The organism is Agrobacterium sp. SORGH_AS_0440 (assembly GCF_031453135.1).
GTDB classification, from domain to species: Bacteria; Pseudomonadota; Alphaproteobacteria; order Rhizobiales; family Rhizobiaceae; genus Agrobacterium; species Agrobacterium pusense.
In genome coordinates this window covers 2,578,605-2,693,947 of record NZ_JAVIYR010000002.1, presented here as the reverse complement: position 1 = coordinate 2,693,947, position 115,343 = coordinate 2,578,605, and the positions used below count along the sequence as shown (strand labels likewise).

Below are 115,343 nucleotides of genomic sequence, written 5' to 3'. Positions count from 1 at the left end.
GGCGGAAGCGTCCGGCATCGCGGTCCGTTCCGTCAATTGTCTCGCCAACTGCAAACGTGGCCTCAGTGCCGTGCTGCGCAGCGCCAATGGCTGGTCCTATGTGTTTGGTGGGCTGACACCCGACGATGCAGGGGACCTGCTGACCGGCGCGCGGCTTCTTTCTGCGTCTTCAGATGGCCTGATGCCCTGGCGCGGCCGCCCCGAACCATTAAAGCGCGGCATGGTGGCGCGCATTCCCCCATTCGATTTTACCGAGGAGAGATCATGAGCAACCATCTGGACCGCGTTCCCTGCACCATCGTCACCGGTTTTCTAGGGGCGGGAAAAACGACGCTGTTGCGTGGTCTTCTGGAAAAGCTGGACGGCAAGCGGCTCGCAATCATCGTCAATGAATTCGGCGATATCGGTATCGACGGCGAAATCCTGAAAGGCTGCGGCATTGAAAGCTGCCCGGAAGAAAACATCGTCGAACTGGCCAACGGCTGTATCTGCTGCACGGTGGCTGACGATTTCCAGCCCGCGATCGAACAGATTCTCAGCCGCCAGCCGAAGGTGGAGCATATCCTGATCGAGACCTCTGGTCTTGCCCTGCCTAAGCCGCTGGTCCAGGCTTTCCAATGGCCGGCCATCAAGAGCCGCGTGACCGTGGACGCCGTTGTGGCCGTGGTGGATGGCGCCGCCCTTGCTGAAGGAAAGGTCGCGCACGACATGGAGGCGCTCGCTGCTCAGCGGGCCAATGACGAGGCGCTTGATCACGATGATCCGGTTGAGGAAGTTTTCGAGGACCAGGTCGCCTGCGCCGATCTCATCGTTCTCACCAAGGCCGATCTCCTTGATGAAGCCGGCCTCGACAAGGCGAGGGCGCATGTGCTCGAACATCTGCCGAAGGCGGCGAAGATCGTTGTGGCCTCCAATGGCGCCGTCGACCCCGCCGTGCTGATCGGTCTTGGTCTTGCCGTTGAAGAGGATATCGAAAACCGCCGCACCCACCATGACGGTGAACTGGACCATGAACACGACGATTTCGACAGCTTCGTCATCGACCTGCCGGCCGTGGCCGATCCGGAAGCACTGGCGGCGCGCATTGCCGAAACGGCTGCGGCTGAAAACGTCCTGCGTATCAAGGGCTTTGTCGAAGTTTCCGCCAAGCCCATGCGTCTGCAGGTGCAGGCGGTCGGAAGCCGGGTCAATCATTATTACGACCGCCCCTGGGCAGCGGGCGAGCAGCGCCGCAGCCGACTGGTCATTATCGGCGAAAAGGGCATCAATCGCGAAAAGATCGAACAGATGCTGGCCGCCTGACGATGCATATTCTTGCCACCACATCCTCGTCTCTTGACGATCTGATCGAGCCGGTTGACCTCAACCAGCCTCGATCGGATGTGGTGATGCTGTCGTTTTCGACAAGCGATCTTGCCGGGCTTGAGCAGGCGTGGCGACAGGCGGACAGTGTGCTCCCCAGCCTGTCCGCCGCAAACCTCGCCGAGCTTCGCCATCCCATGTCGGTTGACCTGTGGATCGAAAAGACAGCGGAGCATGCCACGGTCATCCTTGTCCGAATCCTCGGTGGAGCGGAACGCTGGCGTTATGGAGTTGATCAGCTTTCCAGCATGGCGCGCCGACGTGGCATAAAGCTTCTGCTTCTGCCCGGCGAATGCAGTGAAAGGGACGAAAAGCTCGAAGCGGCGTCGACAGTGGACACACACATCCTGGCATCCGTCCTTTCCTTTTTCCGCGAAGGTGGAAGAGAGAATATGGGTCGCCTTGCCGGTGGCCTCGCCGCTCTGGCAAGAGATGACGCATGGCCGATGATAGAAGCTGAGCCATTGCCGAAAGCCGGCTTTTATCGGCCGGGGGTGGGGGGGTTGGGGCAAATGGAGGCCTGCTCTGGCTTCCCGGCTGCCGCGCCCGTTCTGCCTATTGTCTTTTATCGCTCCATGTTGCTGGCTGCGGATGCGGCGCCGGTGGATGCGCTCTTTCACGCGCTTTGCGAGCGCGGTTTCTCCCCGGTGCCGATTTTTGTCAGCGGCCTGAAGGATGGCGACGCCCTTCGCTTTCTCGAAAAGGCGCTGAGAGATATTCAGCCCGCTGCCATCCTTGCTGCGACGGCCTTTGCCAGTCAGAGCGATGCCGATGGCCATACGCTGTTCGATCGGCTTGGCGTTCCCGTTTTCCAGGTCGCCATGGCGACGACCCGGCGCGACGGCTGGGCGGCGAATGCGCGTGGACTAAACCCGTCCGATCTTGCCATGCATATTGTGCTGCCTGAACTGGATGGCCGGATTTTCGCAGGCGTGATTTCCTTCAAGCAGCCTCGGACCGATGGCGGTATCAGTCTCGTAAACATGCCGGAGGCGGATCGTGTCGAGCAGGTGGCAAGCCGCATCGCGGCCTTCCTGCGTCTGAAAAATACCTCGCCGGAGGAGCGGCGCATTGTCGTTCTGATGCCGGATTATCCGGGTGCAGCCCCGGGGCGAACCGGTTACGCCGTTGGTCTGGATGTGCCGCAAAGCGTGCTCGAAATGCTGCGAGATCTTGCAGATGCCGGCTATTGCGTCGAAGATATTCCCGAAACGGCAAGGGCGCTGCTCGATCGCCTTGAGCAGCAGGAAGCGACGATCGATCTTGCCGATTATCGAGGTTTTCTTTCGGGTTTGCCTGACGATGCCGCGGCCTCCTTGAGTGCGACATGGGGAGCTGCGGAAAGTGATGAAGCTTTCGCCGATGGCGGGTTTCGTTTTCGCGTCGCGCGTTTCGGCCAGGTCTTCGTGGCGCTTGCGCCGGACAGGGGGCGCAATGAGGACCGCCGGGTTGACTATCACGATCCCGCCCTGCCACCGCGCCACGCGCTTGTTGCCTTCGGCGCATGGATGCAGCGCGTGGCATCCGCCCATGCCATCGTGCATGTGGGCGCGCACGGTACGCTGGAATGGCTGCCGGGCAAGACAGTGGCGCTTTCCCGCAAGTGCTTTCCGGAAATTGTCACTGGTCCGCTGCCGGTGATTTATCCGTTTATCGTTTCCAATCCCGGTGAGGCGGCGGTGGCGAAACGGCGTATTGCAGCCGTCACCATCGGCCATATTCCGCCGGTGCTGGTTAATGCCGGGCTTTCGCCGGAACAACTGGCGCTTGAACAGCTGGTCGACGAATATGCGCAGGCCGATGGGCTCGATCGGCGACGGCGCGACCGGCTGGCGAAGCTGATCATTGAAAAAGCGCAGGAAACCGGGCTTGCAACCGAGGCCGGCGTGAATACGAAGGACGATGCCGACGCCGCCCTCTCACGCATCGACGCCTTTCTCTGTGATCTCAAGGATTTTGCGATCAAGGACGGCCAACACATTTTCGGCCGCTGCGCCCAAGGTGAGGCTGATCCTCTGAGACTTCAAAGCGCCCGGGCCGAGAAGGCGGCCTTGCTTGCCGCACTCGATGGCCGGCACGTTGCTCCCGGTCCTTCCGGCGCACCGGCACGGGGCCGGATCGATGTACTTCCCACGGGCCGCAATCTTTATGCAGCGGATCCGCGCACGATGCCGACGCCCACCGCTTTTGAACTCGGGCGCATGGCCGGCGAAGAGGTGCTCCGTCATCATCTGCAGAGCCACGGGGATTGGCCGAAACATCTGGTGTTCGATCTCTGGGGAAGTGCCAGTCTTCGCAACGGCGGCGAGGATGTGGCGCAGGCGCTGCACCTGATGGGAGCGCGGCCGATTTACGACGCCGGCACCGGCCGCGTGACCGGCATCGAGGTGCTGCCGCCGGCCAGCCTCGGCCGTCCACGCGTTGATGTGACGTTCCGCATTTCCGGCCTGTTTCGGGATATGTTTCCTGCGCTGATCGCGCTTCTCGATGCTGCCGCCAAGGCCGTGGCGCGGCGTGAAGAAGCGCCGGGCGACAATCCGCTTGCGGAAGAGGCGGCTCTGCTCGGTCATATACCACCGCGGATTTTCGGCTCTGCGCCCGGCACCTATGGTGCTGGTATTGAGGAGAAGCTCGCCAGCGGCAAATGGGACGAACGCGAGGAACTGGGTAAAGCCTACTTAGATGCGGCAAGTTACGCATTCGGAGGTGCGGACGGGCTGGAGATTTTCGAGGATGCCGGATTTGCGCAGGCGGTGCGCCGGGCTGATCTTCTGGTTCACACCGGCGATGATCCCGGCCGCGATCTTCTGGACGGTTCTTCCGATGTCGCTTTCATTGGCGGCTTTTCCGCTGCCAAGGCTGCACTTGGAGGCGTTGCCGATATCGTGGCGCTGGATACGACCGATCCGGCGCGCCCACGGGCAAGATCGATGACACAGGCCCTGACGCGGGTGGTGCGGGCCCGTGCCGTCAATCCGCGCTTCATCGAAGGCCAGATGCGACACGGCCCACGCGGTGCGGCGGAGTTTGCCGAGACGGTGGACCGGCTGGTCGGCTTTGCCGAAACCACCAATGCGGTGTCGTCATCGTTGATTGAAGCCCTTTACGATGCCTATTTCGGCAATGAAGCGGTGCGCGATTTCATCCTGCGCGAAAACCCGAAGGCAGCGCGGGTGATGGCGGAACGTTTCTTGTCCGCCCGCCGCCGCGGCCTGTGGCACAGTCGCCGAAACGCGGTGGATGCGGAGCTTGAAATGCTGCTTTTGCCCCGTCCGGAAAGGGTCGGCGCGTGATGACGGCCTTATTCAATCCCGTTCAGCCAGTCAGCCGCCGCGGCGCATGCCCGGCTCTCTCTGCACCCATGCCCACCGGCGATGGTCTCCTGTCACGGATCGCATTCGAAGAGGATATCACGCCCCTTGAGATGAAGAGGCTTTGCGATCTTTCGGATTTCCATGGCAATGGCTTGATGGACATTACCGCCCGGGGCAGCCTGCAATTTCGCGGTCTGTCGCCCGAGAGCGCGCGCTTTCTGGAAAAAGAGGTTCTGGCGCTTGGTCTACCGCTTCGCGATGGGCTGGCGGTTGAGGTGTCGCCCTTATCCGGTCGTGACGAGACGGAAATTGCCGATGGCCGTTCTCTTGCAGACGAGATTCGCCGGGAGGCAAAAGCGCCGGGACTTGCTGAAAAACTCGCCGCCAAAATGTCTGTGGTGATCGACGGTGGCGGATATGTTTCCATGGGAGATTTGCTCGCTGACATCCGCCTGAAAGCACAGCGTCTGGAAGGGCAGGTCTTCTGGCGCCTGTTTGTGGGCGGTCCGGAAAGCAGCTCAGTGGATGCGGGGCTGGTTGGCGCCGGCGCCGCAGCTGGTGTCGTCCTTGAATTGCTCGCGCTTCTGGCAAAAAAAGGTCCGCTCGCCCGCGGTCGCGATCTGGATCGGAAGATGATTGAAGCGATCTGTGGTGATCATCTGGTGGATCTGGCCGGAAGCGAGGCATCCCGGTCCCTCGTGCCTTTGGGTTTGATGGCCGCAGGCGGGGCCGGTTTTGCTGCAGGCGTCGCGCCTGCCTTCAGTCAGATCAAAGCCGCTGATATAGCGCGTCTCTGCGAAGCGGCCGCCGTGCTCGGTATTCAGTCTCTTCGGCCAGCGATAAATCATAGCCTGCTGTTTTTCGGTTCCCAGCGCGCGTGCGGCGCACTGCTTGCGAGTGCCGGAACATCGGGTTTCGTCACGGCTGCCGGCGACGGGCGATCTTCCATAGCAGTCTGTCCCGGCGCTCCCGGTTGCGCGTCGGCCTTTTATCCTACTCACGAACTGGCTTCCTTTGCGGCAGGCGCTTGCGCCCCGCTGCTCGACGGTTCCGTGACCCTGCATATTTCCGGATGTGGCAAAGGCTGCGCCCATCCCGCGCCGTCGCTTCTGACCTTTTCAGGTTCCGATAATGGCATGGCTTTTTCGATTTTTGGCCGCGCCGGCGATTTTCCGGACGGCATTTTACCCTTTGCACAACAAAGAGCGGCGCTTTCGCGGCTTGCCCGTCTTTATGAAAAAGAACATAAGCCCGGGGAAAAACGCCGCTGGCCTGTTTGCCCGTCTGGGCAGGCAGGCAATTGTCGCGGCGCTTCGACAGGATGACCGATGACCGACTATGACTATATTCGCGATGGCAATGCGATCTATGAGCGCTCCTTCGCCATAATACGCGAGGAAGCGGATTTGTCCGCTTTTGCCGAAGATCAGGCGGACATCGCCATTCGCATGATTCATGCCTGCGGGCTGGTTGAGGCCGCCGCCCATTTCCGTTTCTCCCCGGATTTTGTCTCTGCCGCGCGTGGCGCACTCCTTGCGGGCAAGCCCATCCTTTGCGATGCGGAAATGGTCGCCCATGGTGTGACGCGCGCGCGCCTGCCAGCCGCCAATGCGGTCATCTGCACACTTCGTGATCCGCGCACGCCCGACATTGCGAGGTCCATCGGCAATACACGTTCGGCCGCCGCGCTTGATCTCTGGGCGGAGCACATGAACGGTGCTCTGGTAGCGATCGGCAACGCGCCAACAGCCCTGTTCTATCTTCTGGAGATGCTCGAAAAGGGCGCGCCTCGCCCCGCCGCCATCATCGGCATGCCGGTCGGTTTCGTCGGCGCAGCGGAATCGAAGGATGCGTTGGAAGTCAGTACGCTCGGCATTCCCTACGCCATCGTCAAGGGACGCATGGGCGGCTCGGCCATGACGGCTGCCGCCGTCAACGCGGTTGCGAGGGCGGGCCTGTGAGCGCGGCTCTTTTTGAACATCGTAAGGGGAAACTCGTCGGCGTCGGCACCGGTCCCGGCGATCCTGAACTGCTGACGCTGAAAGCGGTGCGTGCCATCGAGGCAGCCGACGTTCTGGCTTTCTTCTGCAAAAAGGGCAGTAGCGGCAACGGCCGTGGTATCGTCGAGGCCTTTATCCGTCCGGGCACGCTTGAAATGCCGTTGGTTTACCCCGTCACGGTTGAAAGCGACAAGAACGGTGAGGATTATCGCGATGCGATCGCCCGATTTTTCGATCAGTCGGCGAAGGACATTGCAGCACATCTCGAAGCCGGCAGGAATGTTGCCGTGCTCTCGGAAGGCGATCCGCTGTTCTATGGCTCCTATATGCATCTGCATCTGCGGCTTGCGCCGTCCTATCAGGCGGAAGTCGTAGCCGGCATCACCGCTATGTCCGGCTGCTGGTCCATGGCTGGGCTGCCGCTGGTGCAGGGAGACGATATTCTGAGCGTGCTTCCTGGAACGCTTGCAGAAGATGTTCTTTCTGACCGTCTTTCCGGCACGGACGGGGCGGTCATCATGAAAGTCGGGCGCAACCTGCCCAAAATCCGCCGTGCACTGGAAAAGGCCGGCAAGCTCGAGCAGGCGCTTTATGTCGAGCGCGGCACCATGGCCAACAGCCATGCAGTGCGGCTCATCGAGCGGGATGCTTCGCCTGCACCCTACTTTTCGCTGGTTCTTGTACCTGGCTGGAAAACGAGGCCCGGCCCGGGTGAAGCACCATGACCGGCAAGCTCGTCGTCGTCGGACTGGGACCCGGTAATGCTGCACAGATGACGCCGGAGGCGCTTGCGGCTGTCGCGGCATCCGACGATTTTTTCGGCTATATTCCTTATCTCGACCGGCTGTCGCTTGGTCCCCATCAGCGCCGTCATGCCTCCGATAATCGCGAGGAGATCTCCCGCGCTGAACAGGCTCTTCGGCTTGCGGCCGAAGGTGGCAGGGTCTGCGTGGTTTCCGGTGGTGATCCCGGTGTTTTCGCCATGGCGGCGGCCATCTGCGAGGCAATCGAAAATGGTCCATCCGAATGGCGCGATATCGATGTTTCCGTCGTGCCGGGCGTGACGGCGATGCTGGCGGTGGCGGCAAGAGCGGGTGCGCCGCTCGGGCATGATTTTTGCGCCATTTCACTGTCGGACAATCTCAAACCCTGGGGAATCATCGAGAAACGACTGATCGCGGCGGCGCAGGCGGGTTTCGTGATGGCCTTCTATAATCCTGTCAGCAAGGCGCGGCCGCATCAGCTCGGCACGGCGTTTGACCTGTTGCGGGTGCATCTGCCCGGATCGGTGCCGGTAATCTTCGGCAGGGCGGCAGGCCGCCTGGATGAGCGCATACGGGTCGTGCCGCTATCGGAGGCGTCGAGCGACATGGCAGACATGGCGACCTGTGTCATTGTCGGTTCGGAAGAAACGCGTTTGATCGAACGTCCCGGAAAAGAACCGATCGTTTATTCGCCTCGTTTTTCGAAAAGAGAAAACTGATGGTGGATGGCGGTGAGCGCAGTCGCTATATCCGGCACCGTCACGCTTGTGGCGGGCGTGTCGTGCGACTGCCTCGGCCGCTCGATCATGATAACCGGCAGATGGAGTTGTCTGGCCGCTTCGATCTTGCCGTAACTTGCTGCGCCACCCGAGTTCTTCGATATCACGACCTCAATGCGGTTTTCTTCCAGCATACGGATTTCGTCCTCCGTTGCGAAAGGACCGCGTGCAGTGATGTAACGCGCATCCGGCAACTTCAGCGGCGGTTCCACGGGATCGACGCTGCGGATGAGATAGTTGTGCTGGGGCGCGGCCTCAAAAGGAAGAAGCTCCTGTCGACCGAGCGCCAGAAACACGCATCTGCCTTGGCCGCCAAGCGCGACGACCGCCTGATCGATGCTCTCGACACTTTGCCAGTTATCGCCCGGCTGACGCTGCCAGGCAGGACGCGAAAGCCTGATGAGCGGAACGCCTGCGCGCTTCGACGCCTCCACGGCATTGGCGGAAATTCTGGCGGCATAGGGATGGGTCGCATCCACCAGAATATCGAAATTCCCGGCGCGGATGAAATCCGCCAGCCCCGCCGCACCGCCGAAGCCGCCACTGCGCATGGGTACGGGCTGTTCCACCGGGGAGATCGTGCGCCCCGCCATGGAGAGCAGGATACGATAGCTGGAATCCTCGCCCAGCCGGCCGGCCAGGAGGCGGGCATCGGTCGTGCCGCCAAGAATGAGTATGGAGCGTGTCATGACCTCTGAGTATTCCGGAACGGGCAAGGCTTCCACCGAAAAGGAAGCAACGCGCTGGCTTTCCATCGTCGGCATCGGCGAGGACGGGCTTGACGGGCTCGGTAAAAATGCGCTGCGGGCAATCGAGGCCGCCGAAATTGTCTTTGGCGGCAAACGTCATCTGGACCTGGCAGCTGCGGCCATTCAGGGCGAGGCGCGGGCCTGGCCCGTGCCATTCGACGTGGAGATGAGGGACGTTCTGGCGCTGCGCGGCAGGAGGGTTTGCGTGCTGGCATCCGGTGATCCATTCTTCTACGGTGTGGGCGTCACGCTTCTGAGAAACGTCCCTGTCCGAGAGGTTGCATCGTATCCTTCGCCTTCGGCCTTTTCTCTCGCGGCTTCCCGGCTCGGCTGGCCGCTGCAATCGGTCGAGTGCGTTTCGCTGCACGGCCGACCCATCGACCTTTTGCGGCCGCATCTCCATCCCGGCACCCGCATCATAGCGCTGACGTCGGACGAGCGTGACCCGGCTTTGATCGCAAAATTGCTGTCTGCCTCCGGTTTCGGCCGGTCGGAATTCACTCTGCTCGAGGCTTTGGGAGGAGAACGGGAAAGATCGCACCGCGTCCCGGCGAGCGATTTCGCCGTTGAGGACGTCAATGCGCTGAATGTCGTGGCAATTGACGTTGTTGCGGATCAAGGCGCACGTATCCTGCCCTTTGCGCACGGACTTGACGATGGCCTGTTCGAACATGACGGGCAGATCACCAAACGCGAAATCCGGGCTGTGACCCTGTCCTCGCTGGCGCCACGCCGCGGCGAACTGCTGTGGGATATCGGTGCGGGTTCCGGCTCGATCGGCATTGAATGGATGCTGTCGCACCCTTCGCTCCGCGCCATTGCCATAGAGCAGCACCCGGCAAGGGCGGAACGCATAACGTTTAATGCCGACGTCTGCGGTGTTCCCGGGCTTGAGGTCATGATCGGTTCCGCTCCCGACGCTTTTGAAGGGTTACCCCGTCCGGACGCAATCTTCATTGGCGGCGGCGGCGGAGTGAAGCGGGTGTATTCGATGGGGCCGTGGGGGCATTGAAATCCGGGGGGCGTCTGGTCGCCAATGCCGTGACGTTGGAAATGGAGGCAGTTCTGCTGGCCGCGCATGCGAGGCTCGGCGGTTCGATCGTAAGGCTGGATGTGTCGCGGGCGGCGGCTGTCGGTTCAATGTCGGGGTGGCGTCCGGCCATGCCGGTGACCCAGTGGAGCTGGGTGAAGCCATGGTGATCGTGGCTGGCATAGGCTGCCGCAAGGGAGCGACGGCGGGGATGATCATCGCTGCCTTGCGGGCTGCCGAGCAGGATTTTGGCGTCAAGGCCGACCGCCTGGCAACTGCGCCACTTAAATCGCGGGAAGCCGGCCTTGCGGAAGCGGCGAAAACTCTTTCCCTGTCGCTCGAAATCGTCGCGCAGCATCGGCTTGATGCCGTTATCTCGAAAACGCTGACGTTTTCACGCGCAAGTTTCGAGCGGTCCGGTTTGCCGAGCGTGAGCGAAACCGCGGCGCTTGCGGCAGCGGGAGAGAATGCAAGGCTGGTCGCGCCGCGGCTCGTACACGGCGATGTGACGGTGGCCATCGCAACCGCTGACGGTGCCGCCCCAGAGGATGGCGGCAGCGCGATCGAACATGGAGAACACGAATGACGGTTCATTTCATCGGTGCCGGTCCAGGCGCCGCCGATCTCATTACGGTGCGCGGGCGCGATCTTATCGCGGCGTGCCCGGTCTGCCTTTATGCCGGCTCGCTGGTTCCGAAGGCGCTGATCGACTATTGCCCGCCGGGCGCGCGTATTGTCGATACGGCCGCACTTTCGCTGGATGAGATCGAGGCGGAATTCATCGCGGCAGCAAGGGAAGGCAAGGACGTTGCACGGTTGCACTCCGGCGACCTTTCCGTCTGGAGCGCAATGGGCGAACAGATCCGCCGGCTGGAGCAGCTGGGGCTCGATTACAGCGTGACGCCCGGGGTTCCTTCCTTCGCCGCCGCCGCCGCCGCCTTGCAACGCGAACTGACGGTGCCGGAAGTGGCGCAGAGCCTTGTGCTGACGCGGATTTCCGGGCGTGCATCGAAGATGCCCGATGGTGAGACGCTGCAGGCTTTCGGCGCGACGGGCGCGACGCTTGCCATCCATCTTGCCATTCATGCCATCGGCAGGGTCGTGGAAGAATTGACGCCGCTTTATGGTTCCGATTGCCCCGTCGCCATTGTCGTGCGGGCGTCCTGGCCGGATGAGCGGGTCATTCGCGGTAGCCTGTTCGATATCGAAGGCAAGCTTGCGGCCGAGCCTGTCGAGCGCACGGCGCTGATCTTCGTCGGTCGTGGTTTGGCCTCGACGGATTTTCGTGAAAGCGCACTCTACAGTGCAGACTATGTACGCCGCTTCCGGTCTCCAAAGGAGGATGCGGCGGGCTGATGCGACGGGGTGGAGGCGGTGCGTCCCTTCAACGCGCCCTGACGATCGAAAACCAGGATATCCAGTGCTATGGTCGGCGTCCTCAGCGCCGCCGCGGCGGTCACCCAGGCTTTTTCAGCAACGATCGCGCCAAGATCGATAGCGTTGCGATCGGCCAGCTGGAAGGCATGGGCGACGGTGTTGGCGCTGCGAATGGCGTCAGCGAGTTCCCCATCGCCACCTGCCTCCCCTGCCAGCGCCGCCAGCGCATCGAGATCGGCAAGACCTTTTTTGGAGTGCACGTCGAGCATCCCTTGGGCGAGCTTCGTCATCTTGGCGACGCCACCAGCAATCGTTACCCGCTCGACCGGGTGGCTGCGCAGATATTTCAACATCCCGCCGATGAAATCCCCCATGTCGATCAACGCGGTCTCGGGCAGTTCATACAGCGCCTGTCCCGCTTTTTCAGAGGTGTTCCCGGTAGCGCCGAGCACGTGAGTGCAGCCGGTCGCACGCGCCACGTCAATGCCTCGCCAGATGGAGTGGATCCAGGCCGAGCAGGAAAAAGGAATAACGACGCCCGTGGTGCCGAGAATGGAGATACCCCCGAGAATGCCGAGTCTGCCGTTGAGGGTTTTTTCCGCAAGTTTCTCGCCGTCTCGAACGGAAATTTCAACTTCGAAATCAGTCTCCGCACCAGCCACCTCGTGAATGGCGGTTTCGATCATCTTGCGTGGCACGGGATTGATGGCGGGTTCTCCTGGCGGCAGGGGCAGTCCGGGCCGCGTGACGGTGCCGACGCCCGTGCCGGCCTTGAAGGTGATACCGCTTCCCGGCTGACCGCGCCGCACCGTGCTTTCGATCAGTGCGCCGTGGGTAACATCAGGGTCATCGCCCGCATCCTTGATGACACCTGCGCGGGCGAAGTTTTCACCCTTTTCCTCGGTCGCGAGGGAAAATGCGGGCCTCGCGCCGCTTGGAAGTTCGACCTCGACAGGGTAAGGAAACTCGCCGGTCAGAAGGGCGGCGCAGGCCGCCTTCGTGGCGGCTGCCGCGCAGGTGCCCGTGGTCCAGCCGCGGCGAAGGGTCTTTCCATCCGTTTCCATATGAATTCCTATAGCCGGGACGGCTTTTTCCGTCATCGTTAAAAAGCAGCCAAGAGAATGTCGATACCGCAGATTTTGAACAGTATTGCCGCAAAAAGTCCGGCCTTCGAAGCGGGGCACGTCTGGCTCGCGGGCGCAGGGCCGGGCGATGTGCGTTATCTGACGCTCGAAGTGGCGCTGGCACTCTCCCAGGCCGAGATCATCGTGCGTGATGCGCTGGTGAGTGACGATGTCGTGGCGCTCGGTCCCCAGGCGGAGATCGTCTTTGCCGGCAAGCGCGGTGGCAAGCCCTCTGCGACGCAGGACGATATTACCGCCTCGCTGATCGATTTCGCCCGGCAGGGAAAAAAGGTGCTGCGGCTGAAGGGCGGCGATCCCTTCATTTTTGGCCGTGGCGGCGAAGAAGCGGAGGCGCTGGTCCGTGCCGGCGTTCCGTTTCGCATATTGCCGGGCATGACATCTTCGCTGGCGGCGCTGGCTTCTGCGCGTATTCCAGCCACGATGCGTGGGATCAGTCGCGCCGTGACGCTCGCCACCGGTCATGCGGCTGGCACGGAGGAGGACCTGGACTGGCTGGCGCTGGCAAAAACACAGGAGCCCATCGTCGTTTATATGGGTCTGAAGAATATCGGCGCGATTGCAAAGCTTCTGATGCAGGGCGGACGTGCGGCGACGACGCCGGTCGCTGTCATCATGTCGGCGACAACTGAACAAGAGCGCATTTTTATTAGCAAGCTGGAAAGTATAGCTGGCGATGCAATGCGGGAAGATTTCGAAGCGCCGGCCTTGATCGTCATCGGAGAGATTGTGTCGATGCGCGAGCGGCTGGGAGTTTCGAAGGCATGACGGCGCGGGCGATCATCATTGGCGCAGCGCGCTCGGGATCCGGCAAGACCAGCGTGACTATCGGCCTGCTGCGGGCTTTTGCCCGACGCGGCATCAAGGTACGCGGCATCAAGACGGGACCAGATTACATAGACCCGGGTTTCCATGCCTTCGCCACCGGCTCATCAGGTCTTAATCTGGATAGCTGGGCAATGAGGCCAGAGCTGCTGCGGCACCTGTTTTCACAGCACACGCAGGACGCCGATCTCATTCTGATCGAGAGCGCGATGGGCCTGTTCGACGGCATTCCGGTGGCGGAAAACCGTACCGGTTCGGCTGCGGATCTGGCACGGCTATTCGGCATTCCCGTGCTGCTGGTCCTCGATGTGTCCGGTCAGTCGCAGACCGCCGCCGCGGTTGCTCACGGTTTTGCCCATTACGATCCCGCCGTAACCATGGCGGCGGTGGTGCTGAACCGGGCCGGCAGCGAAAGGCACAGGCTCCTGTGTACGGAAGCCATCGAAAAAATCGGATTGCCGGTTGCCGGATGCGTGCTGCGCGACCCCTCCCTCATCCTGCCGGAACGTCACCTGGGTCTCGTGCAGGCGAGCGAACATCCGGAAATCGATGCACATATTGAAAGGCTCGCGGACGCGATGGAAAAATCCATCGATCTCGATGCCGTGTTGTCTCTTGCTGCACCGGTCGAGCTGCCTCCGGGTTCGAAAGCAGCAGCCATCGCGCCGCCCGGCCAGCGCATCGCGCTGGCGGAAGATGCAGCTTTTACCTTCCTTTACCCGCATCTCAAGAAGCACTGGCATGCATCCGGCGCCGAAATCGTGCGTTTTTCTCCGCTCGCCGATGAGGCTCCGGATGGGCGCTGTGATATCTGCTGGCTGCCCGGCGGGTATCCCGAGCTTTTTGCCGGAAAACTCGCGAATGCCGCTGTTTTCAAGGCCGGCATCACCCGCTTTGCCGCGACAAAGCCCGTGCATGGCGAGTGCGGCGGTTACATGGTGATGGGGGCGGCGCTGGAGGATGCCGATGGGGTGACCCATGCCATGACAGGTCTGTTGTCGCATGCCACCAGCTTTGCCACGCGCAAGATGAATCTCGGCTACCGGCAGGCAACAATTGCGGTGAATGGTCCGCTCGGATCGGCAGGGGAAGTTCTGCGCGGCCATGAATTCCATTATGCGCGGGTCATCGACCCCGGCCAAGACGCGCCTTTTGCTGAGATAGCCGACGGGCAGGGTCGCCCGCTCGGGCCATCGGGCGGCAGGCGAGGCCTCGTTTCGGGCACGTTTTTCCACGCCATTGCCCGGGGCGGTTGATCCCCGTGCGGCAAAGTGGAGCAAGCTGTGAAAGTTTGTAGGCTCCGACCGTGAGAAAGTGTTATAGGGTCCTCTCAGAGGGCATGGAAAGACAGAAATACTTCCGGCGCTCCATGTTCCGTGAAGTCCGGGCCGGAAGCCGTTCTGTCTCCCGCGGCCCGGATTTGCTATCGCGCATTTATCTCGAGCGTGCCTACCGATGATGAAACCCGGATTTTTTCTCTCCGCCGCTCTGGCTGCATCCGTTCTGCTCGCTCCTTTCGGTGTCGGGTTCGATGGCGTGGCTGCTCATGGCGGCGAAGATTATGCGACGCTGGAAAAGCTCGGTGCGGCGCTCTTTGACGATCCCAATCTTTCCATGAACCGAACGATGGCCTGTTCCACCTGCCATATGCAGGCGGCCGGTTTTTCCGATGGACGGGAAAACGACAAGGTTGGGCGCGATGTTTCGCTCGGCGATGACGGTTTCTCACTGGGCGACCGCAACGCGCCGACCGCGGCCTACGCCCGGTTCTCACCGCCTTTCGGCAGGAATGCGGCGGGAGAGTATGTGGGTGGCCAGTTCTGGGACGGCCGCGCCTCGCTGCTGGAGGATCAGGCAGGTGGACCGCCGCTCAACCCCGTCGAAATGGGTATGCCGAACAAGCCCTCGGTCGTGAAGCGACTCAAGGAGAATCCGGATTATGTCGCGGCGTTCGGCACGCAGTTCGGCAAGGATGTTTTTGAGAACGACGACACCGCCTATGCCGCAATGACGAAGGCGCTGGCGAGCTTTGAGCGATCGGACGAGTTCTCGACCTTCGATTCAAGATATGACCGCTTCCTGCGTGGCGAGGAAAAGCTGACTGATCAGGAAGAGCTGGGGCGGGTTCTTATCTCCTCGACGCAATTCACCAATTGCAATACCTGCCACGAAATCCGGGGCGCCAAGGGTCTGGAAGACGGCCTCTTCACCAACCACAAATATTTCAACATCGGTGTGCCCGCCAATACGCCTGTCCGGGCCGTAAATGGCTCGAAGCCGGGCGCAGTCGATCTTGGTCTTGCGCAGAATCCGATCGTCGCCGGTGATCCGGCTGAGCGCGGCAAATTCAAGGTGCCGACGCTGCGCAACGTCGCCGTGACCGGCCCTTACATGCACAATGGCGTGTTCAAGGATCTGCGCACGGTCGTGCTGTTTTACGTGAAATATAAGAGCAAGAAGCCGAGCCGTCAGATCAATCCTGAAACCGGCAGAGCCTGGGACGCGCCTGAGGTGCCTGAGAATATCGCCATGGCGGAACTGACATCAGCGCCGGCGCTGGACGACAAGCGGGTCGACGCCATTGTCGCGTTTCTGATGACACTGACCGACAGGCGCTACGAGCATCTTCTTACGAAGGAAAACGGGCAGACGGCTATGCCGCCTGCCCAGCCTGTATCAAGCCTTACGCCGAAAGCGCCTTGAATTCGGCAAGAACCGCATCACCCATTTCGGACGTGCCGACTTGGCGGCTGCCTTCTGCCATGATGTCGGCGGTGCGGATGCCCTTGTCGAGCACGTTTGCAATCGCTGTCTCGAGTTTCGTTGCCTCATCCACCATGTTGAACGAGTAGCGAAGGCACATGGCGAAGGACGCGATCATGGCGATGGGGTTGGCGATGCCCTTGCCGGCAATGTCAGGCGCCGAGCCGTGGACCGGCTCGTACATCGCCTTGCGTTTGCCGGTCTTGGCGTCCGGTGCGCCAAGCGAGGCGGAAGGCAGCATGCCAAGCGAGCCGGTGAGCATGGCGGCGACGTCGGAAAGCATGTCGCCGAAGAGATTGTCGGTGACGATAACGTCGAACTGCTTGGGTTTGCGCACCAGCTGCATGCCGCCGGCATCCGCCAGCATATGCTCCAGCTGAACATCCCTGTACTTTGCGGCATGGGTTTCGGTGACCACCTGGTTCCACAGCACGCCCGACTTCATCACGTTGCGTTTTTCCATCGAGCAGACGCGGTTGTCGCGGGTGCGGGCCAGCTCGAAAGCGACACTGGCAATGCGCTCGATCTCGAAGGTGTCATAGATCTGGGTGTCGATACCGCGCTTCTGGCCGTTGCCGAGGTCGATGATCTGCTTTGGTTCACCGAAATAAACGCCGCCCGTCAGCTCGCGAACGATGAGGATATCGAGACCTTCGACAAGTTCCGGCTTCAGGGAGGAAGCGGCGGCGAGTGCCGGGTAGCAGATGGCGGGGCGCAGATTGGCGAAAAGTTCAAGATCCTTGCGCAGGCGAAGAAGGCCGGCTTCCGGGCGATGCTCATAGGGAACGCCATCCCATTTCGGGCCGCCGACGGCGCCGAACAGGATAGCATCGGCAGCGAGCGCCTTTTCCATGTCCGCATCGGAAATCGCAACGCCATGGGCGTCATAGGCGGAACCCCCGACCAAGCCTTCGGAGACTGTGAAACCGGCACCTTCAGCGCTGTTCATATAGTCGATCAGCTTGCGGACTTCGGCCATGGCCTCGGGGCCGATACCATCACCGGGCAGAAGGAAAAGCGAACGAACTGTCATAGGAACCCTCCTTGGGCGGTGCGCCGGAAAACATCCAAAAGGGATGATGGCGAGCGCGGCGTCAAACTCGTTCCGTCCTGCATCTGCAAAGTCTTATTGCAGCCAGACGGGATCGGGGGCTTCTTATCTCTGCCTCAGGTGCTTTTCAAGCAAAGCAAAAGCCGATCCGGTACGGTTTTGTACGGGATCGGCTTTTTAGTCTTTTACCGTGACGCATTTCCTGACAGGCCCCGCTTGTGCGAATGCCCGGCGTAGAAAGTGGGATCAGGCCCAGGGCCGCGCGGAGGCGTTGGTCTTTTCGAAGGTATCGATTGCGCCGCGATGTTCCAGCGTCAGGCCAATATCGTCGAGGCCGTTCAGCATGCAGTGACGCTTGAACTCATCAATTTCAAAACTGATCGTACCGCCGTCGGGACCGCTGATCTCCTGACGTTCAAGATCGATGGAAAGAACGGCGTTTGATCCGCGCGATGCGTCGTCCAGCAGCTTTTCCAGGTTCTCCGGGCTGACGACAACCGGAAGAATGCCGTTCTTGAAACAGTTATTGTAAAAAATATCCGCAAAGCTGGTGGAGATCACGCAGCGGATGCCAAAATCGAGCAGCGCCCAAGGCGCGTGTTCGCGCGATGAGCCGCAGCCGAAATTATCGCCAGCGACGAGGATCTGGGCGTTCTGGTAGGCGGGCTTGTTCAGCACGAAATCGGGATTGGGCGAACCGTCTTCGAGATACCGGGATTCAGCGAAAAGGCCCTTGCCGAGACCGGTGCGCTTGATGGTCTTCAGATAATCTTTCGGAATGATCATATCGGTGTCGATATTGACGACCGGCATGGGCGCGGCAACGCCTGTCAGCTTGGTGAATTTTTCCATCTGTCGCTTCCCGTGTTTCCCTGAACAAAATCTGGCGCTGGCTAAAGCCGGCCGGAGTTAACTGGGGAAATACTGCAAAAAGGGTCGCTTTAGAAGCGCAAACCCGCATTCATCGGTACGCCTTGCGCGCACCGCCGGTGCTTTTTCCGAATTCATCGACCTCAGAGATCGATAATCGTACCCTTGCCGTCGTTCCAGACGCGCATGTCGCGCTGGCTGCGGGGCTTCACAGGGATCGGAGCCGGCTTCAGACGCGCGGACAGGAGGCGGGCTGCGCTGAGAACCGCGAGCACGCCAATGAAAGCGACCGTAAGCGACGCCGTGAAAAGAGCGGCCATGGCCAGAATTGCAATGCCGGATGCGGCGATGAAAAACGAACGTATGCCTTGCATGATCCAAACCTTTCTTTCCAGACGAATGTGGGCCTTCTTCTTCCGGCTTGCAAGAGGATTCAGTGGATTGTCGGCTTGCAGATGTCACAAAAGCTTGACACAAGTGCGGCATGGTCAGTTTTTCCGAAAATATTCCTGTCCGACCGCGCCGTTCGCTGCTGTCCGTCCCCGCGATCAACGTCCGGGCACTGGAGAAAATTCGCGATCTCGATTGTGACGGGGTGATCCTCGATCTGGAAGATTCGGTAGCGCCCGACATGAAGGGCAAGGCGCGGGAGAATCTGAAAACCTTGTTTTCGGAAGCCCCTTTTTTCGGCGGCGAGACCATTATTCGCATTAATCCCCTCTCCACACCTGAGGGGAGGGCGGATCTGCAGCTTGTTCTTTCCTGTCGGCCGAACGCAGTCCTGCTGCCGAAGGTGGAACAGCCGGCGGATATCAATGACGTGGCTGATCTTCTGGCCGAAGCAGATGCGCCCGAAGCCCTGAAAATCTGGGCGATGATCGAGACGCCGCTCGGTGTCCTGAACGCCGCCTCGATTGCAGACGCGGCCCACACGCCGGATGCACGGCTGGCGGCTTTTGTCATCGGACTGAACGACCTCCGCAAGGAAACGCGCGTTCCAGCGCTGACAGACCGCATGTATCTCGTACCCTGGATGATGCAGGTTGTGCTTGCCGCCCGTGCGTACCGTCTGGAAGTCATCGACAGCGTTTCAAACGACTTTCGTGACATCGAGGCCTTCGAAGCTGAATGCGAACAGGGGCGCGCCATGGGGTTCGATGGCAAGATGTTGATCCATCCTGCTCAGATCGAGCCGGCTAACCGGCGTTTCGCCCCGGACGAGACTGCGGTCGCGGAAGCGCGTGAGATCATTGCGGCTTTCGCAAAACCGGAATATGCGAAATTGAATGTCATCAACATGAATGGTCGGATGATAGAACGGCTGCATGTAAACCAGGCCGAAAGACTGGTCGCCATGGCCGATATCATCGCACAAAGAAAGGCAAATAAGACGTGAAGGTCTATCGTTTCATCACCGGACCGGACGACGCGAAATTCTGTCACCGGGTTACCGAGGCGCTGAACAAAGGCTGGGAACTCGCCGGTTCGCCAAGCTATGCCTTTAATGCGGCAAGTGGCGTCATGCATTGCGGCCAGGCCGTGACCAAGGTGGTCGAGGGCAAGGAATACCATCCCGACATGAAGCTCGGCGAGCAGTAAGCAGTCATGGCCGCCCCGATCAGCGATCGGCGGCGGCCTCGTCGGCGCTTTCTTCGATCCGCTCCATGTCGTCATCAGACAGGCCGAAATGATGGCCAATCTCGTGGATGAGGACATGAGTGATGATATCACCCAGTGTTTCCTCGTTCTCGGCCCAGTAGTCTAGAATGGGACGTCGATAAAGCGTGATACGGTTTACCATCTCGCCCGTTTCCATGGTGAAACGTTCGGAGATGCCCCGGCCCTCGAAAAGCCCCAGGAGATCGAAAGGCGTTTCGAGCGCCATGTCTTCGACGACATCGTCGGTCGGGAAATCGGCGATCTCGATGATGAGATCTTTCGTCAGTGCGCGAAATTCTTCCGGCAGGTGGCCATAGGCCTCGATCGCAAGCGATTCGAAGGCGGAAAGTGTCGGCGCATGGCGGTCCCGCCAATCGTCGGTCTGGTCTATGCGGGCCATTTCTGCTCCTTGTTGGAAGGCCCATATAAACACTTGCTGGGCAAATTTCGAGACCTGACTGCCGCGCCTGCCGAAAAAGCATGAAATTCTTGGCGTTACAGTTACTTTTCAAGCCGTCTTCATCTTGACATAAACCGGCGTCTCGCGTAATCGGCACCCAAATTGATGGCGTAGTGCGCCTTCTTTTAAATACCGCCTTCAAAAAGGCGGCTTCACCGGCAGACATTCAAAGGGACATCCTGTCCCGACGGGTTTCTACCAAATTCCGACTGATAAAAAGACGGCCAGCTTGCGTAGGCGGGCAGAGCCGGAACGAACATGAAAGGATAAAAAATGTTCGCAGTCATCAAGACCGGCGGTAAGCAGTACCGCGTAGCGGCCGACGCCGTGCTGACCATCGAAAAGCTGGAAGCAGAGGCAGGCGCAACTGTAGAATTCACCGAAGTTCTCGTTGTTGGCGAAGGTGCCGACGCCAAGTTCGGTGCTCCCTTCGTCAAGGGTGCCATCGTCAAGGCAGAAGTTGTCGAGCACAACCGCGGCAAGAAGGTCATCGCCTTCAAGAAGCGTCGTCGTCAGAACTCCAAGCGTTCGCGCGGCCATCGTCAGCATCACACTGTCGTCCGCATCACGGACATCGTTGCTGCCTGATCGGCGCGACACGGGAAACAAGGTTTAAAGGAGAACTCCAATGGCACACAAAAAAGCTGGCGGTTCCTCGCGTAACGGTCGCGATTCCGAATCCAAGCGCCTTGGCGTAAAGAAGTTCGGCGGCGAAGCTGTCATTCCAGGCAACATTATTCTGCGTCAGCGCGGCACGCAGTGGCATCCCGGCGCCAATGTTGGCATGGGCAAGGACCACACGATTTTCGCACTGACCGCAGGTAACGTGAACTTCCGTACGAAGGCCAATGGCCGCGTATTCGTATCCGTGGCACCGAAAGCGGAAGCCGCAGAATAAGCCGGTAAGCGTCATATGCAGCCGGTGTCCCATCGACCCGGCTGAGGCGTATCAGGTTCAGTCAAGAAAACAGGGGAGATGGGGCACCACCCAACTCCCCTTTTTCTTTAACCCCAAGGAGGGACTGAACCATGCAAGCTGAATTGTTGAGGGTTGACCAATCACGGTCACCCGAGGAACGGCCGAGGCCCGATCGGTCGAGGAGCGATTGCCCCGTTTTACTGTCGCAGAGGCTGGTTTTGCGCAAGCCTCACGAAGAAGACATCGACGCCCTTGCCCATCTTGCCAACAATGCCAATATCGCGACCATGGTATCGCGTATGCCGCACCCCTACACGGCCAAAGACGCCGCGGATTTTGTGCGACGCTCCAAAGCTGGCGAGATTGGCAAGTGCGTCTATGCGATTACCCGCATGGACAATGGCGAGTTTCTGGGCTGCTGCGCGCTCGAACCCCAGGAAGACGAAAAGACGCTGGAGATCGGTTACTGGCTGGGGGAACCCTACTGGAACCGGGGATACATGACCGAAGCGGCGCATGCGCTGATCGACATGGCCTTTCGTACGCGTGAAATCGACCAGATCGATGCCCGTTGCCGGGTCACCAACATCCCGTCGCGCCGTGTCATCCAGAAGTGCGGTTTCCAGTTCCAGGGCTCCGGCATGGTCGGTTCGCTGGCGCTCGGTGGCATGGTGCCGGTCGAATGGTACAGGCTGGACCGCAAGACCTGGGTTTCTCTGAAGAGCTGGGGGGACATGGGATGAGCACGCTCGAACTGAGCCGCCGCCGGGCGGCCCGTGCGATAGCGCCGCCAGGCCCCTGCCCCGTCATCGAGACATCGCGTCTGGTGCTGCGCCCGCAGCGCCTTTCCGATGCCGGCAGCATTGCGGAATCGCTTGGCGATTTCGCCGTGACGAAGATGCTGGCCCGCGTTCCCACGCCCTACCACAAGCAGGATGCGCTGGAGTGGCTGGTGTTGCGCACCTCCGGCACCCTGCCTGACTGGGATTTCGCCATCACCAGCGGTGACGACACGCTGATTGGCGTCGTCTCGGTGGAATTGCGGCATGGCGAGTGGCATTTGGGCTACTGGCTCAACCGCTTCTACTGGGGCAAGGGTTACATGACCGAGGCGGTGGCCGCCGTCGTCGAGCGGTTCTTTCGCCGCATGCCGGGAGTGACCCTTCACTCCGGCGTGTTTGCGGATAACCCCGCCTCGCTGCGTGTGCAGGAGAAGCTCGGCTTCCGGGTGACCGGTTGTCACCAGATCTACGCCACGGCGCGTGCCGCCATGGTGGCGCATATCGACACGATGGTCACGGCTGAAGATTTCATTAAGCCGCATCGCATTTGAGGAGCATTACAAGGCCGGTTTGATCCAGACCGGCCTTGTCTCGCGCATGAGCTTCCCGCACGATAGTCTTTGACCTTGTGAAGAAGCGCTTGTATTCGAAACGACGATATTTTTGTTTGGCGCAGCACGATTGGTTGTTGTGCCCGCAAACCGACAGAACGGCAGTCCGATGAAATTTCTCGATGAAGCAAAAGTCTATATCAAGTCCGGTGATGGCGGCGCGGGTGCCGTGTCGTTCCGGCGTGAAAAATTCATCGAATTCGGCGGCCCTGATGGTGGTGATGGCGGACGCGGCGGCGACGTCTGGGTTGAGGTGGTCAACGGTCTCAACACGCTGATCGACTTCCGTTTCCAGCAGCATTTCAAGGCCTCGATCGGCCAGCACGGCATGGGCAAGACCCGCACCGGCGCCAAGGGTTCCGACGTGGTGCTGCGGGTGCCTGTTGGCACGCAGATTTTTGAGGAAGACAACGAGACGCTGATCGTCGACCTCACCAAGGAGGGCCAGCGCTTTCGCCTGGCCGCGGGCGGCAATGGCGGTTTCGGCAATGCCTATTTCAAATCGTCCACCAATCAGGCACCGACGCACGCCAATCCGGGTCTTCCGGGTGAAGAAAAGACGGTCTGGCTTCGTTTGAAGCTGATTGCAGATGCTGGTCTCGTTGGCCTGCCTAATGCGGGCAAGTCTACATTCCTTGCAACCGTGACGCGCGCGCGGCCAAAGATTGCCAACTATCCGTTCACCACGCTGCATCCGAACCTTGGTGTCGCGACCATCGATGGCCGTGAATTCGTGCTGGCCGATATTCCCGGATTGATTGAAGGCGCGCATGAGGGGGTCGGCATCGGTGACCGTTTCCTCGGCCATGTCGAGCGCACCCGCGTGCTTCTGCATCTCGTTTCCGCGCAGGAAGAGAAGGTCGGCAAGGCCTACAAGACCGTCAAAGCTGAACTCGATGCCTATGGTGGCGGACTGACAGACAAGCCGGAAATCGTCGCGCTGTCACAGATCGACGTGCTGGATGAAAAGGAACTGAAAAAGAAGGCCAAGGAACTGGAAAAGGCCTGCGGCCGTCCGCCGCTTCTTCTGTCCGCTGCCGCGCATATCGGCATGACGGAAGCCCTTCGCGCCCTTCGCGACATCATCGTGTCGGCAAGCAATGGCGGCGAAACCGCCCTTCCCGATCGGTCCATGCCGCATGAGAGCGAGGTCGAGGAAGAGGACGACCGCCTATGAGCCTGACGCGCAAGCCGCTGGGCAGCCACCACCGGATCGTCATCAAGATCGGATCGGCGCTTCTGGTGGACCGCAAAAGCGGCCTGAAGAAAGACTGGTTGGATGCCATCTGCGAGGACATCGCGGCGCTGAAGAAAAACGGTGCGGATGTTCAGGTGGTGTCTTCGGGCGCTATCGCTCTTGGCCGCACCGTGCTCGGCCTGCCTTCGGGCGCGTTGAAGCTGGAAGAAAGCCAGGCGGCGGCGGCTGTCGGCCAGATTGCGCTGGCGCGGGCATGGTCGGAAAGCCTGTCGCGGCATGACATTGTTGCCGGCCAGATTTTGCTGACGCTCTCCGACACCGAAGAGCGTCGCCGTTATCTCAATGCGCGCGCCACCATCAACCAGCTTCTGAAGATCGGCGCTATTCCGATCATCAATGAAAACGACACGGTTGCGACTACCGAAATTCGTTATGGCGATAATGATCGTCTGGCGGCGCGCGTGGCGACCATGACGGGCGCCGATTTGCTGGTTCTGCTGTCGGATATTGACGGCTTGTACACAGCTCCGCCGCATCTCGATCCGGACGCCAAATTCCTTGACACGATTGCGGACATCACCCCCGAAATCGAAGCCATGGCGGGCGGTGCAGCTTCCGAGCTTTCGCGCGGCGGCATGCGCACCAAGATCGATGCGGGCAAGATTGCCACCGCTGCCGGCTGTGGCATGATCATCGCGTCAGGCAAGACGCTCAATCCGCTCAAGGCCATCGAAAACGGTGCGCGCTCCTCATGGTTCGCGCCATCCGGGACTCCGGTGACGGCACGCAAGACCTGGATTGCCGGGCAATTGCAGCCCGCTGGCGAAATCCATGTGGATGCCGGCGCGGAAAAGGCCCTTTATGCCGGTAAAAGCCTGCTTCCCGCTGGCGTGCGGCAGGTCAAGGGCAATTTCGGGCGCGGCGATGCCGTTGCCATCATCGGCTCGGAAGGCCGTGAGGTCGCGCGCGGTCTCGCGGGTTACGATGCGGAAGAGGCACGTCTCATCATCGGCCACAAGTCCAATGAGATCGAGGCGATCCTCGGTTATGTCGGACGGGCGGCGATGATCCATCGCGACGACCTCGTCATGACCGGGGCCGCCGTGAAAGTTAAGAGTGCAGAGAAGGATGAGGTCCATGCCTGAACAGGCCGTGAAGCAGAGCCATGATATTGACGCGCTGATGATGACCATTGGCGCTCAGGCGAAAGCTGCTTCACGACCGTTGTCCATCGCTGGCGCGGACCAGAAGAACCGTGCGCTGCTTGCCATGGCCTCCGCCATTGAAGCCTCGAAAGAGGCGATCCTTGGTGCTAACCGCAAAGATCTAGCCGCGGCGGATCAGGCTGGTCTTGCGCCCTCCTTCATTGACAGGCTGACGCTCAATGATGACCGGATTGCCGGTATCGCGGAAGGCATTCGTTCCGTCGCGGCGCTGCCCGATCCGGTCGGCGAAGTCATCGCCGCATGGGACAGGCCCAATGGCCTGAAGATCGAGCGCGTGCGCACGCCGCTTGGCGTCATCGGTGTGATTTACGAAAGCCGCCCGAACGTGACGGCGGATGCCGGCGCGCTATGTCTCAAGGCGGGTAATGCCGTGATCCTGCGCGGCGGCTCGGATTCGCAACATTCATCGCGTGCTATCCATGCCTGCCTCGTGGAAGGTCTGAAGATCGCGGGTCTTCCCGAGCATGCCATTCAACTGGTACCGGTGACCGACCGCGCCGCCGTCGGCGCGCTTCTCAGCGGCCTGAATGGCACGGTTGACGTTATCGTGCCGCGCGGCGGCAAGAGCCTCGTGGCCCGGGTACAGTCGGAGGCCCGCGTGCCGGTTTTCGCGCATCTTGAGGGGATCTGCCACATCTATGTCGATAAATCCGCTGATCTCGACATGGCGAAACGCATCGTTGTCAACGCCAAAATGCGCCGTACCGGCATTTGCGGGGCGGCCGAAACGCTGCTGGTGGATGCTGCTGCCGTTTCCACGCATTTGCAGCCGCTCGTCAAGGCTCTGATGGAAGTCGGTTGTGAAGTGCGCGGTTCGCAGGCCGTACGCGAAGTGATGGCGGGTCTCGCGCCGGCAACGGAAGAGGACTGGCGCACCGAATATCTCGATGCAATCATTTCGGTCGCCGTGGTGGATGGCATTTCCGGTGCGATCGAACATATCGGCACCTACTCTTCCAACCATACCGAGGCCGTTATCGCCGAGGATGCCGAGGTGGTGGCGCGATTCTTCAACGAACTTGATTCGGCCATTCTGCTGCACAATGCCTCGACCCAATTTGCCGATGGCGGTGAATTCGGCATGGGCGCTGAAATCGGCATCGCCACCGGCAAGATGCATGCGCGAGGCCCCGTCGGCGTCGAGCAGCTTACCTCGTTCAAATACCGTGTGCATGGCACCGGCCAGACACGGATCTGATATTTGCCGGCCGATAAGCGCCTCGACAGACGTTATCTCACCATGCCGCATGTGGAGCGCGGCATGGTTGTCGGGCTGTTCGGCGGTTCTTTTAATCCGCCGCATGCCGGTCACGCGCTTGTTGCAGAGATTGCGCTGCGCAGGCTCGGTCTCGATCAGCTGTGGTGGATGGTGACGCCAGGCAATCCGTTGAAAAGCCGCTCAGAGCTGGCCTCTCTCGAAGATCGCATCGCTGCCTGCGAAAAGCTCGTTCACGATCCTCGCATCAAGGTCACGGCTTTCGAAAAATCGCTGGGCATAAGCTATACCGCTAATACGCTCGCCAAGGTGAAGGCGAAAAATCCGCACGTGCGCTTCATCTGGGTTATGGGTGCCGATAATCTCAAGAGTTTCCATCACTGGCAGAAATGGCGCACGATTGCTGAGACTTTCCCGATTGCGGTGATCGACAGGCCGGGTTCGACGCTTTCCTACCTCTCCTCCACCATGGCCCAGGCCTTCAGCCAGGCGCGGATCGATGAGGACGATGCCGGTGTTTTATGGAAAAAACCAGCGCCCGCCTGGGTTTTCATTCATGGACCGCGTTCCACGCTCAGCTCCACTGCGCTACGTAACGGCCGCAAATGACACGGCCGATCACAAATGATGTATGTGACCGCCGTCGAAGGCTCCATATCTTGAAAAGTTAATGCTTTGATGCCACCTTCATTGTATGACGCAGAGAATCGCGTCGCGCAGTGCCTGTTTTGTCATTCTTGGAAAGGAAAACCTCTGACAACAGTACACGCCAAGGGAAGAGCATTCGTTGCTATCCCGAAGGGCCAGGACAGTGGCGCCGATGCCGCCGGCCATGCCCTCGACACCGTCCTCGCGAGCCTCGAGGACTCCAAGGCTGAAGATATCGTCTCTCTCAACATTGCCGGAAAATCGGCGCTTGCGGACTACATGGTTGTGGTTTCCGGGCGGTCGAACAGGCATGTCTCGGCGATTTGCGAGCATCTTCTGAAAGACATGAAGGATGAAGGGTTCGGAAACGCCCGCGTCGAAGGTCTTGAGACCGGCGACTGGGTGCTCATCGATACCGGCGATATCATCGTTCATGTGTTCCGACCGGAAATCCGCGCTTTCTACAACATCGAAAAAATGTGGGCGACGCCGGACATGCCGGAAGAGACGCTGCATTGATGCGGTGAGCCTTTGAGCGAAGGCATCGTTTTTGCCGAAGATCGCCTGTGACTTCGGAGCGATGCTTCTGGCCGGAAATCAGGTCGGCCGCATAGGAATCCGCGCGCTATGCTGTTAAGAGCGTGGCCCATTGGGCTACGACACGTGCAGGTTTGCGATGCGGATTTCAATTTTTGCGGTGGGACGGCTGAAATCCGGCCCCGAAAAGGATCTTGCGACCCGTTATATCGAGCGCCTCGCCAAGACTGGCCCGGCGGTCGGGCTCGAATTTTCGCGGGTTATCGAAGTCGCGGAGAGTCGTGCATCAAACGCAGAAACCCGCAAGCGCGAAGAGGCGGCGATGCTGGAAAAGCATCTTTCCGATGGCGCAGTGCTCATCTTACTCGATGAGCGTGGCAAGGCGCTGGACAGCCCGGCCTTCGCGTCCTTTTTCGGTGATCTGCGCGACAGCGGCAAGCGCGAACTTGTTATCGCCATCGGCGGGGCCGATGGTCTCGATCCCGGCCTTTATGACAGGGCGACAGCCGTTCTCAATCTCGGCAAACTGACATGGCCGCACCAGATTGTCCGCATCCTGATTGCCGAGCAGCTTTACCGCGCCGTTACCATCCTATCCGGTCACCCCTATCACCGGGTATGACGCGGGGACGGATGCGGGTGCCGTCGCAATTTCAACATGAAACTCGGCGACACGGCTGACATGGGGATGGTCGTCGGCCGCCTTAAAGGCCTCTTGGAAGATCGCGGTAAAATCCCTAATATCGGCGCTCCCTGCTTCGGCATCAAAGAAAGTTCAGATGGACAAGAAGTCTCCAAGAAAACGGCACGCGGCCCTTGCGGGCGCGGTTCTCGCTGCTTTCGTTGTGGGGATCGGTCCGACCTATTCGCGCGATGATGCGGGCGCCATTCCCACCGAGAATGGCGATTTATCTCCAGATGAGTTGCAGTCGCTGGAGAAGCGTCGTGACCAGAACCGTCAGGATCTGGAGGAGCTGGTCGACAGTATCGGACTTTCCGAGGACAAAACAAGGAAGCTCGAGGAGAGCATTGCATCCCTCAATCAGGACAGCGCCCGTATCCGGGAAGAGCTGATCGCGTCGGCTGCGAGACGCAAGGCGCTGGAAACCAAGATCAGCGATGGTGAGGATCGCCTGGCCAAGCTTTCGGTGCGCGAGGACGGCGTCAAGGCGTCTCTACGGGAGAGGCGCGGTGTACTGGCTGAGGTTCTGGCCGCGTTGCAGCGCATGGGCAGAAATCCGCCGCCCGCCCTGCTCGTTTCGCCGGAGGATGCACTTGCTTCCGTTCGCAGCGCCATTCTTCTTGGCGCCGTTGTGCCCGGCATTCGCGGTGAAACGGACAAGCTGGTCGCCGCTCTCAAAGAATTGACCGATCTCAGGCAGGCAATCGCTCGCGAAAAGGACGATCTTACGGGTATGATGACGGCAAGTCTTGAAGAGGAAAAACGCCTCGACCTGCTGATTGCCGAAAACGACCGCAAGAATTCCCAGACGGCGGCGGAGCTGGAGGCGGAGCGCAAGCGGTCCGAAGAACTTGCGAGCAAGGCGACGAGCCTCGAAGGGCTGGTCAGTTCGCTTGAAGGCGAAATTACCTCGGTACGGGAGGCGATGGAAAAGGCGCGTGCGGAAGAGCAGCGTCTGGCCCGTCTTTCGGAGGCGGAACGCGAAAAGCATCGCGCCGCGGCCGAGGCTGGAATGCCCGATAAAAACCGTATTGCGCCCGCATATCCCTTCGCGAGTTTGAAGGGAAAGCTGGAGTTTCCGGTGGCGGGCGAAGTGCTGCGGCGCTTCGGCGATGCGGATGGTACGGGCCATTTTTCCAAGGGAGTTGTCGTCGCGAGCGGCCCGGAGGCCATCGTGACGGCGCCTGCGGACGGTTTCGTGGTGTTTGCCGGCGATTTTCGCAGCTACGGTCGCATGGTCATCCTCAATACCGGCGATGGATATCACGTGGTCATGACGGGCATGGATAATGTAAGAACCCGGCAGGGCATGTTCGTGTTCTCCGGAGAGCCGATCGCCTCCATGGGGGCAAAAAGAGTAGCGAGTGCAGCAGCATTGGCGCTGGAAACCGACAGGCCAACGCTCTACATTGAGTTCAGGAAAGATGGTGTACCGGTTGATTCCCAACCGTGGTGGACCGCAAAAAATACCGGAAGGGCGCACAATGATTCGTAAGGTTTCGCTTCTCCTTATCGGTGGGCTTATGGGCGCCACGGCGATGAGCGTGATTTATTCGGCGAGCATGCCGGCACAGGCGGCCGGGCCTTCGACCTATAAGGAGCTGTCGATCTTTGGCGACGTGTTCGAACGCGTGCGTGCGCAATATGTGACGCCGCCGGATGACGAGAAGCTGGTGGAAAATGCCATTAACGGCATGCTCAGCTCGCTCGACCCGCATTCAAGCTTCATGAATGCGAAGGACGCCAACGACATGCGCACCCAGACCAAGGGTGAGTTCGGCGGCCTCGGCATTGAAGTGACGATGGAAAACGAACTGGTCAAGGTCATCTCTCCGATGGATGATACGCCAGCATCCCGCGCGGGCATCCTTGCCGGCGACTTCATCTCCGAAATCGATGGTACGCCGGTTCGCGGACTGAAGCTGGAGCAGGCGGTCGAAAAGATGCGCGGCGCAGTCAAGACGCCCATCAAGCTGACCGTCATCCGCCAGGGCGCCGACAAGCCGCTTGAAATTACCGTTGTGCGCGACGTGATTGCCGTTCGCGCGGTCAAGTCGCGTGTCGAGGGCGATAATGTCGGTTATCTGCGCGTCATCTCCTTTACCGAGAAGACCTACGACGATCTCGAAAAGGCGATCAAGAAGATCAAGGCGGATGTTCCTGCCGACAAGCTGAAGGGTTACGTGCTCGACCTGCGCCTCAACCCGGGCGGTCTGCTCGATCAGGCGATCAATGTCTCCGACGCCTTCCTTGAGCGTGGTGAGGTCGTTTCAACCCGTGGCCGTAACCCCGACGAGACCCGCCGCTTCAACGCGACGGCCGGCGATCTGACCGACGGCAAGCCGGTGATCGTGCTCGTCAACGGCGGTTCGGCTTCGGCGTCTGAGATCGTTGCCGGCGCTCTGCAGGATTTGCGTCGCGCGACCGTTGTCGGCACGCGCTCATTCGGCAAGGGTTCGGTTCAGACGATCATTCCGCTCGGCGAGGCCGGTGCGCTGCGTCTGACCACCGCGCTCTATTACACGCCGTCTGGTAAATCGATCCAGGGAACAGGTATCGAGCCCGATATCAAGGTAGAGCAGCCGTTGCCTCCGGAATTGCAGGGTCGCGTCACGGCAGAGGGCGAATCCAGCCTCTCCGGGCACATCAAGGGTCAGAGCGAAACGGACGAAGGTTCGGGTTCTTCGGCCTATGTTCCGCCGGAGGCCAAGGACGACATCCAGCTTAACTATGCGCTTGACCTGTTGCGTGGCGTCAAGACGGATCCGTCTTTCCCGCCCAACCCGGAAAAGGCTGTGGTCAACAAGCAATAAGAGCGTTGTGCCGGCTTCCGGCACTCCATCTCGATTGACAAACCCTCTGGACGGATCGTTCATTGCCTTCGGACCTGCGAAAACCGCTTCTGGGTCGTCAGAAAAAAAGCGCCGGTATCAACCGGCGCTTTTCCGTCATTATGGTTCTGGCGGCGCTTGCGGTTCTTTCCATCGGCGGACTGTCCGTCTACACGGCGCTCTCGCCCGGCAATCTGCAGAGGACGGCGACCGGGCCGGACCTTGAACTGCAGCCTGCGCAAAACAAAGCTGAACCATCCGTACCGGACGGGGAGGCCGAAACGGCTGGTCTGCAACCGGAAAGTGGCCGATCTGGCGCGAACATCAATCGTGCGACCATGCCCGATGGTAACGTTGTCTCAGTCTATTCTCCTCGGCCCCGTGATAATGACGGGCCTGTGTTGATGAGCGGCCAGACCTATGGCCAGGACCCACGCATGGCCACGCGGCCCAACGAGGAATTGCTTGAGGATACGGCCTTTGGCAGGTTGCCAGTGGTGGGCGCCGACGGATTGCGGCCGATGGAGCAATATGCGCGGCCCTGGTCGGGAGCGCGAGGCACGCGGGTGGCGATCGTGGTCGGTGGTCTCGGCCTCAGCCAGACAGGCTCGCAAAAGGCGATACGGGAACTGCCGCCGGAGGTGACGCTTGGCTTTGCCGCCAGCGGCAACAGCCTGCAACGCTGGATGCAGGAAGCACGCCGTGAGGGGCACGAAATTCTTCTCCAGATACCGCTGGAGCCCTTTGGTTATCCCGGCACCAATCCCGGCCCGGATACATTGATTGCGGCCGATCCCGCCAAGGTAAACCTCGACCGGCTGCATCGATCCATGGCCAAAATCACCAATTATACCGGCATCATGAATTATCTCGGCGGGCGCTTTCTCGCCGAGCAGGTGGCGCTGGAGCCGGTGATGCGTGATATCGGCAAACGTGGTCTGCTATTTCTGGACGATGGTTCGTCAGCGCAGTCCCTGAGTGGCGGGATTGCAAAGGCCATCTCTGCCCCCCAGGGTTTTGCCGATATTCTGCTCGATGGTGAAGTGACCGAAGCTTCCATCTTGCGGAAGTTGGACGAATTGGAGCGGGTCGCGCGCCGCAATGGTCAGGCGATCGGGGTGGCTTCTGCTTTTGATGAAAGCATTGCGGCGATCTCGCGGTGGTCCCGGGAAGCGGCGGGCCGCGGTATCGAGATCGTCGGCGTTTCCGCCCTTGTTTCGGAGCCGGCGGGGCAGTAAACCTTGCCTGCGGCCATTTCCGCGCCCTTGTGGCGCTCAGACAATGCGGGAAACCCATGACAATCAAAGCAGAAGATTTGCCCTATCGTCCCTGTGCGGGGATGATGGTTCTGAACGCCGAAGGCCTGGTGTGGGCCGGCCGGCGCATCAAGGAAGGCAATTCCGAATATGATGGCTCGCCGCATTTGTGGCAGATGCCACAGGGGGGGATTGATGAGGGCGAGCGGCCTCTGGCCGCGGCCATTCGCGAGCTTCACGAAGAGACGGGAATGAAAACGGTGCGGCTGCTGGCGGAAGCGAGCGACTGGATCCATTACGATCTTCCGCCGGAACTGATCGGCATCGGATTGAGGGGTAAATATCGCGGCCAGGCACAGCGCTGGTTCGCATTCCGGTTCGAAGGCGACGAAAGCGAAATCCAGATCGATCCGCCACCGACGGGGCACGCAGCCGAATTCGATGCCTGGGACTGGAAGCCGATGGAGAGCCTGCCTGAACTCATCGTTCCGTTCAAGCGCGGCGTTTACGAGAAAGTGGTTGCCGAATTCCAGCACCTTTCCGATAAATAAAAAGGCGGCCGCCGGCCGCCTTTTCCGTATTTCAGTGGTCTTCCGCTTCGTTGGCGGAATCCGCATTGAGCTGGCCGTATTTTTCTTCGCCGATCTTGCCGAGCAGTTCGAGCTGGGTCTCGAGGAAGTCGATATGACCCTCCTCGTCGATCAGCAGCGTTTCGAACAGCTTCATCGAAACGTAGTCACCGGCCTCATGACAGATATCGCGGGATTTCTTATAAGACGCTCTTGCATCATATTCACCAGCAAGGTCGGCTTCGAGCACTTCCTTGACATTCTGTCCGATACGCAGGGGAGCAACGGTCTGGAGGTTGGGATGACCCTCCAGGAAGATGATCCGGTCGATAAGCTTGTCTGCGTGCTGCATCTCTTCGATGGATTCCGCACGCTCCTTTTTGGCAAGCTTGGTGTAACCCCAGTCATTCAGAAGCCGGTAATGAAGCCAATACTGGTTTACTGCACCGAGTTCGAGAAAAAGGGCTTCGTTAAGCCGCTCGATGACTCTTTTGTCGCCTTTCAATGTCCGCTCTCCTGTTCTCTTCGTGGAATCGCTTCAGGCGGGACATAAAATCAAAAACATCGGCCTCAGTCGAGTGCCGACGGGCGTGATATTCTTCCGTGGTTTTGATAATCAGGTCGACAACGGTCGGAAAACAGCCACAGCAGCGACCTCGCTTTTCCATGGCATGATACACTTTTGCGGGAACGATAAGCTGCCAACAGTCCTCATCGAGGAGCTCGTTGATAACGTCCTTGATCTCATGATCGGTGATGTAATTGCAGCTGCAAACCAGCATGATTGACTGCCTGTATGACGCAACACGTTGTTTTCGTTCTTAAACCAAAACAGGACAGCGAATGTCAAGAAAAACCTCTTTTCAAATTCATAACGATTTCTAGACTCGTTCTAAACTATACGAAAAATGTCGTATTTTCATTAGTTTAGCTGTCTCTTTTTTACGTCCTGTCCTGCTCAAGTTTTCGTGCGCGCCAAAATGTGCTGTCACGATATCACGAGAAGTTTACTGATCTGAACTGGCCGGAGCAGCGGACGTGTAAATGTCAGGCGAAATATTGACCGCCATTGGCCGTCATTGTGGAACCGGTGATAAAGCCAGCCTCGTCCGAGACGAGAAACAGGACGCAACGCGCGATCTCCTCCGGTTCCCCAAGCCGTCCGATGGGGATTTGTGGCACGATCCGCTCGGCCAGAACCTTCTCCGGGATCGCTCTCACCATTTCCGTGCCGATATAGCCGGGGCAGATGGCGTTGACGGTGATATTGCGGCTTGCGCCCTCCTGCGCGAGCGCCTTGGTGAAGCCGATATCGCCGGCTTTCGACGCGGAGTAATTGACCTGGCCCGCCTGACCCTTCTGTCCATTGATGGAGGAAATATTGACGATGCGGCCGAAACCGCGCTCCCGCATGCCCGGCCAGACGGGGTGGGTCATGTTGAAGACGCCTGTGAGGTTCGTGTCGATGACATCACGCCACTGCTGCGGTGTCATCTTGTGAAACATGGCGTCACGGGTGATGCCGGCATTGTTGACGAGGATTTCGACCGGCCCGAGGGTTTCCTCCACCTTCGCGATACCGTTGACGCAAGCGTCGTAGTCGCGCACGTCCCACTGGAACGCAGGAATGCCTGTCTCCGTCTGGAATGTCTCCGCCCGGTCCGTCGTGAAGGCATAGTTGACGGCCACCCGATAGCCGGCTGCCTGCAGGGCGCGGGCGATGGCGGCACCTATACCGCTCGTCCCGCCGGAAATCAAAGCAACCCGGCTCATCTAGGCCTCCATGACCTGTCATTGAAGCGCCTGCAGTTGTGCAGGTGCTTGTTCGTCGTGCTCAACCGCCACAGAAATGCGGCCAATGGGAGGCCGCTTCTATCCTATTGTCCGCTGAACCGGAATTGCTTTTTGGCAAGTGCGGGCGGTCCGCGCGTCAGAGCGCCTCGATGCACATGGCTACACCCATGCCGCCGCCGATGCAGAGTGTCGCAAGACCCTTGGACACGTTACGGCGGCGCATCTCGTAAATCAGGGTGTTCAGGACGCGGGCGCCCGAAGCGCCGATCGGATGGCCGATGGCAATCGCTCCGCCGTTGACGTTGACGATATCAGGATCAAGGCCAAGCTCGCGCACGACGGCACAGGACTGGGCTGCAAATGCTTCGTTGGCTTCGACGAGGCCGATATCGCCTACCGACCAGCCGGCCTTGGCCAAGGCCTTGCGGGAGGCGGGAATGGGGCCGGTGCCCATGATCTGCGGATCGACGCCCGCCGTCGCCCAGGAGGCAATACGGGCCAGTGGCTTGATGCCGCGCTTTCCTGCTTCCTGTTCCGACATCAAAAGCGTGGCGGCTGCGCCGTCGTTCAGACCTGAGGCGTTCCCCGCCGTCACGGTGCCGTCCTTGTCGAAGGCAGGGCGCAACTTGGCCATCGTTTCCAGCGAGGCGCCGGCGCGGATATGTTCATCGGCGTCGATGACGATATCGGCCTTGCGGCCCTTCACGGTGAAAGCGACGATTTCGTCCACGAAACGTCCGGCAGCCTGTGCGGCTTCAGCCTTGTTTTGCGATGAGACCGCAAACTGGTCCTGCTCATCCCGGGAGAGTTGCCACTGGCGGGCTATGTTTTCAGCGGTGATGCCCATGTGATAGCCGTAAAAGGCGTCGGTCAGGCCGTCCTTCAGCATGGTGTCGATCATCTTGAAGTCGCCCATTTTCACGCCGCCACGCAAATGGGCGCAGTGAGGTGCCATGGACATGGATTCCTGACCGCCGGCGATGACAATGCCCGCATCACCCGTCAAGATTTGCTGCATGCCGAGGGCCACGGCGCGCAGTCCCGAGCCGCAGAGCTGGTTGAGGCCGAAAGCGGTCGCTTCCTGCGGAATGCCTGCCTTCATTGCCGCTTGCCGCGCCGGGTTCTGCCCTTCGCCCGCGGTGAGCACCTGACCGAGAATGACTTCATCAATTTCGTTCGCCGCAACGCCGGCACGTTCAAGCACGGCACTGATAACGGTCGCGCCGAGTTCGTGGGCTGGCGTATTGGCGAAGTGGCCATTGAAAGAACCGACGGCGGTGCGCGCAGCGCTGGCAATCACGATTGAAGGCAGGGTCATTTGTTTTCTCCTCACTTGCGGGCGGAGACTGGCAAAGCTTTCAATCCAAGTCAAATGACGATAGTTGCTTTAAAAGATATTGCTAAATCACGTTGGAATCTTGCTAAAAATTGCTGCGCAAAAAACAAACTGTTGCGATGCACAAAACATTTGTCAGACAGCGCATTTTGCGCATACACTTTACGCCGGGAAGAGCAATAACACCAAAAAAACAAAAAAATACCATCATCGCGAGGAGGCGGGCATGGCGAAACACGACGGCGAAACGATCATTAAAAAATACGCCAATCGGCGGCTCTACAATACCGGCACCAGCACCTATGTAACGCTTGATGATCTGGCGCAGATGGTCAAGCGTGGTGAAGACTTCAAGGTTCAGGACGCGAAGTCATCCGAAGACATCACGCACGCCGTGCTGACGCAGATCATCGTCGAACAGGAGGCCAAAACCGGCAATACGCTGTTGCCGACGGCGTTTCTGCGTCAATTGATCTCCTATTATGGCGACCAGATGCAGATGGTCGTGCCGACATTTCTCGAACATTCCATGAAGACCTTTTCCGACCAGCAGAGCCAGATGCAGGAGCATATGGCCAAGGCTTTCGGTGACGGCTCGCTCGCCCGCAATTTTCAGGCGCCATTGCAAATGATGGAAGAGCAGATCCGCCGTAATACGGAACTGTTCCGGCAGGCAATGCAGGGTTTCACGCCTTTTGCAATGCCACAGGCGCCCAAGGAAACCCGCAAGCCCAATCCGTCCGAAATCGATGAGCTGAAAGCGCAGTTGCGCGCATTGCAGCAAAAGCTCGACCAGCTCTGAGCCAGCGCCAACTGGCCGATGCTCGACTTTAACAAGGCGTCGGCCTCACTTGCGCCTTCAGCCTGCCGTTCGTTCGGGCACGCGCAGCAGCATCAGGAAACCGGCTCCGAGAAAGACGATTAGCGTTGCCATGCCGATGTGGGCGGAGCCGCTGAGAGTGGTAGCTATGGAAAATGACAGTGTCGCCATGAAGCTCGTGGCGCGACCGGAAAGCGCATAGATGCCGAAATAGCGGCCGGCTTCCGCTACGCTGATGTTGCGGGCAAGATAGGAACGCGATGAGGCTTGAACAGGGCCGAAAGCAAGCCCGATCAGCACCCCATAAAGCAGGTAAGCCTTTTCGGCTGCTGTCGCGAAGAAACTGTCATTGTCATCCGTGGAAAGTTGAAGCAATCCGAATAGGGTTGAACCTTTTTCTGTGGAAACGATGCCAATGGTCGCAAGCAAAAGCAGCACCAGACTTATGAGTACGGTGTTGCGCGACCCGAGGGTTTGATCAACACGCCCTGCGGCAAAGCATCCGACGATGGCGACGACATTCAGAAGGATGCCAAAGAGACCAGTTTCAATTGTCTCCCACCCGAACATTCCCGCCGCGAATGCGCCTCCCAAGATTACGACGCCATTCACGCCATCCTGATACAGCATGCGCGCGATTAGAAACCGTAGCAGCATGGGGCGGTGACGAAGCTCGCGAAGTGTCGTCTTTAACTCCCGAAGTCCGGAGTGGATTGCGGCCCCGAAAGGCAGACCCTTGTTAGAGTCCGGAGTCAATAAGAACATTGGCAGAATGAATATCAGGTACCAGAGCGCGGCAATTGGTCCGGTTATTCTCGCGTCCTGCCCGGAGGCGGGGTCGAGGCCGAAAAGAGGCGTGATTCCCACGAGCGTCAGCCCGGTCTTGGGGTTTGCCGCCAGCAGGGTGACGACCGCAATCAGCACCACCATGCCGCCGAGATAACCGAGGCCCCAAGCGAGATTGGAAATACGCCCGACATTTTGTGGATTGGTGAGGCGCGGCATCATGGAATCGTTGAAGACTATCGAGAATTCCGCCGCGATGGAGGCGAGGATCATGCAGATAACGGGCAGAATGACCGGCGATCCCGGTGCCGCGTACCAAAGGAGACACAGGCTGACGATCTTGATGACGGCAAAAAAGGCGATCCACGGCTTGCGTGCGCCGGACTGGTCGGCAATGGAGCCGAGGATAGGGGAGAAGAGGGCGATGATGATCGACGAGACCGTCGCCACATTGCTCCATGTCGCCTGGGCCGCAATGGGATCGTCGGTGAGGCGGGCGACGAAATAGGGCCCGAAAACGAAGGTTGTGACAACCGTGAAAAACGGTTGCGCCGCCCAGTCGAACATCACCCAGCCCCAGATGCCGCGTTTGGTAACGACTGCTTGCGCATTTGGGGCAGGGCTAGTCATTCATCGTCCTATCGGAAATTGGGAAATACGGCGCGATGCCGGTGCATCGTCTTGTCTGGCGCCATCCGGGTGGTGACCCGGATGGCGTTTTTAAAGGCGGCCAATCAGCGTGCCTGAACGATATCGCCAAGCAGGCCCGCGGCCACGGTGAGCCGCGCGAGGTTTGTATCGCCGCTCTCGCTGAGCGCGCCGAGTTCGGAGACGATACGATTGACCCGCACGCGATCCGCCGCATACCAGGCCTGAACCGGATCCTTTTCCCTGGCATATTCTGTCAGGGCGGAGATAACGATCCGGCGTCTCGATGAGGAAATCTGGTCCTGGCTGCGCAGAAGAGCCAGGCTCTCGTAGTGATCCGCCGGTGTGATGCGCTGGCTGGCATCCAGCAGGCGCGCGACACGGAAGGTCGAGGAGACGGTGGCGTAGCTTTCAGCGGCGCGCGCGAGCGTTGTGCCCGCACTCTCGGCGATGCGCATGATTTCAGGCACATAGACGAGCAGCGAGAGCGTATCGAGTTCCTCCAGAAGAGCGGAAGGAACCCCGTCGATTTCCGTGATGCCGAGTTCGCGGCGATATTTCGCCGCTGCCGGTGACAGCGTCTTGATCGCGGTTTTCAGGCGCTCGATTTCCGTCGCCATGTCGCCCGGGGTCGCACCCGCGCTCCCGGTTTGCAGATAGAGCCTGCTCGCATCCGTGAAGATACGAGTGATCGTGGCATAAAGCCCATTCTGAACTTCGCCCCCGATCTGGCCGTCAAGCGCATCGACCTCGCTCCACAGTCGTTTGAGACCGAAGCCATCTTCAACGATTACCGCTGCCTTGACGACATCGGCCGCAAGCAGACCACTTGCATCGGCAAGTTTCTGCACGAAGCCGGGGCCGCCGCGATTGACCACGGCATTGGCAAGTGCGGTCGCGACGATTTCGCGATGCAGGCGATGCGATTTGATATCGTCGGCATAGTTCTTCTGCATCTTGGCCGGAAAATAATCGACCAGCAGATGCTGGAGATAGGGTTCGTCGGGAAGCGTGCTTGCCACCAGTGCATCAAATAAAGTGAGCTTGGCATAGGACAAGAGCACCCCGATCTCCGGCCGGGTCAGCGGTTTGCCGGTGGCGTATCTCTCGCTGAACTCGGCATTGTTGGGCAGGGTTTCGACCTTGCGGTTCAACTGCCCGGTTGCCTCCAATGCGCTCATCAGGCGGCCGAGTTCTTCCCGGTTTGAAAGGCCCAGCCGCTCGGTCAGCGAGATCGCCAGCGATTGCAGATAGTTGTTGCGCAATACCAGCTGCGCCACCTCAGGCGTCATGGAGGCGAGAAGCTGGTTACGCTTCGGCATCGTCAGGCGACCGCTATTGACGGCGGAGGCGAGTGCGATCTTGATATTGACCTCGACGTCGGAGGAGTTCACGCCTGCCGAGTTGTCGATGGCGTCGGAATTGCAGCGCCCGCCCGAAAGCGCATAGGCGATGCGCCCCTTCTGGGTGATACCGAGATTGGCGCCTTCGCCGATGACCTTGGCGCGCACCTCCGTGGCGTTGACGCGGATGGGGTCGTTTGCCCTGTCGCCCACCTCGGCATTCGTTTCCACCGCCGCCTTGATGTAGGTGCCGATGCCGCCGAACCAGAGGAGATCGGCCGGGGCCTTCAGGATGGCGGTCATGATTTCGAACGGTGTGGCGACTGACTTGTCGATGCCGATGGCCGCCACAGCTTCCGGAGTCAGCGTCACCGATTTTTCTGAGCGCGAAATGATCATCGCACCGGCAGAGAGAGCCGAACGGTCATAATCCTGCCAGCTGGAACGCGGCAATTCGAACAGCCGCCTGCGCTCGGCGAAGGATTTGTCGGTATCGGGATCCGGATCAATGAAGATATCGCGGTGGTCGAAGGCGGCGATAAGCCTGATCTTCTCCGACAGCAGCATGCCGTTACCAAAGACGTCGCCGGACATATCGCCCACACCCGCCACCGTGAAGGGCGTGGTCTGGATGTCGGTGTTCATCTCCCGGAAATGGCGCTTCACCGTCTCCCATGCGCCACGCGCGGTGATGCCCATCTTCTTGTGGTCGTAACCGGCCGAACCGCCCGATGCGAAGGCATCGTCCAGCCAGAAGCCGGCTTCATGGGCAAGGCTGTTTGCCGTATCGGAGAAGGTGGCCGTTCCCTTGTCGGCGGCGACGACGAAATAGGGGTCGTCACCATCGAGCCGCAATGTGTCAGCCGGCGGCACGATGGCGTCGTCGACAATATTATCGGTGATGGACAGCAGTGTGCGGATATAGGTCTTATAGGCCTCGCGGCCGGCATTAAAGACCTCGTCGCGGGAGCCGCCGGCGGGCAGGTTCTTGGGGAAGAAACCGCCCTTGGCGCCGACGGGCACGATGACCGCGTTCTTCACCTGCTGCGCCTTGACCAGACCGAGCACCTCCGTGCGGTAATCCTGGCCGCGATCCGACCAGCGCAGACCACCGCGTGCAACCTTGCCGAAACGCAGATGCACGCCTTCGACCTCGGTTCCGTAAACGAAGATTTCGCGGAAGGGGCGCGGATCGGGCAGGCCGTCCAGATGTTTGGGATCGAATTTGAATGCCAGAATGTCACGCGGCGTGCCGTCGGCATTTTTCTGGAAGTAATTGGTGCGCAGGGTTGCATCGATGGCGTTGACGTAACGCCGGAGGGTGCGGTCCTCATCGAGATTGGGAACGCCGCTCAGGGCTGCTTCGATTGCCTTATGAATTTCCGCGAGTTTCTTCAGCCGCTTCTTCTCTTCGATGGATGGATCGAAGCCGGCCTTGAACAGCGCGAAAATATTCCTGGAGATGTCAGGATATTTATAGAGCGTTTCGGAGATATGTTCCTGCGAATAGACGATTCCGGTCTGGCGCAGGTACCGCGCGTAGGCGCGCAGCACCGAGACTTCGCGCACCGTGAGACCGCAGGCAAGGATCAGGCGGTTGAAGTTGTCATTGTCCACCTTTCCTGAAAAAGCAGCAAGGAAAGCTTCTTCGAGTTTCTGTCCGTAATGCGGCAGGTCGAGTGTCGTGCTGGCCGCGACCGACAGTTCCATGTCGTGCAGCACGACGTCGTGCTTTTCGCCATCCGCCACGACGCCGATATCGAAAGTGCGCTCGCTGATGACATTAAAACCAAGATTTTCGAGCAGCGGAACACGTCGTGAAAGCGGAAGATGGCCTTCGCGGTGGAAAATCTTCAGGGATAGCGTTCCCGCCGGCTGGCCTTCCTGCTGATAGAATTCAATGCGGACCGGGTCGCCTTTCACAGCGGCCAGAATATCAGGCATGTCGCCGATCGCCTCTTCGGGCGTGAAAGCTTCCTGATAGGCCTGATCCACTTCCAGCACCGGTGCGCCCGGTTCGGACAGGGAGACGAAGTGATCTATCCAGCGTGCCGCAATATCGCTGACGGCATCTTCGAGCTTGTCCTGGGCGATGCGGGGCGTCTTGCCTTCCGTACGGCCGACAATGAAATGGACGCGGGCAACGGCGCCTTCGGGGAAGGCGGGATAATAGGCCGAGATATGCCCGTCATAGACCCTGCTCAGATAATCGCCGATCTTCTCGCGCACATAGGAATTATACTCCTCGCGCGGAACGAAGATGATCGCCGAAACGAAGCGGTCGAAACGGTCTATACGTGCGAGCACGCGCACACGCGGACGGTCGCTGAGCTCCATGATCTGCTCGATGAAGCGGATCAGAAGGTCGGTTTCGATCTGGAAAAGATCGTCACGCGGATAGGCTTCCAGCGTGTTCTGCAGGATGCGGCCCGAATGGCTGTTTGGATCGAAGCCGAAATGCCGCTCGACTTCCGCGACCTTGGCGCGCAGCAAGGGAATTTGCTTGACCGAACGCGTATAAGCAGTTGCGGTGAAAAGGCCGACGATGCGCAGCTCACCAACGACATTGCCGTCCTCGTCGAAGCGCTTGATACCCGATATAGTCCATATAGGCGCGACGATGCACGATGGACTTCACATTAGCCTTGGTAACGATGAGGAAATCCGGGCCATCGAGGAAGGCAAGGATTTCCGGTGTCGTCGTCACGGCATTCTTGCCGAGGCGCAGCACGCGGACATCCGGGTCGCTGAGGCTGCCGAGGCCGACGCCGTCACCGCGCTCGATCTTCGCGTTCTTCCCCTTGCCGGAATAGGTGTAGTCACGCATGCCCAGGAAGGTGAAATTGTCGTTGCGAAGCCAGTTGAGGAATTCGACCGCCTCCGTCCGTTCGGCCTTGCGCCGCGACGAGCCGCGTTTCGACAGTTCATCCAACGCCTCGTCTAGCTTCGCCAGCATGGGCCGCCAGTCGCGATAGGCCGATTCCACCTGCTTCAGCACGAAGCGAAGCCGCTCTTCCAGAGCCGAGGCTCCCTGCTGCGAAAGCGGTGCGATGTGCAGCTGGATAAGACTTATATTGCCGGCCGGATCATCATCGGGCTCGGCAAGGCGGTAACCACCCTTCGCGTCATCGTCTCGGACGAGGATCGGGTGCACGGCAAGATAAAGACCACGATAACTGCTGGTGACTTCGCCCATAACAGAATCGTAGAGAAAGGGCATGTTGCGGCCGATAATGGTCAGAACCGTTACCGGCACGTCCCGCGGGGAAACACCCTCGACTTGGGAAATGCTGATATGAGGGGTGTCCCCGGTCCATCGCGAAAGCGCCTGGAAACTGTGGGCGGCACTCGCCGCCAGCATCTCGGCGGAATAATATTCTATATCGTCGACACTTGCCCTTCCATAAAGAATACCAGGATCAAGAAATTCGACATTTTCGGCAATTGCCTGCTGGCGCGCTTTTTCGATCTGTTTTTCGCGTTTTGGATTGTTTCTGTAGCCCATTTGACGTGGATTCCTCCAAAAATCACACTTTAATATAAAAAAGCATCGCCAATTTGCGGATTTTGCCTTTTCAGTCGAATCGGATATTGGCGTGGAATTACGAAGAGTTTAAGAGGCTATCGTGTTTCTTCAGGCGGTAAGTGAAATTTTTTTGCTTCTTTTCTCGCGAGGCTCAGTTTAGAAGCATACGACAGTATTTTTGCGGCTAATTTTTAAGCGGTTCTTGAGCCGCAATGTGATGTTGCGGCCACGGTTGAAGCAAATTATTGATTTGCGCCTATTTTTGTGGTACACCAACAACACTGATCCACAGCGCGGCATTTGTGTGCCCAAAAACACCACGAAAGCAACACCTCTTTTGCACGCGGTTTCCGTGACATATCGAGCGTTTACGTTATCGAACCCCGCGAGGCGGGAAGGTGTATTTTTGCGTGCACGGCTGGACCAGTGCGGAATCACCTGACGGTTCCCCCGTCTCATCAGGGCCTGACCGACCCAACCCCGGCATCCCCGGGTATGTAACAGGGAGTTTTTAGAACGAATGACGACCCAGCAGAAGAAATCTCCAGCCCATCACGGCTTTAAAACCGGTGAAGCGATTGTGTATCCCGCTCATGGTGTCGGTACCATTTCTGCCATCGAGGAACAAGAAGTCGCCGGCATGAAGCTTGAGCTTTTTGTCATTGATTTCGAAAAAGACAAGATGCGTCTTAAAGTTCCCGTCGCCAAAGCCGTCAGCATCGGCATGCGCAAGCTTTCCGAAGGCGATTTTGTCGAGCGGGCGCTGAAAGTGGTGCAGGGCAAGGCACGTGTGAAGCGTACCATGTGGTCGCGCCGTGCGCAGGAATATGATGCGAAGATCAACTCCGGCGATCTCATCGCGATCGCGGAAGTCGTTCGCGATCTCTACCGCGCGGAAAACCAGCCTGAGCAGTCCTATTCCGAGCGCCAGCTTTACGAAGCCGCTCTCGACCGCATGGCGCGCGAAATCGCCGCTGTCAACAAGATGTCCGAAACCGAGGCTGTTCGCCTGGTGGAAGTCAACCTTGCCAAGGGCCCCAAGCGCGGCAAGGCTGTCGAAGAAGACGATTCTCAGGACGAAGCCGCGTAATCGCCGGCCTCTTCCTTCTAAAAAAACCCGCCTTTATGGCGGGTTTTTTGTTAGTGCCGGCTTAATTCACAAGATGCGGATTTTCGTGCCTTTGCGCAGGTGCGGCAGGACGCGCCGCATGTCGCGGGGATGCAGTGCTACGCAACCTGCTGTTGGTTCACATCCCGGCCTAATCATATGCATGAAGATTGCCGAGCCGCGGTTGCGGCTTCTTGAGGTGACGTTCCAGTCCAGCACGAGACAGACATCGTAAAGGCCATCTGTGCGCATCATGTCCTCGTGGCTCGGCGCGAAAGGTGCCTTGACCAGCCTGTTATAATTGGGGTTGCCGGGCTCATCACACCACAGCATCGATTTCCGCGTGCGTTGCATCGGCAGGGCAGTCGTGATGGCGGACATGCGGTCGCCGCGATAAAAGCCATGCAGCAGGCGGGTCGCGGAAATCGGCGACTTTCCGTCACCTTCCCGTTTTCGTGCAGTCCGGCCATTGCGCCCGATGGCAGCCTGAAATGTGAGATGGCCGAGCTGAACGATGGCCCGGTTGATTTTCAAAGGAGCTGGCCGAACCATGAGCGTTGATGCGCGTTTACGTTGTTCTACGGGACGTTTGCTCATGTTTTTCACGAGATTTTGCTTTGCAGGTTATTTAACGTGAAGTCATAGCACTTCATCATGTGATGGCAATGGGTTGACCTTTTACCGGCAAACCGCTGAATTGGCTGACGATTAAAGTAAGAAAGGCTGAGAATCCGAATGACGGCTCGCACTATCCTTCTCGTGGACGATGACGACGATCTTCGGGAGACGCTGACCGAGCAATTGTCTCCCTATGAGGAATTCTCGCTGTTGAGCGGCGCAAACGCCGCACAGGCGATGCAGACCGCCAAAACTTCGCAGGTCGATCTACTCATCATGGATGTCGGCCTTCCCGACATGGATGGCCGCGAAGCCGTGAAGCTTTTGCGCAAGGGCGGCTTCAAGGCGCCCATCATCATGCTCACGGGTCACGATACGGATTCGGACACGATCCTCGGCCTTGAGGCTGGCGCCAATGACTATGTGACAAAGCCTTTCCGCTTCGCCGTGCTTCTCGCCCGCATCCGGGCCCAGTTGCGCCAATATGAACAGAGCGAGGATGCGGTCTTCACCGTTGGTCCTTATCAGTTCAAGCCCAGCCAGAAGCTCTTGACGACCGAAGACGGCAAGAAAATCCGGCTGACGGAAAAAGAGGCCGCGATCATTCGTTATCTCTACCGGGCAGGCAGCACGGTCGTGACGCGCGACGTCCTGCTGGAAGAGGTCTGGGGTTACAATTCCGGGGTCACGACCCACACGCTCGAAACGCACGTTTATCGCCTGCGTCAGAAGATCGAGCGGGATCCTTCCAATGCCGAGATTCTCGTAACCGAGAACGGCGGCTACAAGATCGTCCCCTGATAGACCCCCGGGGGGTCCCCCCGAGTTGTTGAGCATTGCTCTAGCACCTTGTGTTTTGAAGGCCGATATTGGAAAACCGCTATAGCAACGCAGGCGGTTTTCCGGAGTAACAATCGACATGGCCTTGACCGACGATATCATGCTGCTGGGGCAAGTGCCGTTGTTTGCGGGCTTCAGTGATGATCAGCTGCGGCTCATCGCCTTCGGCGCAGAGCGCCGGCGTGTCGCGGCGGGACAGACCTTGTTTCGCGAACACTCCCCCGCCGAATGCGCCTTTGCCGTGACGTCGGGTCATTTCGAGCTTTTTTCAGCCGGCCGGGACGGCAAGCCCGTGCTGCAGGCTACGCCCGGAAAGGGCGCCCTGCTTTCGGAACTTGCGCTTTTTACCCTTTGCGAAAGAAAATTTACTGCCGTGGCTGCGGAGGATTCCGAAGTCATCCGGATAACGCGCATTCTCTTTCACCGCCTGGTGGAAGAGTTTCCTGAGGTCGCCGACATCGTTTCGGCGCGCATTCGCGACAATATCGCGTCTCTGGCCGCCGGTGCGGCCCGTTTGCAGAACCGCTTCATGTGACCGCGCGCCAGATCACCGCGTCCGGCATTGGTTCAAAACCGGAAATGGGCGGTGACTGGAACGTGATCCGATGGTCGGTTCCAGCCGCGGGCTTCTCGCAATATCTCGATCCTGTCAAGCGACGGGCCGAGATCCTGAGACGACCAGATGTGATCGAGGCGGCGGCCGCGATCGGCCGCTTCCCAGTCCTTGGCGCGGTAACTCCACCACGTGTAGATTTTTTCCGTCGCCGGTACATTCAGCCGCATCAGATCAAGCCAGTTGCCCTTCTTCATGATGTCCAGCATACCCTCGGTTTCCACCGGCGTGTGGCTGACGATCTTGAGAAGCTGCTTATGCGACCAGACATCGTTCTCGAGCGGCGCTATATTGAGGTCGCCGACGAGGATGGAAGACGTGCCCGGCACGCCATCGGCACGCAATGCCTTCATTTCCTCAATGAAATCCAGCTTGTGGCCGAATTTCGGATTGATTGAGCGATCAGGTTCGTCGCCGCCTGCCGGAACATAAAAATTATGGAGCCGGATGCGGCGCGATCCCACTTGGACAATCGCGGAAATATGGCGCGCGTCGCCAATTCCGCAGTAATCATGCCGATGATCTTCCGTCAGCGGGATTTTCGAGGCAATGGCGACACCATGATAGCCCTTCTGGCCGTGAATGATCACGTGCTCGTAACCCAGCGCCTTCAACGGCTTCATCGGAAACTCGCCATTCGGGCATTTGGTTTCCTGCAGGCAGAGAATGTCGGGTTTGTAACGCACCAGAAACTGCTCGACGATCGGCATTCTGAGCCTGACGGAGTTAATGTTCCAGGTGGTTATCGAAAACGACATAAATGAGCTCCGCTTTTATCGCCTCGAAGCAAGGCCTCAAGGCTGTTTCTGGGGCGCAGGCTTATAACATCGTGACGAAAACGGGAATGTATTTTAGCGGCAAAATCAAAAAGGCGGCCTGAGAGCCGCCTTCACAGAGCATACATCGACAGGGAGCGTCAGCCGCGCTTGCGTACTTCTTCATAATTGATGTTGAAGACGCGTTCATCGAGGTTCACGCCGGTCTGAACGTTGAAGATCATGACGGTCGTGTCCTTGTTCTGGGCGTCCGTCGTGGTCCATTGCCGCAGATCGAACGTCTTCGGGTCGAACATCAGCGTGATGGTGGAATCGCCGAACACGCTCTTGTCACCGAGGACGATGGTGGTCAGGTCAGATTCTTCCTTCACATCCCGGACCTTCTGGTTGCTGAGATCGATCTTGTCGGAGAGAAGCAGGCTGAGCGGAGTCTTCGACAGTGGATAAAGATCCCATGTCTTCAGCTTCATATTGCCGATGACGACATTCTTGCCGTCGGAGATGACGCGCATCGGCGAGGGGTCTTCATAATTGAAGCGGAGCTTGCCTGGCCGTTCGATGTAGAACTTGCCGCCGGTCTGTTCCCCGCGCGGGCCGAACTGCACGAATTCACCCATCATGGTTTTTACCGACGAGAAGTGGTTCGCGATCTTCTGTGCCGTTGCGGTATTGCCGGCTGCCTGGGCAAAGGCGTCGAGCGGCGAGATGCCAGCGATCACGGCAGCCATGGAAAATGCCGTCAGCACCCCACGCCGCGTCACGCCATTTTGCGCTGCGCTTGCATTGGCCGTTTCGCCGGTGGTCAGGTCGTTCATTCTGTTCTCCTTCATCGCAGCGATTGTCCGCGAAAAACGCGGCGGCTTCATGACGTGAAAGCGTGTAATAACGCTTCTCGACGCCGCTTGGTTGCGGATTAGCGCTCGATGATATCTGCTTCCGTGGGAACGAGGATTTCGCGTTTTCCGGCGTGGTTGGCGGGGCCGATAATGCCCTCCTGCTCCATGCGTTCGATCAGCGATGCCGCGCGGTTGTAACCGATGCCGAGACGACGCTGCACATAGGAGGTGGAGGCTTTGCCATCGCGAAGTACGACGGCCACGGCCTGATCGTAGGGGTCCTCGGAATCCGAGAAGCTGCCGCCGCCGGCCGGGCTTGCGCCAGCGCCGTCCTCGTCTTCTTCTTCGGTAATCGCTTCGAGATACTCAGGCGATCCTTGTGTCTTCAGATAGGAAACGATCTCTTCCACTTCATTGTCGGAAACGAAGGGCCCATGCACACGCTGGATGCGTCCGCCGCCCGCCATGTAAAGCATATCACCCATGCCGAGCAGCTGTTCGGCGCCCTGCTCTCCAAGGATCGTGCGGCTGTCGATCTTCGAGGTGACCTGGAATGAGATGCGTGTCGGGAAGTTGGCCTTGATCGTGCCGGTGATGACATCAACGGAGGGGCGCTGGGTGGCCATGATGACATGGATGCCGGCAGCACGCGCCATCTGCGCCAAACGCTGCACCGCGCCTTCGATATCCTTGCCGGCTACCATCATCAGGTCGGCCATCTCGTCGATGATGACGACGATATAGGGCAGGGGCTTCAGATCGAACTCTTCCGTTTCGTAGATTGCCTCGCCGGTCTGGCGGTCGAAACCGGTCTGCACCGTGCGGGTGAGGATTTCGCCCTTGTCGAGCGCCTGCTGCACGCGGCTGTTGAAGCCGTCGATATTGCGCACGCCGATCTTGGACATCTTCTTGTAGCGTTCCTCCATCTCGCGCACCGTCCATTTGAGCGCGACGACCGCCTTTTTCGGATCCGTGACGACGGGAGAAAGCAGGTGCGGAATGCCGTCATAGATCGACAGTTCCAGCATTTTCGGGTCGATCATGATCAGGCGGCACTGTTCCGGCGACATGCGGTAAAGCAGCGACAGGATCATGGTGTTGATGGCAACGGACTTGCCCGAACCGGTGGTGCCTGCAACGAGCAGGTGCGGCATCTTGGCGAGATCGGCGATGACGGGTTCGCCGCCGATGGTCTTGCCGAGCGCCATGGCAAGCTTGGCTTTGCTGTTTTCGAAATCGCGGCTGCCGATCAGTTCGCGCAGGAACACGGTTTCGCGGGTCTGGTTCGGCAGTTCGATGCCGATGGCATTGCGGCCGGGAACAACGGCGACGCGGGCAGCGATCGCGCTCATGGAGCGGGCGATATCATCCGCGAGGCCGATGACACGCGACGATTTGATGCCGGGGGCCGGTTCCAGCTCGTAAAGTGTGACGACCGGGCCGGGGCGGACATGAATGATTTCACCCTTGACGCCGAAGTCTTCAAGAACCCCCTCGAGAAGACGGGCGTTCTGCTCGAGCACCTCTTCGCTTAGCGTATTGTCGCGAACAATGTTCTTGGGCTCCGCCAGAAGGTGAACGGTAGGAAGCTGGAAACCGTCTGCGGCGATGAACGAGGCCTGTGCTTCGCGTGCCACGCGCTCACTGGGCTTCGGGCGTGCCGAAGGAGCGGTTATTTTCGTCTGTCCGCGTCCCGGCGCCTGTCGGGCAGTGAATTTCTGGTCGACGTCGTCATCGGAAAGGATGCCACTTGGCAGGCGGGCCTCGTCAGTACCGAAGGACGGCTCGCCGTCCCCATCGGCTTCATGACCGGGCGCGATGGAGGGAGGAGACATCTGGCGACGCGATGCAGTTCGTTCTTCGAAAGAGGGTTCCGCGCGCTGGTCGAGACGGTTGATCGCCGTCTTGAGGCGCGACGGCTCGTTTAGCGTGCCGAATTCATACTCGTTGAAATCATAGGGATGTTCGAATTCGTCATGCAGCGATTTCGACTTCAGGCCGAACAGGCGACGAAAACGGGCCTGGGTGATGTACCAGTAGTGCGTCAGTGCGCCGAAGGCGAGAATATTGGCGAAGAAACCCTCGCCATCATCCTCGTCGTCCTCTTCCGCCTCGCGGACGGCGCGGGCCTTGCTGACGGCCGGTGCGGGTTCCTCACGCTCCAGTTCATCGTCCAGACCGCCGACAATGCCCGCGGCAAACAGCATGAGCCAGGCAGCCGGCGCGGCGAATATTACCCCAAGTATCGTCGCAACGGTGCCCGTGGGATAAGCGCCGATGAATAGGGCGGGGAAGCGAAGGATCATGTCGCCGATCACGCCGCCGATGCCGTTCGGCAGCGGCCAGGTGACGGGAGCCGGAAAGCAGCCGAGGGACGCGGCGCAGACGATCGCGCCTGCGATCCAGGCCACGAGGCGGGCGGGTATGCGCTGCAGTTTGCGGCCGGCGATCAGGGCGATCGCCCATGCAATGACCGGCAGCAGGGAAATGATGGCCGAAAGCCCGAGGAACTGCATAACGATATCCGCGAAGATCGCGCCGCCGTAGCCCAGGAGATTGGTTGGTTGGTTTCCTGTGGCATAGGACAGGCTCGGATCTGCCACATTCCACGTCGCGAGCGCGGCGATACCGAGTGCAATCGTGGCAAGCAGAGCGAAACCGGCCAGAGCCATAATCTGCCGCACGAAAAACGCCGTCAGCACAAAACGTGTGTGACGACCATCGAATGTCGGAGAATGCATTCTGCCCATGTCCCTGAACCCGTCATTTTTTGGTTTCGGCGAGATCCGGCACACGGCCTGATCCCGGATTGACAGGGAAAACTAACCGCCAGCTGGTTAATGTCGTGTTAACCATGCGGTTTTTTGAGGAGATCAGAGCATTTTCGGGTGAGCGTTCGAGCTGATTTGTGCTTTGAGACGGCTGCGTTACGGCGGGTTGGCGGCAAAGAAAAAGGCCCGTCGAAACGGGCCTTTCTTTTGGGAATGGGGATGGAGAACCCCATTTTCCCGGTATCAGGAGTGGTAAGCGGCTTCGCCGTGGGTGGCGAGGTCCAGACCTTCGCGCTCGGCTTCGACCGGGACGCGGAGCCCGACGATCACATCGACGATCTTGTAAAGGATTGCCGAGACGATGGCGCACCAGACGATGGTGATGGCGACGGCCACGAACTGCGTCCAGAGCTGCGAGGCGATGGAGAATTCGGGCTTGCCGGTGCCGCCGAGTAGCGGCGAGGTGAAGATGCCGGTGCCGAGTGCGCCGATGATGCCGCCAATGCCGTGAACGCCGAAGACGTCAGCGGTATCGTCGTAACCGAACTTGTTCTTCACCACGGAGACGAAGAAGTAGCAGATCGGCGAGACGATGAGGCCGAGAACGATGGCACCCATCGGGCCAACCGAGCCTGCAGCAGGTGTGACGGCAACGAGGCCGGCGATCATGCCCGAAGCGGCGCCCAGCATGGATGCCTTGCCGCGGGTGAAGCTTTCAACCAGCGACCAGGAAACAATGGCGGCTGCGGTTGCGAGGAAGGTGTTCATGGTTGCGAGAACCGCACCACCCGATGCTTCGAGGTTGGAGCCGGCGTTGAAACCGAACCAGCCGAACCACAGCATAGCTGCACCGACGAGTGTCAGCGTCATGGAGTGAGGAGCCATCATGTCCTTGCCGAAGCCGGTGCGCTTGCCGACCATGATCGCGCCGATCAGGCCTGCAATACCGGCATTGATGTGGACGACCGTGCCGCCGGCGAAGTCAAGAGCGCCCATGCCGAAGATCAGGCCGTTTGCGTCCCAGACCATATGGGCGACCGGGAAATACACGAAGGTGGCCCAAAGGATGGTGAAGAGGATGACGGCGGAGAACTTCACGCGTTCCGCGAAGGCACCGATGATCAGCGCCGGGGTGATGGCCGCAAAGGTCATCTGGAAGGCGATGAAGGTATATTCGTAGATCACGACGCCTTGCGAGAAGGTTGCCGAGGTGCTGTCAAGCGAAACGCCCGACAGGAACAGCTTGCCGAAGCCGCCGAAATAAGGGCCGGTGCCCCCGCCGAAGGCGAAAGAGTAACCGTAGATGACCCAGATGAGCATCATGACGGCGGTGATGACCGTGCACTGCATGAGAACGGAGAGCATGTTCTTCGTGCGGACGAGACCGCCGTAAAACAGCGCCAGACCCGGAAGGATCATGAAGAGCACGAGGATTGTGGCGACATACATGAAGGCTGTGTCGGCTTTTTCCGGAACAGGCGCTGCGGCTGCGGCCGGCGCTGCATCCTGGGCAAAGGCGATGGCCGGGGCCATCAGGGCCGTCGCTGTTGCGCCCAGCTTGCCGAGCGTCAAAAACTTGTTGAGTTGCATAGCTAGAAAACTCCCCTGTCAGCCGTGCTTCAAAGCGCTTCTGTGTTGGTTTCGCCGGTACGGATGCGCACGGCCTGTTCAATTGAGTAAACGAAGATCTTGCCGTCGCCGATCTGCCCGGTCTTTGCCGCAGATGCGATCGCTTCGACGGCCTTGTCCACGACGTCGGATGGAACAGCGATCTCGATCTTTAGCTTGGGAAGGAAGCTCACCGCATATTCCGTGCCGCGATAAATCTCGGTATGTCCCTTCTGGCGCCCGTAACCCTTTACTTCGGTCACGGTCAGGCCCTGGATGCCGACGCCGGTGAGTGCTTCGCGCACTTCATCCAGCTTGAACGGCTTGATAATGGCCATCACAATTTTCATCTGGTTTCCCATCCTTTGTTTGTCCTCGGCACGGAGCCGACTCTCCTGCCGCTGGCAGATCAGTAACAGCGACTGCGGACATACATTCAAAGGGCGTGCCAGTTTTGAGTGTGTAACTAACTTATTGAAATGTAATGTTTATATGACGGACGTCTGAAAAAGGGGCATTTGTCGGCGAATTTTGCGTCTATAAAATGTGCGATTTTTAGAAAACGCACTTTATTTAATCATTTGCCCTTTTGCGGATCAAACCTTCCTGCGCCACGGAGGCGACCAGTTCACCCTGCCTGGTGAAAATATTGCCACGGGTCAAACCACGCGCGCCCGAGGCGCTGGGGCTGTCCTGTGTATAGAGCAGCCAGTCATCCAGCCGGCAGGGACGATGAAACCACATGGCGTGGTCCAGGCTTGCCACCTGGATCGCAGGATCGAAGATCGTCGTGCCATGGGCATAGAGCGAGGTGTCCAGCAGCGTCATGTCGGAGAGATAGGCGAGAATGGCGGATTGCAGGCGCGGATCGTCTGGTACGCTTCCAACGGCACGGACCCAGATATCCTGCTGCGGCTCCAGCTTTTCTTTTGAGATGTAGTGGGTCAGCGAGACTGGCCGGATCTCGATCGGCCGCTTGTTGCTCCAGTAGTTGCGGATCGAAGCGGGCGCCTTTGCGAGGAAAGCCGCCTGCATCTGTTCCTCGCTCATCAGTTTTTCAGGCGGCGTCACATCAGGCATCCTGATCTGATGGGTAAAACCGTCCTCGAATATCTGGAACGACGCCGACATGGAAAAAATGGCTTTGCCGTGCTGGATGGCGACCACGCGACGGGTGCAGAAACTGGCGCCATCGCGAATACGCTCGACCTGGTAGACGATGGGCACCAGCGGGTCGCCGGGACGCATGAAATAGGCGTGCAACGAATGCACGAAGCGATCGTCATCCACGGTTCTTTGCGCGGCGATCAGGGCCTGTGCAATGACCTGACCACCAAAAACCCGTTGCCAGCCGATCTGCGGGCTTTCGCCCCGGTAAAGGTTCTCTTCCAGCTTCTCAAGATCGAGCGTGGCGATGAGATTTGCCATCGGGTCTGACGATTGCAAGGGATGCGACATTTTTTCGGCCTGCTCCGGCTGTAGGAAGACGTCACATGGTCTATAGTGCGCCGATGATGCATGCACAAGATTTGAGGAGAAGCGCGATGCTGGACGTTGTGGTGGCAGGCGGCGGATATGTCGGTCTTTCCGTTGCTGTGGCAATCAAGCAGGCGGCCCCGCATCTGAATGTGCAGGTAATTGAAGCCGCTCCTGAGGATGTCTGGGCAAAGGATGTTCGCGCGTCCGCCATTATCGCAGCGGCTACCCGCATGCTCGATGTTTTCGGCATCTGGAACGAGATCGAGCCGGAAGCCCAGCCGATCCACAAGATGATCGTTACCGATTCGAAAACCGCCGATCCGGTACGTCCCGTGTTCCTGACGTTTGACGGCGCGGTGGAAGAGGGCCGGCCCTTTGCCCATATGGTTCCAAACGTCGCTCTGGTAGGCGCGTTGCGGGGCCTTTGCGCACGCCTGGGCATAGAAATCCGCCACGGCCTCAGTGTTTCCGATTTTACAGCAGGACCGCAGTCGACGGCTATTCACCTTTCCGACGGATCGACGCTCGAAGCGCGATTGCTGATTGCCTGTGATGGTGTTCGCTCGGCTCTTCGGGATATGGCTGGCATCAAGACGGTGCACTGGGCTTACGATCAGTCGGGCATCGTGACGACCGTTGAGCATGAGCGACCGCACGAAGGCTGCGCCGAGGAGCATTTCCTGCCATCCGGACCCTTCGCCATTCTGCCGTTGAAGGGAAACCGGTCTTCGCTTGTCTGGACCGAACGCACCGCCGATGCCGACAGGCTTGTGGCCGCCGACGACCTGGTGTTCGAGGAGGAGCTTGAGCGCCGGTTCGGCCACAAGCTCGGCACGATCCGCCCTGTCGGTCCCCGGCGCGCCTTTCCGCTGGGTCTCACTTTGGCACGGTCCTTCGTCGCGTCGCGTTTCGCGCTCGCCGGTGATGCGGCCCACGGTATTCACCCGATCTCGGGTCAAGGCCTCAATCTGGGTTTCAAGGATGTGGCGGCTCTGGCCGAAACCGTGGTTGAAGCTGACCGTCTCGGCCTCGACATCGGCTCCCTCAATGTTCTGGAGCGGTATCAGTCCTGGCGCCGGTTCGACACCTTGCGGATGGGGGTGACCACGGATGTGCTGAACCGGCTGTTCTCCAATGATGTCGGTCCCATTCGCATCATGCGCGATTTCGGTCTCGGCGTGGTGGATCGTTTGCCGGGTCTCAAATCCTATTTCATTGGCCAGGCCGCCGGTACCACGGATGCAAATGCGCCGCGTTTGCTCACCGGTGAGGCACTCTGATCTCGGCTTGTGGTGCTGGCTTCGGAACGGCTTTTCCGGGATTGGCGCTTGACAGCCGATTCCCGGATTTTCCGACTGGCGGTTTTACCGTAATGCCGAATCCGGCCAAGGACTTATCCGGATTCATAATCTGGTAGAGGCCGTGACTTCGCCAACCAGATATTGCGGAGAACAAAAGCTGAATCACGGGGAGTCAGCGATTCGTATTCGATTCGTTCGCAGACTGTTCCGCAGCCGAATCGATTTCATTTTCGCCGGATTCTTTTTTCTTGTTCAACTATCTGAATCGAAATGGAAAATTTCGTTGACTGGTTGCCTTGTAGCACTTTGCGGGTGAGGCCTATTGCCTTTGTCGACAGGCGTTGCCATGTGTGGTGCGTGCGGCCCACACCGTTGATGTGGGTGGCACGCCAAGCAGATGAAGTCGATTCGCGGATAGTACGTTGAATTTTCGCCCCATGATCCTGAGCGGCCGCGGTGTCACGGCCGTTCTCGGCCCCACCAACACCGGCAAGACCCATTACGCGATTGAGCGTATGGTGGCGCATGGCAGCGGTGTCATCGGCCTGCCGCTGCGCCTTTTGGCGCGCGAGGTCTATACCCGTCTGGTCGAAAAGGTGGGGGCGCCCAATGTGGCGCTGATAACCGGCGAAGAAAAAATCTCACCCCCAAAAGCCAAGTATTCCGTTTGCACAGTGGAAGCCATGCCGCGCGAAACGACGGCCGCCTTCGTTGCAATCGATGAGGTGCAGCTGGCAGGCGATCTCGAACGCGGGCATATCTTTACCGACCGGGTTCTGCATCTGCGCGGTCGGGAGGAAACGCTGCTGCTGGGGGCGGGCACGATGCGCCCGATCCTCGAAAAGCTGCTGCCGGGAATTACCGTGGTGGAGCGACCGCGTCTGTCGCAGCTTTTTTATGCCGGCCAGAAGAAGATAACCCGCCTGCCGCAGCGCACGGCGATTGTCGCTTTTTCCGCCGATGAGGTCTATGCCATTGCCGAACTGGTGCGCCGCCAGCGGGGCGGCGCGGCCGTTGTGCTAGGCGCGCTTTCGCCCCGCACGCGCAATGCGCAGGTGGGTCTCTATCAGTCCGGCGATGTCGAATATCTGGTCGCGACGGACGCTATCGGCATGGGCCTTAACCTTGATGTCGATCACGTCGCTTTCGCGCAGGACCGAAAATTCGACGGTTATCAATTCCGCAATCTCAATCCGGGCGAAATCGGCCAGATCGCCGGCCGCGCCGGCCGCCATCTTCGTGACGGCACCTTCGGGGTGACAGGCCGTGTCGACCCGTTCGATGACGAACTGGTGGAGCGGATCGAGACGCATCAGTTCGATGCGGTGAAGGTGTTGCAGTGGCGGACGAAAAACTTCGATTTTTCCTCTATCGCCAATCTGCGTGCGAGCCTTGACGCTGCGCCGGCGATCCAGGGGCTTTCGCGCGCCCTGCCGGCCATCGACCAGCAGGCGCTGGAGTATCTGTCCCGTTATCCCGAAATTATCGACGTGACGACGACCGATGCACGGGTGGAAAAGCTCTGGGAGGCCTGCGCGCTTCCGGACTATCGCCGTATCGCGCCGGCGCAGCATGCGGATCTGATCTCCACGCTCTATTTCGACCTCGTCAAGCGCGGTACGGTGAACGAGGATTTCATGGCCGAACAGGTGCGTCGCGCCGACCGCACGGATGGAGAGATCGATACCTTGTCTGCGAGGATTGCGCAGATCAGAACATGGACTTATGTATCGAACCGCCCAGGATGGCTTGCCGATCCGACACACTGGCAAGAAAAGACTCGGGAAATCGAGGATCGATTGTCCGATGCGCTACATGAAAGGTTGACGAAACGCTTTGTTGATCGCAGGACATCTGTGCTCATGAGGCGCCTGAGAGAGAATGCGATGCTTGAAGCTGAAATCAGTGTAAATGGTGATGTCTTCGTAGAAGGTCATCACGTCGGCCAATTGGCCGGGTTCCGGTTCACGCCGGTGCCGGGAATGGAAGGGCCGGATCAGAAGGCCGTGCAGGCTGCGGCGCAGAAGGCGCTCGCGCTCGAATACGAGGCGCGTGCCGCGCGTCTGCACGCTAGTGGAAATGGCGATCTCGCTTTGAGCTCCGATGGTCTGGTTCGCTGGCTGGGCGAGCCGGTTGCCCGTCTTTCGGCCGGCGACAATATCATGAAGCCGCGGGTGATCCTGCTGGCCGACGAGCAGTTGAGCGGTAATGCCCGTGATCACGCGCTCGCGCGGATCGAGCGTTTCGTCAACCACCAGATCGCAACCGTGCTGAAGCCGCTGGATGATATCTCCCGCGCGGAAGACCTTCAGGGTCTCGCAAAGGGTCTCGCTTTCCAGCTGGTTGAAAATCTCGGCGTGCTGTTCCGTCGTGACGTCGCGGAAGACGTGAAGTCGCTGGATCAGGACGCGCGTGCTTCCATGCGGCGTTACGGCGTGCGTTTCGGCGCCTATCATGTCTTTTTGCCTGCGCTCCTGAAGCCCGCTCCGGCAGAACTTGTGACGCTGCTCTGGGCCTTGAAGAATGATGGTCTTGGCAAACCGGGTTATGGCGACCTTATTCCCGTGCTGGCTGCAGGCCGCACCTCGGTCGTTACGGATGCCAGCTTCGAGCGCATGTTCTACAAGCTTGCCGGTTTCCGTTTCCTCGGAAAGCGCGCGGTGCGTATCGACATTCTCGAACGCTTGGCCGATCTCATCCGTCCGCTGCTGCAGTGGAAGCCCGGCCAGCAGCCGCGCCCCGAAGGCGCTTATGATGGCCGTCGTTTCACGACGACGACCGCGATGCTTTCCATTCTCGGCGCAACGCTCGATGACATGGAAGAAATCCTCAAGGGCCTCGGTTACCGTGCCGATCAGGTGACGGCGGAAGAGGCGCAGGCCTTCCTCGCCAGCCAGGCGGGCGCCAACGCGCCGGCAGCCCCGGAAACGACGGCGGGCGAAGAGGATAGCGCTGAGACCGAGCAGGACGAGCCGGCTTCCGAAGAGCAGGCCTCCGAAGCGGTTGCTGTTGTGGAAGGCGACGTTACCGAGGCGCCGGTCGCGGAAGCCGCCGGTGAAGAGGCTGCTGCAAATGAAGCGGCTCCGGCGGAAAGCGGTGAGGCCGCCGAGCCGAAGCCCGTGCTTCTGTGGCGTCCGGGTGGCCGCAATGAAAACCAGCGTGGTGAAAACCGTCGTCCCGGCAATCGTGGCCAGGGTCGTGAGCAGACAGCGCGCGAGCAAGGCGAGCGACGCGGCGAAGGCCGCCGTGACAATCGCGACGGGGCAAATCGCGACGCAGCCAATCGTGGCGGCGAGGGCGAGCGCAAGCGTGACGGCGGCCGTCCCGATCGCGGCAACAACCGCAATAATGATCGTCATGATCGTGGCGAGCGCAAGGACAGGCCGGAGCGCAGCGACCGTGGCGGAAAGCCGCAGGGCCAGCAGCGTTTCGAGGCCAAGCCACCGCGCAAGGAAAAGCCGCTGGACCCGGATTCGCCTTTCGCAAAGCTCGCTGCCCTCAAGGAGCAGCTGAAGAAGTAAGCCCATGGGAAACAGCGAACAGCCACTGGAAAGCACGCGTCAGCGTCTGGACAAGTGGCTGTTCTTTGCCCGCATGGCTAAATCCCGTTCGCTCGCCCAGAGCTACGTTCAGTCGGGACAGGTAAAGATCAATGGCGTCGTCGTCCGCCAGCCCAGTCATGCGGTGAAGCCCGGCGACAGGCTGGAAATAAGCTTCGAGCGGATGGACAGGGTCGTGGTGGTGAAGTCGGGCGGGACGCGGCGCGGCCCCTATGAAGAAGCCAGACTTCTCTATGACGATCAGACGCCGCCGAAGAAGCCTTCCGACAGGCTGACACTCCTTGAGCAGGCAATGCGCCAGCCGGGCAGCGGACGCCCGACGAAAAAGGAGCGCAGAGCGCTCGACAGGTTTCTGTCCGACAGCGACGGCAGTACAGATTAGAATAAACCTCCAAGTCAGCACCGTTTTTCAGAATTGTTTATCCTTGCTATCTGCAAGCAAAGGCATTACGTCACTTGCGAAATTGCCCTGTCTGAATTCCGGGCGACGGCTTGTGTTCCGAAGCCCAAAGACCCGGCCTGCATATTCTGGAGTTCATCATGACATATGTCGTGACCGACAATTGCATCCGCTGCAAATATACCGATTGCGTTGAGGTCTGCCCTGTCGACTGCTTTTACGAGGGCGAAAATTTCCTCGCCATCAATCCCGACGAATGCATCGACTGTGGTGTGTGCGAACCGGAATGTCCTGCCGAGGCCATCAAACCCGATACGGAGCCGGGTCTCGACAAGTGGCTGAAGCTCAATGCGGAGTATGCCGCGATCTGGCCGAACATCACCATCAAGCGCGACCCGATGCCGGAAGCCAAGGAAATGGATGGTGTCGAAGGCAAGCTGGAGCTTTATTTCTCTGCTGAGCCCGGCAAGGGCGACTGACCGCAGATTTGCGACGGTCTCGCACCAACATTTGAAAAGCCCTCGTCTGCACGAGGGCTTTTGTTTATCCGCCGCGGCCGGATTGCAGCGTGGTGGATAATAGTGTCAGTAGGGCCACGCTTTCCTCCAGACTTTGGCGCTGGCGGCTTTGCAGGATGGCCGCCTGCAGTCGGTTCATCTCGCGGGCGATCGCCGCTGGCTGCCATGTGCGCAGCGCTCTTTCGATGATCGGTTTCCGGCGAAAATGGATATGACGTCCGAGGGTCTGCATGACCTGACCGGCCTGCTGCTTTTTCTCATCCATCTCCGCGCGCATCTGATCGAGCAGCTGGAATTGCTTGAGGCACCCCTGAAGCACGAGGAAGATCGGCGTCTTGGAAGAAATGATCTTCTGAGTGGCATGGAAAAACGCGTTTCTGTCACCCTTCAGGATGGCGTCAACGGCGTCATCGGCTGAAACCGTACTGGCATCACCGATGATGGCCAGAACATCGTCTTCCTCGATTACCTCTGCGCCGCGGCAATAAAGTGCCAGCTTGCGGATTTCGTTTCGTGAAGCGATACGGTCGCCCCCCAGCGATTCGATAAGCCGTTGCCGCGCGGCAGGCGCGATACGCAAATTGTCGCCCGAAAGTTCCTGGTCTATCAACGCGTTCAGTGCGCGCGCATCGTCCGCGTAACAGGGAATGGCTGCGATGGATCGAGCCGGTTCCGCGATCTTGCGCAGCCCCGTGCCCTTCTTGATGTCGCCTGCTTCGATGATGAGAAAGCTCGCTTCCGGCGGCGTTTCCGCCAGAATCTGGAGGGCATCCACCAGCGCCTTTTCAGCTGACGCGCCCTTGACCCAGACAAGTTTCTCGCCGCCGAAAAGACCAATGGCGTTCACCTCGTCCAGCAAACGCCCCGGGTCGCCCTGGAGATCGGACGCAGTCAATTTCAGCGACGCAAAAGCGTCGTCGGGATCTATCCCCGTCTTTTTGGCGATGAGGGTTGCGCGTTCTGATACGAGACCGCGATCCGGCCCGTAGAGTACGAAAACGCGAAAGCGCTCCGCCGGATTCTCGGCGAAGCGCTCAAATTCATGGGACTTTATCTCCGCCACGGCCGCCGCTCTCAGCGGCCGAGGGTGGCGGCGATGTCGGTGCGGATGATTTCGGCAAGTTCGCGCGCCGCACGGTTTTCGGCGTCGCGGGTCGCCCGGATCTTGGCGAATTCCTGCTGTGGTAGATCCACCTGCGCCGTCACGCTGCGGCGTGCGGAGCGCAGGATCTGACCGTCGGAAATGCGCGTCAGCACGTATTGGCCGCTCATGATGACACGGCCTGGATACGGCCCGTCGTAATTGTTGTTCGTCCGTGTGGTTAGGTCGTAATTCTGCACCTCTGTCGAGGAAGCGCTCGAGCTGACCGAAACCTTGACGTTATATTGCGCCGTCGTCGGCTGCCCAGCGCCGCCAGCCAGAAGGAAGATTAGCTGGTTGCGAACTTCCTGTCCAACTCTGCCGCCGATATCGGAGACGCTGACGGCCGCCAGCCTTTCCTTGGTCCCGGAAGCCTCGCCATAGAGCGGGCGCACCTGGCAGCCCGCCAGAAGACCAGCCATCATCACGACGGAAATTGCTGCCGCGACGCGGCTCCATCTCGAAAAAACGTCAGACAACAATGTTAACAATCCTCTGCGGAACCACGATGACTTTCTTGGGCTCGCCGCCGGCAAGAAGAGATTTGACGGCATCCAGAGCAAGGGCAGCCGCGCGGACCGCATCTTGATCCGCATCGCGCGCGATTGTCAATTCACCGCGCTTCTTGCCATTGACCTGCACGGGCATGACCACGTCGTTTTCTTCGACCAGCGACGGCACGAAGGTTGGCCACGGCGTTTCAGCCACCAGGTCTTCATTGCCCAGCGCCGACCAGCATTCTTCCGCCAGGTGTGGCGTCATGGGGGCGATGATGCGGATCAGGATTTCGACGGCATCACGCGCTGCTGCCTTGACGTCGTCGGACTTGCCGCCCGCAGCGACATCCGCAAGCGGACCGGCGAGCGCGTTGACCAGTTCATAGATGCGGGCAATGGCCTTGTTGAAGGCGAGCTTGTCCAGATCTTCCTGAACAGCCTTCAGCGTCTTGTGGGCCGCCTTGGAGGCCGCCAGCCCTTCACCCTCGGTTGCAGGCTTCGGCCTGACGGATTTCAGTTCCTCGGCAGCTTCACCGATGATGCGCCAGACGCGTTGTACGAAGCGGTTCGCGCCCTCGACGCCCGATTCGGACCAAATCACATCACGATCCGGCGGCGAGTCCGACAGGACGAAAAAGCGTGCGGTATCGGCGCCGTACGATGCGATGATATCATCGGGATCGACCACGTTCTTTTTCGACTTCGACATCTTCTCGATCGAGCCGATCTTCACCTCTTCGCCGGATGACAGCAGGAAGGCGCGGCGTGTGCCGTCGGTTTCCTCAATCCGCAGATCTGCAGGTGGCACCCATTCGCGTGCAGTGCCTTCACCACGGCTGTAGGTCTCATGAACCACCATGCCCTGGGTGAACAGGCCCTTGAAGGGTTCCTTGACATCGACATGACCTGTTTCGCGCATCGCACGGGTGAAGAAGCGCGAATAGAGCAGGTGCAGGATCGCGTGCTCGATGCCGCCGATATACTGATCCACAGGCAGCCAATGATTGGCGACCTTCGGATCGGTCGGTGCATCTTCCCAGGGTGCCGTGAAGCGCGTGTAATACCAGCTGGAATCGACGAAGGTGTCCATCGTGTCGGTTTCACGACGCGCGTCATGGCCGCATTGCGGGCAGGCGACGTGACGCCAGGTCGGATGCCGGTCCAGCGGGTTGCCGGGCACGTCGAAGGTCACATCGTCGGGCAGCTTGACGGGCAGGTCCTTTTTCGGGACCGGCACGACGCCGCAGACTTCGCAATGAATGACCGGGATCGGGCAGCCCCAGTAACGCTGACGGGAAATGCCCCAGTCGCGCAGACGGAAATTGACCTTGCGCTCGGCCTGAGGCGCGTTGCCCAGCGTCTGCGCCGACAGCTTCTGCACGACTGCCTCGAAGGCATCCGTCGTTTTCATGCCATTCAGGAAGCCGGAATTGATCATCACGCCGTCGTCGGTGTAGGCGGTGTCATCGACCGTGAAGCTTTCCGCATCCGGGCCCTCAGGGGCGACGACCGCCACGACCGGCAGGCCGTATTTGCGGGCGAAGTCCAGGTCGCGCTGGTCGCCGGAGGGGCAACCGAAGATCGCGCCCGTACCGTAATCCATCAACACGAAATTGGCGACGTAGACCGGCAGTTCCCAGGTCGGATCCAGCGGATGGACGACCTTGACGCCGGTATCGATGCCTTTCTTTTCAGCCGTTTCCAGCGCGGCCAGAGAGGTGCCATGGCGGCGGCATTCATCGCAGAATTCGGCGATCGCAGGATTTTTTTCCGACAGTTCTTTCGCCAGCGGGTGGTCGGCGGCAATGGCCAGGAAGGAGGCGCCGAACAGCGTGTCGGGGCGTGTGGTATAGACGGTGATGTCAGAAAAGCCTTCCGGCGCCGTGTCAGCAACGGTCTGCCAGCGCAGTGACAGGCCTTCGGAACGGCCGATCCAGTTCTTCTGCATCAGGCGCACTTTTTCCGGCCACTGATCCAGCGTGTCCAACTCGTCCAGCAGGTCCTGGCTGAAATCGGTGATGCGGAAGAACCATTGCGTCAGCTCGCGCTGTTCGACCAGCGCACCGGAGCGCCAGCCGCGGCCGTCGATGACTTGCTCGTTGGCCAGAACGGTATGGTCGACCGGGTCCCAATTGACCTTCGACTGCTTGCGGTAGACCAGACCCTTTTCCATGAAGTCGACGAACAGCGCCTGCTGGCGATGATAATATTCCACGTCGCAGGTCGCGAATTCGCGTGTCCAGTCCAGGGACAGGCCCATGGATTTCAGCTGACCGCGCATGGTGGCGATGTTCTGGTAGGTCCAGTCCTTGGGATGAACCTTGTTCTGCATGGCCGCATTTTCGGCCGGCATGCCGAAGGCGTCCCAACCCATCGGGTGCAGGACGTTGAAACCGCGGGCGCGCTTGTAGCGGGCGACGACGTCGCCCATGGCATAGTTGCGGACATGGCCCATGTGGATGCGACCCGACGGATAGGGAAACATCTCCAGAACGTAATATTTCTCACGCGGATCGCTGTTGTCTGTCACGAAGACCTTGTCTTCGTTCCATTTTTGCTGCCAGCGCGGCTCGGCGTCGCGAGGATTGTAACGTTCGATGGCCATTGTCTAAAATTCCGGGTATCGAGGGGAAAAATGTGCGCTGACCTTCACCATGAAACGACCGGGGCGTCAAGTTTGGCGGGGCGTTCGGACGTTCAATCTTGGCCAGCGTGCCTCAAATGGTGCTAAAGCCGCTTGGCATCAAGGCGATCGGCGTCTAGTTAGCGGTTCGAACGGTTAAAAAAGGTCTTGTGATGGAAATCGAAGCACGACTTCAGGATGTCAGGCAGCGCATTGCGGATGTGGCGGAAAAATCCGGCCGCAAGGCGGCAGATGTTGCCCTCGTCGCGGTATCGAAGACCTTCGAAGCGGAAGCGATCCAGCCCGTCATCGATGCCGGCCAGCGCGTATTCGGGGAGAACCGCGTGCAGGAAGCGCAGGGCAAGTGGCCGGCGCTGAAAGAGAAGACTGATGGCATAGAACTGCATCTGATCGGCCCGTTGCAGTCCAACAAGGCTGCGGACGCCGTGGCATTGTTTGATGTCGTCGAAAGCGTCGACCGCGAAAAGATCGCCCGCGCGCTTGCCGAGGAATGCGGCAAACAGGGCCGCAGCCTTCGTTTTTATGTGCAGGTCAATACCGGGCTCGAGCCGCAAAAGGCGGGCATCGATCCGCGTGAGACCATCGCTTTCGTGGCATTTTGCCGGGATGAGTTGAAATTGGCTGTCGAGGGGCTGATGTGCATTCCGCCGGCAGATGAAAATCCCGGTCCGCATTTTGCGTTGCTGGCGAAGCTTGCCAAGCAATGTGGCCTGGAAAAACTCTCCATGGGCATGTCCGGTGATTTCGAAACGGCCATCGAATTCGGCGCGACCAGTGTTCGTGTGGGCTCGGCGATCTTCGGCACGCGATAAGGCTATAAACAAAAAACCCGGCACTCAGGCCGGGTTTCGAGCATTCGAAAACGTCGATCAGTACTGATCGTCCTCGTCTTCATCCTTCTGCGTGGATTTCAGCGAGGAGAGCTTCTTGAAGACTGCATCGGCGTCGATCTGTTCGTCTTCTTCGCGCTGGAAGTTGTAATCCAGACCTTCCGTTGCCGTCGCCGGCTGCAGTGTATTGTCCAGCTCTTCGGCGGACGGCAGCGGACGGCCACGCGAGGCGCGTTCAACTTCGAGGTCAAGATCGATCTGGCTGCAGAGGCCGAGTGTGACCGGGTCCATCGGCGTCAGGTTTGCCGAGTTCCAGTGCGTGCGGTCGCGGATTTGCTCAATGGTTGACTTCGTGGTGCCGACGAGACGCGAAATCTGCGCATCCTTCAGTTCCGGGTGGTTGCGAACGAGCCAGAGAATGGCGTTCGGACGGTCCTGACGCTTGGAAACCGGCGTGTAACGCGGCCCGCGACGCTTGGATTCGGGCACGCGCACCTTTGGCTCGGAAAGCTTCAGCTTATGGTTCGGATTGGCTTCAGCGCGGGCAATCTCGTCGCGGGAAAGCTGTCCGGTGGCGATAGGGTCGAGGCCCTTGATGCCCTGCGCGGCTTCACCGTCGGCAATTGCCTTGACTTCAAGCGGGTGCAGTTTGCAGAACGTGGCGATCTGATCGAACGACAGCGCGGTGTTGTCAACCAGCCATACAGCCGTTGCCTTTGGCATGAGCAATTGTTGAGCCATAGATACAGTCCTTCTGTCCGTCCGCGCCGGTGTCGCGGGCGTGGTATCAACCACTGATTTCCGGGATATTGCCGCTCTATAACCGGATTGCATCATAATTGCAATTCTTTGCGAAACAAATGACCTTTGTCTAATTGCCGTGCGCAATTGACCTGCTATGAATTCAACACATGCCTGAGGTGGGAGTCTCGGGCCGCGTCAGAAGCCATACCCGGTTCCAGGAGGAGTTCATGTCAGCCAAAATCTACCCGGTGCTCAAGTCGGCGAAAGCCCGCACGCTCATCGACAATGAGCGTTACCAGAAATGGTACCAGGAGAGCGTCGAGGATCCAGAAAAATTCTGGGACAAGCATGGCCGTCGGATCGACTGGTTCAAGCCTTACACCAAGGTCAAGAATACGTCCTTCAAGGGCAGGGTGCCGATCAAGTGGTTTGAAGACGGACTCACCAACGTCTCTTATAACTGTATCGACCGGCATCTGAAGACGCATGGCGAGCGCACCGCGATCATCTGGGAAGGCGATAACCCCTATATCGACAAGAAGATCACCTATAACCAGCTTTATGATTACGTCTGCCGTCTGGCGAATGTGCTGAAGAAGCACGGCGTCAAGAAGGGCGACCGCGTCACCATCTATATGCCGATGATACCGGAGGCAGCCTATGCAATGCTCGCCTGCGCGCGCATCGGGGCGATCCATTCGGTCGTCTTCGGCGGCTTCTCGCCGGAAGCGCTGGCGGGCCGCATCGTTGACTGCCAGTCGACCTTCGTCATTACCTGCGATGAAGGTGTGCGCGGCGGCAAGCCGATACCGCTGAAAGAAAATACCGACAAGGCGATCGATATCGCCGCCAAGCAATATGTCATTGTCAACAAGGTTCTGGTCGTTCGCCGAACCGGCGGCAAGACCGGCTGGGCGCCGGGCCGCGACATCTGGTACCACCAGGAAATCGCCACGGTGAAACCGGATTGCCCGCCTGTGAAGATGCGCGCGGAAGATCCGCTGTTCATCCTCTATACGTCGGGCTCTACCGGCAAGCCAAAGGGCGTGCTGCACACCACGGGCGGCTACCTCGTCTATACGTCGATGACGCATGAATATGTCTTCGATTACAAGGATGGCGAGGTCTACTGGTGTACGGCCGATGTCGGCTGGGTCACGGGACACTCTTATATAGTCTATGGACCGCTGGCCAATTGCGCGACGACGCTGATGTTCGAAGGTGTTCCCAATTTTCCGGATCAGGGCCGTTTCTGGGAAGTCATCGACAAGCACAAGGTCAATATTTTCTATACGGCGCCGACAGCGCTCAGATCGCTGATGGGTGCGGGTGACCAGTTCGTCCAGCGCTCGTCGCGCTCCAGCATCCGTCTTCTCGGCACCGTGGGCGAGCCGATCAACCCGGAAGCATGGGAGTGGTATTACCATGTTGTCGGTGAGGACAAGAGTCCGATCGTCGATACATGGTGGCAGACGGAAACCGGCGGCATTCTCATCTCGCCGCTGCCGGGTGCGACCGATCTGAAACCCGGCTCGGCGACAAGGCCGTTCTTCGGTGTGCAGCCGCAGCTTGTCGATGCCGAAGGCAATGTGCTGGAAGGGCCGGCGGACGGCAATCTCTGCATCATCGACAGCTGGCCGGGCCAGTCGCGCTCCGTCTATGGCGATCATCAGCGCTTCATCGACACCTACTTCTCCACCTACAAGGGCAAGTATTTCACCGGTGATGGCTGCCGGCGCGATGAGGATGGTTATTACTGGATCACCGGCCGCGTCGATGACGTGCTGAACGTTTCCGGTCATCGTCTCGGCACGGCCGAGGTGGAATCGGCGCTGGTGTCGCATCATCAGGTTTCGGAAGCGGCCGTGGTGGGTTATCCGCATCCGATCAAGGGGCAGGGCATCTATTGTTATGTCACGCTGATGGCGGGGCAGAACGGCGACTATGCGCTGCGCGAAGAGCTGGTAAAACACGTGCGCAACGAGATCGGACCGGTTGCGACACCCGATAAGATCCAGTTCGCGCCCGGCCTGCCGAAGACCCGTTCCGGCAAGATCATGCGGCGCATCCTGCGCAAGATCGCCGAGGATGATTTTGGTGCGCTGGGAGATACGTCGACGCTCGCTGATCCTGCTGTCGTCGAGGACCTCATCGCCAACCGGCAAAACCGCACGGCGTGAACTGAGAGGCTGCTTCGGCAGCCTTTTTCTATTGACTGTCCTCACAAACAAAAACACCCGGAGGCGAACCTCCGGGTGTTTTTCATCGTAGGCTGTAAGGTTTACTGGCCGCGGATCTTCTTGAGGTCAGCCAGAACGGCGTCAACGACGTCGGCGCCGATTTCAGCCTTGTGCTTTTCGTAAACGACCATCGACTTTTCGCGGATACGCGCCTGCTCTTCGGCAGACAGCGAGTTCACCTCGAGGCCGGCAGCCTTGATCTTTTCCAGCGACTTCTGGTTCAGTTCGCGGATGACCTTGCGCTCTTCGTCGCGACCCACGACTGCGCATTCGCGCAGGGCTGCCTGTTCTTCCGGCGTGTAGCTGTCGAAGATCGGCTTGGAGAAGAGGAAGAGGAACGGCGTGTAGGCGTGGTTCGTCTCCGTGATGTACTTCTGCACTTCGTAGAACTTCGAGGTGTCGATCGTCACATAGGGGTTCTCCTGGGCATCGATCGCGTTGGTCTCAAGCGCCGAGAAGACTTCGCCGAAAGCCATCGGCGTAGCGTTTGCACCGAGGTTCTGGAAGGTGTCGAGGAAGATGTTGTTCTGCATCACGCGGACCTTGAGGCCCGAGAAATCTTCCCACTTGTTGACGGCATGCTTGGAGTTCGACAGGTTGCGGAAGCCGTTTTCCCAGTAAGCGAGGTTTACGAGACCCTGTTCTTCCAGCTTCTTGTTCATCATGTCGCCGAAGGCGCCGTCCATGACGGTATCGGCTTCCTTGGCATTGGCGAAGAGGAATGGCAGGTCGAAGACGCCAAGCGACGGGATGAGACCGACGAGCGGCGAGGACGATGTGACGACCGCTTCCTGAACGCCGGAGCGCAGGGCCTGTGTCGCCTGAAGGTCACCGCCGAGAGCGCCACCCCAGAATGCCGTCAGTTTCAGCTTGCCGCCGGACTTGTCGTCGAGGCAGGCCTGCATGGCCTTGATGCCGTTGCCGACGGGATGATCCTGGTTGATACCGTTCGAAACGCGGATGTTGCGGCTGTTGAATTCGGCCATTGCCGGCGCTGCCGCGCCAACTGCGAAGGCGATTGCCGTGGTGGTCAGAAGAAGCTTTCTCATAATATCCTCCCTTGGATTGTGGTCGAGAAAAAGTTTCACTTAACGTAGGTACTGCAGAGGCACGAGGACGATGTCCGGGAAAATCACCAGCAGCGCCAGCACGATGGTTTCGGCGACGAGGAAGGGCCAGACACCGATCGTGACCTTGCCGAGCGGGATGCGGCCGACGCCGCTGACGACGTTCAGCACCACGCCAACCGGCGGGGTAATCAGGCCGATGGCGTTATTGATGATGAAGAGAACACCGAAATAGACCGGGTCGATGCCCGCCTGCTTGATGATGGGCATCAGAACTGGCGTCAGGATCAGAATGGTCGGCGTCAGGTCAAGCGCGGTGCCGACGACGAAGACCAGCACCATGATGACAGCCATCAGCAGCATCGGACGGTCGATCAGCGGCTCGATGTAGCCGGCAACTTCGTTTGGAATGTTCGCCGCCGTAATGAGCCATGCGGAGACGAGGGCCGCGCAGACCAGGAACATGATGATCGAGGTGCTCTTGGCGGCGCGCAGGAGCACGTGGAACAGGTCCGCCGGCTTCAGTTCGCGGTAGATCACCATGCCGACGAAAAGCGCATAGGCGGCAGCCACGACGGCGGCTTCCGTCGGCGTCATGATGCCGGCCTTGATACCGCCGAGGATAATGACGGGCATGCCGAGCGCCCAGCCGGCGCGAGCCGTGGCTGTAACGCGTTCCTTGGCCGTGGTTTTCGGCAGCGGCTTGACGTTATCCTTGCGCACCACGATCAGCCAAGCGACGATCAGTGAGATGCCCATCAGAATACCGGGTACGATACCGGCAAGGAAAAGCTGGGTGATCGAAACGTTAGCGGCGACACCGAAGACGATGAACGCCATGGACGGCGGAATGACCGGGGCGATGATACCGCCGGCTGCGATCAGGCCGCCGGAGCGCGGAATATTGTAACCGGCCTTCGCCATCATCGGGATGAGGATTGCGGCGAGGGCTGCGGTATCGGCTGCGGCCGAACCGGAGATGCTGGCCATGATGATGGCAGCGACGATGGCCACGATGCCGAGGCCGCCCCTGATATGGCCGACCAGCGCGATCGCAAAGTCGATGATGCGGCGGGAGAGGCCGCCGGAATTCATGAGTTCGCCAGCGAGGATGAAGAAGGGAATGGCAAGCAGGGTGAAGGTGTCTGCGCCCGAGATCATGTTCTGCGCGATGATCGCGGTGTTGAACATGCCCATGTACCACATGAGCACGACGCCACAGAACATCAGCGAGAAAGCGACGGGAACGCCAATGGCCATGGCTCCCAGAAGAGAGCCGACAAAAACGAAAAGTGTCATGGTATCAGCGCTCCGAAAGCTGTTCGATCGTCAGGTTCTCGCCCGCAAACTGGGCGATTTCGTCTTCCGTCACGCGGCCCGTCAGAAGACGGTACAGGCGTTCCAGCGCGATGACGAACATCAGGCCGCCGGTGAACATGCCGATGCCGTAGACCCAGATCATGGAGAGCTTGGTAACCGGCGCGTGCATGCTGGCGTTGATGCCAGACTGTTTCCAGGTGCCCCAGAAGAAGATGGCGGAACAGGCCAGGATGATGATGTTCGAGATGATCATGCAGACGATGCGGGCGCGGCGCGACAGAAACATCACGAGCGTTTCAATGCCCATATGGCTGTTCTCGCGGAAGGTCAGTACCGCGCCGAGGAAGGTCAGCCACACGAAGAAATAGCGTGACAGCTCTTCCGAGACATTGATGCCGGAATTCATCGTGTAACGCATGACGACGTTGACGAAGACCATGATCGACATGCCGGCAAGCAGCGCGACGAGAATGATTTCGAGAATCCGGTAAAAGAGATTGATGGTCTTTTGCATTTTCCCCTCCCGAAGAAATATCTAGAGCAGCCCTCGTTTCGCCAGGTTGCGCATCAGTGCCGCGGTGCCGAACGTCCATTCCGGGCATTCGTCAGTCGTCGTGACCCAGTTGATCAGCTTACCGAGCTTGGGCGTGGAGATTTCGACACGGTCACCCTTTGAATGGGTGAAGCCGAGACCTGGGCCATGGCGGTCCTTTACCGGCGCGAACATCGTGCCAAGGAAAAAGACTGCGCCGTCAGGATATTGGTGGTTACGGTTCAAGAGCTGCGAAGCGAGGTTTTCCGGCGTGCGGCTGATCGCCTCCATGGGGCTGACGCCCGTCATGGTGAAACCATCCTCTCCTTCGACCAGAAGAGAAATCTGCGCCTTCTTCACATCTTCAATGCTGAAGTTGCCATCGAACAGGCGGATGAACGGGCCGATTGCGCAGGAGGCATTGTTGTCCTTCGCCTTGCTGAGCAGCAGGGCGGAGCGACCTTCGAAATCGCGCAGGTTGACGTCGTTGCCGAGCGTCGCGCCGACAATGCGACCGTCAGAGGTGATGGCCAACACCACTTCCGGCTCAGGGTTGTTCCACTGCGATTTGGGATGGACGCCGATCAGGGCACCGCAGCCGACGGAGGCCATGGCCTGCGCCTTGGAGAAGATTTCCGCATCCGGGCCGATGCCCACTTCCAGATATTGCGACCAGAGGCCCATTTCCTGGAGCAGTTTCTTCACTTCGGCAGCTTTTTCGGAGCCGGCCTCAAGTCCCTTGAGATTGTCGCCGAGAACAGGCGCCAGCCGTCCGCGAATTTCCTGCGCACGCAGCGGATCGCCTTTGGCCTGCTCTTCGATTACGCGTTCCAGCATGCTGTCGGCGAAGGTGACACCCGCAGCCTTGACGGCCTGAATATCGTTGGGAGCGAGAAGTTCGCCGGCTGAGCCGTCCAGAAATGCGTCCAGTGCGCCTAAGGCGACGAAAGCACCGGTGTCCTTGAGCTGCTCCACCAGGTCGGTCTTCTCCAGAAGCTCTGACATGGTCGGAGAAACAGATGTGAGGTCATAAAGCACGCCATCCTTGAGGAGGACGGGGCAGGGGCCGCCTTCGCTTTTCGACCAGACGCGGCCGACGAGCAAAGCGTTTTCATAATCCTCAGGCAAAATTGCGGTAGCGTCGATCGACCTTACGCCGGCCATGTATATCCTCCCCTTTCAGACTTCCGACAGGCCGCCTCCTGCGGTCTTATTGTCTGGATGTCTGACAACCTAATCTTATTCTTCTTAGTATGACTTTTCGAGCGAGTCTAGCGGTCTCGCGGACAAATTTATCATGTATCGCTCATGAAGCGCGGAAACCTGTCCTATAGCTTGACTGCCAGTGCCTTTTTTCCAGTCAAAATATATCCAGCTCCAGATTGACGCGGCTTGCCGCACCGATCAGATGCTTGCGCATCGCGTTCTTGGCCGCGGGCGCATCAGCTTTTTCCACGGCCTCGTAAATTGCCACATGTTCGGCAATCGTTACCTCGAGAATTTCCCCAAAAACCGCCCGGGAGAAAGCGATGTTGATGGCGGAACTGATGCGCTCCGCAATGAAGCCGAGGAACATCAGGAAATATTCGTTTTGTGTGGCCTCAGCCAGAATACGGTGGAAGTCCAGATCGGCGGCAACGCCTTCCGTCGACCAGTCGTCGGCGGTTTTCATCTTTTCCAGTGCCGCGGCCAGTCGCGCCAACTGCTGCGGGCTACGATGCAATGCCGCCAGCCCTGCTGCTTCTATTTCCAGCGGCATGCGAAGCTGGAAAAGATCGCGGAAGTTCTCCGGATCGTTCAGCCGGGAGCGCTCGATACGGATGGACAGTCTCTGCCGGGGATCGGTGACGAATGCGCCCACGCCCTGCCGGGTTTCAACGAAACCTTCATTGCGCAATTGTGCTATCGCCTCGCGGATGACAGAGCGGCTCACCCCGAAGGTTTTTGCCAGCACATGTTCAGTCGGCAGCCTGTCGCCCGGCCCGAGTTTCGAATCGTTGATCTCGCGTGCGATCTCTGCGGCGATGCGGCCGGGGAGATGATCGTTGCGATGTATCTGATTGAACTCCAGCGTCATGGTTGCTCCCGTTCCACAGAAACGATTGGTTCGTTTTTCCCGCTGCAGACGACTTCCTCCTTCGCCGTCAGCGGGGTTTTTTAAGGCGGCGTTTTCAGCCGCCTCTGCCGTACCTTGATTAGCTATCCGGTTGCAGGGTTATCTGGCAACCGGGATTCATCCGCAAATCAGGGTCGAAGGTGTTTTTCAGGCCAGTGATCATCCGCCGCTGCACGTCAGATAGCCGGCTTTCGAAATCCGAGCGTTTCAACCGGCCGATGCCGTGCTCGGCGCTGATGCTGCCGACGTAACGGTCGAGGACGTCATTGACGAGCGTTTTGGACTTGTAGATGAATGCTTCGCGCTCTTCCGGCGTCGAGCCGTTCGGCGGCAGTACGTTGAGGTGAACGTTTCCGTCTCCCACATGGCCGTAGGAAACAGCGAGGCACTCCGGCAGTTTTTCCGCCAGTTCCGCTTCAGCTTCGGCCACGAAAGCCGCGAGTTTTGACAGCGGTACGGAAATATCGGTGCGCATATGGCTGCCGCGCAGCGCCTGGCCTTCGTTCATGCCTTCGCGGAATAACCAAAGCGATTGCGCCTGCGCCCGGGACGATGCGATGACGCCATCCAGCACCAGCCCGTCTTCCATGACGCCTTCGAGGAAGCGGCCCATCAGGTCTGCGGTGTCGACCAGGCCGGAGCCTGAAATTTCCATCAGCACATAGGCCGGGTAGTCACCGGCGATCGGCATTTTAAGGTCGGGGATTGCCTCGATCGCCAGCGTGAAGGCGACCGGCGGCATAAATTCGAAGGCAGACATCAGGTCGCAGCATTCGCGACGGGCGCGACGGTAAAGCTTGATGGCATCGTCAAGCGAATTGAGGCCGAGCAGCGCCGTTTCGACGTGTTCCGGATTGGGGTAAAGCTTGACGGCAACGGCGGTGATAATGCCGAGCGTTCCTTCCGCACCGATGAAAAGCTGCTTCAGGTCGATGCCGCGATTATCCTTGCGCAGCGTCGACAGCCCATTCCAGATAGTGCCATCCGGTAGCACCACTTCGAGACCCAGGACCAGTTCGCGCGTCATCCCGTACCGCAGCACATTGATGCCGCCGGCATTTGTGGAGACATTACCGCCTATACGGCAGCTACCCTGGGCCCCAAGTGATAGCGGGAAGAACATACCCTTGTCCTGCACCGCGTCCTTGAATTCCGAGAGAATGCAGCCCGCTTCCACGACGGCGGAAAAATCATCGCTGTCTATGGTGCGGATGGCGTTCATGCGCTCGAGGCTCAGAACGACCTGGCGTTTAGGCGCGTCAGGAATGCCGCCGAGTACAAGACCGGTATTGCCGCCCTGAGGGATGATGGCGAGTCCGAGTTCGGCGCAGGCGCGCACCGTATCAGATACTTCCTCCGTCGACCGGGGACGGATCACGGCTACAGCCGAACTGGTGACGTCGCCATGCCAGTCCCGGCAATAACGCAGCATGTCCTCCGGCGACGTGAGCACCAAAGCCTCGCCCAACCTGTTCTTCAGCGAGAATCGCAATTCCCCGATATCGTGTTCGCTGACGATCGTCATTCCACCCTCTCCGCTCAATCCGCCCTGAAATGTCCGGGCAAAGCTTCTTCGCCCTTGCTTTTGCCGGTTTGTGAAAAAATACTATTTTCAACTCGATCATATAAGGTTATCAGACAACCTTACAAGCTAATTTATCGGTCGGTTGGCTGATGATGTTTTTTCGGTCTCGGGAGAACGACCGGGACAAAGAGGAGGAAGACATGCATATCGCAATTATTGGCGCCGCTGGCATGGTGGGCCGCAAGCTGACGCAGCGTCTCGTCAAGGACGGGTCACTGGGTGGCAAGGCGGTGGAGAAATTCACGCTTATCGACGTGTTCCAGCCCGAAGCGCCTGCCGGTTTTTCCGGTGCCGTCGATGCGCGCGCGGCCGATCTTTCCGCAACTGGCGAAGCCGAAAAGCTGGTCGAAACCCGTCCGGATGTCATCTTCCACCTTGCCGCTATCGTCTCCGGCGAAGCCGAACTCGATTTCGACAAGGGCTACCGCATCAATCTCGACGGCACGCGTTATCTCTTCGATGCCATCCGCCTTGCCAACGGCAAGGATGGCTACAAGCCGCGCGTGGTCTTCACCTCCTCGATCGCCGTCTTCGGTGCGCCGCTTCCCTATCCGATCCCGGACGAATTCCACACCACGCCGCTGACCAGCTACGGTACGCAGAAGGCTATCTGCGAATTGCTCCTGTCCGACTACAGCCGCCGCGGTTTCTTTGACGGCATCGGCATTCGCCTTCCCACCATCTGCATTCGTCCCGGCAAGCCGAATGCGGCTGCCTCCGGCTTCTTCTCCAATATCCTGCGCGAGCCGCTCGTTGGCCAGGAGGCGGTTCTGCCGGTGCCGGAAAGCATTCGCCACTGGCACGCCTCGCCACGTTCCGCCGTCGGTTTCCTTATTCATGGCGCCACGATCGACGTCGAAAAGGTCGGCCCGCGCCGCAACCTGTCGATGCCGGGCCTCAGCGCCACCGTCGGCGAACAGATTGAGGCACTGCGCAAGGTGGCGGGGGAAAAGGCCGTCGCCCTCATCCGTCGCGAGCCGAACGAGATGATCATGCGCATGTGCGAAGGCTGGGCGCCCGGTTTCGAAGCCAAGCGTGCCCGCGAACTCGGCTTTACGGCCGAAAGCTCCTTCGAAGAGATTATTCAGGTTCATATTGAGGACGAACTGGGAGGTTCACTGAAATGAGTGGCGGCGGGGAGGAGAAGAAGCGCTCGGTCGCCTTTATCGGCACCGGCCTGATGGGAGGGCCGATGGCCCGGCGCCTGCTGGGTGCGGGCTTTTCGGTCACGGTCTGGAACCGCAGTGTCGATAAGGCCGAGGCTCTTGTTGCCGATGGCGCGGTCGTCGCGGCATCGCCGGCAGATGCAGCCAAGGGCGCCGATATTGTCATCACCATGCTGAGTGACGGCAAGGCCGTGGGCGAGGTGCTGTTCGAGGCCGGTGTGGCCGAAGCGCTGAAAAAGGGGGCTGTCGTCATCGACAGCAGCTCGATCGCGCCGCCGATCGCGCGTGAACACTCCTCCCGGCTTCAGGCGCTTGGCATCCATCACGTCGATGCACCGGTTTCGGGCGGTGTGCCGGGCGCGACGGCCGGTACGCTCGCCATCATGGCCGGTGGAGACGAGGCGCTGATCGCGGATCTTGCTGATGTCTTTGCACCGATGGGCCGGCTCACCTATGTGGGTCCCTCGGGTGCCGGCCAGCTCTGCAAGCTCGCCAACCAGCAGATCGTCGCCATTACGATCGGCGCGGTTGCCGAAGCGATGATGCTGGTGGAAGCGGGAGGAGCCTCTCGCGAAGGTTTCCGCAATGCCATACGTGGCGGCTTTGCCGAAAGCCGGATACTGGAATTGCATGGCGAACGCATGGTGAAGCGCAATTTCGTGCCGGGTGGTCCATCCAAATTCCAGCTCAAGGATCTGAATGGCGTGTTGGCAACCGCGAAGGACCTGTCGCTTACCCTGCCGCTTACGCAGCAGGTGACGCGGGAATTCGACGACTTCGTTGGTGACGGCGGTGCCGATATCGATCACAGCGGCATCCTGCTTTACCTCGAAAAACTCAACAACCGCGAACAGGGCTGAGGCAGGCTTATGAGCGACGAGAAGACACCCATGCGCCGGCTGCGATCGCAGGACTGGTTCGACAACCCTGATCATCTCGACATGACGGCGCTCTATCTGGAGCGCTTCATGAATTATGGCGTAACGCCGGAAGAACTGCGTTCCGGCAAGCCGGTGATCGGCATCGCCCAGAGCGGCAGCGATCTTACGCCCTGCAACCGCGTCCATGTGGAGTTGGTGAAGCGTGTGCGCGACGGCATCCGTGACGCGGGCGGTATTCCTATCGAATTCCCGACCCATCCGATGTTCGAAAACTGCAAGCGCCCGACGGCAGCGCTCGACCGCAATCTTGCCTATCTCAGCCTCGTGGAAGTGCTTTACGGTTATCCGCTCGACGGTGTCGTGTTAACGACGGGTTGCGATAAGACCACGCCCTCGGCATTGATGGCGGCGAGCACGGTCGATATTCCGGCCATCGTGCTCTCCGGCGGGCCGATGCTCGACGGTTATCATGAGGGCGATCTGGTCGGTTCCGGCACTGTGATCTGGCGCATGCGCCGCAAATATGGCGCTGGCGAAATCACCCGGGAGGAGTTTCTGCAGGCGGCGCTGGAATCCGCGCCATCGGTCGGGCATTGCAACACCATGGGCACGGCGTCGACCATGAACGCCATCGCGGAAGCGCTTGGCATGTCGCTTACCGGCTGCGGCGCAATCCCCGCCGCTTACCGTGAGCGCGGCCAGATGGCCTATCGCACCGGTCGCCGCGCCGTCGAACTGGTTGTTGAGAATATCAAGCCCTCGGACATCATGACGCGCGAAGCCTTCCTGAACGCGATCCGCGTCAACTCGGCAATTGGTGGCTCCACCAATGCCCAACCGCATCTCGCGGCGATGGCGAAACATGCGGGCGTTGAACTCCGTGAAGAGGACTGGCAGGTCCACGGTTACGATATTCCGCTGTTGGCCAACATACAGCCGGCCGGCAAATGGCTCGGTGAGAAATATCACCGCGCCGGCGGCACGCCCGCCATCATGTGGGAGCTTCTGCAGGCGGGCAAGCTCGATGGAAGCTGTCGGACCGTGACCGGTAGAACAGTGGCTGAAAATCTGGAAGGTCGGGAATCGACCGACCGAGATGTGATCCTTCCTTATGAAAATCCGCTGAAGGAACGGGCAGGTTTCCTGGTTCTCAAGGGCAATCTGTTCGATTTCGCCATCATGAAGACGAGCGTGATCTCGGCGGAGTTCCGGCAGCGCTATCTCAACGAGCCGGGCCACGAGGGAATTTTCGAGGGCAGATGCGTGGTTTTTGACGGTTCGGAAGACTATCACGCTCGCATCAATGATCCGTCCCTCAATATTGATGAGCGTACCATTCTCGTCATTCGTGGTGCGGGGCCGCTTGGCTGGCCGGGTTCGGCCGAGGTGGTCAACATGCAGCCGCCGGATGCGCTTTTGAAAAAAGGAATCACCAGCCTGCCGACGATCGGTGACGGCCGGCAATCGGGAACGGCGGACAGCCCGTCCATTCTCAACGCCTCGCCCGAAAGTGCGGCCGGCGGTGGCCTGGCCTGGCTTCGCACGGGCGATGTGATCCGCATCGACTTCAACAAGGGCGAGTGTAACGCGCTGGTGCCGGATGAGGAGCTTGCAGCCCGCAAGGCAGACGGCATTCCCGCTGTTCCCGCGGATGCGACGCCCTGGCAGCGCATTTATCGTCAGTCGGTAACGCAGCTTTCGGACGGCGCGGTTCTGGAAGGCGCTGCGGATTTCCGCCGCATTGCCGAGAAGATGCCCCGGCACAATCATTGATCACACGACCAGAATCCCCGGCCACGTCCGGGGATTTTTCTTTTCGGGCGGTTTCGTAAATGCGTGTGACCTCATAAGGTGCCTGCACATCCGCATTATAGGGGCAGGACATGACTGATATTTCGATGATAGAAGCCGCGCGGGAGCGCATCGGCACTCAAGCGGTTCGCACGCCGCTTCTCTCATCACCTTTTCTGAACGAGATTGCCGGGCGAAAGCTCTTCGTAAAAGCTGAATGCCTGCAAAGAACGGGTTCCTTCAAGTTTCGTGGCGGCTGGTCGGCCGTCTCAGGCCTGCCTGCGGAGGTCCGCGCCAAAGGCGTCATCGCCTTTTCCTCCGGTAACCATGCGCAGGGCGTGGCGCTTGCCGCGAGCCTCCACGGTGTTCCCGCCGTCATCATCATGCCGATGGATGCACCGAAGATCAAAATTGACAATACCCGTGCTTATGGCGCGGAGGTGGTGCTTTATGACCGCGCGAATGAGGATCGCGATGCCATTGGGGACCGCATTTCGCGCGAGCGCGGGTTGACGCTGATCAGGCCCTATGACGAACCGCTGGTCATTGCCGGGCAGGGGACGGTGGGGCTCGAGATTGCTGAACAGGGCGCGGAACTGGGTATCGATTCAGCCGAGATCCTGGTGCCGTGCGGCGGCGGCGGCCTTACATCCGGCATATCCCTTGCGCTTGCAGCGAAAGCACCGAACTATAAGGTCAGGACTTCCGAACCGGAGCGGTTCGATGATGTGGCACGCTCTCTTGCCTCGGGCAAGATCGAGCGGAACGCCACGACCTCGGGTTCGATCTGCGATGCGATCGTTACGCCGCAGCCCGGTAACATTACCTTCCCGATCATGGTTGGGCTTTGCGGGAAAGGCATCGCCGTGACCGAAGAGGAAGCGCTGCGGGCAATGGTTCTCGCCTTCAACCGCCTGAAGATCGTCGTTGAGCCCGGTGGAGCGGTGGCCCTGGCGGCGGCCCTCTTCCATGGCGATGAACTGGAGAGTGAAACGGTGATCGCAGTCGCTTCCGGCGGCAATGTCGATCCGGAGGTCATGACGGGTGCGCTGTCCCGTTTCGGCTGAGCGGGTTGGGATCAAGCCTCGAGCCGCGCCGCGACCTCGTTGGCGATGGCCAGCGAGGCAGTAAGGCCGGGGCTTTCGATGCCGAAGAGATTGACGAGACCGTTGACGCCATGCGTCTCCGGCCCGTCAATGCGGAAATCCATAGCGGGTTCGTCCGGACCTGAAATCTTCGGCCGGATTCCAGAATAGGCCGGAATCAACGCATGGTCGGGAAGGCGCGGCCAATAACGCCGTATCGCATCATCAAAACCTTCCATGCGTTGGGGATCGACGGCGTAATCGATGGCGTCCACCCACTCCACATCCGGGCCGAAACGAGCCTGGCCAGCAAGATCGAGGGTGAGATGTACGCCAAGGCCATGAGTATGAGGTGCCGGGTAGATGAGCCTTGAAAAGGGTGACTTGCCGGCCAGGGAAAAATAGCTGCCCTTGGCGAAACGCGCCTGCGGGATACCATCCTCCGGCAATCCCTCTATCTTTCTCGCCAACATCGGCGCAACAAGTCCGGCGGAATTGATGAGCAGCCGGCACGTCAGGCTGGTGGGCTCCGCGCCGCCGACGTGGATCCGAAAACCATGGCCCGCCACTTCCGCCCTTTCGAAGGGGGCGTTGACGGCCATGGCCGCGCCGTGATCCTGTGCGTCTCCGAACAGCGCCAGCATGTATCCGTGACTGTCGATGATACCGGTCGAAGGTGACGTAAGGGCTGCAACGCAGGTGAGCGCGGGTTCGAGTAAAACCGCCTGTCGTTCATCAATCAGCTCAAGATCGTTACATCCGTTGGCCTTGCCCTTCTCCTGGAGAGTGGCGAGCATGGCCGTCTCTTCATGGCTCGTGGCGACGATGAGTTTGCCGCAGCGGCGATGAGCAACGCCGTGGCTCTGGCAGAAAGCATAAAGACGCTCCTTGCCCTCCACGCAAAGTCGGGCCTTGAGGCTTCCAGGCGGGTAATAAAGGCCTGCGTGGATAACTTCGCTGTTGCGGGAGGAAGTGATCGAGCCAAATTCCTTTTCGCTTTCCAGGATGACGACGAAGAGGCCGCGCATAGCGAGTTCTCGCGCTGTCGCCAGGCCGATCACACCGGCTCCAATAATGATGGCGTCGATATCTGTCATGGTATTTTCCGTGTCCGCATTGCCTTCAGACGGAAAGCGCCCCGTCGCGCTGATGCCGCGCAATGGGTAGATTGATGCTTGCCGCCCGGCAAGTTGCAATCCGTATTTTTCCCGATGCACGTATCTTATGGAATATTATCTCTACTGAAACAGTGGAGAATAAAGCTATTCTACGAGTGAAATAAGCAATGCCCGCTTTGAAGGGCCGAGCAGGAAGGGAGTGTACAATGTCTTATTCCAAGGCAGGAAAAGTAAAAGACTTTGTTTCGCAGCCCCAGTCGCCGCGCAACTGGAAAGATTCGGTTCATGCGGCTCTCGTCGGCGTCTGCATGGCCTTTGTCGCTGCCGTCATATTCGGTCTCGTTCCCTGATCCTCCCGATCTTCTCATCAGGTAATTTGAGAACAAAAGGCCGGTCGCTCCTCCGACCGGCCTTTTTCATTCCCATTCACGACTTCAGGTAATCTTCCGCAAGATCGACCCAGAAAGCGGTTCCGATTGGTAGGATTTCGTCGTTGAAATCAAATTTTGGATGGTGCAACGGCGGGTCGTTGTCGGTTCGTGCGGTGCCGAGGAAGAAATAACAGCCCGGCCGTTTCTCCAGCATGTAGGCAAAGTCTTCCGCGCCCATCGACGGGCGCTGCATTTCTGCGACCTTTTCAGGCCCGGCAAAACGGCGGGCGAGATCGGCGACATAATCCGTTTCCGCCCTGTGGTTGACGGTTGCATTATAACCGCGTTCGTAATCGATGGTGACGCTCATGCCGTAGCTGGCCGCCTGGCCTTCGGCTATCGCCCGAATGCGCTTTTCCAGCTCATCGCGCACGCCCGGATCGAAGGAACGGATGGTCAGTAGCATTTCCGCCGTTTCGGGAATGACGTTGCTGGCAGCACCGGCATGGAAGGCGCCAACGGTGACGACCGCCGACAGCTGCGGATGGATGTTGCGTGAAACCACCGTCTGCAGCGCCATGATGATGCTTGCCCCGGCAACGATAGGGTCAGCGGCATCCTGCGGTTCGGCACCGTGGCCGCCATAACCGTTGACGGTGATCTTGCACTCGTCGACCGCGGCAAGGATCGGCCCGTCGCGCAGCACGAACTGCCCGAAGGGCAGGCCGGGGTCGTTGTGGAGTGCAAAAACCGCATCGCAGGGAAAGCGGTCGAACAGGCCGTCCTCGATCATGATGCGGGCGCCGCCGAAATTTTCCTCCGCCGGCTGGAAGATCAGATGCAGTGTTCCGTTAAAATTCCTGCGCTCGGCGATGATCTTCGCTGCGCCGAGCAGCATTGCAGTGTGGCCATCATGGCCGCAGGCATGCATCACGCCCTGATTGGCGCTCGCATATTCCGCCCCCGTTTCTTCGTGGATCGGCAGGGCGTCGATATCGGCTCGAATGCCAAGCGTGCGCGTGCTGTCACCATTGCGCAGCGTGGCGACAACGCCAGTGCCGGCGAGCCCGCGCGTTACCTCGTACCCCATCGCCAGCAATTGTTCGGCAATGAAATCCGAGGTCTTGAACTCGGAGAGCCCTATTTCAGGGTGACGGTGCAGGTGGCGGCGGATTGCCACCACATCCGGCATATGATTGGCAAAAGACGTCATGGTGGCGGTCTGTCTGGTCATTTTCGAAGTCCCGAGTTTCGCCGTTTTTTACGGTGCTTTTTCAAAATGACATAGCAGCATATGCATGGGCATGTAAGGGGCGCCGCAGGCACTCAGACAGCCTGAAATTCAGCGCTTGCATCGGGTCGCGACAGGTGGCATGGAACTATTGATGTCCTGGGGCATTAGCGTCTTTCGGATGTAGCGCGAACCGTTCCGGTTTCGTGTTGCCCTTCAGGTTATCAACGGGGGACCATCGGGCGTTGCGCGCACAAATTTCGCCGTCGGGGAGGGTGCGAAATCCGGTCGGAACGGCGTTGCCGGGCCGCAGGATGAGATCTTTCTGTCACCGGAAGCTCCCTGCACGCGCTGATCTCAAGCCCCGCAAACAGATTGCAAACATTGTGCAGCAGTATGCGGCGCCTTCCTGCCGGACGGTCCTCTCATCCAGGCGTCCGGTCCGGTTCACCGAAGGTTCAGGATAAGTCATAAATATAGCGTGGCCGATTTTCGTGTGTGTTCCCGCCACGGACGAAATGCCGGTCAAGTCGAACAAGTCTCCATAAAGTTCAGAATACGAGCCCGATGTCATTTCATATCACCCCGACCGCCGCCGCCCGTGATTCCGAGACGAAGCAGATCGATCATAATGATTCGATCCGCGCGTCCTATATGACGGTCGAGGAACTGCATGATGCGGGCGCCGCGCTTTCCCGCGATGGCGCCGACAGCCTTCCCGGCTTCATGGAGTTCGATTTCTTCGAGCGTCATCGCGAGAATGAAAAGGAAATCCTCAGGGTCTATCGCACAACGGCGGTCGACGCGGAAAATGGCGCGACGATAACGCCAGCGGCGGAATGGCTTCTCGACAACCACTACGTCATCGAAGAGGCGATCCAGGAAGTCCGCCGTGATTTTCCGCGCAAGTTCTATCGCCAGCTGCCGACGATGACGGTGGGCGGCGTGACGATCCCGCGAGTCATGGCGCTCGGCTGGCTTTATGTCGCCCACACCCACAGCACGGTATCGCGCGAAAACATGACGGCGCTGGTGGATGGCTACCAGACCTCGAAGACGCTGCAGATCGGTGAATTGTGGGCGCTGCCATCGATCATCCGTTTTGTCCTCATCGAAAATCTTCGCCGCATCTCCATCCGTGTGGAGCGTTCGCGCCGCATGCGCCAGAAGGCGAATGAGGTGGTCGACGAGATCATCCGTCTGAACGATGCGGAAGCGTCGGCAGCACTTCTCAAGCAGGTCGATTCGCTGGTCGATGACCCGACTTTCGCGACGCAGTTCCTTTATCGCCTCCGAAACGGCTCGCAGACATCGGGTTTTGCCGTCGCATGGCTTGAAGAGCGTCTGCATGCCGCCGGCACCGACGCCGAAAACGTCATGATGTCGGAGCATAATCGCCTTGCCTCCGGCAACGTGACGATGGGCAACATCGTCAAGAGCCTGCGCGAGATCGATGATACCGAATGGTCGGTGTGGTTCGAGGAAGTCAGCCATATCGACAAGGTTCTGCGCGAAGAAACCGATTACGAAACGCTCGATTTCGGCTCGCGGAACACCTACCGCAATACCATCGAACTTCTGGCGCGTCGTTCTCCCAAGACCGAAGTTGAGGTCGCCCGTGCCGCTGTCGAAATGGCGCGTACCGATATGCCCGCAGAGGCGGACGAGACGCATCCCGTCAATGTCGGCTCCGTGCTGGTGGGTCAGCGTCGTTTCGAGCTTGAAAAGGCGCTGGGATACCGGCCCCTGGCATCGCAGCGTATCGTCCGGGCTATGCGGAAGTTCAACTGGCTGGCAATTGCAGCGCCGGTGCTTCTCATCACCGCGGTCGCCATGCTGGCGGTCGGATGGTTCCTCGCCGAAGCGGGCATGCCCTGGTATGTTGTCACCGCTTTCCTGCTGATGTTCGCTCTGCCCGCCTCGGAGGGCGCGACCGGCCTCTTCAATACCCTTGTCACCTTCTTCGTGAAACCGTTCCGGCTGGTCGGATACGAGTTCAAGAATGGAATTCCCGAGGACGCGCGTACGTTGGTCGCCGTGCCCTGCATGCTGACCAGTCGCGACAGCGTTGACGAGATGATGCGCAATATCGAGGTGCATTATCTCGCCAATCCGCATGGTGAGATCTATTTCTCGCTGGTGAGCGACTGGCGCGACGCGCAATACGAGCAGTCCGAGGATGATCTTGAGATACTCGAATATGCCAAGCGCGAGCTGGCAACACTGAACAGCCGCTACGCCTTTGACGGCAAGACACGATTTTACCTTCTGCATCGTCGTCGCATCTACAATCCGGCCGAAGGCTGCTGGATGGGCTGGGAGCGCAAGCGCGGCAAGCTGCATGAGCTGAACATGCTGCTGCGCGGCGACAAGGACACGACGTTCCTCGGCGGCGCGAATATCATTCCGGAAGGTGTGAAATATGTCATGACGCTGGACGCCGATACGCGCCTGATGCGCGATGCGGTGACGAAGCTGGTCGGCAAGATGCACCATCCGATCAACCGCCCCAGGATCGATCCTGAATCCGGTCGGGTGGTCGAAGGTTACGGTCTGCTGCAGCCGCGCGTCACACCTTCCCTGACCACGGGCAAGGATGCTTCGGTTTTCCAGCGTGTCTTTTCCATCAACCGCGGTATCGATCCCTACGTCTTCACGGTTTCCGACGTTTACCAGGACCTGACCTCCGAAGGCACCTTCACCGGTAAGGGTCTTTACGACGTGGATGCTTTCGAGGCGGCGCTGAAGGGCCGTATCGAAGAAAACTCCGTCCTCAGCCATGATCTGCTTGAAGGTTCGTTTGCGCGTTGCGCGCTGGTGACCGATGTGGAACTCGTGGAGGACTTCCCGACGCGCTATGAGGTGGAAGTTTCGCGTCAGCATCGCTGGGCGCGTGGCGACTGGCAGCTGCTTCCCTATATTCTCGACCGCGCCCGCGGCGTCACCGCTATCGGACGGTGGAAGATGGTCGACAATCTGCGTCGCTCACTGACGCCGATCGCCTGGTTCTTCGCCTCGATCCTCGGCTGGTATTTCATGGATCCGCTCGGGGCGCTGATCTGGCAGATCCTGCTGATCTTCTCGCTCTTCGTTGCACCGACGCTTTCGCTGCTTTCCGGCCTTGTGCCGCGTTCGACAGACATCGTGCCGCAGGCGCATTTCCACACCATCTGGTCTGAAATCCGCGCCACCAATGCGCAAGTCGCGCTGAGAATCGTCTTCATCGCCGATGCCGCCTGCATGATGACAGATGCGATTGCGCGTTCGCTCTACCGCCTGCTCGTCAGCCACAAGCTGATGCTGGAATGGCGCACCGCCGCCAGTATCCAGTCCAGTGCGCAGGGCAGCATCATCGATTATTATCGTCAGATGTGGCACGCCCCCGTTGTGGCGATGCTCGGCCTTCTGTTCGCGGCGCTGCCGGGCGACAATGCCTTCCTGATCGGCATTCCCTTTACGCTGCTGTGGGTGCTGTCGCCCGCCGTTGCCTGGTATGTCAGCCAGTCAGCCGAGACCGAAGACCGGCTGTTCGTTTCCGAGCACGTCTCGTTCGAACTACGCAAGATCGCGCGTCGTACCTGGCGTTATTACGAGACCTTCGTGACACCGCAGGAAAACCACCTGCCGCCGGACAATTTCCAGGAGACGCCGGAACCGATCGTTGCCTCGCGCACGTCTCCCACCAATATCGGCGTTTATCTGCTCTCCGTCATCTCCGCCCGTCAGTTTGGCTGGATCAGCTTTGCCGACACGCTGGAGCGCATCGAGAACACGATCCAGACCGTTGAGAAGATGGAAAAATATCGTGGCCATCTCTACAACTGGTATCACACCGATACCTTGCAGACGCTTGGACCGCGTTACGTTTCGGCCGTGGACAGCGGTAATCTCGCCGGCCATTTGATTGCGGTTTCTTCCGCTTGCCGCGATTGGGCGGAAGCGCCGTCGGCGCATCTTCAGGGCAACCTCGACGGTATCGGCGACGTGGCCGGCATTCTGCGCGAAACGCTGAAGGCCTTGCCCGACGACCGCAAGAACCTGCGGCCGCTGCATCGCCGTCTCGAAGAGCGTATCATCGGCTTCTCGAACGCGCTGGCATCCGTCAAGCGCGAGCACGAATTCGCCTCCATTCGCGTCATCAATCTGGCGGTGCTTGCGCGTGACATTCAGAAGCTCGCCACCAATGTCGACCACGAGGTGAAGTCCACACAGAGCACCGAAGTGACGCGTTGGGCGCAGTTGCTGGTCGAGTGCTGCGAAGCCCATATTTCCGACAGCGCCATCGACCTGACCAATGTCGAGCCCTTGCGCCAGCGTCTCGCTTCGCTGCGCGACCGCAGCCGCAATCTCGCTTTCTCGATGGATTTCACGTTCCTTTACCGCAAGGATCGCCGCCTTCTGTCCATTGGCTATCGCGTCGAAAGCAAGGAGCTGGATGAGGCCTGCTATGACCTTCTGGCGTCGGAATGCCGTCTGACCAGCCTCTTCGCCATCGCGAAGGGCGATCTGCCGACTGAGCACTGGTACCGCCTTGGCCGTCAGGTCGTGCCGATCGGTGCGCAGGGCGCGTTGGTGTCCTGGTCGGGCTCCATGTTCGAATATCTGATGCCGCCGCTTGTGATGCAGGAGCGTCAGGGGGGTATCCTCAACCAGACCAACAACCTGATCGTCAAGGAACAGATGAATCACGGCCGCCGTCTGGGCACGCCATGGGGCATTTCCGAAGCGGCGTTTAATGCCCGCGATCACAACATGAACTACCAGTACACCAACTTCGGTGTGCCGACGCTGGGCCTCAAGCGTGGCCTTGGCCAGAATGCGGTGATTGCGCCCTATGCATCGATCCTCGCCAGCCAATACGATCCGGATGGTGCACTTGAAAACCTCGACAAGCTGCGCAAGCTTGGCGCACTTGGCCAATACGGTTTCCACGATGCGGTGGATTTCACGCCAACGCGCGTGCCCGATGGCAAGGTCTGTGCGGTAGTCTACAACTATTATGCCCACCACCATGGCATGTCGATTGCGGCCGTCGCCAACGTTGCCTTTGACGGCGTGCTGCGCGAGCTCTTCCATTCCGATCCGGTGATCGAGGCAGCTGAATTGCTGCTGCAGGAAAAGGCGCCGCGCGAAGTGCCTGTCATGAGCGCCAAATACGAGCCGGAGACCCCCGGCAAGGAACAGGCCGACCTGCTGCGGGCGGAAGTGCGCTCCATTGCCGATCCGGCGGCGCGCGACCGTGAGGTGGTGTTCCTGTCGAATGGTCACTACTCGACCATGCTTACCTCGACGGGTGCAGGTTATTCGAAATGGAACGGGCAGGCGATTTCCCGCTGGAAGGCCGATCCGACCGAAGACCGCTGGGGCACCTTCATCTTCCTGCGCGACACCACCAACGGGCAATGGTGGAGTGCGACTGCGGAGCCGCGTGTCTTCGAGGGTGAAAAGACCAAGACGGTCTTCACCGACGACAAGGCCGAGTTCCACAAGACCACCGGCGACCTGCAGAGCGTTGTCGAATGCATCGTCGCCACCGAGCACGATGCAGAAGGCCGACGCGTCACCCTGCTCAATGTCGGTTCCGAGGATCGCTATATCGAAGTGACTTCCTATATGGAGCCGGTCATTGCGTCTGAGGATGACGACAACGCCCATCCGCTCTTCTCGCGCATGTTCGTGCAGACGGAGATCGGCCGGCGTGGCGACGTCATCCGCGCCTGGCGCAACCGTCGCAGCCCGAACGAGCCGGGCACCGTCATTGCGCATCTGGCCGCCGATAATGCCGGCCCGTCGCGCCCGACGGAATTCGAGACGGATCGCGCCAAATTCATCGGTCGTGGCCGTTCGCTGCGCGAAGCGGCGGCTTTCGATGCCGGTGCGACGCTTTCCAGCACTGACGGCTTCACGCTCGACCCCATCCTGTCGCTGCGACGCACCGTGCGCGTGCCGGCAGGCAAGAAGGTGAGCGTGATCTTCTGGACGATTGCCGCGCCGAGCCGCGAGGAAGTCGACAAGGCGATCGACCGTTATCGTCATCCGGACGCCTTCGCGCATGAACTCGTTCATGCCTGGACGCGCACACAGGTGCAGATGCGCCATGTGGGCGTCACCTCACAGCAGGCGGCCGCCTTCCAGCATCTCGGCCGATATCTGACCTATCCCGACATGCATCTGCGTGCGGATTCGGAAACGCTGAAAACAGGACTCGCTTCGCAGCGCGCCTTGTGGCCGCTTGCGATTTCCGGCGATTTCCCGATTTTCAGCCTGCGCATCAACGACGATATGGACATGGACATCGCCCGTGAGGCGCTGAGTGCCCATGAATATCTGCGTTCGCGCGGCGTGATCTTCGATCTCGTTATCGTCAACGAACGGGCCGCATCCTACGCGCAGGACATGCAGCATGCGCTGGATCATATTTCCGAAGCACAACGCCGCATCAATCCCGCCGATGGCGGTCGCCCGCACGTCTTCTCCGTGCGCCGTGACCTGATGGATGAAGAGACGTGGAGCGCGCTTCTGGCCGCTTCCCGCGTTGTACTCCATGTGCGCAACGGCAAGATCGTGGACCAGATCAACCGCGCGGTATCGCTGTTTGCGGCCCATCGTGGTCCCGATGGCACAAGCGACGCCGCACAGGCCCGTCTGCCGGTCCCGGCTTTCCCGGTTGCGGAGCCGGTCGAAGACGCGGGCGATCTCGATTTCTGGAACGGATTCGGCGGCTTCGCCAGGAACGGACAGGAATATGTGGTGCGTCTCCATGGTGGGCAGTCCACCCCGCATCCGTGGATCAACGTCATCTCGAACGAGAATTTCGGCTTCCATATTTCGGCCGAAGGCGCAGGTTTCAGCTGGAGCCGCAATTCGCGCGATTATCAATTGACACCGTGGAGCAATGACCCTGTCATCAACCGGCCGGGCGAGGCCTTCTATGTCGCCGATGTGGACACAGGAAAGCTCTATACGCCGTGTGCCGCGTTGTCGCGTGATCCAGAAGCCATGTTCGAAACCCGTCACGGCCTGGGTTACTCCATCCTGACCGGCGTTGCCGACACGCTTGAAGTCGAGGTGACACAGACCGTCGATCGTGAAAAGCCGGTCAAGTTCTCGCAGGTCATCGTTCGCAACAAAGGGTCCAAAAGCCGCAGGCTGAAGGTTTATGCCTATGTCGAATGGGTGCTGGGCAATAACGGACAGAAATCAGCGCCGTTCATTCTGAGCAGACATGATGCGGGCAACAACGCAATCTTCGCGTCGAACCCCTACAGCATCGACTACAGCGCACGCACGGCGTTCCTGACGCTTGATACGGAGGCGAGCGGTTTCACTACCAGTCGTCGGGAATTCATTGGCCGCTTTGGTTCGGCACAGGCCCCGCAGGCGATCGTGTCGGGTAACGCACTCAGCGGCAGCACCGAGGTTGACGGCGATCCCTGTGCGGCGCTGATGCAGGAAATCCACCTTAAGCCCGGCGAAGAACGGCACATGACCTTCATTCTGGGCGACGCCGATAATGCGGAAGAAGCCGAGGCGCTGGTGAAGGATGTCCGCCGTGTGGATTTCCAGTCCGTGCTGGAGGAAAGCAAGGCGTTCTGGACCGGTTTTACCGGCCAGTTACAGGTGTCCACGCCGGATGCCGGCTTCAACCACATGGTCAACAATTGGCTGCCCTATCAGGCGCTGGCGTGCCGCATTCTGGCGCGCACGGCCTTCTATCAGTCGAGCGGCGCCTTCGGCTTCCGTGACCAGCTTCAGGATACCCTGGCGTTTCTGCTCTACCAGCCGGATCTCGCTCGCAAGCAGATCCTGCGCGCAGCCGGCCGGCAGTTCCCGGAAGGCGACGTTCAGCACTGGTGGCTGCCGCTGACAGGCGCCGGTGTCCGCACCACTATCTCGGACGACGTGGTATGGCTTGCTTATGCGATCAACCAGTATGTTTCGGCGACCGGCGATATCACCATTCTGGATGAGAGCATTCCCTTCCTGAAGGGGCCGGCGCTGATGCCCGGCCAGCACGACGCTTTCTTCCAGCCGGAAACCAGCGACAAATCCGCGACGCTCTACGAACACGCGGCGCTGGCGCTCGATCTTGCCATTCATCGCACCGGGGAGAACGGCCTGCCGCTGATCCTCGGCGGTGACTGGAACGACGGCATGAACCGCGTCGGCGTTGGCTGCAAGGGTACCAGTGTCTGGCTCGGCTGGTTCCTTTCCGGCGCCTTGCGCGATTTCATTGAAATTGCGGAAAAGCGCGGTGATACGGATCGGGTCGGCAGATGGGCCTCGCACCGCGAAAAACTGCGCAATGCGCTCGAAACCGCAGGGTGGGATGGCAGCTATTATCGTCGCGGCTATTTCGACGACGGCACGCCGCTGGGTTCCGCCGGAAGCGAGGAATGCCGGATCGATTCGCTTGGCCAAAGCTGGAGCGTTCTCTCCGGCGAAGGCGAAGAGGCCCGGTCGCGGCAGGCAATGGATGCGGTCATGGAGCATCTGGTGGATGAAAAGACCGGCATCATCCGGCTATTCACGCCGCCATTCTCGCGTGCGCCGCACGATCCAGGCTACATCAAGGGATATCCGCCAGGTGTGCGCGAAAATGGCGGACAATATACCCACGCGGCGACCTGGGTGGTTCTCGCTCTTGCCAAGCAGGGCAGGGCGCAGGAGGCCTGGAACTGCTTCAAGCTGCTCAACCCGGTCAACCACGCGCTCGATGCGGCGGCGTCGGAAACCTATCGGGTCGAACCTTATGTGGTGACCGCGGATGTATACGGTGAAGGCGCTTATGCGGGCCGTGGCGGCTGGAGCTGGTACACCGGCTCGGCCGGCTGGCTCTACCGTGCCGCTGTCGAGGGTATTCTCGGCATCACCCGCACTGACGGCAGGCTGCATATTTCACCGTCGCTGCCGGAAGACTGGAGCGGTTTCTCGGTGAAGATCACGCTCGACGGCAAGGCTAGAGACATTGCCGTCAGCCGCAAGCCTGGCACGGCGGAGGTTTCGGTATCTGTCGATGGCAAGGACTTGGCGGCCGGCGAGAGGGTGATCCCCTTCGACTGAGACGGGCGGGCCTTCGGTTTGCTTTTTAAGTCGGGCTCCTGCGGTGACGCAGGGGCCCGAATTTTGTTGTGAGATTCCCCCGCCTTCGATGTTGTTTGGCGTCTGGGGCATGGCGCCTATACGGCGATACAGGGCCGGCAAGAACGCTCAATGGGCGGTCAATGCGAAGCAAGGCACGATGGCAGCAAATCGAGACCGATAGACGATTTCACATATTCCGACGCATGAAGGGCAGATGCTGTACAGAGACTTCTTGGTCCCCCGTGGCTACAGCATCACCCGTGAGGCGATGGATGCATCGCAGACAGCGCGATGGGGAATAGAGTTTTCCAAGCCGCAAGCTCCGAACGAGATCGACCGAGAAATTGAGCTTCTCAGCACAACGGCTGCAAAAATTCGGTGGTGAATATGACGATTGGGGGACTGACGTAGAAGCTTCGTGATGTCCCGATATTTTCGAAGCAGACAACGAAAAAGGGCGGACACGACAGTGCCCGCCCTTTTTGCATTCCATTCGTTGAGCCTCAGGAGGCTATCGCCTTTGGCCGGGGCTGCTGGCCTTCGTCTTCCGTCAGCAGGCCGCTGGTGCGCAGCAGCGAGGTAAAGCGACCGCCGCGTTGGCTTAGCTCATCGAAAGTGCCCTTTTCGATGATCCGGCCCTGATCGAGGAACAGAACGAGATCGGCATCGCGGACAGTGGAAAGGCGATGGGCGATGATGAAGGTCGTGCGGTTCTTTCTCAGCGCATCCACTGCGGCCTTCACACGGGCTTCGGTTTCCACGTCGAGTGCACTGGTTGCCTCGTCGAGAACCAGAATGGGGGCGTTCTTCAGGATCGCACGGGCGATGGCGATACGCTGGCGCTCGCCGCCGGACAGGCGGTTGCCGCGTTCACCAACCTGGGTCAGATAGCCGTTGATGCGGCTGTCGATGAAATCCGTCGCCGCAGCGGCCGCCGCTGCTTCCACCACTTCGGCATCGGTGGCCGATTCACGACCAAGGCGTATATTTTCGCGGATCGAGCGGTTCAGCAGGCCGGCATCCTGAAACACCGTGGCGATGGAGTTGCGGAGCGAATTTTTCGTCACCGTCGAAATATCGGTCCCATCGATCAGGATCTGGCCGGAATCGGGATCATAGACCCGCTGCAGCAGGTTGATGAGCGTCGTCTTGCCGGCACCTGTCGGTCCGACGATCGCGATCGTCTCGCCGGCCCTGGCCGTAAAGGAGACATCGTGAACGCCCTGCTTGGTGTTGGCAAAACCGAAATTGACATTGCGGAATTCCACGGTGCCGGAGACATTCGACAATTCACGGGCATCGCCCGGTTCTTCCCGTTCCTTGACGGAATCCTCGAGGACGAAGAAGTCCTCAAGCTTGGCGCGGGCTTCGAAAATCTGCGTCACGAACTGGCGCATCTGGTCCAGACGGCCTATCAGGAGATTGGCGAAACCGATGAAGGCGATGACGTCGCCGACGCGCAGCTCGCCGTTCTTCACCAGCACGGTGCCGATCACGAGAATGATCATCATCGAAACGGTGGAGGCCGTGCGGTTCAGAGCGCTCGCAAAGGCCCACCAGTCGAGCACGGGATATTGCGCACTTAGAAGCTTTTCGGTGAAGGATTTCAGCGCTTTGGTTTCAGCCTCGATGCGGTTGTAGCTGTGCAGTACGGAAACGTTGCTGATGGAATCGCTGACATGGGCAAAAACGCTGTGATAATGCTCTTCGACCGAAGCCTGACCATCCTTGGTGCGGCCCATCACCCATTTGCCGATGAACCAGTAGACGATGCCGAGGCCAATCAGCACGAAGCTGAGGCGCAGGTCCATGGACATGGCGGTGGGCACAAGCAGCACCAGCGCGACGAAGGTCGCGAGATGGGTGCGCATGAATTCCAGCCATAGGCCGAAGAGCGTTTCGCTGGCGCGCAGGAGGGTGTGCAGGGCATTGGACGTACCGCGCTGATGGTGCCAGGAAAGCGGCATCGAGATGATGCGCCCGAAGGCCTCCGTCAGGAGCGAAGCGCGCCTGCCATGCGCCAGCCGGTCGGCTTCGCGGGCGACGGCTACGTAAGCCACGGTGTTGAAGACGCCGAACCCCGCCCACAATATGAGAATGGACGTGACATTGGAGCCAGAAGAAATGGCGTCGATGATCCGGCCGAACAGCACGGGTTCGGCAATGGTGATCGCTGCAAGAATGACGTTGGCGATGACGACGACGGCCACACGCCATTTATGAACGGTCAGATAGCGCAGAGCGCGTGTATAAACCTGAAACAAGGTCAAATTTTCAATCCAGTCCGGGCGTCTTTTCGAGCGGTTGATTGTTCGGCCTCAATACGATGCTACTTTAGCAAGGTTGCATGAGACGGCGAATTTTGTGTAATTATCGCTCTTTCTGTCTGAATGGCGGCTTAACAGATTGGCCGTCCATGCGAACCGAAAAAACCTCCCGGTGTTTCCCGGGGCCTGCCGTCACAAGATTTCGCATCTTCGTTTCAGGGATTGCTAACGACGATATGTTCAATCTCACCCGACCGGCGCCCGAGTAACATGACGTCATCGCGGGACCATGTCCTTCGTGTCATCCCCTTCAAGCCAAGTCCGGACCATGTGTCTTTATGCATGATATTCTTCACTTCATCTCTGCGTGTTACCAGGCGGGAAACGCCGAACGTGTGCGTTCAGAATTTGCAACGCTCATTCGGGAATATGGTTTCGAATATTTCCTTGTCAGCAGACGCATGACCGGCGAGCTGGCCTCCACCGGCCAAATCCTTGCGCAACATTTGCCGGAAGGCTGGATAGAGGTCTACAGGGCCAAGAAATACAACCTCGTCGATCCCGTCCGCAAAGTCATCGGCATGGTGCACAAACCCTTTCATTGGAAAGAGGCGCTGGAGGGGCTTCCCCGCGCCATGCATCGGAAAAGGGCGAGCGTGTTTTTCCACGATGCCGGCCGTTACGGCTTGCAGGGCGGTTATGCTTTTCCCGTGCATGGACGGGCGGGATTCATAGGTGCCGTGTTCATAGGTGGACAGGACCGGCAATTGCCCTCCTTGCAGGTGGAACTGCTCGATGCAGCGACCCGGGCGGTCTTCTGGCGCCTGCTCGATCTTTCAGGTCAGGCACATGATCTCAGCAATATTCCAGACGGTTCCGCTCTTGAGCTGACACGGCGTGAGACGGAAGTGCTGGCGCTGATGGCGGATGGCATGACATCGGCGGAGATCGGCCGCAAGCTATCCATCTCCAACCATACGGTCGACTGGTATATAAACGGGATTCAGCGTCGTTTCAGCGCCAAGAACCGGCAGCACACCGTCGCACTCGCGTTCCGCCATGGCTTGCTGAGCTAGCGCAAACAGAACAGTTCTCGCCGGAATTGCCCTTTCCAAGACGGGGTTTTGCTGCTTAATTCCGCAGTGCAGCAGAATTTTGTTTTGGCGTGTGGGGAGACCGTCTTGAAAATATCGAAAATACTTGTTGCCAACCGATCCGAAATTGCGATCCGCGTTTTCCGGGCAGCCAACGAGCTCGGGATTAAAACCGTTGCGATTTGGGCGGAAGAGGACAAGCTGTCTTTGCACCGCTTCAAGGCGGACGAGTCCTATCAGGTCGGCAGGGGGCCGCATCTCGCCAAGGATATGGGACCGATCGAGAGCTATCTTTCGATCGAGGAGGTTATCCGCGTTGCGAAGCTCTCCGGAGCGGACGCGATTCATCCCGGTTACGGTCTTCTGTCTGAAAGCCCCGAATTCGTGGAGGCCTGCAACAAGGCGGGCATCACCTTCATCGGACCGACGGCGGATACGATGCGCCAGCTCGGCAACAAGGTTGCAGCGCGCAATCTCGCGATTTCGGTTGGCGTTCCCGTTGTTCCCGCCACCGACCCACTGCCGGACGACATGGCGGAAGTGGAGCGTATGGCCGAGGAGATCGGTTATCCCGTCATGCTCAAGGCCTCCTGGGGCGGTGGTGGCCGTGGCATGCGCGCCATCCGCAAAAAGGAAGACCTTGCCCGCGAGGTGACGGAAGCCAAGCGCGAGGCCAAGGCCGCCTTCGGCAAGGACGAAGTCTATCTCGAAAAGCTGGTCGAGCGTGCGCGCCACGTCGAAAGCCAGATTCTCGGCGACACGCACGGCAATGTCGTGCATCTGTTCGAGCGTGATTGTTCGATTCAGCGGCGTAATCAAAAGGTCGTCGAGCGTGCGCCTGCGCCCTATCTGTCGGAAGCGCAACGTCAGGAACTGGCCGCCTATTCCCTGAAGATCGCCGCCGCGACCAGTTATATCGGTGCAGGCACGGTCGAATATCTGATGGATGCCGACACCGGCAAATTCTACTTCATCGAGGTCAATCCGCGCATTCAGGTGGAACATACCGTTACGGAAGTCGTCACAGGTATCGATATCGTCAAGGCGCAGATTCACATTCTGGAAGGCGCCGCCATCGGCACGCCGGAATCCGGGGTGCCGAGGCAGGAGGATATCCGCCTGAATGGCCACGCCCTCCAGTGCCGCATTACGACGGAAGACCCGGAACACAATTTCATTCCGGATTATGGCCGTATCACCGCTTATCGCTCCGCTTCAGGCTTCGGTATCCGTCTGGACGGCGGCACGTCCTATACTGGCGCTGTCATCACCCGCTACTACGATCCGTTGCTTGTGAAGGTGACGGCCTGGGCGCCGCGGCCTGACGAGGCGATCAACCGTATGGATCGCGCTTTGCGCGAATTCCGTATCCGCGGCGTGGCGACCAACCTCACATTCCTAGAGGCCATCATCGGCCATGACAGTTTCCGCAACAATACCTATACAACGCGCTTCATCGATTCGACGCCCGAGCTTTTTGCCCAGGTCAAACGGCAGGACCGCGCTACCAAGCTTTTGACCTATCTCGCCGATGTGACCGTGAACGGCCACCCGGAAACTAAGGGACGCGCAAGGCCCTCGGACAAGGCGGCAAAGCCCATCGTGCCCTATATCGATGCGCCGACGCCCGACGGCACCAAGCAGTTGCTGGACAAGCTCGGCCCGAAGGGTTTCGCAGACTGGATGCGCAACGAAAAGCGGGTACTCGTCACGGATACGACGATGCGCGACGGACATCAGTCGCTGCTTGCGACCCGTGTCCGTACCCATGATATCGCCCGCGTCGCCAGCGCCTATGCCAAAGCGCTGCCACAGCTTCTGTCGCTGGAGTGCTGGGGCGGTGCTACATTCGACGTTTCCATGCGCTTCCTGACCGAAGACCCGTGGGAGCGTCTGGCGCTGATCCGCGAAGGTGCTCCCAACCTGCTGCTGCAGATGCTTCTGCGCGGGGCAAACGGCGTCGGGTACAAGAACTACCCGGACAACGTCGTGAAGTATTTTGTCCGTCAGGCCGCAAAGGGCGGCATTGATCTTTTCCGTGTCTTCGATTGCCTGAACTGGGTGGAGAATATGCGGGTCTCGATGGACGCCATCTCGGAGGAAAACAAGCTCTGTGAAGCGGCCATCTGCTACACCGGAGACATCCTCAATTCGGCGCGTCCGAAATACGACCTGAAATATTACACCAATCTCGCTCAGGAACTGGAACGCGCAGGCGCGCATATTATTGCCGTCAAGGATATGGCGGGCCTGCTGAAACCGGCTGCCGCCAAGGTTCTGTTCAAGGCGCTGCGGGAAGAAACGGGTCTGCCGATCCATTTCCACACCCATGATACGTCAGGAATTGCCGCAGCGACGGTTCTTGCCGCCGTGGATGCGGGTGTCGACGCTGTCGATGCCGCGATGGACGCCTTCTCCGGCAATACGTCGCAGCCGTGCCTTGGTTCGATCGTGGAAGCGCTTGCCGGGTCGGAACGCGATACGGGCCTCGATACCGAATGGATTCGCCGCATTTCCTTCTATTGGGAGGCCGTGCGCAACCAGTATGCGGCTTTCGAAAGCGATCTCAAGGGGCCGGCGTCGGAAGTCTATCTGCACGAAATGCCGGGTGGTCAGTTCACCAACCTCAAGGAACAGGCGCGTTCGCTGGGTCTCGAAAGCCGTTGGCACGAAGTGGCGCAGGCTTATGCCGATGCCAACAGGATGTTCGGCGATATCGTCAAGGTGACGCCGTCTTCGAAAGTCGTCGGTGACATGGCGCTGATGATGGTCAGCCAGGATCTGACAGTGGCCGACGTACAGAATCCCGAGCGCGAGGTCTCTTTCCCGGAGTCCGTGGTTTCCATGCTGAAGGGCGATCTCGGACAATCGCCCGGCGGTTGGCCGGAAGCCCTGCAGAAAAAAGCGTTGAAGGGCGAAGCGCCCTATACCGTTCGTCCGGGTTCACTATTGGCGGATGCCGATCTCGATGCCGAACGGAAGACCATCGAGACCAAGCTGGAGCGCAAGGTCGATGATTTCGAGTTCGCGTCCTATCTGATGTATCCGAAGGTATTCACGGATTTCGCGCTCACCGCCGAAACTTATGGTCCGGTCTCGGTGCTTCCCACCCATGCCTATTTCTACGGAATGGAGGATGGCGAGGAACTGTTTGCAGATATCGAGCGCGGCAAGACGCTGGTCATCGTCAATCAGGCTTCATCCGGCGTTGACGACAAGGGCATGGTGACGGTGTTTTTCGAAATCAATGGTCAGCCGCGCCGTATCAAGGTGCCGGATCGGACGCATGGTGCTTCCGGCTCTGCCGTACGCCGCAAGGCCGAACCTGGCAACGCGTCGCATGTCGGGGCACCGATGCCGGGTGTCATCAGCCGCGTCTTCGTCAATCAAGGCCAGGAGGTCAAGGCTGGCGATGTGTTGCTCTCCATCGAGGCGATGAAGATGGAAACGGCGCTTCACGCCGAGCGGGATGGCAAGATCGCGGAAGTTCTGGTGCGCCCGGGCGACCAGATCGATGCGAAGGATCTACTGGTCGCTTACGCGGAATAAATACATTCGTCGATCGAACAGTTAGACGCCCGCCTTCCCGGCGGGCGTTTTTTATTGCGTTTCCCCGAAAACTCGAATATGCATGTTCATGCACGTTTATTCCTGTTTATGCATGAGTCTGTATGAGTGATCATTTCGTCAGCGAGCGGCAGGCGCTTATCCTCGAGCAGTTGCGGCAGAACGGCCGTGTGCTGGCGCAGGACCTCGCTCAAAACTTTGGCGTTTCTGAAGACACGGTTCGCCGCGACCTGCGAGAGATGGCGGCCCGTGGGGAATGCATGCGCGTTTATGGCGGCGCCCTGCTCTCGGATAGCAAGACGGTGCCGCTGAAGACGCGGATCGCCGAGGATGCGGACCGCAAGGCTCTGCTGGCCCGCGCCGTTGTCCCGCTTCTCAAGCGGGGCATGGTCGTTTTCATCGATGCCGGTTCGACGAACCTCGCCATTGCCAGGGCGATCCCGGCTGGTCTCAATGTAACGGTGGTGACGAATACGCCCGCCATTGCCGCCGAACTCACGGGGCGGGCGGATATCGATCTTGTGCTGATCGGTGGCAAGGTTGATCCCGCCGTTGGTGCGGCAATCGATGCAATGGCGCTGCGGCAGCTCGAATTGATGCGACCCGATCTCTGTGTTCTCGGGGTCTGTGGTGTCGCGGTCGAGACCGGCCTGTCGGCCGATGTCTTCGAGGATGCCGTTTTCAAGCGGCTCGCCTGCAGCGCCAGCCAGCGGATTGTCGCTGCAATCACCACCGAGAAGCTGGGGCATAAGGCAGCGTTCCAAGTGCATGATTTTTCCCCGCCGCTTTCCCTTGTGCTGGAACGGGATGCCGACCGCGTGTTGGTCGAGGGCGTGTCCAGCCGAGGCGTAGACGTTTATTGCGGCGACGATGCCGTCGCCTGATTTTCCCATGGTCAAGTCTGAAGGATATAGCCGATGAATGGCCCCACCACATTTTCGCAGACGGGTGCACGCTCGTCCTATCTGACGCGTCATCGTATCGGCGTTTCCCTGCTGTTCTTGATGAACGGGTTCATGATGGGATCATGGGCGCCCAAGATTCCCGAATTTGCGGCGCGTCTTTCCCTTAGTGAAAGCGCGCTTGGTCTCATCATCCTGGTCTTCGGTATCGGCTCGCTGGTTTTCATGCCGATCGCCGGCTCGCAGATCGCCCGTTTTGGCTCCCGGACGGTCAGTCTCGTGACCGCGGCGATCTTTCTGCCCACACTGCTTTTCATCTCCTGGGCGGGAACCGTCTGGGCCGGGGTAATCGCGGTTTTCCTGTTTGGGCGGCCTGACGGGAGCGATGGATGTCGCCATGAATGCCAATGCGGTAGCGGTTGAGCGCGATATGCGCCGCGCCATCATGTCATCCTGCCACGCTTTCTGGAGCCTCGGCGGCCTCATCGGGGCCGGTCTCGGCGGTTATCTCATCACGGCCATCGGCGTGCAGGGGCATGCCATTGCGCTGACGGTCATCGCATTCGTGCTGCTGATCGTGGCATGGCCGCGTGTGCTTGCAGATCGTCCGCACCCGGAGGAAGAGCGCCCGAAAGGCGGCCTGCCGCTGACGCCGCTGCCGTGGATCATCGGCCTGATGGCCCTTTTCTCGATGATCCCGGAAGGCGCAATCCTCGACTGGGGCGCTCTTTATCTGCGCAACGAACTCGGAGCTTCGGTGTCACAATCCGGCTTCGCCTTTGCGGCTTTCTCGATGACCATGGCGGCCATGCGTTTTGCCGGCGATCTGGTGCGCGACCGCTTCGGGGCTGTGACGACCCTGCGCTTCTGTTCGGCCATGTCGATTATCGGTCTTCTTATCGCCGGTATTGCGGGAAATTCCACCATCGCGATCGTTGGCTTCGCGATTGCGGGCATCGGCATCTCCAACATGGTGCCCATTGCCTTCTCGGCGGCGGGCAATATGCCGGGCCTGGCACCGGGAATCGGCCTTTCGGTCGTCACCACCATGGGTTATTCCGGCATTCTGGTGGCGCCATCGGCGATTGGCTTCATTGCGGAACATACCGGTCTCGCCAGCGTCTTCCTGTTTCTCCCGTTACTGCATGTGGTGGTTCTGCTACTTTCGCGGCTCGCCCGTCATGCCGACGGTGCTGGCAAGGAATAGGCGTATCGAATTTTGCCATGATTGCGGTAAAGTAGAAGCTCCAGCGCGTTGGGTGTTGACAAGAAGTCCCCCTTGTTTCACCTCAATTGCAAGACCTTGCCGCAAGCTCCAGAGACCGCCATGACGTCACATGCCGATTACGACCCGAAGCCCCGCCGCGCCTCCGTCGCCGTAGACGTCGGCGGCGTCATCGTCGGTGGCGGCGCACCCGTCGTCGTGCAGTCGATGACCAATACCGATACGGCTGATATCGACGCCACCGTCAGCCAAGTGGCGGCGCTGTTCCGGGCAGGTTCGGAAATCGTCCGTATCACCGTAGACCGTGATGAGAGTGCGGCCGCCGTGCCGAAAATTCGTGAACGGCTGCTGCGTCTTGGGATGGATGTGCCGCTGGTCGGTGATTTTCATTATATCGGCCACAGGCTTCTGGCCGACCATCCGGCCTGCGCCGAAGCGCTGGCGAAGTACCGCATCAATCCGGGCAATGTCGGTTTCAAGGACAAGAAGGACAAGCAGTTCGGTGAGATCGTCGAAATGGCGATCCGTTACGACAAGCCCGTTCGCATCGGTGTCAACTGGGGATCTCTGGATCAGGAATTGCTGACTACGCTGATGGACAGGAACAAGGAAGAGGGCTTTCCGCTTTCCGCCCGTCAGGTCACGCGGGAGGCCATTGTTCAGTCGGCGCTGATTTCCGCCGAGCTTGCCGAAGAGATCGGCCTGCCGCGCAACCGTATCATCCTCTCGGCCAAGGTCAGCCAGGTGCAGGACCTGATTGCCGTCTATTCGATGTTGTCTGAACGCTCCGACCATGCCCTCCATCTCGGTCTCACGGAAGCCGGCATGGGTTCAAAGGGTATCGTCGCCTCGTCCGCCGCCATGGGTTATGTGTTGCAGCATGGTATTGGCGATACGATCCGCGTGTCACTGACGCCTGAGCCGAATGGCGACCGCACCCGCGAGGTGCAGGTGGCGCAGGAATTGCTGCAGGTCATGGGTTTCCGTCAGTTCATTCCGGTGGTTGCGGCATGTCCCGGCTGCGGGCGTACCACGTCGACGGTATTTCAGGAACTGGCCCAGAACATCCAGAACGATATCCGCAAGAATATGCCGGTCTGGCGTGAAAAATATCCCGGCGTCGAGGCATTAAATGTCGCCGTCATGGGTTGCATCGTAAATGGTCCCGGTGAAAGCAAGCACGCGGATATCGGCATTTCGCTGCCCGGAACGGGCGAAAGCCCGGCGGCGCCGGTCTTCATCGACGGAGAGAAAGCTCTCACTCTGCGTGGCCCCAACATAGCCGCTGATTTCGAAGCGCTTGTGACCGATTACATCGAAAAGCGTTTTGGCCGGAAAGACGCAGCGGAGTAACGAGTAGCGTGAAAAGGCCGCAATTCCACTGTCATACCTCCTGACCCTTTCGGAGCATCAAAACACATGATCAAAAAAATCGCGATCGTCGCCCTTTGCGGCACCTATCTTTCCGCCTGCACCACCACCGATCCCTATACGGGCGAGCAGAAAATGTCGAACACGGCCGGCGGCGCGGGTATCGGCGCTGTTGTCGGTGCGCTCGGCGGTCTGGCTGTGGGCGGTTCGCCGGTCGGACGCCGTAACGCTGCCCTGATCGGTGCCGGCATCGGCGCGCTCGCTGGCGGCGCCATCGGCAATTACATGGATGGCCAGGAAGCGGAACTCCGCGCGCAGCTTCAGGGGACCGGCGTTTCGGTGACCCGCCGTGGCGACAGCATTGTTCTCAACATGCCGTCGAATATCACCTTTGCCACGGATCAGGATCAGGTCATTCCGCCCTTCTATCAGACGCTCGATTCCGTTGCGATCGTGCTGAACAAGTTCAACCGCACGCTGATCGACATCAACGGCCATACCGACTCGACCGGTAGCCTCGCCCACAATCAGGGGCTTTCGGAACGCCGCGCCGCGTCGGTTGCCAACTATCTCGGCGCACGCGGTGTCGATCAACGACGCATTTCAACACTTGGCTTTGGGCCTTCGCAGCCCATCGCCTCGAACGCAACGTCTGATGGTCGCGCCCAAAACCGCCGTGTGGAAGTGTTGATTTCGCCGCTCAAGGGCTGATCGACTTGAGAGGCTGAGCGGGAAAACCCACTCAGCTTTTTCGTTCTGCGATAAATCTGGCGGCCGCGGTGAGAATCGCGGCCTTTTCGCCATAGGGAGCCAGGAGTTCGCTGGCCTCTGCCACCTGTTCCTGAAGTTTGCGACGCGCCCAGTCTTGGCCGCGCAGCGCCACCAGCGTTCCCTTGCCGCGTGCGGCATCCTTGCCGGTCGCCTTGCCCATGGTGGCGGCGTCGGCCGTCAAATCCAGGAGATCGTCTGCCAGCTGGAAGGCGAGGCCGATTTTTTCTCCAAAGAGGCGTAGCCTCTGCCTTTCGCAATCATCGCTACCGGCGATGATTGCGCCCGCCTCGCAGGCGAAGCGCAGCAGTGCGCCGGTTTTCATAGCCTGCAATGTAATAATGCCGATTTCGTCCGGTGCGTTCTTTTCCGCGGCGAGATCAAGCGCCTGCCCGCCGGCCATGCCGCCGATGCCCGCTGCGCGGGCAAGCGAAAGCACGAGCGCGGCCTTGCGCCCGGCCGCGAGCGGATTTTCTTCCGATGCAATGATATCAAAGGCCAGCGTCAGCAGGCTGTCGCCAGCGAGGATGGCGGTCGCCTCGTCGAATTTGCGATGCACCGTTGGCTGGCCACGACGCAGGTCGTCGTCATCCATAGCCGGCAGATCGTCGTGAACCAGCGAATAGCAATGGAGGCATTCCAGCGCGGCACCGGCAAAAAGCGCAGCTTCTCCATCTCCGCCGAGGAGTGCGGCGCTTTCGATGACGAGGAAGGGCCGCAGGCGTTTACCGCCGTTCAGCACGCCGTGGCGCATGGCCTCAAGCAGGTTCTGCGGGCGCGCGATCTCGTCCGCGCGCGTCTCGCCGGAGAGCAGGCGGCCAAGCAGGGCTTCGGTCCTGGCGGCGTTCTCACGCAGCCGTGTTTCGAAATTCGTCATCTGAGCGTCCATGCCGCGCTCTTTGGCACGCCGAGCGAATGCAGGCAAACCTTTTCGTGATTCCCCAACTCAACTGTCGCGCCGGACTCGCCTTGAAGACGGCAATGGACTATGAAAGGCTTCAATTGGCGTGGGGTGCGGGGACGGATAGTGAGCAGTACGCCTGAAAGCGACGCAGATTACGCCGTGCTGGCGGAAGACCGGAGCAGTCCGAAGGTGGATTTTCGCACGTTGGCCAAGCGCATCATCATGACCTTGCTGGCATTGCTCATCCTGCCTTATCTGCTGATTCCGGTTTATGCGTTGCCCTTCATCCGGCCCGTGTCGACGCTGATGCTTGCCGATCTGGTCACGCTGCAAGGCTATGACAGGCGCTGGGTGCCACTAGAGGATATTTCGCCGCGCCTCGTGCAATCGGTGATGATGTCCGAGGATGGGCAATTCTGTTTTCACGGCGGGGTTGACTGGAACCAGATGCAGTCCGTGGTCAGCAATGCGCTCGACGGGGCCGCGACGCGCGGCGCCAGCACCATCCCGATGCAGACGGCCAAAAACCTGTTTTTATGGAACGGTCGTTCGTTTCTGCGCAAGGGACTGGAATTGCCGCTGGCGATTGCCGCCGATTTCGTCTGGTCAAAAAAGCGGATGATGGAGATTTATCTCAACGTCGCCGAATGGGGACCGGGTATTTACGGCATCGAGGCTGCCGCCCAGCACCACTTCAAGGTGCCGGCCGCCAAGCTCAGTTCCCGACAGGCCGCACTTCTGGCCGTTTCGCTTCCCAATCCCATTGATCGTGTGGCCAGCAAGCCGGGGCGCGGGTTGCAGAGGCTCGCCGGCCTTATCGAGCGCCGCGCCCGCGCCTCGGGCAGCTATGTCGGCTGCGTGCTGGATTGATACCAGCGCGCCGCTTCAGCCCTTCTTGAAAATATAGTCGGTTTTCTGGCGCAGCGTCTCGCCCGGCCGTAGTATGGCATGCGGAAAATCAGGGTGGTTGACGGCATCCGGCCAGATCTGTGTTTCCAGGCAGAAACCGGCAAAGGGACCGTAGTGACGGCCATCGAGGCCCGGAACGGGAACGTCCAGTTTGAAAGCCGAATAAAACTGCACACCGGGTTCGGTGGTGTGAACCTCGAGAGCTATATCGGAGGCTGGCGAATAAGCGCGGGCGACCCTGCGCTTGGCGCGGCGCTCGGGCGAAAGGCAGAAATTATGGTCGTAGAGAACCTGCTCACCATTTTCGCTGCGCCGCATCGGCGTCGGGTGGCGAAGGTCGAAGACGGTGCCTTCGACGGAGCGGATTTCGCCGGTCGGTATCTGCTTGTCGTTGGTGGGCAGGTAAAAGTCAGCCGCGATGCTGATCTCATGCCCAAGTGCGGTGTCGGCGCCATCGAGATTGAAATAGGAATGCTGGCACACATTGGCGATGGTCGGCTTGTCGGTCACCGTTTCATAGACCACCGACAGCACGCCGCCGTCACGGATCGTGTAGGTGGCTGTGACCGTGCAGTTGCCGGGATAACCGGCACGGCCATCGGGGTCGATGATCTGCAGAACCGCGTGGCTTTCGCCGTGTTCCATCAGCATCCAGTTGCGTTTGCCCATGCCGTCGCTGCCGCCGTGCAGGTGGGTTACGCCTTTTTCATTCAGTTCCAGCTGGTATTCGTGACCGTCGATCGAAAATCTGCCATTGCCGATGCGGTTGGCGTTACGGCCGGGTGTGGCGCCGAAATAGGAGGAATATTTATAATCCTCGAATTTGTCGAAGCCGAGAACGAGCGGCGGCTGGTGACCCTCAAGGCGCAAATCCTGGATGACGGCACCCCAGGTAATGACCTTCGCTGTAAGCCCACCTTTCGAAATGGTGACACGCTCGACCTTTTCGCCCGTTGCCGTGAAACCAAAATTCTCCCGTGCTGCCCCGTCGCTCATAACATCATTCTCCCGGTTGCCATGAATTGCCGGGCGGACGTTGCGTCATTTCCCGGCAATTCGCAATCCCGCAAATTCAGGCCGCCAGCTGGCCGATGGCCTCGAGTTCATACGGTGTGGTCTGGTATATCTCGTTGATCCAGTTTCCGAAAAACAGATGGGCATGACTGCGCCAGCGGTTAAGGGGCGCGAGTTCGGGGTCGTTATGCGGAAAATAATCATGCGGCAGCTTGATCGGCACGCCGGCGTGAACATCGCGGAAATACTCTTCCGAAAGCGATGTCGAATCATATTCGACATGATTGAACATATAGAGACGGTTGCCTGCCTTCTCATGTACCAGACATACACCCATTTCCTCCGACTCCATGAGGATTTCGAGTTCCGGATGTTTTTCGATGTCGGCGCGGCGCACTTCCGTCCAGCGTGACACGGGAACCTGGAAATCGTCCGAAAAACCATTGAGATAGATCGACGAGGGGCAAAGATTGCGGTGGCGGTAAACACCGAAAGCCTTTTCCTTCAGCTCGTATTTAGGCACGCCGTGGAAGTGATAGATGGCGGCCATCGCGCCCCAGCAGACGTTGAGGGTCGAATGGACATTGGTCCGCGTCCACTCGAAAATCTTTTGCATTTCATTCCAGTAGGTGACGTCCTCATAGTCCAGCAGCTCAATGGGAGCACCGGTGATGATGAAACCGTCGAACTTGCGGTGACGCACCTCTTCCCACGTCTCGTAGAAGGAGAGGAGATGTTCTTCCGGCGTGTTCTTGGCGCGATGACCGCCGATGCGCACAAGCGACAACTCAACCTGAAGCGGCGAGGCGCCAACGAGGCGCGCCATCTGGATTTCCGTCTTGATCTTGTTCGGCATGAGGTTGAGAAGCCCGATCTGGAGCGGGCGGATATCCTGCCGGATGGCCGCCGTTTCGGTCATGACCCGCACGCCCTCGTGAACGAGGGTCTCAAAGGCGGGAAGCGTATCGGGAATCTTGATCGGCATGTCGAACTCTCTTTTCCGGATCACGTAAAGAACGTTGCGAAAACAAAAAAACCGGCAGCGGAAATCGCGACCGGTCCCAGGAAATTGCCTTTTTCCTCGACCCTTTAGCGACTTCTTTAAAGTGGCTGCAAGCCGGTCGGCAAATCACCACTAAGGCGTTTCATAATCCCGAAGCCGACGAAAATCAATATGGACGGTTTTCGGAGGCTTTCGGCTTTCCATTTTCGGCCGAGGTGCGATAAGGCAGGGCATGGATAAAGCGCACTTCACCATTCTGCTCGGCGGCGATGTTTCGGTTACTGATCGTCTCAGGGACGCGGTCGCGGGTAGCCGCGTGATCGCGGCTGATGGCGGCATGCGCCACGCCCGGCCGCTTGGCCTCACACCGGAGTTGTGGGTCGGGGATTTCGATTCCGCCAGCAAAGAGTTGCTGGATGCCTGGACCGGTGTGACACGGCAGCCTTACCCGGCAGCAAAGGCGGTGACCGATGGTGAGATAGCGGTCTCGGAGGCGCTCGCCCGCGGCGCCGGTACGCTGGTGCTTGTCGGCGCGCTCGGGGGTGCACGAAGCGACCATGCCCTCCAGCACCTCCTTTACGCCGTCGCGCTTGCCGAACGTGGTCTCGATGTTTCGCTCACCTCCGGCGAGGAAGAGGCCCGGCCGCTGCTCCCGGGCTCGCTTGATGTCTCTCTACCCGCAGGCTCGCTTTTCTCGGTGGCCGGCTTCACAGCCCTGAAGGGGCTGGATATCGGCAATGTGCGTTACCCGCTGGAGGATTTCGCGCTTGCTTTCGGTTCCTCCCGCACTATTTCCAATGTCGCGAATGGCGGCCCTGTGCATTTTTCGCTTAAAAGCGGAAAAGCCATCGTGCTCGCCCGCCCTTATGATCTGACCGGAGCCTGACGCCTTGGCACCCCCTATTTTGAAACTCGATGACATCAAGCTGACCTTCGGCGTTACCCCGCTGCTGGACGGCGCCAATCTCCAGGTGGAGCCGGGCGACCGCATCTGCCTTGTTGGACGCAACGGTTCCGGCAAGTCCACGCTGATGAAGATCGCAGCGGGCCTTGTCGAGGCCCAGTCGGGCGAGGTTTTCCGTCATCCCGCTGCAACCATCCGTTATCTGGAACAGGCTCCGGATTTTGCCGGTTACGATACCGTTCAGGCCTATGCCGAGGCGGGGCTCGGGCCTGGCGACGATGCCTATCGGGTTACTTATCTTCTCGAGCATCTCGGGCTTACGGGTCAGGAAAACCCGGCAAACCTTTCCGGTGGTGAAGCGCGCCGCGCGGCGCTTGCCCGTGTCGTGGCGCCGGAGCCCGATATTCTGATGCTGGACGAACCCACCAACCATCTGGATCTGCCGACAATCGAATGGCTTGAAAGCGAACTCCAGCAGACGCGCAGCGCGCTGGTGCTGATTTCGCACGACCGTCGTTTTCTCGAACGGGTTTCGACCTCGACCGTCTGGCTCGATCGCGGCCAGTCCCGCCGTCTCAATCGTGGTTTTGCCCATTTCGAGGAATGGCGTGACAAGGTGCTTGAAGAGGAAGAGCTTGAACAACACAAGCTCGGCAAGGCCATCGAGCGCGAAGAACACTGGATGCGGTATGGCGTGACTGCAAGGCGCAAGCGCAACATGCGCCGTGTCGGTGAGCTTCAGGCCATGCGGGCGGAATATCGTGGGCACAAGGGGCCGCAGGGGACGGTGCAGGCGACCGTCACGGAAGGCCGGGAGTCCGGCAAGCTGGTCATCGAGGCGGAGGCTATCACCAAGGCTTACGGTGAGCGCATGATTGTCGCGCCGTTCTCACTGCGGGTGCATCGCGGCGATTGCATCGGTCTCGTCGGACCGAATGGCGCGGGCAAGACAACGTTGCTGAAGATGCTCACCGGCCAGCTTGAACCAGACAGCGGCTGGGTGAAGCTCGGCACCAATCTCGAGATCGCAACGCTTGACCAGAAGCGCGAGGAGCTCAATCCCAACGATACGCTCGCACATTATTTGACCGACGGCCGGGGCGACAATCTTCTCGTCAATGGCGAGGTGAAGCATGTCACGGGTTATATGAAGGACTTTCTGTTCCAGCCGGAACAGGCCCGCACGCCCATCCGCAACCTTTCCGGCGGCGAGCGTGCAAGGCTCATTCTGGCGCGTATTCTCGCCCGGCCGACCAATCTTCTGATTCTCGACGAACCGACAAACGATCTCGATATCGAAACGCTGGATCTATTGCAGGAGATCGTTGCCGGGTTTTCCGGCACGGTCATCCTTGTCAGCCACGACCGTGATTTTCTTGACCGTACGGTCACTTCCACCATCGCGCCGGCCAATCCCGATCAACCGGACGGACGCTGGATCGAATATGCCGGTGGCTATTCGGATATGATGGCGCAGCGCAAGGGAGCTGCGGAAGAGAAACGAAAAGCTGAGAGACAGGAAAAGGCGAAAGCCGCACCTTCAGCCCCGTCTTCGCAGGAGCCTGGAAAGGCCAAGGCCAAGCTTTCGTTCAAGCAGAAATTCGCCCTCGAAAATCTCCCCAAGGAGATGGAGAAGGCGCAGGAAGAGATTGCAAAACGCGAGCAGCGCATGGCCGACCCGGAACTCTTCGCCAAGGATCAGGCGGCCTTCAACAAGCTGGCGCAGGAAATGGAAAAGCTGCGCGAAAAACTTGAGGCCATGGAAGAGGAGTGGCTGGAGCTGGAGATGCTGCGCGAGGAACTGGAAGGCTGAGCCGATCTTTCCGGCCACACCGCCATCCGCCTTTGACAGGACGGCGGAAATGCCGTTTGCTGTCCCGGTTCGGAGGAGTTCAACACCATGCGCATGATCTTCGTCAACCTGCCCGTCAAGAATATCGAGACATCGAGAGCCTTCTTCACGACACTGGGTTTCACCTTCAATCCGGAATATTCCGATGACCGCACGCTCTGCATGATTGTCGAGGAGAATATCTTCGTCATGCTCCTTCAGGAAGAGCGTTTTCGTGATTTCATCAACGGCGACATCGCCGACGCCAAGCGGAGTACCGAGGTACTGACCTGTCTTTCCGCCGGAAGCCGGGAGGAAATCGATCGTATGATCGAGGCCGCGCTCGCGTCAGGCGGCAGCCGCTGGAAACCCGTTCAGGATCACGGATTCATGTATGCAGGCAGTTTTCAGGATCCCGACGGCCACGTCTGGGAACTGGTGCACATGGCGCCGCAGGGTTGATGGCAGCCATCTTGCCAAGATGGGTCGGCGGGACTACACCATTATCTTGATCTAACGGGGTGTCTTTCGCGCTTGGGCGCAAAAGGCTGAGAGGCTTGCCAACCCGAAGAACCTGATCCGGTTCATACCGGCGGAGGGATTAGACGGCTTTCATGCAGGCGGCTATTTCCCTCCTCGTTTTGAGGAGATATTCGTGCGCCGTCGTGTTTTTGTAAATTCCATCATTGCCGTTTCCATGCTTCTGCCCGGGTTCGCAGTTGCGCAGGAAAAACCGGAACTGACGGTCTATACCTATGAGAGCTTCGTTTCTGAATGGGGTCCCGGTCCCAAAATAAAGGAAGCTTTCGAGAAGGTGTGCGCTTGCACCGTCAATTTTGTCGGCGTGGCGGACGGCGTGGCGCTTCTCAACCGGCTGAAATTAGAAGGTGCGGGGTCCAAGGCGGATGTCGTCGTGGGACTTGATACAAATCTGGTCGCGGAGGCGAAACAGACCGGCCTTTTCGATGTCAGCGGCGTTGATGCATCAGCGGCCAAGGTACCCGGCGGCTATGAGGACGATGTGTTCGTTCCCTATGATTACGGCCATTTCGCTATCGTCTATGACACCCAGACGCTGAAAAGCCCACCAGCGAGCCTCAAAGAACTCGTGGAAGGCGACCCTGCCCAGAAGATAGCCATTCAGGACCCGCGCACCTCGACGCCGGGACTGGGGCTGCTTCTGTGGGTGAAATCGGTTTATGGCGACCAGGCGCCGGAAGCCTGGGCAAAGCTCAGGAAGCGGATCCTTACCGTTACGCCGGGCTGGTCGGAGTCCTACGGGCTCTTCACCAAGGGGGAGGTGCCGATGGTGCTGTCCTACACGACTTCGCCCGCCTATCATATGGTCGCCGAAAAGTCCGATCGTTATCAGGCCGCAGCTTTCTCCGAAGGACATTATATCCAGATCGAAGTGTCAGGCCTTCTCAAAAACGCGCCGCACAAGGATCTTGCAAAGCAGTTTCTCGCATTCACCCTCACCTCCGGTTTTCAGGATACCATTCCCGAAAACAACTGGATGATGCCGGTTGCGGCAACCTCCGCCCCCCTGCCGGAGGCCTTTTCCAGGCTCGTTGTGCCGCAGAAGACTTTCCTGATGCAGCCGGAAGAGGTCGCGAAAAACCGCAAGGCATGGATAGACGAATGGCTGACGGCCATGAGCATGAATTGAAGAAGAGGCGCGTCCACGCATGATGCTGCGTCGCGATTACCGGCGGTCAATCATTTTCGGGACGGCGGCTTTTGCCGCCGTTTTCCTGTTCATGGCGCTCGCCGTGTTTGCGCTTCTGTCCTTTGACGCGGGTGCATCCGCTTCCGGCATTTCGGACCCTTATACATTGCGTATTCTGCGCTTCACGGTTTATCAGGCGACGCTCTCCACCCTTCTTTCCATCATTCTTGGTCTTCCCGTGGCCTTGGCACTCTCCCGGCAGCGGGAGTTTCCGGGAAGGATCTGGATCATCCGGTTGATGGCAGTGCCGATGGGGCTGCCGGTTATCGTCGGCGCCTTCGGTATCATTACCATCTGGGGGAGGCAGGGTGTCTTAAATACGCTCCTTGTTTTCGCCGGCGCGGAAGAACCTTTCAGCATTTACGGTCTTTCCGGCATCCTCATTGCTCATGTGTTTTTCAATCTGCCGCTTTCCGTCCGGTTGTTGCTGGCCGGGCTGGAGCGTATTCCGGGCGAATATTGGCGCATGGCGGCGAGCCTCGGCATGGGGCCGATCTCGGTTTTCCGTTTTGTCGAATGGCCGGCCGTGTCCCGGCTTGTTCCGGGTATCGCCGGCCTCATCTTCATGCTTTGCGCCACCAGTTTTACGCTCGTGCTCCTTTTGGGCGGCGGGCCGGCGGCGACCACCCTGGAGGTCGCAATATACCAGGCGCTGCGGTTCGATTTCGATCCGCAGCGGGCGATCGCGCTCTCGGTTCTGCAGATCGTCCTCACCGCGGCCCTGCTCGGCCTTTTGGCCTTCCTGCCGTCGCCGGAAGCGGAAATCGCTTCACTTGGCCGGCCCGTGCGCCGTTTCGATGCAGGTCGGGCGGCGGCCCGCCTGTGGGACGGTCTAATCATCGTTTCTGCGGTGCTGTTGGTCGGACTGCCGCTGGTCGCCATTGTCTTCTCGGGCGTCCAGGCAGACCTGCCGCGCCTCATCACAGCACCGGTCTTCCTGCGCGCGGCGGCGACAAGTCTTGGGATTGCCGCGTTCTCGGCAATTTTCGTGATCATCGTCAGCATGGCGATCATCCGCGCACGTCAGGCGGTCAGCGCGAAACGGCGGGCCGCGCGGCCTCTTCACCTCTTGTCCAGCGTTCTCGGCGCGGGATCGTCTCTGGTTCTGCTGGTTCCGCCCGTGGTGCTCGGAAGCGGATGGTTCCTTCTCTTGCGGCCTTTCGGTGACGTCGCTGTTTATGCCCCGGTTCTCGTGGCGCTCATCAACATGCTGATGGCCCTGCCGCTTGCCATGCGGGTGCTGGAGCCGGCCGTCACCAGTCATTTTCTCCGCACCGGCCGACTTTCCGCCAGCCTCGGGCTTCAGGGTCTGCCGCGGCTGCGGTTCGCCGATCTGCCCGTCTTGTGGCGGCCGCTGGCCATGGCATTTTCCTTCGCGATGTCCCTGTCGCTTGGCGATCTCGGCGCGGTTGCCCTGTTCGGTTCAGAGAATTTCGTCACCTTGCCGTGGCTCGTCTATAGCAATATGGGCAGTTACCGGACCAACGATGCTGCCGGTTACGCCTTTCTTCTCGGTGTGGTCTGCCTGTTGCTTGCTGCAACCGGCGTATCGCGACATTCACAACCGGAGCAGGCAAAAGCGGCAGAGGCGATGACATGAAGGGCGACGATTTCGCAGTGCAGCTTGACAGGGTCAGGCTGCGGCTTGGAACGCAGGATTTCGACCTCGACTGTGCGTTTCCGCAGGGGCAGGTCACCGCTGTCGTCGGTGCATCCGGTTCGGGAAAATCGACACTGCTTAACCTCGTTGCCGGTTTCGAGTTGCCGGATTCCGGCCGCGTGATGATCGGCGGACGGGACGTGACGACGCTCGACCCTTCCGAAAGGCCTGTCTCTTCGATCTTTCAGGACAATAATCTTTTTGCCCATCTCGACGTTTTTACCAATGTCGCGCTTGGTATAAGCCCCACGCTCAGATTACACGCGGAAGACCGGCAAAGGATAAATATTGCGCTTGCGCGCGTTGGTCTTTCGGGTTTCGGCAAGCGTTTGCCGGGCACGCTCTCCGGAGGAGAAAGGCAGAGGGCGGCGCTTGCGCGCGCATTGGTCAGGAAGAAGCCCGTCATGCTGCTCGATGAACCTTTCGCCGCACTTGATCCAGGGCTACGGGCGGGCATGAGTTCTCTGTTGCTTGACTTGCATCAAGAAACAAATAATGCGGTGATTATTGTGAGCCATCACCCGGAAGACATAAAAAGATTAGCGCGGCGGGTGGTTTTTCTTGATCGTGGCCGTGTCGTTTTTGCCGGAGCGACAGCGGATTTCTTTGCCACACAAAATGTGAAGGCCGTGGACAGTTTCCTGAACGGGTGACCGCCTTATTTTCGACGCGCGCCGCTGGCAATCGCTTTAGATGACTTCAATGGCGCTAATTTGCACTTGCCAGTTTCAAGTTGTTGCCCGAGAAAAGATGAGAATTATTGCGTTCTTCAGGAATATTCCGGATTGATGGATCGATTTTACCGTCTCGGCATTCATCGCCCGTTGGGGCGAATCTGTTATTCTGGTCTGCAATTAACGGATGATCAGGAACGTTAAGGGGCAGGCATAGAGAATGAAAAATAGCATGACTGCACAGCGGAGGCTCTTCTCCGGTTCAGGCCTTCGCCGTTCCGGCCGGCTCGCTGCGGCGTGGTCCGCGCTGACCGCTTCTGCCGTGTTGCTGTCATCGTGCCAATCTCTTTTCAGCCCGGCCTACCAGTCCACATTGCGTCCCTCGGACAATCCGCAGACGGTGGAAGAGGTTCAGAAGAACGATCCGCGCGCGCAGATGGGCGCACGCGAACATCCACGCATCGTGGCAAGCTATGGCGGCGAATATCGTGATGCCAAGACGGAGCGGCTTGTCGCCCGGATTGCCGGAGCGCTGACGGCCGTCTCCGAAAATCCGCAGCAATCCTACCGCATCACCATTCTCAATTCGCCCGCCATCAACGCATTTGCGTTGCCCGGGGGATATCTCTATGTGACACGCGGGCTTCTGGCACTCGCCAATGACGCCTCGGAAGTGGCGGCCGTGCTGTCGCACGAAATGGGCCACGTCACCGCCAACCACGGGATCGAACGTCAGCGCCGCGAAGAAGCGGAAGTGATTGCGAGCCGCGTGGTTGCAGAGGTCCTGTCCAGCGATCTCGCCGGCAAGCAGGCGCTGGCCCGTGGCAAGCTGCGGCTTGCAGCTTTTTCGCGCCAGCAGGAGTTGCAGGCGGATGTGATCGGGGTACGCATGCTTGGCGAGGCGGGTTACGATCCTTACGCATCGCCGCGCTTTCTTGATTCCATGGCGGCCTATGCGCGGTTCTCTTCGGCCGATCCGGAAAACGACCAGAGCCTCGACTTCCTTTCGAGTCACCCCAATACACCACAGCGCATCGAGCTTGCGCGCCGGCATGCCCGTGCCTTCGGCCAGGAAGGCCAGGTCGGAGATCGTGGCCGAGACTGGTTTCTGGACGGTATAGACGGGCTGCTTTACGGAGATAGCCCGCAGGAAGGTTATGTCCGCGGCCAGACATTCCTGCATGGAACGCTCGGCATTCGTTTCGACGTGCCGGAAGGTTTCGTGATCGACAACAAGGTTGAGGCTGTCCTGGCGACAGGGCCGGGCGAAGTCGCAATCCGTTTCGACGGCGTCGCCGATCCGAAACAGACGAGCCTTGCCAATTACCTGACGAGCGGATGGGTCGCCGGCCTGCTGCCTGAAACGGTAAAGGAAACGCAGATCAACGGACTGGAGGCCGCGACAGCCCGGGCAAGCGCGGATAAATGGGATTTCGACGTCACGGTCATCCGTGTCGGCCAGCAGATATTCCGGTTCCTGACCGCGGTGCCGAAGGGCAATACGCAACTCGATTCCATCGCCAATACCTTGCGCACCAGCTTCCGCAAGATGACGCCGCAGGAGATCGCATCCCTGAAGCCGCTAAGAGTGCGGGTGGTGACGGTGAAGCCGGGTGAAACCGTGGCCACGATGGCGGCGCGGATGATGGGAACGGAGCGGAAGCTTGACATGTTCCGCATGATCAACGCGATGGGCGCCACGGCCACGATTCAGCCCGGGCAAAGGGTAAAGATCATCTCTGAATAAACAAAAACCCCGGATCTCCCCGGGGTTTTATGTTCAGACCTTCACCCGGCAATCACTGCCACTCACGAACGTCAACAAAATGACCCGCAATGGCTGCCGCCGCCGCCATGGCGGGGGAGACGAGGTGGGTGCGGCTCTTATAGCCCTGACGGCCTTCGAAATTGCGGTTCGAGGTGGACGCGCAGCGTTCGCCGGGTTTCAGGCGGTCGTCATTCATGGCAAGACACATGGAGCAGCCTGGCTCGCGCCATTCGAAACCGGCTTCGAGGAAAATCCTGTCCAGACCTTCCTTTTCCGCCTGTTCCTTCACGAGACCGGAGCCGGGCACGATCATGGCCGAAACGGTGGGAGCGACTTTACGGCCGTCAACGATCTTCGCCGCCGCGCGCAAATCCTCGATGCGGCCATTGGTGCAGGAGCCGATGAAGACACGGTCGATGGCGATATCGGTGATGCGCGTGCCGGGCTTGAGGCCCATGTAGTCAAGCGCGCGCCACTTGGAGGCGCGTTTGTTTTCTTCGTCGATGTCGTCGGGATTGGGAACAATGCCCTGAACCGAGGTTACATCTTCCGGAGAAGAGCCCCAGGAGACGATAGGCGGAAGATTGGCCGCATCGAGGATGACGACCTTGTCGTAATGGGCGCCCTCGTCGGATTTCAGAGTCTTCCAGTAGGCGATCGCCTGTTCCAGCGTTTCGCCCTTCGGCGCACGTGGCTTGTCCTTGATGTATTCGAAGGTCGTTTCGTCAGGCGCAATCAGGCCGGCGCGGGCGCCGCCCTCGATGGTCATGTTGCAGACCGTCATGCGACCTTCCATGGAGAGCGAACGGATCGCCTCACCGGCAAATTCGATGACATGGCCGGTGCCACCGGCGGTGCCTATCTCGCCGATAATGGCAAGGATGATGTCCTTGGCGGTAACGCCCTCGGGGATTTTGCCATCGACACGCACCAGCATGTTCTTGGCTTTCTTTTGGATCAGCGTCTGTGTGGCCAGAACATGCTCAACTTCGGAGGTGCCGATGCCATG

At 59.4% G+C, this 115,343-nt stretch carries 91 protein-coding genes, 4 pseudogenes and 2 riboswitches (2 of these 97 cut by a window edge); of the genes and pseudogenes, 59 read left to right on the top strand and 36 right to left on the bottom strand.

From position 1 onward, the window contains the following. The 7 genes and pseudogenes from QE453_RS22335 to QE453_RS22305 form a co-directional block, all read left to right on the top strand. On the top strand, positions 1 to 268 hold the 3' portion of the coding sequence (locus tag QE453_RS22335; protein ID WP_309778055.1) for a DUF1636 family protein. The gene continues 158 nt to the left of window position 1, outside the view; only the last 268 of its 426 coding nucleotides appear in the window; its start codon lies beyond the left edge, outside the window; its stop codon occupies positions 266 to 268. Continuing rightward, a complete protein-coding gene (gene cobW, locus QE453_RS22330; protein WP_309778053.1) occupies positions 265 to 1,302 on the top strand; it encodes a cobalamin biosynthesis protein CobW in 1,038 nt (345 codons plus the stop codon). The genes QE453_RS22335 and cobW overlap by 4 nt, the downstream gene beginning before the upstream one ends. Before the next feature lie 2 nt (positions 1,303 to 1,304). After that, positions 1,305 to 4,655 carry a cobaltochelatase subunit CobN gene (gene cobN, locus QE453_RS22325; RefSeq protein ID WP_309778051.1) on the top strand — a complete coding sequence of 1,117 codons (3,351 nt, stop codon included), beginning with the start codon at positions 1,305 to 1,307 and terminating at the stop codon, positions 4,653 to 4,655. Next, a pseudogene (gene cobG / locus QE453_RS22320) lies at positions 4,655 to 6,008 on the top strand (precorrin-3B synthase). Before cobN ends, cobG begins: the two are co-directional and overlap by 1 nt. Beyond that, on the top strand, positions 6,005 to 6,637 hold the full coding sequence (locus QE453_RS22315) for a precorrin-8X methylmutase (protein WP_006700275.1): 633 nt from the start codon (positions 6,005 to 6,007) through the stop codon (positions 6,635 to 6,637). The pseudogene cobG and the gene QE453_RS22315 overlap by 4 nt, the downstream one beginning before the upstream one ends. After that, entirely contained in the window at positions 6,634 to 7,401 is a 768-nt protein-coding gene (locus QE453_RS22310) for a precorrin-2 C(20)-methyltransferase (RefSeq protein WP_072495198.1), read from the top strand. Before QE453_RS22315 ends, QE453_RS22310 begins: the two co-directional genes overlap by 4 nt. Further along, on the top strand, positions 7,398 to 8,159 hold the full coding sequence (locus QE453_RS22305) for a precorrin-3B C(17)-methyltransferase (protein WP_045533471.1): 762 nt from the start codon (positions 7,398 to 7,400) through the stop codon (positions 8,157 to 8,159). The genes QE453_RS22310 and QE453_RS22305 overlap by 4 nt, the downstream gene beginning before the upstream one ends. Here QE453_RS22305 and QE453_RS22300 read toward each other — a convergent pair. Further along, positions 8,126 to 8,908, bottom strand: a complete 783-nt coding sequence (locus QE453_RS22300) for a cobalt-precorrin-6A reductase (RefSeq protein WP_309778045.1) — start codon at positions 8,906 to 8,908, stop codon at positions 8,126 to 8,128. The genes QE453_RS22305 and QE453_RS22300 overlap by 34 nt on opposite strands. On the opposite strand from QE453_RS22300, the pseudogene cbiE reads away from it, so the two are divergent. The 3 genes and pseudogenes from cbiE (at position 8,907) to cobM (ending at position 11,354) form a co-directional block, all read left to right on the top strand. Further along, positions 8,907 to 10,168 (top strand): annotated as a pseudogene (cbiE, locus tag QE453_RS22295) (precorrin-6y C5,15-methyltransferase (decarboxylating) subunit CbiE). The gene QE453_RS22300 and the pseudogene cbiE overlap by 2 nt on opposite strands. Beyond that, positions 10,162 to 10,584, top strand: a complete 423-nt coding sequence (locus QE453_RS22290; protein WP_309778043.1) for a cobalamin biosynthesis protein — start codon at positions 10,162 to 10,164, stop codon at positions 10,582 to 10,584. The pseudogene cbiE and the gene QE453_RS22290 overlap by 7 nt, the downstream one beginning before the upstream one ends. Beyond that, the gene (cobM, locus tag QE453_RS22285) at positions 10,581 to 11,354 is read left to right on the top strand and encodes a precorrin-4 C(11)-methyltransferase (protein ID WP_004444155.1); all 774 of its coding nucleotides are present in this window, start codon (positions 10,581 to 10,583) and stop codon (positions 11,352 to 11,354) included. The genes QE453_RS22290 and cobM overlap by 4 nt, the downstream gene beginning before the upstream one ends. On the opposite strand, the gene QE453_RS22280 is transcribed toward cobM, so the two are convergent. Then, positions 11,309 to 12,439 (bottom strand): cobalt-precorrin-5B (C(1))-methyltransferase, encoded by a 1,131-nt coding sequence (locus QE453_RS22280; protein ID WP_022557019.1) that lies wholly within the window; start codon positions 12,437 to 12,439, stop codon positions 11,309 to 11,311. The two genes, cobM and QE453_RS22280, sit on opposite strands and share 46 nt — an antisense overlap. A gap of 57 nt (positions 12,440 to 12,496) precedes the next feature. Here QE453_RS22280 and cobA point away from each other — a divergent pair, with 57 nt between their 5' ends. The 3 genes from cobA to QE453_RS22265 all read left to right on the top strand — a co-directional run bounded on the left by cobA (position 12,497) and on the right by QE453_RS22265 (position 16,045). Continuing rightward, positions 12,497 to 13,285 carry a uroporphyrinogen-III C-methyltransferase gene (gene cobA / locus QE453_RS22275; RefSeq protein WP_045533468.1) on the top strand — a complete coding sequence of 263 codons (789 nt, stop codon included), beginning with the start codon at positions 12,497 to 12,499 and terminating at the stop codon, positions 13,283 to 13,285. Beyond that, on the top strand, positions 13,282 to 14,598 hold the full coding sequence (locus tag QE453_RS22270) for a cobyrinate a,c-diamide synthase (protein ID WP_309778041.1): 1,317 nt from the start codon (positions 13,282 to 13,284) through the stop codon (positions 14,596 to 14,598). The genes cobA and QE453_RS22270 overlap by 4 nt, the downstream gene beginning before the upstream one ends. Before the next feature lie 199 nt (positions 14,599 to 14,797). After that, positions 14,798 to 16,045: a cytochrome-c peroxidase gene (locus QE453_RS22265; protein WP_112765666.1), complete on the top strand. Its 1,248-nt coding sequence runs from the start codon at positions 14,798 to 14,800 to the stop codon at positions 16,043 to 16,045. On the opposite strand, the gene leuB is transcribed toward QE453_RS22265, so the two are convergent. The 3 genes from leuB to QE453_RS22250 all read right to left on the bottom strand — a co-directional run bounded on the left by leuB (position 16,026) and on the right by QE453_RS22250 (position 18,400). Beyond that, a complete protein-coding gene (gene leuB / locus QE453_RS22260) occupies positions 16,026 to 17,138 on the bottom strand; it encodes a 3-isopropylmalate dehydrogenase (protein ID WP_045533463.1) in 1,113 nt (370 codons plus the stop codon). The two genes, QE453_RS22265 and leuB, sit on opposite strands and share 20 nt — an antisense overlap. A gap of 264 nt (positions 17,139 to 17,402) precedes the next feature. Then, the gene (leuD, locus tag QE453_RS22255; protein WP_006698323.1) at positions 17,403 to 18,008 is read right to left on the bottom strand and encodes a 3-isopropylmalate dehydratase small subunit; all 606 of its coding nucleotides are present in this window, start codon (positions 18,006 to 18,008) and stop codon (positions 17,403 to 17,405) included. A gap of 161 nt (positions 18,009 to 18,169) precedes the next feature. Next, positions 18,170 to 18,400, bottom strand: coding sequence for a hypothetical protein (locus tag QE453_RS22250; protein WP_006698322.1), 231 nt, complete (start codon positions 18,398 to 18,400; stop codon positions 18,170 to 18,172). Between the two features lie 110 nt (positions 18,401 to 18,510). Here QE453_RS22250 and QE453_RS22245 point away from each other — a divergent pair, with 110 nt between their 5' ends. Then, the gene (locus QE453_RS22245; protein WP_309778039.1) at positions 18,511 to 19,422 is read left to right on the top strand and encodes a CoA ester lyase; all 912 of its coding nucleotides are present in this window, start codon (positions 18,511 to 18,513) and stop codon (positions 19,420 to 19,422) included. Then, the gene (locus QE453_RS22240; RefSeq protein ID WP_003505258.1) at positions 19,419 to 19,625 is read left to right on the top strand and encodes a DUF1737 domain-containing protein; all 207 of its coding nucleotides are present in this window, start codon (positions 19,419 to 19,421) and stop codon (positions 19,623 to 19,625) included. The genes QE453_RS22245 and QE453_RS22240 overlap by 4 nt, the downstream gene beginning before the upstream one ends. Positions 19,626 to 19,644: 19 nt before the next feature. On the opposite strand, the gene QE453_RS22235 is transcribed toward QE453_RS22240, so the two are convergent. Further along, entirely contained in the window at positions 19,645 to 20,085 is a 441-nt protein-coding gene (locus QE453_RS22235; protein WP_309778037.1) for a metallopeptidase family protein, read from the bottom strand. A 333-nt stretch (positions 20,086 to 20,418) separates the two neighbouring features. On the opposite strand from QE453_RS22235, the gene rplU reads away from it, so the two are divergent. From rplU to QE453_RS22165, 14 genes are all read left to right on the top strand, one after another. Next, positions 20,419 to 20,733 (top strand): 50S ribosomal protein L21, encoded by a 315-nt coding sequence (gene rplU, locus QE453_RS22230; protein WP_003492690.1) that lies wholly within the window; start codon positions 20,419 to 20,421, stop codon positions 20,731 to 20,733. A gap of 40 nt (positions 20,734 to 20,773) precedes the next feature. Then, complete coding sequence (gene rpmA, locus QE453_RS22225; protein WP_004444127.1) at positions 20,774 to 21,043, top strand: 50S ribosomal protein L27; 270 nt, start codon at positions 20,774 to 20,776, stop codon at positions 21,041 to 21,043. A gap of 131 nt (positions 21,044 to 21,174) precedes the next feature. Further along, positions 21,175 to 21,807 (top strand): GNAT family N-acetyltransferase, encoded by a 633-nt coding sequence (locus QE453_RS22220; RefSeq protein ID WP_004444125.1) that lies wholly within the window; start codon positions 21,175 to 21,177, stop codon positions 21,805 to 21,807. Then, positions 21,804 to 22,397, top strand: a complete 594-nt coding sequence (locus QE453_RS22215; RefSeq protein ID WP_309778035.1) for a GNAT family N-acetyltransferase — start codon at positions 21,804 to 21,806, stop codon at positions 22,395 to 22,397. Before QE453_RS22220 ends, QE453_RS22215 begins: the two co-directional genes overlap by 4 nt. Positions 22,398 to 22,566: 169 nt before the next feature. After that, on the top strand, positions 22,567 to 23,634 hold the full coding sequence (gene obgE / locus QE453_RS22210) for a GTPase ObgE (protein WP_004444121.1): 1,068 nt from the start codon (positions 22,567 to 22,569) through the stop codon (positions 23,632 to 23,634). After that, on the top strand, positions 23,631 to 24,800 hold the full coding sequence (proB, locus tag QE453_RS22205; protein WP_004444120.1) for a glutamate 5-kinase: 1,170 nt from the start codon (positions 23,631 to 23,633) through the stop codon (positions 24,798 to 24,800). Before obgE ends, proB begins: the two co-directional genes overlap by 4 nt. Next, the gene (locus tag QE453_RS22200; protein ID WP_004444117.1) at positions 24,793 to 26,079 is read left to right on the top strand and encodes a glutamate-5-semialdehyde dehydrogenase; all 1,287 of its coding nucleotides are present in this window, start codon (positions 24,793 to 24,795) and stop codon (positions 26,077 to 26,079) included. The genes proB and QE453_RS22200 overlap by 8 nt, the downstream gene beginning before the upstream one ends. A 42-nt stretch (positions 26,080 to 26,121) precedes the next feature. Then, the gene (locus QE453_RS22195; RefSeq protein ID WP_044459702.1) at positions 26,122 to 26,706 is read left to right on the top strand and encodes a nicotinate-nucleotide adenylyltransferase; all 585 of its coding nucleotides are present in this window, start codon (positions 26,122 to 26,124) and stop codon (positions 26,704 to 26,706) included. 69 nt (positions 26,707 to 26,775) lie between these two features. Further along, positions 26,776 to 27,264, top strand: coding sequence for a ribosome silencing factor (rsfS, locus tag QE453_RS22190; protein WP_309778034.1), 489 nt, complete (start codon positions 26,776 to 26,778; stop codon positions 27,262 to 27,264). Between the two features lie 157 nt (positions 27,265 to 27,421). Further along, positions 27,422 to 27,904, top strand: coding sequence for a 23S rRNA (pseudouridine(1915)-N(3))-methyltransferase RlmH (rlmH, locus tag QE453_RS22185; protein ID WP_004444109.1), 483 nt, complete (start codon positions 27,422 to 27,424; stop codon positions 27,902 to 27,904). A 157-nt stretch (positions 27,905 to 28,061) separates the two neighbouring features. Beyond that, positions 28,062 to 29,459, top strand: coding sequence for a murein hydrolase activator EnvC (locus QE453_RS22180; protein ID WP_309778033.1), 1,398 nt, complete (start codon positions 28,062 to 28,064; stop codon positions 29,457 to 29,459). After that, positions 29,449 to 30,777 carry a S41 family peptidase gene (locus QE453_RS22175; protein ID WP_004444102.1) on the top strand — a complete coding sequence of 443 codons (1,329 nt, stop codon included), beginning with the start codon at positions 29,449 to 29,451 and terminating at the stop codon, positions 30,775 to 30,777. The genes QE453_RS22180 and QE453_RS22175 overlap by 11 nt, the downstream gene beginning before the upstream one ends. 62 nt (positions 30,778 to 30,839) lie before the next feature. Then, positions 30,840 to 32,033 (top strand): divergent polysaccharide deacetylase family protein, encoded by a 1,194-nt coding sequence (locus QE453_RS22170; protein WP_309778032.1) that lies wholly within the window; start codon positions 30,840 to 30,842, stop codon positions 32,031 to 32,033. A 56-nt stretch (positions 32,034 to 32,089) separates the two neighbouring features. Continuing rightward, entirely contained in the window at positions 32,090 to 32,602 is a 513-nt protein-coding gene (locus QE453_RS22165) for an RNA pyrophosphohydrolase (RefSeq protein WP_309778030.1), read from the top strand. 31 nt (positions 32,603 to 32,633) lie between these two features. Here QE453_RS22165 and bfr read toward each other — a convergent pair whose 3' ends face one another. From bfr to QE453_RS22145, 4 genes are all read right to left on the bottom strand, one after another. Further along, positions 32,634 to 33,125 (bottom strand): bacterioferritin, encoded by a 492-nt coding sequence (gene bfr, locus QE453_RS22160; protein WP_004444094.1) that lies wholly within the window; start codon positions 33,123 to 33,125, stop codon positions 32,634 to 32,636. After that, positions 33,091 to 33,402 (bottom strand): bacterioferritin-associated ferredoxin, encoded by a 312-nt coding sequence (locus QE453_RS22155; RefSeq protein WP_004444092.1) that lies wholly within the window; start codon positions 33,400 to 33,402, stop codon positions 33,091 to 33,093. The genes bfr and QE453_RS22155 overlap by 35 nt, the downstream gene beginning before the upstream one ends. Positions 33,403 to 33,667: 265 nt before the next feature. After that, positions 33,668 to 34,393, bottom strand: a complete 726-nt coding sequence (gene phbB, locus QE453_RS22150) for an acetoacetyl-CoA reductase (protein WP_022557005.1) — start codon at positions 34,391 to 34,393, stop codon at positions 33,668 to 33,670. Between the two features lie 157 nt (positions 34,394 to 34,550). Further along, a complete protein-coding gene (locus QE453_RS22145) occupies positions 34,551 to 35,732 on the bottom strand; it encodes an acetyl-CoA C-acetyltransferase (RefSeq protein WP_309757930.1) in 1,182 nt (393 codons plus the stop codon). Between the two features lie 244 nt (positions 35,733 to 35,976). Between QE453_RS22145 and phaR the strand changes: the two genes are divergently transcribed. Further along, a complete protein-coding gene (gene phaR, locus QE453_RS22140) occupies positions 35,977 to 36,552 on the top strand; it encodes a polyhydroxyalkanoate synthesis repressor PhaR (protein ID WP_072495187.1) in 576 nt (191 codons plus the stop codon). Between the two features lie 57 nt (positions 36,553 to 36,609). On the opposite strand, the gene QE453_RS22135 is transcribed toward phaR, so the two are convergent. Both QE453_RS22135 and QE453_RS22130 read right to left on the bottom strand, forming a co-directional pair. After that, on the bottom strand, positions 36,610 to 37,986 hold the full coding sequence (locus QE453_RS22135; protein ID WP_045533445.1) for an MFS transporter: 1,377 nt from the start codon (positions 37,984 to 37,986) through the stop codon (positions 36,610 to 36,612). A gap of 104 nt (positions 37,987 to 38,090) precedes the next feature. Continuing rightward, positions 38,091 to 42,852 (bottom strand): annotated as a pseudogene (locus tag QE453_RS22130) (NAD-glutamate dehydrogenase). Positions 42,853 to 43,393: 541 nt separating this feature from the next. On the opposite strand from QE453_RS22130, the gene QE453_RS22125 reads away from it, so the two are divergent. Then, the gene (locus QE453_RS22125; protein WP_004444078.1) at positions 43,394 to 43,963 is read left to right on the top strand and encodes a CarD family transcriptional regulator; all 570 of its coding nucleotides are present in this window, start codon (positions 43,394 to 43,396) and stop codon (positions 43,961 to 43,963) included. Between the two features lie 66 nt (positions 43,964 to 44,029). On the opposite strand, the gene QE453_RS22120 is transcribed toward QE453_RS22125, so the two are convergent. Beyond that, positions 44,030 to 44,533 carry a L,D-transpeptidase gene (locus QE453_RS22120; protein WP_244456061.1) on the bottom strand — a complete coding sequence of 168 codons (504 nt, stop codon included), beginning with the start codon at positions 44,531 to 44,533 and terminating at the stop codon, positions 44,030 to 44,032. A 183-nt stretch (positions 44,534 to 44,716) separates the two neighbouring features. On the opposite strand from QE453_RS22120, the gene QE453_RS22115 reads away from it, so the two are divergent. Next, entirely contained in the window at positions 44,717 to 45,400 is a 684-nt protein-coding gene (locus tag QE453_RS22115) for a response regulator transcription factor (RefSeq protein ID WP_004444073.1), read from the top strand. A 118-nt stretch (positions 45,401 to 45,518) separates the two neighbouring features. Then, positions 45,519 to 45,974, top strand: coding sequence for a cyclic nucleotide-binding domain-containing protein (locus QE453_RS22110; RefSeq protein WP_004444071.1), 456 nt, complete (start codon positions 45,519 to 45,521; stop codon positions 45,972 to 45,974). Positions 45,975 to 46,006: 32 nt separating this feature from the next. Here QE453_RS22110 and QE453_RS22105 read toward each other — a convergent pair whose 3' ends face one another. The 6 genes from QE453_RS22105 to tesB all read right to left on the bottom strand — a co-directional run bounded on the left by QE453_RS22105 (position 46,007) and on the right by tesB (position 53,501). Then, a complete protein-coding gene (locus tag QE453_RS22105; protein ID WP_244456060.1) occupies positions 46,007 to 46,810 on the bottom strand; it encodes an exodeoxyribonuclease III in 804 nt (267 codons plus the stop codon). A 158-nt stretch (positions 46,811 to 46,968) separates the two neighbouring features. Next, on the bottom strand, positions 46,969 to 47,694 hold the full coding sequence (locus QE453_RS22100) for an outer membrane lipoprotein carrier protein LolA (protein WP_006698306.1): 726 nt from the start codon (positions 47,692 to 47,694) through the stop codon (positions 46,969 to 46,971). A 47-nt stretch (positions 47,695 to 47,741) separates the two neighbouring features. Then, positions 47,742 to 50,405: a DNA translocase FtsK gene (locus tag QE453_RS22095; protein WP_309778026.1), complete on the bottom strand. Its 2,664-nt coding sequence runs from the start codon at positions 50,403 to 50,405 to the stop codon at positions 47,742 to 47,744. A 273-nt stretch (positions 50,406 to 50,678) separates the two neighbouring features. Then, the gene (locus tag QE453_RS22090) at positions 50,679 to 52,025 is read right to left on the bottom strand and encodes an ammonium transporter (protein WP_004444059.1); all 1,347 of its coding nucleotides are present in this window, start codon (positions 52,023 to 52,025) and stop codon (positions 50,679 to 50,681) included. 29 nt (positions 52,026 to 52,054) lie between these two features. Then, positions 52,055 to 52,405, bottom strand: coding sequence for a P-II family nitrogen regulator (locus tag QE453_RS22085; RefSeq protein ID WP_004444057.1), 351 nt, complete (start codon positions 52,403 to 52,405; stop codon positions 52,055 to 52,057). Between the two features lie 211 nt (positions 52,406 to 52,616). Further along, complete coding sequence (gene tesB / locus QE453_RS22080) at positions 52,617 to 53,501, bottom strand: acyl-CoA thioesterase II (protein ID WP_022556997.1); 885 nt, start codon at positions 53,499 to 53,501, stop codon at positions 52,617 to 52,619. Between tesB and QE453_RS22075 the strand changes: the two genes are divergently transcribed. From QE453_RS22075 to fdxA, 4 genes are all read left to right on the top strand, one after another. Further along, on the top strand, positions 53,465 to 54,802 hold the full coding sequence (locus QE453_RS22075) for a ubiquinone biosynthesis hydroxylase (RefSeq protein ID WP_373968923.1): 1,338 nt from the start codon (positions 53,465 to 53,467) through the stop codon (positions 54,800 to 54,802). The genes tesB and QE453_RS22075 overlap by 37 nt on opposite strands. Positions 54,803 to 55,260: 458 nt before the next feature. Then, a complete protein-coding gene (locus QE453_RS22070) occupies positions 55,261 to 58,344 on the top strand; it encodes a helicase-related protein (RefSeq protein ID WP_309778190.1) in 3,084 nt (1,027 codons plus the stop codon). A gap of 4 nt (positions 58,345 to 58,348) precedes the next feature. Continuing rightward, positions 58,349 to 58,765 carry an RNA-binding S4 domain-containing protein gene (locus QE453_RS22065; protein WP_309778023.1) on the top strand — a complete coding sequence of 139 codons (417 nt, stop codon included), beginning with the start codon at positions 58,349 to 58,351 and terminating at the stop codon, positions 58,763 to 58,765. A 158-nt stretch (positions 58,766 to 58,923) separates the two neighbouring features. Further along, positions 58,924 to 59,262 (top strand): ferredoxin FdxA, encoded by a 339-nt coding sequence (gene fdxA / locus QE453_RS22060; RefSeq protein WP_004444038.1) that lies wholly within the window; start codon positions 58,924 to 58,926, stop codon positions 59,260 to 59,262. Positions 59,263 to 59,326: 64 nt separating this feature from the next. Here the strand turns inward: fdxA and holA are convergent, their stop codons facing one another. From holA to leuS, 3 genes are read right to left on the bottom strand one after another with little or no spacing between them, the layout of a single operon-like run. Next, entirely contained in the window at positions 59,327 to 60,364 is a 1,038-nt protein-coding gene (gene holA / locus QE453_RS22055) for a DNA polymerase III subunit delta (protein ID WP_220331596.1), read from the bottom strand. 11 nt (positions 60,365 to 60,375) lie between these two features. Continuing rightward, positions 60,376 to 60,921, bottom strand: coding sequence for an LPS assembly lipoprotein LptE (gene lptE / locus QE453_RS22050; RefSeq protein ID WP_006698300.1), 546 nt, complete (start codon positions 60,919 to 60,921; stop codon positions 60,376 to 60,378). Then, entirely contained in the window at positions 60,914 to 63,544 is a 2,631-nt protein-coding gene (gene leuS, locus QE453_RS22045; protein ID WP_309778020.1) for a leucine--tRNA ligase, read from the bottom strand. Before leuS ends, lptE begins: the two co-directional genes overlap by 8 nt. A gap of 191 nt (positions 63,545 to 63,735) precedes the next feature. Between leuS and QE453_RS22040 the strand changes: the two genes are divergently transcribed. Beyond that, a complete protein-coding gene (locus QE453_RS22040; protein ID WP_309778019.1) occupies positions 63,736 to 64,395 on the top strand; it encodes a YggS family pyridoxal phosphate-dependent enzyme in 660 nt (219 codons plus the stop codon). 57 nt (positions 64,396 to 64,452) lie between these two features. Here the strand turns inward: QE453_RS22040 and QE453_RS22035 are convergent, their stop codons facing one another. Beyond that, positions 64,453 to 65,154 (bottom strand): DUF1013 domain-containing protein, encoded by a 702-nt coding sequence (locus tag QE453_RS22035; RefSeq protein WP_045533429.1) that lies wholly within the window; start codon positions 65,152 to 65,154, stop codon positions 64,453 to 64,455. Positions 65,155 to 65,384: 230 nt separating this feature from the next. Here QE453_RS22035 and acs point away from each other — a divergent pair, with 230 nt between their 5' ends. Then, positions 65,385 to 67,337, top strand: coding sequence for an acetate--CoA ligase (acs, locus tag QE453_RS22030; RefSeq protein WP_004444026.1), 1,953 nt, complete (start codon positions 65,385 to 65,387; stop codon positions 67,335 to 67,337). A gap of 101 nt (positions 67,338 to 67,438) precedes the next feature. Here the strand turns inward: acs and QE453_RS22025 are convergent, their stop codons facing one another. The 6 genes from QE453_RS22025 to QE453_RS22000 all read right to left on the bottom strand — a co-directional run bounded on the left by QE453_RS22025 (position 67,439) and on the right by QE453_RS22000 (position 73,957). After that, the gene (locus QE453_RS22025) at positions 67,439 to 68,446 is read right to left on the bottom strand and encodes a TRAP transporter substrate-binding protein (protein WP_037090135.1); all 1,008 of its coding nucleotides are present in this window, start codon (positions 68,444 to 68,446) and stop codon (positions 67,439 to 67,441) included. A 39-nt stretch (positions 68,447 to 68,485) separates the two neighbouring features. Beyond that, positions 68,486 to 69,763, bottom strand: coding sequence for a TRAP transporter large permease (locus tag QE453_RS22020; protein WP_045533426.1), 1,278 nt, complete (start codon positions 69,761 to 69,763; stop codon positions 68,486 to 68,488). Positions 69,764 to 69,767: 4 nt separating this feature from the next. Continuing rightward, entirely contained in the window at positions 69,768 to 70,298 is a 531-nt protein-coding gene (locus tag QE453_RS22015) for a TRAP transporter small permease (RefSeq protein ID WP_004444021.1), read from the bottom strand. A 21-nt stretch (positions 70,299 to 70,319) separates the two neighbouring features. Beyond that, positions 70,320 to 71,480 carry a fumarylacetoacetate hydrolase family protein gene (locus QE453_RS22010; protein ID WP_035207985.1) on the bottom strand — a complete coding sequence of 387 codons (1,161 nt, stop codon included), beginning with the start codon at positions 71,478 to 71,480 and terminating at the stop codon, positions 70,320 to 70,322. Between the two features lie 196 nt (positions 71,481 to 71,676). Further along, positions 71,677 to 72,393 (bottom strand): FadR/GntR family transcriptional regulator, encoded by a 717-nt coding sequence (locus QE453_RS22005; protein WP_035207984.1) that lies wholly within the window; start codon positions 72,391 to 72,393, stop codon positions 71,677 to 71,679. A gap of 118 nt (positions 72,394 to 72,511) precedes the next feature. After that, positions 72,512 to 73,957, bottom strand: a complete 1,446-nt coding sequence (locus QE453_RS22000; RefSeq protein WP_004444014.1) for an FAD-binding oxidoreductase — start codon at positions 73,955 to 73,957, stop codon at positions 72,512 to 72,514. A gap of 200 nt (positions 73,958 to 74,157) precedes the next feature. Between QE453_RS22000 and denD the strand changes: the two genes are divergently transcribed. The 4 genes from denD (at position 74,158) to QE453_RS21980 (ending at position 78,922) form a co-directional block, all read left to right on the top strand. Further along, positions 74,158 to 75,144 carry a D-erythronate dehydrogenase gene (gene denD / locus QE453_RS21995; RefSeq protein WP_309778015.1) on the top strand — a complete coding sequence of 329 codons (987 nt, stop codon included), beginning with the start codon at positions 74,158 to 74,160 and terminating at the stop codon, positions 75,142 to 75,144. Next, a complete protein-coding gene (locus tag QE453_RS21990) occupies positions 75,141 to 76,043 on the top strand; it encodes an NAD(P)-dependent oxidoreductase (protein WP_004444009.1) in 903 nt (300 codons plus the stop codon). Before denD ends, QE453_RS21990 begins: the two co-directional genes overlap by 4 nt. A gap of 9 nt (positions 76,044 to 76,052) precedes the next feature. Next, positions 76,053 to 77,837 carry an IlvD/Edd family dehydratase gene (locus QE453_RS21985; protein WP_309778014.1) on the top strand — a complete coding sequence of 595 codons (1,785 nt, stop codon included), beginning with the start codon at positions 76,053 to 76,055 and terminating at the stop codon, positions 77,835 to 77,837. A gap of 110 nt (positions 77,838 to 77,947) precedes the next feature. Continuing rightward, positions 77,948 to 78,922, top strand: coding sequence for a threonine/serine dehydratase (locus QE453_RS21980; RefSeq protein ID WP_309778011.1), 975 nt, complete (start codon positions 77,948 to 77,950; stop codon positions 78,920 to 78,922). A gap of 11 nt (positions 78,923 to 78,933) precedes the next feature. On the opposite strand, the gene QE453_RS21975 is transcribed toward QE453_RS21980, so the two are convergent. Next, a complete protein-coding gene (locus tag QE453_RS21975) occupies positions 78,934 to 80,037 on the bottom strand; it encodes an NAD(P)/FAD-dependent oxidoreductase (RefSeq protein ID WP_309778010.1) in 1,104 nt (367 codons plus the stop codon). 227 nt (positions 80,038 to 80,264) lie between these two features. Here QE453_RS21975 and QE453_RS21970 point away from each other — a divergent pair, with 227 nt between their 5' ends. Beyond that, positions 80,265 to 80,408: a hypothetical protein gene (locus QE453_RS21970; protein WP_004443999.1), complete on the top strand. Its 144-nt coding sequence runs from the start codon at positions 80,265 to 80,267 to the stop codon at positions 80,406 to 80,408. Between the two features lie 76 nt (positions 80,409 to 80,484). Here the strand turns inward: QE453_RS21970 and QE453_RS21965 are convergent, their stop codons facing one another. Next, the gene (locus QE453_RS21965; protein WP_244456052.1) at positions 80,485 to 81,663 is read right to left on the bottom strand and encodes a M20 aminoacylase family protein; all 1,179 of its coding nucleotides are present in this window, start codon (positions 81,661 to 81,663) and stop codon (positions 80,485 to 80,487) included. A 564-nt stretch (positions 81,664 to 82,227) separates the two neighbouring features. Between QE453_RS21965 and QE453_RS21960 the strand changes: the two genes are divergently transcribed. Then, positions 82,228 to 90,723 carry a GH36-type glycosyl hydrolase domain-containing protein gene (locus tag QE453_RS21960; protein WP_309778008.1) on the top strand — a complete coding sequence of 2,832 codons (8,496 nt, stop codon included), beginning with the start codon at positions 82,228 to 82,230 and terminating at the stop codon, positions 90,721 to 90,723. Positions 90,724 to 91,247: 524 nt separating this feature from the next. On the opposite strand, the gene QE453_RS21955 is transcribed toward QE453_RS21960, so the two are convergent. Further along, positions 91,248 to 93,014, bottom strand: a complete 1,767-nt coding sequence (locus tag QE453_RS21955; RefSeq protein ID WP_004443992.1) for a glucan ABC transporter ATP-binding protein/ permease — start codon at positions 93,012 to 93,014, stop codon at positions 91,248 to 91,250. 335 nt (positions 93,015 to 93,349) lie between these two features. On the opposite strand from QE453_RS21955, the gene QE453_RS21950 reads away from it, so the two are divergent. From QE453_RS21950 to QE453_RS21925, 6 genes and pseudogenes are all read left to right on the top strand, one after another. Further along, positions 93,350 to 94,087 carry a LuxR family transcriptional regulator gene (locus tag QE453_RS21950; RefSeq protein ID WP_004443990.1) on the top strand — a complete coding sequence of 246 codons (738 nt, stop codon included), beginning with the start codon at positions 93,350 to 93,352 and terminating at the stop codon, positions 94,085 to 94,087. A 105-nt stretch (positions 94,088 to 94,192) separates the two neighbouring features. Next, on the top strand, positions 94,193 to 97,654 hold the full coding sequence (gene pyc, locus QE453_RS21945) for a pyruvate carboxylase (protein WP_004443988.1): 3,462 nt from the start codon (positions 94,193 to 94,195) through the stop codon (positions 97,652 to 97,654). Positions 97,655 to 97,776: 122 nt separating this feature from the next. Next, on the top strand, positions 97,777 to 98,556 hold the full coding sequence (locus QE453_RS21940) for a DeoR/GlpR family DNA-binding transcription regulator (RefSeq protein ID WP_108081837.1): 780 nt from the start codon (positions 97,777 to 97,779) through the stop codon (positions 98,554 to 98,556). Positions 98,557 to 98,589: 33 nt separating this feature from the next. Next, positions 98,590 to 99,781 (top strand): annotated as a pseudogene (locus QE453_RS21935) (MFS transporter). 120 nt (positions 99,782 to 99,901) lie between these two features. Beyond that, positions 99,902 to 101,152, top strand: coding sequence for a flavodoxin-dependent (E)-4-hydroxy-3-methylbut-2-enyl-diphosphate synthase (ispG, locus tag QE453_RS21930; RefSeq protein ID WP_045533408.1), 1,251 nt, complete (start codon positions 99,902 to 99,904; stop codon positions 101,150 to 101,152). Between the two features lie 66 nt (positions 101,153 to 101,218). Then, on the top strand, positions 101,219 to 101,881 hold the full coding sequence (locus tag QE453_RS21925) for an OmpA family protein (protein WP_004443979.1): 663 nt from the start codon (positions 101,219 to 101,221) through the stop codon (positions 101,879 to 101,881). 31 nt (positions 101,882 to 101,912) lie between these two features. Here the strand turns inward: QE453_RS21925 and QE453_RS21920 are convergent, their stop codons facing one another. After that, positions 101,913 to 102,827 carry a polyprenyl synthetase family protein gene (locus QE453_RS21920; RefSeq protein ID WP_045533406.1) on the bottom strand — a complete coding sequence of 305 codons (915 nt, stop codon included), beginning with the start codon at positions 102,825 to 102,827 and terminating at the stop codon, positions 101,913 to 101,915. A 237-nt stretch (positions 102,828 to 103,064) separates the two neighbouring features. On the opposite strand from QE453_RS21920, the gene mtgA reads away from it, so the two are divergent. Beyond that, positions 103,065 to 103,712 (top strand): monofunctional biosynthetic peptidoglycan transglycosylase, encoded by a 648-nt coding sequence (gene mtgA / locus QE453_RS21915; protein ID WP_220360067.1) that lies wholly within the window; start codon positions 103,065 to 103,067, stop codon positions 103,710 to 103,712. A gap of 15 nt (positions 103,713 to 103,727) precedes the next feature. On the opposite strand, the gene QE453_RS21910 is transcribed toward mtgA, so the two are convergent. Together QE453_RS21910 and metA are read right to left on the bottom strand one after the other, a co-directional pair. Continuing rightward, positions 103,728 to 104,747 (bottom strand): aldose epimerase family protein, encoded by a 1,020-nt coding sequence (locus QE453_RS21910; protein WP_045533404.1) that lies wholly within the window; start codon positions 104,745 to 104,747, stop codon positions 103,728 to 103,730. 76 nt (positions 104,748 to 104,823) lie between these two features. Then, positions 104,824 to 105,750, bottom strand: a complete 927-nt coding sequence (metA, locus tag QE453_RS21905) for a homoserine O-succinyltransferase (RefSeq protein ID WP_022556978.1) — start codon at positions 105,748 to 105,750, stop codon at positions 104,824 to 104,826. An 84-nt stretch (positions 105,751 to 105,834) separates the two neighbouring features. Next, a riboswitch (SAM riboswitch) is annotated at positions 105,835 to 105,911 on the bottom strand. Positions 105,912 to 106,000: 89 nt separating this feature from the next. On the opposite strand from metA, the gene QE453_RS21900 reads away from it, so the two are divergent. The 7 genes from QE453_RS21900 to QE453_RS21870 all read left to right on the top strand — a co-directional run bounded on the left by QE453_RS21900 (position 106,001) and on the right by QE453_RS21870 (position 114,313). After that, the gene (locus QE453_RS21900) at positions 106,001 to 106,654 is read left to right on the top strand and encodes a thiamine diphosphokinase (RefSeq protein WP_309778006.1); all 654 of its coding nucleotides are present in this window, start codon (positions 106,001 to 106,003) and stop codon (positions 106,652 to 106,654) included. Positions 106,655 to 106,658: 4 nt separating this feature from the next. After that, entirely contained in the window at positions 106,659 to 108,485 is a 1,827-nt protein-coding gene (locus QE453_RS21895; RefSeq protein ID WP_309778005.1) for an ABC-F family ATP-binding cassette domain-containing protein, read from the top strand. 87 nt (positions 108,486 to 108,572) lie between these two features. Further along, the gene (locus QE453_RS21890) at positions 108,573 to 108,965 is read left to right on the top strand and encodes a VOC family protein (RefSeq protein ID WP_004443965.1); all 393 of its coding nucleotides are present in this window, start codon (positions 108,573 to 108,575) and stop codon (positions 108,963 to 108,965) included. A 45-nt stretch (positions 108,966 to 109,010) separates the two neighbouring features. Then, a riboswitch (TPP riboswitch) is annotated at positions 109,011 to 109,121 on the top strand. Positions 109,122 to 109,158: 37 nt separating this feature from the next. Beyond that, on the top strand, positions 109,159 to 110,172 hold the full coding sequence (gene thiB, locus QE453_RS21885; RefSeq protein ID WP_137069030.1) for a thiamine ABC transporter substrate binding subunit: 1,014 nt from the start codon (positions 109,159 to 109,161) through the stop codon (positions 110,170 to 110,172). Positions 110,173 to 110,191: 19 nt separating this feature from the next. Continuing rightward, complete coding sequence (gene thiP, locus QE453_RS21880; RefSeq protein ID WP_309778002.1) at positions 110,192 to 111,832, top strand: thiamine/thiamine pyrophosphate ABC transporter permease ThiP; 1,641 nt, start codon at positions 110,192 to 110,194, stop codon at positions 111,830 to 111,832. After that, the gene (locus QE453_RS21875) at positions 111,829 to 112,545 is read left to right on the top strand and encodes an ATP-binding cassette domain-containing protein (RefSeq protein WP_037090155.1); all 717 of its coding nucleotides are present in this window, start codon (positions 111,829 to 111,831) and stop codon (positions 112,543 to 112,545) included. The genes thiP and QE453_RS21875 overlap by 4 nt, the downstream gene beginning before the upstream one ends. A 253-nt stretch (positions 112,546 to 112,798) precedes the next feature. Next, positions 112,799 to 114,313, top strand: coding sequence for a M48 family metalloprotease (locus QE453_RS21870; protein WP_034500057.1), 1,515 nt, complete (start codon positions 112,799 to 112,801; stop codon positions 114,311 to 114,313). Between the two features lie 52 nt (positions 114,314 to 114,365). Here the strand turns inward: QE453_RS21870 and leuC are convergent, their stop codons facing one another. Next, positions 114,366 to 115,343 carry the 3' portion of a 3-isopropylmalate dehydratase large subunit gene (gene leuC / locus QE453_RS21865; protein WP_004443956.1) on the bottom strand. Its footprint extends 432 nt past the window's final position, so the window shows 978 of its 1,410 coding nt (coding positions 433-1,410); its start codon lies beyond the right edge, outside the window — the gene reads right to left on this strand; its stop codon occupies positions 114,366 to 114,368.

Coding starts and splice junctions, on each gene's coding strand:
- cobW (WP_309778053.1), top strand. CDS start 265: ATGAGCAACCATCTGGACCGCGTTCCCTGCACCATCGTCACCGGTTTT.
- cobN (WP_309778051.1), top strand. CDS start 1,305: ATGCATATTCTTGCCACCACATCCTCGTCTCTTGACGATCTGATCGAG.
- QE453_RS22315 (WP_006700275.1), top strand. CDS start 6,005: ATGACCGACTATGACTATATTCGCGATGGCAATGCGATCTATGAGCGC.
- QE453_RS22305 (WP_045533471.1), top strand. CDS start 7,398: ATGACCGGCAAGCTCGTCGTCGTCGGACTGGGACCCGGTAATGCTGCA.
- QE453_RS22300 (WP_309778045.1), bottom strand. CDS start 8,908: ATGACACGCTCCATACTCATTCTTGGCGGCACGACCGATGCCCGCCTC.
- QE453_RS22290 (WP_309778043.1), top strand. CDS start 10,162: ATGGTGATCGTGGCTGGCATAGGCTGCCGCAAGGGAGCGACGGCGGGG.
- cobM (WP_004444155.1), top strand. CDS start 10,581: ATGACGGTTCATTTCATCGGTGCCGGTCCAGGCGCCGCCGATCTCATT.
- QE453_RS22280 (WP_022557019.1), bottom strand. CDS start 12,439: ATGGAAACGGATGGAAAGACCCTTCGCCGCGGCTGGACCACGGGCACC.
- cobA (WP_045533468.1), top strand. CDS start 12,497: ATGTCGATACCGCAGATTTTGAACAGTATTGCCGCAAAAAGTCCGGCC.
- QE453_RS22270 (WP_309778041.1), top strand. CDS start 13,282: ATGACGGCGCGGGCGATCATCATTGGCGCAGCGCGCTCGGGATCCGGC.
- QE453_RS22265 (WP_112765666.1), top strand. CDS start 14,798: ATGATGAAACCCGGATTTTTTCTCTCCGCCGCTCTGGCTGCATCCGTT.
- leuB (WP_045533463.1), bottom strand. CDS start 17,138: ATGACAGTTCGTTCGCTTTTCCTTCTGCCCGGTGATGGTATCGGCCCC.
- leuD (WP_006698323.1), bottom strand. CDS start 18,008: ATGGAAAAATTCACCAAGCTGACAGGCGTTGCCGCGCCCATGCCGGTC.
- QE453_RS22250 (WP_006698322.1), bottom strand. CDS start 18,400: ATGCAAGGCATACGTTCGTTTTTCATCGCCGCATCCGGCATTGCAATT.
- QE453_RS22245 (WP_309778039.1), top strand. CDS start 18,511: ATGGTCAGTTTTTCCGAAAATATTCCTGTCCGACCGCGCCGTTCGCTG.
- QE453_RS22235 (WP_309778037.1), bottom strand. CDS start 20,085: ATGGCCCGCATAGACCAGACCGACGATTGGCGGGACCGCCATGCGCCG.
- rplU (WP_003492690.1), top strand. CDS start 20,419: ATGTTCGCAGTCATCAAGACCGGCGGTAAGCAGTACCGCGTAGCGGCC.
- rpmA (WP_004444127.1), top strand. CDS start 20,774: ATGGCACACAAAAAAGCTGGCGGTTCCTCGCGTAACGGTCGCGATTCC.
- QE453_RS22220 (WP_004444125.1), top strand. CDS start 21,175: ATGCAAGCTGAATTGTTGAGGGTTGACCAATCACGGTCACCCGAGGAA.
- QE453_RS22215 (WP_309778035.1), top strand. CDS start 21,804: ATGAGCACGCTCGAACTGAGCCGCCGCCGGGCGGCCCGTGCGATAGCG.
- obgE (WP_004444121.1), top strand. CDS start 22,567: ATGAAATTTCTCGATGAAGCAAAAGTCTATATCAAGTCCGGTGATGGC.
- proB (WP_004444120.1), top strand. CDS start 23,631: ATGAGCCTGACGCGCAAGCCGCTGGGCAGCCACCACCGGATCGTCATC.
- QE453_RS22200 (WP_004444117.1), top strand. CDS start 24,793: ATGCCTGAACAGGCCGTGAAGCAGAGCCATGATATTGACGCGCTGATG.
- QE453_RS22195 (WP_044459702.1), top strand. CDS start 26,122: ATGCCGCATGTGGAGCGCGGCATGGTTGTCGGGCTGTTCGGCGGTTCT.
- rsfS (WP_309778034.1), top strand. CDS start 26,776: ATGCCACCTTCATTGTATGACGCAGAGAATCGCGTCGCGCAGTGCCTG.
- rlmH (WP_004444109.1), top strand. CDS start 27,422: ATGCGGATTTCAATTTTTGCGGTGGGACGGCTGAAATCCGGCCCCGAA.
- QE453_RS22180 (WP_309778033.1), top strand. CDS start 28,062: ATGGACAAGAAGTCTCCAAGAAAACGGCACGCGGCCCTTGCGGGCGCG.
- QE453_RS22175 (WP_004444102.1), top strand. CDS start 29,449: ATGATTCGTAAGGTTTCGCTTCTCCTTATCGGTGGGCTTATGGGCGCC.
- QE453_RS22165 (WP_309778030.1), top strand. CDS start 32,090: ATGACAATCAAAGCAGAAGATTTGCCCTATCGTCCCTGTGCGGGGATG.
- QE453_RS22155 (WP_004444092.1), bottom strand. CDS start 33,402: ATGCTGGTTTGCAGCTGCAATTACATCACCGATCATGAGATCAAGGAC.
- phbB (WP_022557005.1), bottom strand. CDS start 34,393: ATGAGCCGGGTTGCTTTGATTTCCGGCGGGACGAGCGGTATAGGTGCC.
- QE453_RS22145 (WP_309757930.1), bottom strand. CDS start 35,732: ATGACCCTGCCTTCAATCGTGATTGCCAGCGCTGCGCGCACCGCCGTC.
- phaR (WP_072495187.1), top strand. CDS start 35,977: ATGGCGAAACACGACGGCGAAACGATCATTAAAAAATACGCCAATCGG.
- QE453_RS22135 (WP_045533445.1), bottom strand. CDS start 37,986: ATGACTAGCCCTGCCCCAAATGCGCAAGCAGTCGTTACCAAACGCGGC.
- QE453_RS22125 (WP_004444078.1), top strand. CDS start 43,394: ATGACGACCCAGCAGAAGAAATCTCCAGCCCATCACGGCTTTAAAACC.
- QE453_RS22120 (WP_244456061.1), bottom strand. CDS start 44,533: ATGGTTCGGCCAGCTCCTTTGAAAATCAACCGGGCCATCGTTCAGCTC.
- QE453_RS22115 (WP_004444073.1), top strand. CDS start 44,717: ATGACGGCTCGCACTATCCTTCTCGTGGACGATGACGACGATCTTCGG.
- QE453_RS22110 (WP_004444071.1), top strand. CDS start 45,519: ATGGCCTTGACCGACGATATCATGCTGCTGGGGCAAGTGCCGTTGTTT.
- QE453_RS22105 (WP_244456060.1), bottom strand. CDS start 46,810: ATGTCGTTTTCGATAACCACCTGGAACATTAACTCCGTCAGGCTCAGA.
- QE453_RS22100 (WP_006698306.1), bottom strand. CDS start 47,694: ATGAAGCCGCCGCGTTTTTCGCGGACAATCGCTGCGATGAAGGAGAAC.
- QE453_RS22095 (WP_309778026.1), bottom strand. CDS start 50,405: ATGCATTCTCCGACATTCGATGGTCGTCACACACGTTTTGTGCTGACG.
- QE453_RS22090 (WP_004444059.1), bottom strand. CDS start 52,025: ATGCAACTCAACAAGTTTTTGACGCTCGGCAAGCTGGGCGCAACAGCG.
- QE453_RS22085 (WP_004444057.1), bottom strand. CDS start 52,405: ATGGGAAACCAGATGAAAATTGTGATGGCCATTATCAAGCCGTTCAAG.
- tesB (WP_022556997.1), bottom strand. CDS start 53,501: ATGTCGCATCCCTTGCAATCGTCAGACCCGATGGCAAATCTCATCGCC.
- QE453_RS22070 (WP_309778190.1), top strand. CDS start 55,261: ATGATCCTGAGCGGCCGCGGTGTCACGGCCGTTCTCGGCCCCACCAAC.
- QE453_RS22065 (WP_309778023.1), top strand. CDS start 58,349: ATGGGAAACAGCGAACAGCCACTGGAAAGCACGCGTCAGCGTCTGGAC.
- fdxA (WP_004444038.1), top strand. CDS start 58,924: ATGACATATGTCGTGACCGACAATTGCATCCGCTGCAAATATACCGAT.
- leuS (WP_309778020.1), bottom strand. CDS start 63,544: ATGGCCATCGAACGTTACAATCCTCGCGACGCCGAGCCGCGCTGGCAG.
- QE453_RS22040 (WP_309778019.1), top strand. CDS start 63,736: ATGGAAATCGAAGCACGACTTCAGGATGTCAGGCAGCGCATTGCGGAT.
- QE453_RS22035 (WP_045533429.1), bottom strand. CDS start 65,154: ATGGCTCAACAATTGCTCATGCCAAAGGCAACGGCTGTATGGCTGGTT.
- acs (WP_004444026.1), top strand. CDS start 65,385: ATGTCAGCCAAAATCTACCCGGTGCTCAAGTCGGCGAAAGCCCGCACG.
- QE453_RS22025 (WP_037090135.1), bottom strand. CDS start 68,446: ATGAGAAAGCTTCTTCTGACCACCACGGCAATCGCCTTCGCAGTTGGC.
- QE453_RS22020 (WP_045533426.1), bottom strand. CDS start 69,763: ATGACACTTTTCGTTTTTGTCGGCTCTCTTCTGGGAGCCATGGCCATT.
- QE453_RS22015 (WP_004444021.1), bottom strand. CDS start 70,298: ATGCAAAAGACCATCAATCTCTTTTACCGGATTCTCGAAATCATTCTC.
- QE453_RS22010 (WP_035207985.1), bottom strand. CDS start 71,480: ATGGCCGGCGTAAGGTCGATCGACGCTACCGCAATTTTGCCTGAGGAT.
- QE453_RS22005 (WP_035207984.1), bottom strand. CDS start 72,393: ATGACGCTGGAGTTCAATCAGATACATCGCAACGATCATCTCCCCGGC.
- QE453_RS22000 (WP_004444014.1), bottom strand. CDS start 73,957: ATGACGATCGTCAGCGAACACGATATCGGGGAATTGCGATTCTCGCTG.
- denD (WP_309778015.1), top strand. CDS start 74,158: ATGCATATCGCAATTATTGGCGCCGCTGGCATGGTGGGCCGCAAGCTG.
- QE453_RS21990 (WP_004444009.1), top strand. CDS start 75,141: ATGAGTGGCGGCGGGGAGGAGAAGAAGCGCTCGGTCGCCTTTATCGGC.
- QE453_RS21985 (WP_309778014.1), top strand. CDS start 76,053: ATGAGCGACGAGAAGACACCCATGCGCCGGCTGCGATCGCAGGACTGG.
- QE453_RS21980 (WP_309778011.1), top strand. CDS start 77,948: ATGACTGATATTTCGATGATAGAAGCCGCGCGGGAGCGCATCGGCACT.
- QE453_RS21975 (WP_309778010.1), bottom strand. CDS start 80,037: ATGACAGATATCGACGCCATCATTATTGGAGCCGGTGTGATCGGCCTG.
- QE453_RS21970 (WP_004443999.1), top strand. CDS start 80,265: ATGTCTTATTCCAAGGCAGGAAAAGTAAAAGACTTTGTTTCGCAGCCC.
- QE453_RS21965 (WP_244456052.1), bottom strand. CDS start 81,663: ATGACCAGACAGACCGCCACCATGACGTCTTTTGCCAATCATATGCCG.
- QE453_RS21960 (WP_309778008.1), top strand. CDS start 82,228: ATGTCATTTCATATCACCCCGACCGCCGCCGCCCGTGATTCCGAGACG.
- QE453_RS21950 (WP_004443990.1), top strand. CDS start 93,350: ATGCATGATATTCTTCACTTCATCTCTGCGTGTTACCAGGCGGGAAAC.
- QE453_RS21940 (WP_108081837.1), top strand. CDS start 97,777: ATGAGTGATCATTTCGTCAGCGAGCGGCAGGCGCTTATCCTCGAGCAG.
- ispG (WP_045533408.1), top strand. CDS start 99,902: ATGACGTCACATGCCGATTACGACCCGAAGCCCCGCCGCGCCTCCGTC.
- QE453_RS21925 (WP_004443979.1), top strand. CDS start 101,219: ATGATCAAAAAAATCGCGATCGTCGCCCTTTGCGGCACCTATCTTTCC.
- QE453_RS21920 (WP_045533406.1), bottom strand. CDS start 102,827: ATGGACGCTCAGATGACGAATTTCGAAACACGGCTGCGTGAGAACGCC.
- mtgA (WP_220360067.1), top strand. CDS start 103,065: ATGACCTTGCTGGCATTGCTCATCCTGCCTTATCTGCTGATTCCGGTT.
- QE453_RS21910 (WP_045533404.1), bottom strand. CDS start 104,747: ATGAGCGACGGGGCAGCACGGGAGAATTTTGGTTTCACGGCAACGGGC.
- metA (WP_022556978.1), bottom strand. CDS start 105,750: ATGCCGATCAAGATTCCCGATACGCTTCCCGCCTTTGAGACCCTCGTT.
- QE453_RS21900 (WP_309778006.1), top strand. CDS start 106,001: ATGGATAAAGCGCACTTCACCATTCTGCTCGGCGGCGATGTTTCGGTT.
- QE453_RS21890 (WP_004443965.1), top strand. CDS start 108,573: ATGCGCATGATCTTCGTCAACCTGCCCGTCAAGAATATCGAGACATCG.
- thiP (WP_309778002.1), top strand. CDS start 110,192: ATGATGCTGCGTCGCGATTACCGGCGGTCAATCATTTTCGGGACGGCG.
- QE453_RS21875 (WP_037090155.1), top strand. CDS start 111,829: ATGAAGGGCGACGATTTCGCAGTGCAGCTTGACAGGGTCAGGCTGCGG.
- QE453_RS21870 (WP_034500057.1), top strand. CDS start 112,799: ATGACTGCACAGCGGAGGCTCTTCTCCGGTTCAGGCCTTCGCCGTTCC.